Genomic DNA, 113,162 nt, shown 5'->3' on the forward strand with positions numbered 1-113,162 from the left:
CCGCCGCCCAGCCGGCCGCCGAGGTCTATCCCGGCGACGAGCACTGCGCCGCCGGGGACCAGTGGTGCGCCGACGCCATCGTGCAGTCCCCGCTGGGCGGGATCCGGCACGCCAGCATCGCCTGGCAGAACCGGCCGACCTACCAGCAGGTGGTCTCCTTCCCGGCCGCTCGCGGCAACGGCCCTGCCGCCCCGTACCCCCGCCGGTAGATCTTGACGATTTGTTGTCGTTCCGGCAGCAACAAGTCGTCAAGATCTATGGGTTGTCGGGCGCCAGCCGGCGGTGGTGAGGGCGCGGTGGAGTTGGGTGGCGACTTCGGCGGGGTGGTGGCGGATTTGGTGGGCGGAGAAGCGGAGTAGGCGGTCGCCGTCGAGCCACACGTCGTTCTGCCGGCGCATGTCCGCCTCCCAGTGGCGTACCTGCATGTGGTGCGCACCGTCGACCTCGACGTGCAGCCGCCAACGCCGCCAGTACGCGTCCAGATAGCGCACCCGACCGCTGGCATCCCGCCGCCGTTCCTGGAGGTCGGGCCGGGGTAGCTGGTAGCGCCGGCAGAGCCGGACGAAATCGATCTCGGACAGCGCTTCCGCGCCGCCTTCGGCATCCCGGGCGGTCTCCAGCACCAGCGCCCGGCGACGGGCTCGGGGTAGTTCCTCGACCACCTTGATGATCTCCCCTGGCAGCACCAGGCGCTGCTGGCACCCGGCCGCGATCACCGACCGTGCCTCGTCGTCGGTACGCGCCCAGCCGGCCGCGTCCACCAGCGAGCGAGCGGTACTGGTCCGTCTCGGACGCGCCGCCTGCACCTGATCCGGCGGCAGTGACCCGGTCCGGTGCACCCGCACCCCGGGCATCCCGGGCGCGAGCCGGCGACGTGCGGTCGAGCTGCTGTGCCCCGCCGGCACCAGTACGTCGATCGGCTCCGGCCGGAACCCCCGCAGTCCCGCCTCGGCGGCGGCGCTCAGGCCGGCGAGCACGGCGTCGGATCCGACCGACAACACCGCCACCCAGAGTTGCTGGGCGCGGGTCAGCTCACCCGGATGCGCCACCAGTACGCCACGGCACCATCGCCGCCACCGCCCCGCCGCCAGCAGATGCCGCACCTTCGCGGGCGACAGCGCCCGACTGGCCTGCCCCCACGTCACCACCTGCGACTGCTCGAACAGCAGCAACTCCCACTCGCTGCCCTCGTCCCCCGGCATCCGCACCGGGGAAGTCCACCGGAGATGTTGACGAGTTGTTGTCGCGGGAACGACAACAACTCGTCAAGATCTGCGACAGGCGGGCCGCTCAGACGTTGAAGCCGAGGGCGCGGAGCTGGTCGCGGCCCTCATCGGTGATCTTGTCGGGGCCCCACGGCGGGAGCCAGACCCAGTTGATCCGGATGTCGTTGACGAGGCCGCCGCCGGGGCCGGTGGTCAGCGCCTGCCGGGCCTGGTCCTCGATCACGTCGGTCAGCGGGCAGGCCGCCGAGGTGAGCGTCATGTCCAGGGTCGCGACGTTCTCGTCGTCCACGTGCACCCCGTAGACCAGACCGAGGTCGACCACGTTGATGCCCAGCTCGGGGTCGACGACGTCCTTCATCGCCTCTTCGATGTCGGCGACCGCGGCCCTGCCGGTCGACCCCGTCGACTCGGCCGACGCGGTCGTCGTGTCCTGATCAGTCATACCGTCTTCACCTCGCTCCGCTCGTTACTGTCCTCGTTGCCGGCCTCGACGTCCACTCCGGCCCGGGCCGCGGCATCCTTGAACGCCATCCAGGGCAGCAGCGCGCACTTCACCCGCGCCGGATAGCGGGCCACCCCGGCGAACGCCACCGCGTCGCCGAGGAGTTCCTCGTCCGGGGTCACCTGCCCGCGCCCGGACATCAGCTCGACGAACGCGGCGTGCACCGCGAACGCGTCCCCGGTCTGTCTGCCGGTGAGCAGCTCGTGCAGCACGCTCGCCGACGCCTGGCTGATCGAGCAGCCGAGGCCGTCGTACGAGACGTCACTGAGCGTGCCGTCGTCCAGGGTGACCCGGACGGTCACCTCGTCGCCGCAGGTGGGGTTGACGTGGTGCGCCTCGGCGGCGTACGGCTCGCGCAGCCCGCGCCCGTGCGGATGCTTGTAGTGATCCAGGATGATCTCCTGGTAGAGCTGGTCGACCTGCATTACCCGAACACCTTCCGTACCTGTTCCAGCCCGCGCACCAGGGCGTCGACCTCGCTGGTCGTGGTGTACAGGTAGAACGAGGCGCGGGTCGTCGCCGGTACGCCGAACCGGACGCAGACCGGTCGCGCACAGTGATGGCCGACCCGCACCTCGATGCCCTCGGCGTCCAGCACCTGACCCACGTCGTGCGGGTGGATGCCGTCCAGCGCGAACGAGATCGTCCCGCCCCGGCCGACCGGCACCGACGGACCGAAGATCCGCAACCCGGGCACGGTCTCCAGGGCGTCCAGCGCGTACGCGGTCAGCTCCTTCTCGTGCCACTGGATCGCCTTCATGCCGATCCCGGAGAGGTAGTCCACCGCCGCGCCCAGCGCCACCGCCTCGGCGATCGGCGGGGTCCCCGCCTCGAACCGGGCCGGCGGCGGCGCGTACGTCGAGCCGGTCATCGCGACCGTCTCGATCATCGATCCGCCGCCGAAGACCGGCGGCATCGCGGCCAGCAGCTCGCCCCGGCCCCAGAGCACCCCGATCCCGCTCGGCCCGCACATCTTGTGCCCGGTGAACGCGATGAAGTCGGCGTCCAGGTCGACCACGTCGACCGGCAGGTGCGGCACCGACTGCGAGCAGTCGAGCAGCAGCAGCGCGCCGACCTGTCGGATCCGCTCGGTGATCCGGGCGGTGGCGTTGATCGTGCCGAGGATGTTGGACATGTGCACGATCGAGACCAGTTTGGTCCGCTCGTTGACCAGCTCCTCCAGCCCGGACTCGTCGAGCCGGCCGCCGTCGGTGACCGGGAACCAGCGCAGCGTGGCGCCGGTCCGCTCGCAGAGGAGCTGCCACGGCACGATGTTGGAATGGTGCTCCATCTCCGAGATCACGATCTCGTCGCCGGGGCCGAGCCGGAACCTCGGGTCACCGCCCGCGCCGAGCGAGGCGTTGGAGAAGGCGTACGCGACCAGGTTGATCGCCTCGGTGGAGTTCTTGGTGAACACCACCTCGTCCGGGCTCGGCGCGTTGACGAAGGTCGCCACCTTCGCCCGGGCCCCCTCGTACGCCTCGGTCGCCTCCGTCCCGACGGTGTGCACCGAGCGGGAGACGTTGCCGTTGTGCCGCTCGTAGTGCTCGCGCAGCGCGTCCAGCACCTGCCGGGGCTTCTGCGAGGTGTTCGCGCTGTCGAGGTAGACCATCGGGTGGCCGTTGACCTCGCGCCCCAGGATCGGGAAGTCGGCGCGTACCGCCTCGACGTCGTAGCGCGGCACGTCGTCGTACTGTGGCATCCCCGGCGGGATCGCGATGCTGGTCATCTCGACGGTGCCCTTCCGGTTCTCAGGCCCGGGCCGTGCCGGCGCCGGCGACGTACCGCTCGTAGCCCTCGGCCTCGAGCTTCTCGGCCAGCTCCGGACCGCCCTGCTCGACGATCCGCCCCGCCACGAAGACGTGCACGAAGTCCGGCGTGATGTAGCGGAGGATCCGGGTGTAGTGGGTGATCAGCAGCAGCCCGGTCTCGCCGGTCTCGCGGACCCGGTTGACGCCCTCGCTGACCACCCGCAGGGCGTCGATGTCCAGCCCGGAGTCGGTCTCGTCGAGGATCGCCACCTTCGGCTTGAGCAGCTCGAGCTGCACGATCTCGTGCCGCTTCTTCTCACCGCCGGAGAAGCCCTCGTTGACGTTGCGCTGGGCCATCGCCGGATCCATCTGGAGCCGCTCCATCGCGCCGCGCAGCTCGCCGGCCCAGGTGCGGAGTTTCGGCGCCTCGCCGTCGATCGCGGTCTTCGCGGTGCGCAGGAAGTTCGCCACCGACACCCCGGGCACCTCGACCGGGTACTGCATGGCGAGGAAGAGGCCGGCCCGGGCCCGCTCGTCCACGGCCATCGAGAGCACGTCCTGACCGTCCAGCAGCACCTCGCCGCCGGTGATCTCGTACTTCGGGTGCCCGGCGATCGAGTACGCCAGGGTCGACTTGCCGGACCCGTTCGGGCCCATGATCGCGTGGGTCTCCCCCGCCCGCACGGTGAGGTCGACCCCGGCCAGGATCGGCTTCAGCTCGCCCTCGGGCAGCCGGACCGACACCTGCAGGTCACGGATCTCCAGAACGCTCATGGTGCGGTAACTCCATTGCTCGGTGTGAGACTCAGGTAGATGTCGCCGTCGCGGATCTCGACGGGGTAGACGGGTACGGGTTCGGTCGCGGGCAGCCCGGTCGGCTCGCCGGTACGCAGGTCGAAGCGGGATCCGTGCAGCCAGCACTCCAGGGTGCAGCCGTCGACCTCGCCCTCGGAGAGCGCCACGGCGGCGTGCGAGCACTCGTCGCGTACGGCGTAGAAGTTGCCGTCCTCGGCGTGCACGACGGCGATCTCGGTGCCGTCCACGTCGGCGGAGATGACGCTGCCCTTCGGCACGTCCTCGGTCGAACAGATCCGGATCATCAGGAGCCAGCCTTCATCAGCCGGGTCTCGATCTGCTCGCCGAGCCGGTTCCGCAGCTCCTCGGCCGGGATCTTGTTGAGCAGTTCGGCGAAGAAGCCCCGGACCACCAGCTTGCGCGCCTCGTCCTCGGGAATGCCCCGGGCCATCAGGTAGAAGAGCTGCTCGTCGTCGAAGCGCCCGGTCGCGCTGGCGTGCCCGGCGCCGGCCACCTCACCGGTCTCGATCTCCAGGTTGGGTACCGAGTCGGCGCGGGCGCCGTCGGTCAGCACCAGGTTCCGGTTGATCTCGTACGTGTCGGTGCCGGTCGCGGCGGCCCGGATCAGCACGTCGCCGACCCAGACGGTGTGCGCGCTGACGCCCTGCAACGCGCCCCGGTAGCCGACGTAGCTGCGGCAGTCCGGCACGCTGTGGTCGACCATCTGCCGGTGCTCCAGGTGCTGCCCGGCGTCGGCGAAGTAGAGGCCGTACAGCTCGGCCTCGCCGCCCCGGCCGGTGTATTCCACGCTGGTGTACTGCCGGACCAGCTCGCCGCCGAGGCTCACCTGGATGTGCGTCACCTTGGCGTCCCGGCCGAGCCGGACCTTGAGGTGCTGGGCCTGCACCGCGTCCGGCGCCCAGTCGGCGACGGTGACCAGGGTCAGCTTCGCGCCCTCGTCGACCGCGACCTCGACGTTGTCGGCCAGGGTCACCGAACCGGTCTGCTCCAGCACCAGCGTCACCTCGGCGAACCGGCCGACGTCGACGAAGGTGTGCCCGAAGGAGGCGCCGTCGGCGCCCTGCCCGACCAGCCGGACGGTGACGGGCTGGGCCGGCCGGGTCTCCGGGGCCACCGCCACGACCACCGCCTCGCCGGCCCGGCCGTGCGCCAGCGCGCTGATCCGGTCGAACGGGGTCAGCACGCTGCCGATCCGGGTGTCACCCTCGTGCACGCCGCCGAAGGTCACCCCGTCCGGCAGCGCGGCGACCTCGTAGCGCAGCCGGCCGTCGACCGGGCTGAACGTCTCGTCGGCCAGGCCGCGCAGCCGCTTCAGCGGGGTGAACCGCCACTCCTCCTCCATGCCGGTCAGGGCCGGGAAGTCGCGGACGTCGTAGGAGCGGAGCGTCTGCGCCTTTGTCTGCGCGACCGGCGCGGCGGGCGCGAATGCTTCGGTAGTCATCTCTTCCTTGGTCTTGTCTGGCGAGGTCCGAGGCGGGGTGCGGCGGCCGGCGTCAGCCGACCGCGCCCTCCATCTGCAGCTCGATCAGCCGGTTGAGCTCCAGCGCGTACTCCATCGGGAGTTCCTTGGCGATCGGCTCGATGAAGCCGCGCACGATCATCGCCATCGCCTCGTCCTCGGTCATGCCCCGGCTCATCAGGTAGAAGAGCTGGTCCTCGCTGACCTTGGAGACGGTCGCCTCGTGCCCCATCGCCACGTCGTCCTCGCGGATGTCGACGTACGGGTAGGTGTCCGACCGGGAGATGGTGTCGACCAGCAGCGCGTCGCACTTGACGGTGCTCTTGCTGTGGTGCGATCCCTCCAGCACCTGGACCAGGCCACGGTAGGACGTCCGCCCACCGGCCCGGGCGATCGACTTGGAGACGATCGTGCTGGAGGTGTGCGGCGCGGCGTGCACCATCTTGGCGCCGGCGTCCTGGTGCTGGCCCTCGCCGGCCATCGCCACCGAGAGCACCTCGCCCTTGGCGTGCTCGCCGGTCATCCAGACCGCCGGGTATTTCATCGTCACCTTGGAGCCGATGTTGCCGTCGATCCACTCCATGGTCGCACCCTCGTGGCAGACCGCCCGCTTGGTGACCAGGTTGTAGACGTTGTTCGACCAGTTCTGGATGGTCGTGTAGCGGCAGCGGGCGTTCTTCTTGACGACGATCTCCACGACCGCGCTGTGCAGCGAGTCGGAGGAGTAGATCGGCGCGGTGCAGCCCTCGACGTAGTGCACGTACGCGCCCTCGTCGACGATGATCAGGGTCCGCTCGAACTGGCCCATGTTCTCGGTGTTGATCCGGAAGTACGCCTGGAGCGGGATCTCCACCTGCACGCCCTTCGGCACGTAGATGAAGGAGCCGCCGGACCAGACCGAGGTGTTCAGCGCGGCGAACTTGTTGTCGCCGACCGGGATCACCGTGCCGAAGTACTCCTTGAAGAGGTCCTCGTGCTCCTTGAGCGCGGTGTCGGTGTCCAGGAAGACGACGCCCTGCTCCTCCAGGTCCTCACGGATCTTGTGGTAGACCACCTCGGACTCGTACTGGGCGGCGACACCGGCGACCAGCCGCTGCTTCTCGGCCTCCGGGATGCCCAGCTTGTCGTAGGTGTTCTTGATGTCCTCGGGCAGGTCCTCCCAGCTCGCGGCCTGCTTCTCGGTGGACCGTACGAAGTACTTGATGTTGTCGAAGTCGATCCCGCCGAGGTCGGCACCCCAGTTCGGCATCGGCTTGCGGCCGAACAGCCGCAGCCCCTTCAGCCGGAGGTCGAGCATCCAGGCGGGCTCGTTCTTCTTGGCGGAGATGTCCCGGACCACCGCCTCGTTGAGGCCACGCTGGGCGGCGGCACCGGCAACGTCGGAGTCGGCCCAGCCGTACTCGTAGCGACCCAGGGCGGCGAGCTGCTCCTCCTGCGTCATGGGCTGGACGATCTGCTCGGTCATCTATCTGTCCTCACACTGCTGGCGGAAGGTTTGGGCTGGGTCGGGATGTGCGTGGTGCACACCCCGTCGCCGTGGGCGATGGTGGCGAGCCGCTGCACGTGGGTGCCGACCAGGCGGGAGATGACCGCCGTCTCGGCCTCGCACAGCTGGGGAAACTCCGCGGCCACGTGGGCCACCGGGCAGTGGTGCTGGCACAACTGCCCGCCGGAGGCGATCGTGGACGCGTTGGCAGCGTATCCCTCGGCGGTCAGCGCCCCGGCGAGTGCCTCGGCCCTGGCCAGCGGGTCGTCTCCGGCGCCCTCCATGGCGGCCCGGCAGCGGGCCTCCAGCGCCGCGACCTGCTCGGCGGCGAAGGCGTCGACCGCGTCCGGCCCGCCGTACCGGGAGATCCAGCGCAGCGCGGCGGTGGCCATCCCGTCGTAGGTGTGGGTGCCGCAGCGGCGCCGGCCGGAGTCGGTGAGCCGGAAGATCCTGGCCGGCCGGCCGCGACCGCGCTGACCCCGGACGACCTGGTCACGGGCGATCACGTCGCCGTCGGCGAGCATCGCGTCCAGGTGGCGGCGGATCGCCGCCGGGCTGAGCCCCAGCTCCGCGCCGAGCTGCGCGGCGGTGGCCGCACCGTGCTCCAGCAGCAACTGGGTCACCCGGTCCCGGGTCGGGCGGCCCTCCGGACCGGCGACCCCAGCGGCAGCGGCCACGGCGGAACCGGCGACCGGATCGGTCACCCGCTCCTGCTCCGAGCACGCCGCCAGGTTTTTCACTACGCCAACGTTACGTATTTCGTCCGTGGTCCGCAAACCCGGGGTCCGGTGATCCAGACCACCGGACGGCGGACGCGCCGTCCAGCATGATCACATTTGCACGTACCATGGCCGACGTGAGCCGATTCGGCGAATTTTCTGGCAAACCCACCCTATCGCGACTGGCCCTCGCCTCCGTGGTGGGCAACGTGCTGATCGTCGGTACCGGTGGCGCGGTCCGGCTGACCAAGTCCGGGCTCGGCTGCCCCACCTGGCCCCGCTGCACCGACTCCTCGTACGTGGCGACCGCCGAGATGGGCGTGCACGGGGCGATCGAGTTCGGCAACCGGCTGCTCACCTTCGCGCTCGCCGCCGTGGTCATCGCCGCGATGGTCGCCGCCTGGCGGCAGCGCCCGGCCCGCCGAGGGCTCCGGCTGCTCAGCGTCGGTGCCGCGTTCGGCATCCCGGCACAGGCGGTGATCGGCGGGATCACCGTGCTCACCGACCTGAACCCGTGGGTGGTCGGGCTGCACTTCCTCGCCTCGATGGCGGTGATCGCGGCCGCGTACGCGTTCTGGCGCCGGACCCTCGAACCGGACGGACCGGCCCGGCCGACCGTACCGGCACCGCTGCGTACGCTCGCCTGGCTCACCGCCGGGGTGGCCGCCGCCGTACTGGTGATCGGCACCTGGGTGACCGGCAGCGGCCCGCACTCCGGCGACTCCGGGGCAGCCCGCAACGGCCTGGACCCGGAGACCATCTCCCAGGTGCACGCCGACACCGTCTTCCTGCTCGTGGGCCTCTCCGTCGCGATCTGGTTCGCGTTCCGCGCGGTCGGCGCGCCGGCCGGCGCGGTCCGGGCGGCCGGACTGCTCGTGCTCGCCGAACTCGGCCAGGGCCTGATCGGCTTCGTGCAGTACGTCACCGGCCTGCCGGTGGCGCTGGTCGGCGCGCACATGCTCGGCTCCTGCCTGGTCTGGCTCGCCGCCCTCGCGGTGCTCTGGTCGACCCGGGAACGCACCGCCCCCACCGCCCCGCTGAGCCAGGCCCGGCCCGATCTCGTCGGCACGGCGCACTGAACGACGGCCGGCGCGGCACCTGAACGACGGCCGGCCCGGCGCCGCACCCGACGGCCGGCCCGGACCCGGACCCGACGGCGGCGAGACGGTCTGGAGCCGAACCCGACGGCGGGACGCTCAGCCCAGCCGGGCGGCGATGGCGTCAGCCAGCCGGCCGGCCGCGCCCGGGTCGTGGGCCAGGAAGAGCGACGGTTCGGTGAGTTCCACCTCGACCAGCACCGGCGCGCCGGCCGGACCCGGAATCAGGTCCACCCGGGCGTAGAGCGGCCGGCCCGGCCCGCCGGGCAGCGCCGCCAGTACCCGCTCGGCAACCGCGATTTCCGGCTCCGCCGGGGTACGCGGGGTGATCTGCTCCGGCCGGAACAGCCCCTCGACGCCGTAGTCCGGGCCGACCAGCATCGGCCCCTTGCGGATCGCGTGGCTGAACCGGAGCCCGTCCGGGCCGGCGACGAAGAGCAGCGAGGTCTCCCCGGCGGTGTCCACGGCGGTCAGGTACGGCTGCACCATCACCCACCGGCCCGCCGCCTGGAGCCGCTTGACGTGTGTGGCGGCGAGCTGCCGGTGCTCCGCGTCGGCCAGGTCGTACCGGCCGGTGTCCAGGCTTCCGGCGCCGACGACGGGCTTGACGACGTACTCGCCGGGCTCCGGCGGGAGCGCCCAGTCGTCGGCGGGGTCGAGCCAGGTCGTCGGCACGGTCGGCAGCCCGGCCTCGGCGAGTTCCCGCAGGTAGCGCTTGTCGGTGTTCCAGCGCACCAGGTCGGCCGGGTTGGCCAGCCGGGGCACGGTCTCGGTCCAGGCGACGAACTCGGCGTGCCGGGTCGGGTAGTCCCAGGGCGAGCGGAGCACCGCCAGCGCGTAGCCGGCCCAGTCCACGTCCGGGTCGTCCCAGACTGCCGCCTCGACCCGGATGCCGCGTTCGGCGAGCGGATCCAGCAACAGCCGGTCGTCGGGGTCGAGTCCGGGAAGTTCGCTACAGGTAATGAGTGCGACCCGGGGCTCGCCCCGGGTCGCACGGCTGTTATCGGACAAAACTATCAACGAGCGAAGGTACGCCGAGCCATCGACCGCCAAAGATCGTTACTCGGACGCATCTGGTCCATCAGTTCCCGCTCCCATTCGTTCTCCACGGCTACCCCCGCCTTGGCGCAGGCCAGTCGCGCGACGTCGGTGCTCTCCGCGAACTGGTCAGCCCACACGCCGTCCTCCCCCACCAGGACAATGCGTGCGCCCCGCTTGCCGACGTACTCGATGACCGCCTTCGCGCCGCCGTGGCCGGCGGCAAACGACTGGATGCCAGCGACCAGACCGTTGGGGGTCTGACCCGCGACGGTCTGCTCGGCCGTCGGCGTCGTATCGGAACCATCTGCCATAACGCGAAGCCTAAGCAGACTTCGACCGGCACGAGGGGCAGCTACCGATAATTTGTGATGCCGATTACGGTGACCTTTACCGGAACTACTCACCAGCTTTGGGCGATTTTTCGGTGTATACGCGATTAATTCAAAGCCATCATTCACGTTCAGGTCTGGCAAACAGGACGAACGGGGACGGAGGCCCCGAAACCGTCAGAGCAGCGCGTCGACCGCGACCGCGGCGAAGACGATCGTCAGGTACGTGATCGACCAGTGGAACAGCCGCATCGGCTTGACCGGTCCGCCCCGGGCGGCCCGCTGGCTCAACCGGTGCGCCTCGACGACGAACATCCCGCCCGCCGCCAGCACGGTGAGCCCGTAGACCGGGCCCATGCCGAGCGGCCAGACCAGCACCGACGCCGCCACGGTCAACCAGGTGTAGACGACGATCTCGGTCGTGACCCGGCGGATCGAGGCCACCACCGGCAGCATCGGGATGCCGGCCCGGGCGTAGTCGTCCTTGAACTTGATGGCCAGGGCGTAGAAGTGCGGTAGCTGCCAGAAGAACACCACCGCGAACAGCCCCCAGGCCCGCGGCGCCAGCGAGCCGGTCACCGCCGCCCAGCCGATCAGCACCGGAGCCGAGCCGCAGATCCCGCCCCAGAAGGTGTTCTGCCAGGTCGTCCGCTTCAACCACATCGTGTAGACGAGGTCGTAGTAGACGATGGCGCCCAGGGTCAGCGCGGTGGCCAGCCAGTTGGTGAAGACCGCCATCAGGGTCACCGAGACCACCGCCAGCACCAGCCCGAAGACCAGCGCGCTGCGCGGCGCCACGGTGTGCGTCGGCAGCGGCCGGCGCTTGGTCCGCTTCATCACCTGATCGATGTCGCGGTCGATGTAGCAGTTCAGCGCGTTGGCCGCGCCCGCCGCCAGCGATCCGCCGACCAGCACGACGCCGACCAGCCAGAGCGACGGGATCCCGTCGGCGGCCAGCATCATCGTCGGCACCGTGGAGATCAGCAGCAGCTCGACGATCCGTGGCTTGGTCAGCGCGACGTACGCCCGGATCAGAGCGGCGACGTCCCGGCGCCGGGTCACCTCGCCCGGGGTCCCCGCAGCCGGGGCACCGCCGGTCACGGGGCGCTCGGTGATCATGCTCACGGATTGCCACCTTCCGGCGTCGGGCACACGGGTGATTCGGCTGCGGAGGCAGCGCGGGTGGCGGGCGGCCGAGGGCCAGCACGCCGACCGACAGCCTACGCGTCGTCGTTTTCGCTGCCCGGGCGACCCTTCTTCGGTGCGAACGATCACACTTCCGGCGAACCGTATCGCCGGTGGACGAGATCCGGGGGTTGGCGCGCGGAAGCGGTCGCTAGGGTCATGAGGGAGGGTTCCGCCCATCACGCCGAGGAGCACACACGATCGTGGCTGACAATCGACCCGAGCAAACCTCGCTGAGCTGGTCCGATCTCGACCAGCGTGCCGTCGACACCGTCCGCGTGCTGGCCATGGACGCCGTGGAGAAGTCCGGCAACGGCCATCCGGGTACGGCGATGAGCCTGGCGCCGGCCGCATACCTGCTGTTCAACCGGGTCATGCGGCACGACCCGACGCACCCCGACTGGACCGGGCGGGACCGGTTCGTGCTGTCGGCGGGCCACAGCAGTCTCACCCTCTACATCCAGCTCTACCTCAGCGGGTACGGCCTCGGCCTGACCGACCTCAAGGCGCTGCGGCAGTGGGGCTCGCTCACCCCCGGCCACCCCGAGCACGGGCACACCCGGGGCGTCGAGACCACCACCGGCCCGCTCGGCCAGGGGCTCGGCAACGCGGTCGGGATGGCGATGGCCGCCCGCCGCGAGCGCGGCCTGCTGGACCCGGACGCCTCGCCCGGCACCTCCCCGTTCGACCACCACATCTGGTGCATCGCCTCCGACGGCGACATCGAGGAGGGGATCAGCCACGAGGCGAGCGCGCTCGCCGGGCACCAGCGGCTCGGCAACCTGATCCTGATCTACGACGACAACGAGATCTCGATCGAGGACGACACCAGGATCGCCAAGAGCGAGGACGTGGCCGCCCGCTACGAGGCGTACGGCTGGCACGTGCAGACGGTGGACTGGCGCAGCGGTGACGCGGACCAGGGCCACTACCACGAGGACGTCCAGGCGCTGCACGCCGCGCTGCTCGCCGCCAAGGCGGAGACCGGCCGGCCGTCGTTCATCGCGCTGCGCACCATCATCGGCTGGCCGGCGCCGACCAAGCAGAACACCGGCAAGATCCATGGCTCCGCGCTCGGCGCCGACGAGGTTGCCGAGACCAAGAAGCTGCTCGGCTTCGACCCGGCCCAACACTTCGAGGTCGACGACGAGGTGCTGGCGCACGCCCGCCAGGTGCTGGAGCGGGGCCGGGCGGCGCACGCCGAGTGGGACACCGCGTACCAGGCGTGGGCCGACGCCAACCCGGAGGGCAAGGCGCTGCACGACCGGCTGGCCACCCGTACGCTGCCGGCCGGCTGGACCGACGCGCTGCCGGAGTTTCCGGCCGACGCCAAGGGGATCGCCACCCGGGCCGCCTCCGGCAAGGTCCTCCAGGCCCTGGCCCCGGTGCTGCCGGAACTCTGGGGCGGCTCGGCCGACCTGGCCGAGAGCAACAACACCACCATGGAGGGCGAGCCGTCCTTCATCCCCAGCGAGTACGCCACCAAGGCGTTCCCGGGCAACGAGTACGGTCGCACCCTGCACTTCGGCATCCGCGAGCACGCGATGGGTGCGATCCTGAACGGCATCGCGCTGCACGGCGGCACCCGCCCGTACGGCGGCACCTTCCTGGTGTTCAGCGACTACATGCGCCCGGCGGTCCGGCTCGCCGCGCTGATGAAGCTGCCGGTGGTCTACGTCTGGACGCACGACTCGATCGGTCTCGGCGAGGACGGCCCCACCCACCAGCCGGTCGAGCACCTGACCGCGCTGCGCGCCATCCCCGGCCTGGACGTGATCCGGCCGGCCGACGCCAACGAGACCGCCTGGGCCTGGCGGCGGGCGCTGGAGCACACCGACCGGCCGTCGGCGCTGGCGCTGAGCCGGCAGCCGCTGCCGACGCTGGACCGCACCGAGCTGGCCGGCGCCGACCAGACCGTCAAGGGTGGCTACGTGCTGGCCGAGGCGTCGAACGCGCAGCCGCAGGTGATCCTGATCGGCACCGGCTCCGAGGTGCAGCTCTGCCTGGCCGCCCGGGAGCGGCTGGAGGCCGAGGGCACCCCGACCCGGGTGGTCTCGATGCCGTGCCAGGAGTGGTTCCGGGAGCAGGACTCGGCCTACCAGGACGCGGTGCTGCCCCGCGACGTGCGGGCCCGGGTCAGCGTCGAGGCCGGCATCGCGATGTCCTGGCGGGACCTGATCGGCGACAGCGGCGAGGCGGTCAGCCTGGAGCACTACGGCGCGAGCGCACCGCACAGCGTGCTCTTCGAACAGTTCGGATTCACCCCTGACCGGATCGTCGCGGCCGCACACGCGTCGCTGACCCGGGTGGGCCAGATCACCGGTGAGACCACCGGCAACTGAGGGAGCGTTGCAGACATGACTGACCGGTTGGGTGAGCTCACCGCCGCGGGAGTGGCGGTCTGGCTCGACGATCTTTCAAGGGTACGGCTGAGTTCCGGCAACCTGGACCAGCTGCGCCGGGAGAAGCACCTGGTCGGGGTGACCACCAACCCGACCATCTTCGCCAAGGCACTCAGCGACGCGGACGAGTACAACTGGCAACTGCGGGACCTGGCGGTGCGCGGGGTCAGCGTCGAGGAGGCGGTCCGCGCGCTGACCACCTACGACGTGCGGTGGGCCTGCGACGTGATGCGCCCGGCGTACGACAGCAGTGCCGGGGTGGACGGTCGGGTCTCGATCGAGGTGGACCCGCGGCTGGCGTACCAGACCGAGCCGACGGTCGCCGAGGCGAAGGCCCTGTGGTGGCTGATCGACCGGCCGAACCTGTTCATCAAGATCCCGGCGACCGAGGCCGGGCTGCCGGCCATCACCGCGACCCTGGCCGCCGGGATCAGCGTGAACGTCACGCTGATCTTCGGGTTGGAGCGCTACTCGCAGGTGATGGAGGCGTTCCTGGCCGGCCTGGAGCAGGCGTTGGCGAACGGGCACGACCTGTCCAAGATCGCCTCGGTGGCCTCGTTCTTCGTCTCCCGGGTCGACACCGAGGTGGACAAGCGGCTGGACAAGCTCGGCGGCGGTGCCGGCCGGCCGGATCTGGCCGCGCTGAAGGGCAAGGCGGCGGTCGCCAACGCGCAGCTCGCGTACGAGCGGTACTCCGAGGTCTTCTCCTCGGACCGCTGGCAGGCGCTGGCCGACGCCGGCGCCCACCCGCAGCGCCCGCTCTGGGCCTCCACCTCCACCAAGAACCCGGAGTACCGCGACGTGATCTACGTCGAGGAGCTGATCGCCCCCGGCACCGTCAACACCATGCCCGAGCCGGTGATCGACGCCTTCGCCGAGCACGGCGAGATCCGCCCGGACACCGTCACCGGCGCCTACTCGGAGGCCCGGGAGGTCTTCACCGGGCTGGCCGCGGCCGGCGTCGACTTCGACGACGTGATCGCCACCCTGGAGCGGGAGGGCGTGGAGAAGTTCGAGGCGAGCTGGTTGGAGCTGCTGGACGGGGTCCGCAAGTCGCTGGAGGCCGCCGCGCAGGGCGCCGGGGAGCCGAACCAGGCCGCCGGGGAGAACGCCGATGCGGCCCTCCGGGCAGGAGGCAACGCGTGAGCGAACGTAGTGAGCGAACCAGCCAGCTCAGTGCCAAGGTGCCTCATGACGGCACGAAGCAAAGCGGAGTGGCGGCATGAGCGAGGGAACAGGCCAGGACCTGCTGGACGGGGGCTGCGAGGGGGCGGCCGGACTCGCCGTCTACGGGGCGGAGGCGGTCGACTCCGCCGCCCCGGCCTCGGCCCGGGCCGCACTGCTCGCCGAGGACGTACCGGCGCGGCTGGTCGCCAAGGACCCGACGCTGTGGGGGCCGGACGCCCAGGCCGAGGCGGCGATCCGGCTCGGCTGGGTGGACACCTTCCGGCGCAGCCGGGAACTGCTCCCCCAACTCGCCGAGCTGAAGGCCGAACTGGCCGACCTCGACCACGTGGTACTCGCCGGGATGGGCGGCTCGTCGCTGGCCCCCGAGGTGATCACCCGTACCCTCGGCAGGTCGCTGACCGTGCTGGACACCACCGACCCCGGTCAGGTGCGGGCGGCGATCGCCGACCGGCTGGACCGGACCGTCGTGGTGGTGGCCAGCAAGTCCGGCTCGACCGTGGAGACCGACAGCCACCGCCGGGCGTACTGGCAGGCGTTCCTGGACGCCGGCCTGACCGAGGCGGAGGCCGGCCGGCGCTTCGTGGTGGTCACCGACCCCGGCTCGCCGCTGGCCAAGACCGCTGAGCAGATGGGCGCCTTCGTGGTGCTCGCCGACCCGGACGTCGGGGGGCGCTACTCGGCGCTGACCGCGTTCGGGCTGGTCCCGTCGGCACTGGCCGGGGTCGAGGTGGCGGAACTGCTGGACCAGGCCGAGGAGTTGGCCGGAGCGCTCGGCGGGGCGCAGGACAACCCCGGGCTGGCGCTCGGCGCCGCGCTCGGTGCCGCCGCCACCACCGGCCGGGACAAGGTCGCACTGGTCTCGGACGGCACCGGCATCGACGGCCTCGGCGACTGGGCCGAGCAGTTGATCGCCGAGTCGACCGGCAAGAACGGCGTCGGCATCCTGCCGGTGGTGGTCGAGGACCCGGGCAGCCCGGGTGCGACCGGACCGGACGTGCTGACCGTCACCTACGGCGGCGGGCTCGCCGCCGGTGCGGTGCCGGGCGGCGGCATCCGGCCCGACCTGGCGGTCAACGGCCCGCTGGGCGCGCAGTTCCTGGCCTGGGAGTACGCCACCGCGGTCGCCGGGGTCGTGCTCGGGATCGACCCGTTCAACCAGCCGAACGTGACCGAGTCCAAGGAGAACACCAACCGGCTGCTCGGCACCGGGCTGCCGATCGAGACACCGACCTTCGTCGACGGCGGGATCGAGGGGTACTGGTTCCCGGGCGAGCCGCAGCGGACCGACCCGCTCCCCGGTGACCTGGCCGGGGCGCTGCGGCTGCTGCTGGACGGGCTCGGCGACGGCGGCTACCTGGCCGTGATGGCGTACCTCGACCGGTTCGCCGATGCCTTGACCGCGCAGGTGCGCCCCGGGCTCGCCGCCGCCTCCGGCCGCCCGGTCACCTTCGGCTGGGGGCCCCGGTTCCTGCACTCCACCGGGCAATACCACAAAGGCGGCCCGCAGCTCGGGTCGTACCTGCAGATCACCGGGGACGTGGCCGACGACCTGCCGGTGCCCGGCAAGCCGTACTCGTTCGGGCAGTTGCAGGCCGCGCAGGCCGCGGGCGACCGCGAAGCCCTCGCCCAGCGGGGCCGGCCGGTGCTCCGGCTGCACCTGACCGACCGGGGCGCCGGACTTCCCCACCTGCTCGATGCGGTACGGGGTCTGCGGAGTTGACGACAACCCGGCATGCTGACACTGACGGACTGAGCGAGGAGGGGGAACCGTGAATCCGCTGCGCGACCCGCAGGACCGGCGGTTGCCGCGGATCCCGGAGCCGTGCGCACTGGTGATCTTCGGCGTCACCGGGGACCTGGCCCGCAAGAAACTGCTTCCGGCGGTCTACGACCTGGCCAACCGGGGGCTGCTGCCACCGGGCTTCGTGGTCCTCGGGTTCGCCCGGCGCGACTGGGGCGACGGCGACTTCGAGTCGATGGCTCGGGACGCCGCCCAGGCGCACGCCCGGACACCGTGGCGGGACGAGGTCTGGGGCCGGCTGGCCGGCAACATCAAGTTCGTCGGCGGCGCGTTCGACGACGACGCCGCGTTCGACCAGCTCGAAGCCACTCTGGACGAGCTGCGGGACAGCCACGGGATCGGCGGCAACGCCGCCTTCTACTTCTCCATCCCGCCGGCGGCGTTCCCGACCGTGCTCAAGCAGCTCGCCCGAACCGGCATGGCCGACAACGACAAGTGCGGCGGTTGGCGGCGGGTGGTGGTGGAGAAGCCGTTCGGGCACGACCTGCCCTCGGCAAAGGCGCTCAACGACCTGGTCGACGACGTCTTCACCCGGGACGACGTGTTCCGGATCGACCACTACCTGGGCAAGGAAACCGTCCAGAACATCCTCGCCCTGCGCTTCGCCAACAGTCTCTTCGAGCCGCTGTGGAACTCCAAGTACGTCGACTCGGTGCAGATCACCATGGCCGAGGACGTCGGGATCGGCACCCGGGCCGGCTTCTACGACGCGACCGGTACCGCCCGGGACGTGCTGCAGAACCACCTCCTGCAACTGCTCGCCCTGGTGGCGATGGAGGAGCCGACAAGCTTCGACGCCAGCGAGATCCGGGCCGAGAAGCTGAAGGTGCTGCGCGCGATCACCCTGCCGGTTGACGTGCACGCCGGCACCGTGCGTGGGCAATACCTGCCCGGCTGGGTGGCCGGTAAGCGGGCGGTCGGCTACCTCGACGAGGAGGGCGTGCCCCCCGACTCGACCACCGAGACGTACGTGGCGGTCCGGCTCGGCATCCAGAACCGGCGCTGGGCCGGGGTGCCGTTCTACATCCGGGCCGGCAAGCGGCTGCCGCGCCGGGTGACCGAGGTCGCCATCATGTTCAAGAAGGCGCCGCACCTGCCGTTCAACCCGGCCGACATGGAGATGCTCGGCAACAACCAGCTCGTGATCCGGGTCCAGCCGGACGAGGGCGTGGTGCTGAAGTTCGGCTCCAAGGTCCCCGGCACCACCATGGAGGTCCGGGACATCGCAATGGACTTCCAGTACGGCGAGGCGTTCACCGAGTCCAGCCCCGAGGCGTACGAGCGGCTGGTGCTGGACGTGCTGATCGGTGACCGGACCCTCTTCCCGGACGCCGCCGAGGTCGAGCAGAGCTGGCAGGTGATCGACCCGCTGGAGGAGGCCTGGGAGGGCGTCAAGCCGGAGCCGTACCGGGCCGGTGAGTGGGGTCCCCGGGCGGCGGACGAGCTGCTCGCCCGGGAGGACCGGGCGTGGCGGCGGGCGTGACCTGCCGAGGATCGCGACAACAACCAGGAGGCATCGTTGATCGGCTTGTGGGACACCACCGGTAACGAGGTGGTTAAGGCCCTGGCCGCCGAGCGGCGCAGCGCCGGCGGAGTTGCCAGCGGCATGGCGCTGACCCTGATCGTCGTCGTCGACGAGCCGCGGGTCCGGGAGGCCGAGGCGGCGGTCACCATCGCCTCGGCCGCCCACCCGTGCCGGATGGTGGTGGTGGTCCGCTCCGACATCGAACGCGACCGCAACCGGCTCGACGCCGAGATCGTGGTCGGCGGCCGGCTCGGTCCCGGCGAGGCGGTGGTGACCCGAATGTACGGCCGGCTCGCCCTGCACGCCGAGTCGGTGGTGATGCCGCTGCTGGTGCCGGACGTGCCGGTGGTGACCTGGTGGCACGGCGAACCGCCGGCCGAGATCGCCAACGACTTCCTCGGGGTGGTGGCGGACCGCCGGATCACCGACTGCGCGCAGACCACCGATCCGGTGGAGGCGCTGCGGCAGCGAGCCCGGGACTACGCGCCCGGCGACACCGACCTGGCGTGGACCCGGATCACCCCGTGGCGCACCCTGGTCGCCGGGGCGTTCGACGCCACCGAGGGCAACCCGGTCACCTCGGCCACCGTGGTCGCCCCGCACACCGACCCGACCGCGGCACTGATGATCGGCTGGTTGAAGTCCCGGCTAGGGCTGCACCCGCACTGGGAGCACACCAGCGAGTTCCCCCGGATGCGCTCGGTGGAGCTGCGCTGCGCCAACGGCGACGAGCTGGTGCTGACCCGGGACAACAACCAGGCGACGTTCCGGCGTACCGGGCAGGCCGACCGGCAACTGCCGCTGGTGCGCCGCCCGCTCGGCGACGAACTCGCCGAGGAGTTGCGTCGGCTCGACCCGGACCAGATCTACGCCGAGGCGCTGGGCGCCGCCGCCGGGGTGGCCGGGCTGGACCGCCGGCCGGCCCAGCGGGTGCACATCTGGAAGGACCCGTCGAAGCAGCCCCAGGGCGTGGCGTGACCGAAACCACGGTGGTGGTGCACGCCGACCCCGAGCTACTCGCGCAGGCGGTCGCGGCCCGGCTGCTGGTCAGGATCATCGACGCCCAGGCGGAACGGGGCGAGGCGAGCGTGGTGCTGACCGGCGGCCGGATCGCGGCAGCGGTCCACCGGGCGGTACGCGAGCTGCCGGCCCGGGACGCGGTCGACTGGTCCCGGGTCGACGTCTGGTGGGGTGACGAACGGTTCCTGCCGGCCGGGCACCCGGAGCGGAACGAGACCCAGGCCCGGGAGGCGCTGCTCGACGCGCTGCCGCAGCTCCGGGTGCACCCGATGCCCGCCTCGGACGGGCCGGACGGTGCCGACCCGGAGGCGGCGGCGGCCCGGTACGCGGCCGAACTCACCGCGGCCGCTGGCCCGGGTACGGCCACCCTGCCCTACTTCGACGTGCTGATGCTCGGGGTGGGCGAGGACGGCCACGTCGCCTCGCTCTTCCCCGAGCATCCGGTCGCCTACGAGAACCGGCCGGTGAGCGCGGTGCGGGGCAGCCCCAAGCCTCCCCCGGTGCGGATCACCCTGACCCGGGGTGCCATCAACACCGCCGAGGACGTCTGGCTGATCGCCAGCGGCAGCGGCAAGGCCCGGGCGGTCGGCATGGCGCTGAGCGGTGCCGGGCCGGTGCAGGTGCCGGCGGCCGGAGTCGCCGGGGTGCAGCGGACGCGGTGGCTGCTGGACCGGGCGGCCGCAGCCGAGGTGAAGCCCACGTTCCGCAGCCTCCGCTGAATCGACGGGGTTGCCGCCAGCCACGGTCGCCCGGTGTCACCGGCCCGGGGCTCGGTCAGGCTTCACCTCGCCGGGCCCGCAGTGCGGCCAGCGCCTCGGCGAGAATCGCCTCGGCGTCCGCCTCACTACGCCGCTCCTTCACGTACGCCAGATGCGACTTGTACGGCTCCGTCCGCGGCCGTCCGGGCGGATTGTGCACGTCCTGCCCGGCTGGCTGCCCGCAGTGCGGGCAGTCCCAGGTCTCCGGAATCTCGGCCTCGGCCGCCAGCAGGATCTCCTGCATGTGCCCGCTGCCGCACCAGTAGGTGACCGGACGGCGGGGGGCCGGTTCGCATCGCTCGGTCGGCCTGGCTGGGCCGGCACCGACTCGGCTGCCACGGATGGCACTGCCACTGGGCACGACTGCTCGCTCCGTTCGTCAGAGGGGGCCCCTGGGGGTATGACAAACTGCGCGCGGCCCACGTTAGCGGACCGCGCGCAGTTTGTACGCCCTGGTTGTCAGGTCGTCTCGGCGAGACGCAGCCAGAGACCCAGCCCGACGATGCAGGCGAACCAGACAAGACCCACCAGAACGGTGTATCGGTCGAGGTTCTTCTCGGCCACCGAGGAGCCGGCCAGGCTGGAGCTGACCCCTCCGCCGAACATGCTCGACATCCCGCCGCCCTTGCCCCGGTGCAGCAGGATCAGCAAGGTGAGCAGCACGCTCGTGATCACCAGCAACACGATCAACGTGTATGCGAACCAGATCGGCATGGTAGGGGTCAGTCCTCTCAGCTACGCGGGGCTCGTCAAGGATAGCGACCGTCAGCGGGCGATGTGCTCCGGGAACCGGCAGATCTGCACGAACTCCTCGGCGTCCAGGCTCGCCCCGCCGACCAGCGCGCCGTCTACGTCGGGCTGCGCCATGATCGCGGCGATGTTGGCCGCCTTCACCGACCCGCCGTAGAGCACCCGGACCTGGCTGGCGGTCTCCGGACCGTGCACCTCGGCGATCCGCTGCCGGATCGCGCCGCAGACCTCCTGGGCGTTCTCCGGAGTCGCGGTCTTGCCAGTACCGATCGCCCAGACCGGCTCGTACGCGACGACGAGCTTGGCCACCTGCTCGGCGGTCAGCCCGGCCAGCGACCCGTCGAGCTGGCCGCGCACGTACGCCACCTGCCCGTCCTGCTCGCGGATGTCCAGGCCCTCGCCGACGCAGACGATCGGGGTCAACTCGTTGGCCAGCGCCGCCTTCACCTTGGCGTTGACCAGAGCGTCGTCCTCGTGGTGGTACGTCCGCCGCTCGGAGTGCCCGACGACCACGTAGGTGCAGCCCAGCGCGGTCAGCAGCGCACCGGAGATCTCCCCGGTGTACGCCCCGCCCTTGTGCGGCGAGAGGTCCTGCGCGCCGTACCCGATCAGCAGCTTGTCGCCGTCGACCAGGGTCTGCACCGTCCGCAGGTCGGTGTACGGCGGCAGCACCACCGTCTCCACGTCGGTCAACTGCTTCTCGTTGAGGCTCGCGGCGAGCTTCTGGATCAGCAGGTTGGCTTCCCGGTGGTTGAGGTTCATCTTCCAGTTGCCGGCCATCAGGGGGCGGCGGGTGGGCGCAGGGGTGGCCACTAATGCTCCAGAGCGACGATGCCGGGGAGGGCCTTGCCCTCCAGGTATTCCAGCGAGGCTCCCCCGCCGGTCGAGATGTGCCCGAACGACGACTCGTCCAGGCCCAGCGCGCGGACGGCCGCGGCGGAGTCACCGCCACCGACCACGGTGAAGCCCTTCACGGAGGTGATCGCCTCGGCCACCCCCCGGGTACCGGCGGCGAACGGGGCCAGCTCGAAGACGCCCATCGGGCCGTTCCAGAACACCATCCGGGCCGTACCGGCCATGTCGGCGAACTCGGCGACCGTGCGGGGGCCGATGTCCAGGCCGAGCCGGTCGGCCGGGATCGCGTTCACCGGCACGGTGTCGTACGCGGCGTCGGCGCTGAACTCGGTCGCCGCCACCACGTCGACCGGGAGCACGATCCGGTCGGCGCCCCGCTCCAGCAGGTCCCGGCAGGTGTCGAGCATCTCCTCCTCGAGCAGCGACTTGCCCACCTCGTGCCCCTGGGCACGCAGAAAGGTGAAGCACATGCCGCCGCCGATCAGCAACCGGTCGACGGTCGGCAGCAGCGCCTCGATCACGGCGAGCTTGTCGGAGACCTTGGAGCCGCCGAGCACCACCACGTAGGGGCGGTCCGGCTCGTGCCGCAGCCGGGCCAGCACCTCGACCTCGCGGAGCACGAGCTGGCCGGCGAAGTGCGGCAGCCGGGCCGGTACGTCGTAGACGCTGGCGTGCTTGCGGTGCACGGCGCCGAACGCGTCGTCGACGTACGCCTCGGCGAACGCGGCGAGCTGGTCGGCGAAGGCGCCCCGCTCCGCCTCGTCCTTGCTGGTCTCACCCGGGTTGAACCGCAGGTTCTCCAGCAGCGCGACCTGGCCGGCACCGAGCTCCTCGACCGCCTTGCGGGCGGACTCGCCGACCGTGTCGGTGGCGAACGCGACCTCGGTGCCGAGCAGCTCACCGAGCCGGGCCGCGACCGGGGCGAGGCTGTATTTCGGGTCGGGCGCGCCCTTGGGACGGCCCAGGTGCGAGCAGACGACGAGGGCGGCCCCGGCGTCCCGCAGCGCGGTCAGCGTCGGCAGTACGGCCCGGATCCGGCCGTCGTCGGCGATGGCGCCGGTCTCCTTGTCGAGGGGCACGTTCAGGTCGGCGCGCACCAGTACTCGCCGGCCCGAGACCCCCTCGGCGAGCAGATCGTCGAGGTTGCGAATGGTCACAGCCCCGCACCGACCAGCTTCACGAGGTCGACCAGGCGGTTCGAGTAGCCCCACTCGTTGTCGTACCAGCCGACGACCTTGACCTGGTTGCCGATCACCTTGGTCAGGCCGGAGTCGAAGATGCACGAGGCCGGGTCGGTGACGATGTCGGCGGAGACGATCTCGTCCTCGGTGTAGGTGAGGAGGCCCTTCAGCGGCCCCTCGGCGGCGGCCTTCATCGCGGCGTTGATCTCCTCGACCGAGGTGTCCCGGCCGGCGTCGATGGTCAGGTCGGTGGCCGAGCCGGTCGGGATCGGCACCCGCAGCGCGAAGCCGTCCAGCTTGCCCTTGAGGTCGGGCAGCACCAGGCCGATCGCCTTGGCGGCACCGGTCGAGGTCGGCACGATGTTCAGCGCGGCGGCGCGGGCCCGGCGGAGGTCCTTGTGCGGGCCGTCCTGGAGGTTCTGGTCCTGGGTGTACGCGTGGATGGTGGTCATCAGCCCCTTCTCGATGCCCACCGTGTCCTGCAGCACCTTCGCCATCGGCGCCAGGCAGTTGGTGGTGCACGAGGCGTTGGAGATGATGTTGTGCTTCGCCGGGTCGTACATCTGGTGGTTGACCCCCATGACGACCGTGACGTCCTCGTTCTTGGCCGGCGCCGAGATGATGACCTTCTTGGCCCCACCGTCGATGTGCGCCTTCGCCTTGGTGGCGTCGGTGAAGAAGCCGGTCGACTCGATCACGACGTCGGCACCGAGGTCGCCCCAGGGCAGCTTGCTCGGGTCCTTCTCGGCGAAGACCTTCATGGTGTGCCCGCCGACGCTGATCTCGTCGGCGCTCGCCTTGACCTCCTGCGGCAGCCGGCCGAGGATGCTGTCGTACTTGACCAGGTGCGCCAGCGTGGCGTTGTCGGTCAGGTCGTTGGCGCCGACCACCTCGACGTCGGCGCCCGACGCGAGCACCGCGCGGAAGAAGTTGCGGCCGATCCGGCCGAATCCGTTGATGCCAACCCGGATGGTCACTGGGTCCATCTCCTTGTGTTTCGGTTCACCGCCGGTTGGAGCGCGCGGCGAAGGTGGGCGCGCCGACCGCTGGAGCCGGCCGCTGGATGTCACCCCGGCCGTCTCACCGCGACCTCTGGGCGGTCAGCACGGCGGAGAAGGCCGGTACCGGCCCCATCGCCGTACGCTGCGACCTTATCCGAGCGCGCCGCTCCGCGTTGCGTCGGGGCACAATCCGGCCAATCGACTTCACCGGCGGGGGTGCGAGGAGCGCGCCGGGAACGTCAGACCGCCAGCATGTCCGGGGTGACCGCCGCTTCGGTGTCGGGGATGCCCAGGTCACGGGCCCGCTTGTCGGCCAGCGCCAGCAGCCGGCGGATCCGCCCGGCGATCGCGTCCTTGGTCAGCGGCGGGTCGGCCAGGGCACCCAGTTCCTCTAGGGATGCCTGCCGGTGCTCCAGCCGCAACCGGCCGGCCGAGGTGAGGTGGTTCGGGGCGTCCTCGGCGAGGATCTCCAGGGCCCGGGTGACCCGGGCGGCGGCGGCGACGGCGGCCCGGGCCGAGCGGCGCAGGTTGGCGTCGTCGAAGTTGGCCAGCCGGTTGGCGGTGGCCCGCACCTCGCGGCGTACCCGGCGCTCCTCCCAGGAGAGCACGCTGGAGTGTGCGCCGATCCGGGTCAGCAGCGCGGCGATCGCGTCGCCGTCCTTGACCACCACCCGGTCCACCCCGCGCACCTCGCGGTACTTGGCGGTGATGCCGATCCGGCGGGCCGCGCCGACCAGCGCGAGCGCCGTCTCCGGGCCGGGGCAGGTGATCTCCAGCGCGCAGGAGCGGCCCGGCTCGGTCAGCGAACCGTGCGCCATGAAGGCACCCCGCCAGGCCGAGACCGCGCAGCAGACGTTCGCCGCCACCACGTGCGGGGGCAGCCCGCGTACCGGCCGGCCGCGTACGTCGAGCAGCCCGGTCTGCCGGGCCAGCGCCTCGCCGTCCTTGACCACCCGGACGATGTAGTGGCTGCCCTTGCGCAGCCCGCCGGAGGCGAGTACGTGGATCTCGCTCGGATATCCGTAGACCTCGGCGATCTCCCGGCGCAGCCGACGGGCCACCGCGCCGGTGTCGAGTTCCGCCTCGACCACCACCCGTCCGGAGACGATGTGCAGTCCGCCCGCGAAGCGCAGCAGGGCGGCCATCTCCGCCCGCCGGCAGCAGGGCTTGGGCACGTCGACCCGACTCAGCTCGTCCTTGACCGCAGCCGTCATCGCCATCTTGTCGTCACCTCGTGGGCCGGTCCCGGCGGGTGCCGGTGATTCGTAGGTGCTTGGTTGTTGATTCGTAGGTGCTTAACGATCGGCGCCCAGGAGAGGCACCAGCGCGGCGCCCAGCGCTGCCGGATCGTGCTGGGGCCCGCCGTCCGGTACGGCCACCGGGGCGAGCACGAGCCGCGCACCCAGCGATTCTGCCGCACGATGCACCGGTTCGGGGTCACCCACCGCCTTTCCGTCCGCCAGCACCACGTCGACGGTGAGCCCGGGCAGGTACCAGCCGAGCGCGGCCAGGTGGTCGGCGAGGGAGAGGCCGAGCGTCTCCGCCTCGTTGGCGAGGTTCAGCGTGACCAGTCGGCGGGCCCGGCTCGCCACCATCGCCGCGGCCAGCTCCGGCACCAGCAGGTGCGGGATGACGCTGGTGTACCAGCTTCCCGGGCCGAAGATCAGCCAGTCGGCCTCGCGGACCGCCGCCACCGCCTGCGGGCAGGCGCTCGGCCCCTCCGGGGTGAGCCGGACCGACTCGACCCGGCCGTCGGTGACCGCCACCGCGTGCTGTCCGCGTATCGTCTGCACGGCACTCGGCCGGCGCGGGTCGGCGCCGCGCACCCGGGCCTCGATGCCGACCGGCTGGCAGGCCATCGGCAGCACCCGGCCGACCGCGCCGAGCATCGCGGCGGCGTGGTCGAGCGCGGCCACCGGGTCGCCGAGCAGCTCCATCAGCCCGCAGAGCACCAGGTTGCCGACCGCATGCCCGGCCAGCGGGTCGGGACGCGGGCCGCCGCCGGCGAACCGGTGCTGGAACAGCGCGGCGCTGCGCCGGGTCCCGGGCTCGTCCGCGGCCAGCGCGGCGAGCGCCTGCCGCAGGTCGCCGGGGGGTAGCGCGCCGCGTTCGAGGCGCAGCCGTCCGCTGGAGCCGCCGTCGTCGCCGACCGTCACCACGGCGGTGATGTCGAGGTCCAGCTCCGGCGCGCAGCGGCGCAGCGCCCGCAGCGACGCCGACAGGCCGTGCCCGCCGCCGAACGCGACCACCCGCAGCTTCACTGAACCTCTTTCCTCCCCCGCTTGCGGTCCGTCGTGACCGCGGGTGGACATCGGGGGGTGCGCGCCGCGCGGTTCAGGTGGAGAAAGGTTCACTCGCGCCCCAGGTCACGATGGTGCGGCGTGGCCGAGAGCCGGGCCTGGCGCAGCCGGGCCGCGAGTTCCTCGGCGATCGCCACGCTGCGGTGCTTGCCGCCGGTGCAGCCGACCGCCACGGTCAGGTAGCGCTTCCCCTCCCGCTCGAAGCCGGGCGCGGTCGCGTTGATCAACCGGGCGTACGTCTCGACGAAGGTCACCGCGCCGTGCTGACCGAGCACGTACCGGCTGACGTCCTCCTCCCGGCCGGTGTGCTCGCGCAGCTCCGGCACCCAGTACGGGTTGGGCAGGAAGCGGGCGTCCAGCACGAAGTCGGCGTCCGGCGGGAGGCCGTACTTGAAGCCGAAGGAGAGCACGGTCACCCGGAGCCGGCGGGCGTCCTCGCCGCCGAACAGCTCCTCGACCCGGCTGCGGAGCTGGTTCACGTTCAGATGGGAGGTGTCGATGATCACGTCGGCCTGGTCGCGGGCCTCCTCCAGCAGGCCGCGCTCGACCGCGATGCCGTCGGCGAGCCGCCCGTCGCCCTGCAGCGGGTGCGAGCGCCGGACGCTCTCGAAGCGCCGGATCAGCACCTCGTCGTCGGCGTCCACGAAGACCACCCGGGGCTGGAAGCCGCGTTCCTTGAGTGCCCGGATCGCCCCGGCCAGGTCGGTGGAGAATGCCCGGCTGCGCACGTCGAGCACCATCGCGGTTTTCCGGGCCGCCCCACCGGCCTGGAACGCCAGCTCGGCCATGTCGAGCATGAGCGCCTGCGGCAGGTTGTCCACCACGTAGAAGCCGACGTTCTCCAGTGCCCGGGCAACGGTGCTGCGGCCACCGCCGGAGACCCCGGTGACCACCACCAGGGTGGTGTCCGAGCGGGTCGGCTCCGCCGGTTCCGCCTCGGACCGGGTCCGCGCCGGCTGCCCCCCGTCCGGTGCCTGTTCCGTCTCGTACTCCCTGCTCTGGTCTTTCGCGCCCGTCGGCGACTCGTCGGTCGCCAGCCGAGTCTCGCTCACGCTCCACCCCCAGCCGTACCCGCCTGCCGGATCGACGGTACGCCGCCCGGATGCGGGTTCGGCGAGGGTCGACCACCCGACGAGGTTGGAGACGTAATCTACCCGGCCGTCGGAATCTCCCGGGCCGGCGGCCCAGCCGGATTGCCGTTCGCGATTGCTAAAGGAACCTTTCTAGAGTTATCTTTAGGGTATGCCGCCGCCACCCAGGTCCGAGATCCGACTCACCGACCCCCGGGCCCTCCGGGGGTACGCGCACCCGCTCCGGATGGCCCTGCTCGGGCTGCTCCGCCGGGAGGGGCCGCTGACCGCGACCCAGGCCGCCGAGCGGCTCGACGAGAGCGTGCCGAACTGCTCCTACCACCTGCGCCAGCTCGCCAAGTACGGCCTCGCGGAGCGGTCCGAGGGCGCCGACGCCCGGGAACGGCCCTGGCAGGCGACCGCGCTCAGCACCTCCTGGGACGACCTCTCCGACGATCCGGAGGCCCGGGCGGCGGCCAACCACCTCAACGCGATGGTCCTGGACCACTACGTCGCCCGGGCCCGGGCCCACCTGGCACAGCGGCCGTACGAGCCGGCGGACTGGCGGGCGGTGCTCGGCTTCGGCGACGCGCTCGTGCACGTCACCGCGGCGGAACTGGCCGAACTGACCCGCCGGATCGAAGCCCTGCTCGCCGAGTACAACGAACGGATGACCGACCCGTCGACCCGGCCCGAGGGCTCCCGCGCGATCGGGCTCATCCAACTGGTCGTACCCACCGAGCCGCCGACGCCACGGGCTGCCGCAGAGCGAGCTTCCGCCTCGACCGGGGAGCCGGGGCGATGACCGGCACGCTGACCCCGCCCGCGGTCGAACGCCGCCGGCGCTGGGTGCCGGAGCTGCTGCGCCAGGCACCGTTCCGGCGGTACTGGTCAGCCCAGACCGTGTCACTCTTCGGCGACCAGATCTCCGTGCTCGCCCTGCCCCTGCTGGCGGTGCTCGGCACCGGGGCCGGCCCGGCCGAGATGGGCTACCTCACCGCCGCCGCACTGATCCCGAACCTGCTCTTCTCGCTGCTCCTCGGCGCCTGGATCGACCGCTACCCGGAGAAGCGCCGGGTGATGATCCTCGCCGACCTCGGCCGGGCGGTGCTGCTCGCCGCCGTGCCGGTGGCGTACCTGTTCGGGGTGCTCTCCCTCGGCCAACTCTACGTGGTCGCCTTCCTGACCGGCACCCTGGCGGTGCTCTTCGAGGTCGCGCACAGCACCCTCTTCGTCTCGCTGGTGCCCCGGAAGGACTACGTCGACGCGGCCGCGCTGACCAACGGCAGCCGGGCGATGTCGTACGTCGCCGGGCCGAGCGCGGGCGGAATCCTGGTGCAGACCCTCACCGCACCTGTCGCACTGCTCGTCGACGCGGTGACGTACCTGGTCTCCGCGCTCTTCCTGGCCCGGATCGGGCCGACCCGACCGACGGAGCCGTCCTCGGACGGCGGCGTCGTGCTCGGCATCAGGCAGGGACTCCGGTTCGTCGTCCGCTCCCCGATCCTCCGCTCGCTGCTGCTCGGCACCACCACGCTGAACCTCTTCAACTACATGTTCACCGCGCTGTTCGTGCTCTACGCCAGCACCGAACTGGGGCTCTCCCCCGGCATGCTCGGGCTGGTGATCGGAGCCGGCTCGGTCGGCGCGCTGCTCGGCGCGGCGGTCACCGGTCGACTCGTCCGCCGGCTCGGCATCGGCCGGACCGTGCTGGTCAGCTTCGTGCTCTTTCCGGCTCCGCTGGTGCTGGTGCCGCTGGCCGGCGGGCCGACCCCGGCGGTACTGGCCGCGCTCTTCGTCGCGGAGTTCCTCTGCGGGCTCGGCGTGATGATGCTGGACATCACCGTCGGCTCGCTACAGACGGCGGTCATCCCGGAGATGCTGCTGGCCCGGGTCACCGGCGCGAAGCGGACCGTCAACTACGGGATCCGGCCGATCGGCGCCGCGCTGGGTGGCAACCTGGGCGCGGTCCTCGGGGTACGCCCGACGCTCTGGATCGCCACCGTCGGGGCGCTCGCCGGGCTGCTCTGGGTGCTGCCGACCGCGATACCGAAGCTGCGCCACCTGCCGGAGCCGGATCACGCCGCCGCCGCGTGATCCGTTCCTGATCCGGAGACGCTGCTGGCCGGGTCCCCGGTGGCGGGGACCCGGCCAGCGGATGCGTCGCTTGCTTGTTCGGTTAGCTGTTGTTCCAGGCGTTGGCGACCAGGTCAGCAGCCTGGTCCTCCCACTGCGCGTACGCGTCCGGGTACGCCGACACCTGCACCTTCTGCGCCGCCACCGTCAACGGCAGATCATGCCAACCATCAACCTGCTTCAGACCCTTCAGGAACGCGGTCGTCGAGTACTCCGGATCCGTGATCTGATCCGGCGAACCCCAACCCGACGACGGACGCTGCTGGAACAGCCCCAGCGAGTCATGATCGTTGCGATCACCCAGATGACCCAGGTTCTCCAACTTCGACTCCTGCAGCGACGTACCCACCGCGATCACCGCGGCACGCTCGTCCAGACCAGCCTTCTTCGTCGCCTTCACAATCGCCCGCACGTTGTCGGACTGCTCACCCGACACCGCAATCCTCGACTGCTCACCCTGCACACCACGCGGCACCAACCGATCCCGCGACGGCTTACCCTCACTCTTACGATCCTTGCCCTTGTCACCCTTGTCGCTCTTGCCCTTGTCGCCCTTGTCGGCCTGCATCACCGACTGCGACACCGGCGACCCGGCATGCTCCGCAGCAGCCTGCGCGGCCACCGCCGGGCCAGCGACAGCGCCACCAACAAACGCCAGACCAGCCACACCCAGAGCGGTCCTACGAACCAGAGAAGTCTGCTCGACGGCCGGGAGCCATCGGCTGAACAGAGTCGTGTTCATGATGGTCCACCTTCCAATCGGGGGAACAACACCCACCGGAGGCATCCGGGGTGTCATTGGAAAACTCGTCCCGAGACACACGCTCACGCCGGTCTCCAAGGGACAGCAGAACGCCCGGGCACCTGCGGGGGGGATGCTGGTACTCGGGCGAACACCATATGTAACGACCGGCGGCCCCGGATCATTCCCGGAGACCCGACCACCAGCCCAGCTCACAGGCGGTGGTACTCGGCCGTACGTGAGATGTAACGACCGGCAGCCCACCAATATTCCACCGGCCATGCCGGGACCGAGTTGATCTTGGGCCAGATTCGGACACGGCGGACATCGCGCCCAGACGCGTGCGGCAGACGACATGAACCAGCGCCGAACGCCTCCACATGCAGTCGCATCGATATCCGCTTATCCTGATGCAATGCTTATCCGGATAGTCACCTCTGCACTACTCACCGCATCCATCGTCGTGTTGGGCACCGGTACGGTGGCGAGCGCCGTCGAGACCAGGCAGTTCCGTGGTGAGGGCTACAGCAGCATGGGGCTGGCCTATCACTGGGCATACGGCCAGGCCCTGGGCAGGGCCCGGGACGCCGGTTTCACCGACTGCGAAGTGATCGACAGTTACACCTGGCCCGGCGGGTACGAGGCATGGGTGCTGCTGGAGTGCACTCGCTGACCGGCCGCCCGCATCGGGTGTCAGCGGTTCTCCGGTGCCTCCGCCGGACGCAACGCCGCGACGATCGCCTCCGCCGTACGCCGGCCGATCCCCGGCACCTCGGCGATCTCCTCCACCGTGGCCGCCGACAGCCGCTTCACCGATCCGAAGTGTCGCAGCAGTGCCTTGCGGCGTACCTCGCCGAGGCCGGGGACGTGGTCGAGGCCGGAGACGGTCATCCGCTTGGAGCGGCGCTGCCGGTGGAAGGTGATGGCGAACCGGTGGGCCTCGTCCCGGACCCGTTGCAGCAGATAGAGCCCTTCGGAGGTGCGCGGCAGGATGACCGGGAACTCGTCGCCGGGCAGCCACACCTCCTCCAGCCGCTTGGCCAGCCCGCAGAGCGCGATGTCGTCGAGGCCCAGTTCGGCGAAGACCTCCGCAGCGGCGGCGACCTGGGGCTGCCCGCCGTCCACCACCACGAGCTGCGGCGGGTACGCGAACTTCCGTGGCCGCCCGGTGGTCGGGTCGATGCCCGGCCGGTCCGGGTCGGAGGCCATCTCGTCACCGATCTCCCCGGTCTCGCCCCGGGCCTGGAGGTAGCGGGCGAACCGCCGGCGCAGCACCTCGGAGAGCGCCGACAGGTCGTCGGTGGCTCCCCGCACCACGAACCGCCGGTATTCGCTCTTGCGCGGCAGGCCGTCCTCGAAGACGACCATGCTGGCCACCACGTCGGTGCCCTGGATCTGCGAGACGTCGTAGCACTCGATCCGCAGCGGCGCGGTACGCAGCCCGAGCGCCTCGGTGATCTCGTCCAGCGCCTCGCTGCGGGTGGTCAGGTCACCGGCCCGGCGCAGCTTGTGCCGGGTCAGCGCCTCGGCCGCGTTGCGGGCCACCGTCTCCAGCAGCGCCTTCTTGTCGCCGCGCTGCGGCACCCGCAGGGCCACCTTGCTGCCCCGCCGCGCCGACAGCCACTCGGCCAGCGCGTCGACGTCGGCCGGCAGCGCGGGCACCAGCAGCTCGCGGGGCACGTCGCCTTCCCCTTCGGCCCCCCCGTAGACCTGGGAGCAGAAGTGGTGCACCAGGTCTCCGGTGGTCAGGTCCTCGACCTTCTCCACCACCCAGCCGCGCTGGCCGCGTACCCGGCCGTCCCGGACGTGGAAGACCTGGACCGCCGCCTCCAGCGGATCCTCGGCGAACGCCACCACGTCGGCGTCGGTGCCGTCGCCGAAGACCACGGTCTGCTTCTCCATCGCCCGGCGCAGCGCCACGATGTCGTCGCGCAGCCGGGCGGCCCGCTCGAACTCCAGCGTCTCGCTGGCCTCGCCCATCTCGCGTTCGAGCCGGCGGACCATCTGGTCGGTGCGGCCGGCCATGAAGTCGCAGAACTCGTCGACGATCCGGCGGTGCTCGTCGGCCGAGGCCCGGCCGACGCACGGGGCCGAGCACTTGCCGATGTCACCGAGCAGGCACGGCCGGCCGATCTGGGCCTGCCGCCGGAACACCCCGGCCGAACAGGTCCGGGCCGGGAAGACCCGGAGTAGCAGGTCCAGCGTCTCGCGGATCGCCCAGGCGTGCGAGTACGGCCCGAAGTAGCGCACCCCCTTGCGCTTGGCGCCCCGCATCACCTGGAGCCGGGGGAACTCCTCGTCGAGGGTGACCGCGAGATAGGGGTACGACTTGTCGTCCCGGTAGCGCACGTTGAACCGGGGGTCGTACTGCTTGATCCAGTTGTACTCGAGCTGGAGCGCCTCGACCTCGGTGCCGACGGTGACCCAGTCCACGCTGCCGGCGGTGGTGACCATCTGCTGGGTGCGCTGGTGCAGGTTCCACAGGTCGCCGAAGTAGGAATTGAGGCGGCTGCGCAGGCTCTTGGCCTTGCCGACATAGATCACCCGGCCGGTCGGATCCCGGAATCGGTATACCCCGGGCAGGTCGGGAATCGTGCCCGGTGCCGGGCGATAGGTAGCGGGGTCGGGCACGCCGACAAGCGTAGACCCCGCCTGGGACACCGCCTGGCGCGGCGACGGAGGGTCGGCCGCGCCAGGCGTACGCCGGCTCAGGCCAGGACGATGTTGTCCCCGTCGACGGTGACCTTCTTCTCGGCCAGCGGCTTGGTGGCCGGGCCACCCTTGACCGAGCCGTCCGCGACCGAGAACTTGCTGAAGTGGCAACTACAGTTGATCGTGCCGCCGTCGACGGCGGTCACCGGGCACTGCTGGTGGGTGCAGATCGAGCTGAAGGCCTTGAACTCGCCCTCGGTCGGCTGGGTGACCACGATCTGCTGCTCCGCAATGATCTTGCCGCCGCCGACCGGGATCTCGCTCTTCTTGGCCAGCGCGGCGGCGCCGCCACCCTCGGCCGGAGCGCTCGCCGAACCGCTGGGGGCCGGAGCGCCGGCCGACGGGCTGCTTCCGGTGCCGTCGAGCGCGTCGTCGTCGCCGGTGCCGCACGCGGCCAACACCACGGACACGCCAACCACACCCGCACCGGCCAACAGCGCCCGTCGGGTCTGCGTGCCCGGCCCGGTCAGTTCGTCACTCATACCTAGCCTTCCTCTTCGGCGCCGCGCTCCTGGTCGTCCGCGGCCACGCCCGAAGACACGGATATATCCACCAACCGGTTCAACCGGCCCGGCGTCAGGACTTTCCGGTACGCCGGCTCTTCGCCGGCCCGGTCTTCGCGGTCGTGGTCTTCGCCGTCGTACCCGCCCGGGCGGCGCCGCCCTTCACCGTACCGCCGCCGGCCCGGCCGTTGCCGGCCTTCGCGGTACCGTCACCACCCTTGGCCACGCCGCCGTTTGCCCTGGTCACACCGCCGTTGGCCGGCGCCGCTCCGGCGGCCTTCGCACCGCCGCCGGCGGCCTTCGCGGTGCCGTTGGCCTTCGCGGTGCCGTTGGCCCGGGCCGCCCGGGTGGTGGCCGCGCTCGCACCCCGGGCCGGTCCGGTCAGCCCGAGCACCGGCCGGAGGAACTGCCCGGTGTGGCTCTCCGGCACCTCCGCCAGCTCCTCCGGGGTACCGGCGGCCAGCACCGTGCCGCCCCGGTGCCCGCCCTCCGGGCCCATGTCGACCAGCCAGTCGGCGGTCTTGATCACGTCCAGGTTGTGCTCGATGACGATCACCGTGTTGCCCTTGTCGACCAGGCTCTCCAGCACCCCGAGCAGCTTGCGGATGTCCTCGAAGTGCAGCCCGGTGGTCGGCTCGTCGAGCACGTACACCGTCCGGCCGGTGGAGCGCTTCTGCAGCTCGGAGGCGAGCTTGACCCGCTGCGCCTCGCCGCCGGAGAGGGTCGGTGCCGGCTGGCCGAGCCGGACGTACCCGAGGCCGACGTCGACCAGGGTCTTCAGGTGCCGGTGGATGGCCGGGATCGCCGAGAAGAACTCGGCCGCCTCCTCGATCGGCATCTCCAGGATGTCGGAGACCGTCCGCCCCTTGTAGTGCACCTCCAGGGTCTCCCGGTTGTAGCGGGCACCCTTGCAGACCTCACACGGCACGTAGACGTCGGGCAGGAAGTTCATCTCGATCTTGATCGTGCCGTCGCCGCTGCACGCCTCGCACCGGCCGCCCTTGACGTTGAAGGAGAACCGGCCCGGCCCGTAGCCGCGGACCTTCGCCTCGGTGGTCTCGGCGAAGAGCTTGCGGACGTGGTCCCAGACCCCGGTGTAGGTCGCCGGGTTGGACCTCGGGGTACGCCCGATCGGCGACTGGTCGACCCCGACCACCTTGTCGACGTGCTCCAGGCCGGTGATCCGGGTGTGCCGGCCGGGCACCAGCCGGGCCCCGTTGATCTGGTTGGCGAGTACGGCGTAGAGGATGTCGTTGACCAGCGTCGACTTGCCCGAACCGCTGACCCCGGTGACCGCGATGAACTGGCCGAGCGGGAACGAGACGGTCAGGTTCCGCAGGTTGTGCTCGCGCGCACCCTGCACCACCAGCTCCCGGCCCGGCATCTGCGGCCGGCGCCCCTGCGGGGTCGGGATCGACCGGCGCCCGGAGAGGTACGCCCCGGTCACCGAGTCGGTGTTGGCCAGCAGCTCCGGCACCGAACCGCTGTGCACGATCTTGCCGCCGTGCTCGCCGGCCCCCGGCCCGATGTCGACGATCCAGTCCGCCGTCCGGATGGTGTCCTCGTCGTGCTCCACCACGATCAGCGTGTTGCCCAGCCCCTTGAGCCGGACCAGCGTCTCGATCAGCCGGTGGTTGTCCCGCTGGTGCAGCCCGATCGACGGCTCGTCCAGCACGTAGAGCACCCCGACCAGACCGGAGCCGATCTGGGTGGCGAGCCGGATCCGCTGCGCCTCGCCGCCGGAGAGGGTGCCGGCCGGCCGGTCCAGCGACAGGTAGTCCAGGCCGACGTCGACCAGGAAGCGGAGCCGGGCGTTGATTTCCTTGAGCACCCGCTCGGCGATCATCTTCTGCCGGTCGGTCAGGGTCATCCCACCGAGCAGCTCCGCGCACTCGCCGACCGACAGCGCGCAGACCTCGGCGATGTTCCGCCCGCCCAGGGTGACTGCCAGCACCTCCGGCTTGAGCCGGCTGCCCCGGCAGACCGGGCAGGGCACGTCCCGCATGTACCCCTCGTACTTGTCGCGGGACCAGTCCGACTCGGTGTCGTTGTGCCGCCGCTCGATCCACTGCACCACGCCCTCGAAGCCGGTGTAGTAGGAGCGCTCGCGGCCGTACTTGTTGCGGTAGCGCACGTGCACCTGGTCGCCGGAGCCGTGCAGGATGGTCTTCTGCGCCCGGGACGGGAGCGCCCGCCACGGGGTGTCGAGGTCGAAGTGCTCGGCCTCGCCCAACGCCTGCAACAGGCGGAGGAAGTATTCCTGGGTGTGCCCGCCGGACCACGGCTGGACAGCACCCTCGCGCAGCGTCCGCTCCGGATCGGGTACGACGAGTTCGGCGTCGACCTCCTTCTTGGTGCCCAGCCCGGTGCACTCGGGGCAGGCGCCGTACGGGGCGTTGAAGGAGAAGACCCGGGGTTCGAGGTCCTCGATCGCCAGCGGGTGGTCGTTGGGGCAGGCCAGGTGCTCGGAGTAGCGCCGTTCCCGCCCCGGGTCGTCCTCGGGCAGGTCGACGAAGTCGAGCAGCACCAGCCCGCCGGAGAGCCCGAGCGCGGACTCCACCGAGTCGGTGAGCCGCTGCTTGGCACTCCCCTTGACGGTGAGCCGGTCCACCACCACCTCGATGGTGTGCTTCTCCTGCTTCTTCAGCTTCGGCGGCTCGGTCAGCGGATAGACCACCCCGTCGACCCGGGCCCGGGCGTAACCCTTGGCCTGGAGTTCGGCGAAGAGGTCGACGTACTCGCCCTTGCGGCCGCGCACCACCGGGGCCAGCACCATGAACCGGGTGCCCTCGTCCATCGCCAGCACCCGGTCGACGATCTGCTGCGGGCTCTGCTTGGAGATCTTCTCGCCGCAGATCGGGCAGTGCGGCTCGCCGACCCGGGCGAAGAGCAGCCGGAGGTAGTCGTAGACCTCGGTGATGGTGCCGACGGTGGACCGCGGGTTGCGCGAGGTGGACTTCTGGTCGATCGAGACGGCCGGGCTCAGGCCCTCGATGAAGTCGACGTCCGGCTTGTCCATCTGGCCGAGGAACTGCCGGGCGTACGACGACAGCGACTCCACGTAACGTCGCTGGCCTTCGGCGAAGATCGTGTCGAAGGCCAGGCTGGACTTGCCGGAACCGGAGAGCCCGGTGAAGACGATCAGGGCGTCGCGTGGCAGGTCGAGGTTGACGTCGCGCAGGTTGTGTTCACGCGCGCCACGGATGATCAGTCGGTCGGCCACTGTCCGCGCACTCCCGGGGAGAAAAGATATGTTCTGTCCGATTTGGTGGCGCAGAGAAGCGCCTCGGCAACTCTAGCCCCGGCGTATGACAGTTTTCCCCGCCGGCAGATTCCCGCAGGTCAACGCCCCCGATCCCGGCAGCTCACCGCCCCGGGCCGCCCCGACTCCGCTGCTCCTTGCGAATCCGCTTCCATTTGTACCGCTCCTCGGCCGCCAGCCGCGCGTCCCGACGGCGTGTCTCGTACGCCACCTCGCGCTGGAGTTTCTGCCAGCTCGCCCAGCGCCGCGGGCTCAGCTCGCCGGTCTCCAGCGCGCCCTGGATCGCGCAGCCCGGCTCGCCCCGGTGCCCGCAGTCGGCGAACCGGCAGGCGGCGACGAGTGCGGCCACGTCGGCGAAGGCCTGGTCCAGCCCGACCGCCGCGTCGAGCAGACCCACCGCCCGCACGCCCGGGGTGTCCAGCACCGCTCCGCCGCCCGGGATCGGGATCAGTTGCCGGTGCGTGGTGGTGTGCCGGCCTTTGCCGTCCACCCCGCGTACCCCCTGGGTGGTCATCACCGTCGCGCCGGCCAGCGCGTTCACCAACGTCGACTTGCCGGCACCGGACGGCCCGAGCAGCGCCAGGGTCCGGCCGGCGGCGACCCACGGGCGCAGCCGGGCCAGCCCGGTACCGCGCTGGGCGCTCACCGGCAGCACCTCGACGCCCGGCGCCGCCTCGCCGAGCTGCTCGGCCACCGCCGCCGGATCGGCCACCAGGTCACATTTGGTGAGCACCAGCAGTGGGGTGGCGCCGGACTCCCAGGCCAGCGCGAGCAGCCGCTCGATCCGGGCCACGTCCGGCGACGGATGCAGCGGCTCGATCACCGCCGCCGCATCGGCGTTGGCCGCCAACACCTGGCCGGTCGAGTCCTTGTCGGCGGTCCGCCGCACGATCGCGGTACGCCGGGGCAGCACCGTCTCCACGGTCAGTCGCCCGTCCGGCCAGTCCCGGACCAGCACCCAGTCCCCCGCACAGGGCAGGTTGACGGCGTCCCGGGCGGCTGCGACCAGCACCCCGCCACCGAGACTGGCCCGGACCGGTCCGGCCGGCACGAGCACCGTGCAGATCCCCCGGTCGGCCCGGACGACCCGCCCCGGCCGTAGTTCGTCGCCGCGGTCCAGGTACGCCGCGGCCGCGGACGCGTCCCAGCCGAGGGACGCGAGATCGAAGGTCATGTCAACCCTTGTCGTCAGGAGTGGAATTCAGCAGTCGAATTCAGAAGTGGAAACGGTGGCCCCGCGCACTGCGACCGGCATGCATCCCACCTCCTCACGCCATGCGGGTGTGGTGTCGACGGTAGGTGCTGCTCCGGCCAGACCGAAAGCCAATTCCGCCCGCCACTCCCGGCGGAGGCGTCCGGGCCCCTCCGGTCGTCGAGCGCTATCGTCGTGAGTCGTGACACTCGACCCACTCGCGCTGCTGCCCGAGGTGGACCGGGCGACGGACCGGCTGTTGCGGACCGTCGACGGGCTCGACGAGGCGGCGATCGGCGAGCCGTCCCTGCTCCCCGGTTGGACCCGGGGACACGTGCTCAGCCACCTCGCCCGGAACGCCGACAGCTTCGTCAACCTGCTGACCTCGGCGCGTACCGGCGAGGACATCCCGCAGTACCCGAACCCGGCGGCCCGGAACGCGGACATCGCGGCCGGCGCGGCCCGGCCGGCCGCCGTCCAGCTCGCCGACCTGCGGGCCAGCGCGGAGCGGTTCGTCGAGGCCGCCCGGGTGCTGCCCGCGGATGCCTGGGCCGCAGAGGTCCGCTCCGCCCGGGGGCTGCGGCCCGCCGCCACCCTGGCCTGGGGGCGGCTGCGCGAGGTGGAGGTGCACCACGTCGACCTCGCCGCCGGCTACCGGACCGCCGACTGGCCGGACGCGTTCAGCCAGCGACTGCTGCACGAGGTGGTGCACGACCTGGCCGAGCGGGACGATCCACTCGCCCTGGTGCTGCTGCCGGCGGAGACCGGGCAACCGCTGACCGTCCACACCGGGCGGGGCCGGCCGGTCGGCATCCCGGCCCCGGACAGCGGCCCGGAACTGCGCACCGTCGCCGGCCCGGCGCACGAACTGGCCGGCTGGCTGACCGGCCGGAACAGCGGTACCGGCCTCGTGGTCACGCCCGCCGGGCCGCTGCCGGCACCCCCGCCCTGGATCTGATCCGCCGACCCGACTCTGCTCCGCCGACCAACTCGGAGGCACCCGAACATGAGCTACACCGGAGACGTCGTCGCCGACGGCCCACCCGACGTACGCGAGCTGACCGGCCTCGCCGTCAGCAAGCTCTCGGTCGGCCCGATGGACAACAACGCGTACCTGCTGCGCTGCGCCTCGACCGGCGAACAGGTGCTGATCGACGCGGCCAACGAGGCACCCCGACTACTGGAACTGATCGGCGACGGCGGGCTGGCCGCCGTGGTCACCACACACCGGCACATGGACCACTGGGTCGCGCTGGAAGAGGTGGTGGCCAGCACCGGGGCCCGGTCGCTGGTGCACGCCGACGACGCGGACGGGCTGCCGATCCCCTCCGAACCGCTCACCGACGGCGACCGGATCCGGGTCGGCGACCGCGAACTAGAGGTGATCCACATCGTCGGACACACCCCCGGCTCCGTCGCGCTGCTCTATCGGGACGAGGTCGACGGGACGCACCTCTTCACCGGGGACTCGCTGTTTCCGGGCGGGGTGGGCAACACCGACCGGGATCCGGTGCGGTTCGGCTCGCTGATCAACGACGTGGAGCAGAAGATCTTCGACCGGCTGCCGGACGCGACCTGGTTCTATCCGGGCCACGGCCGGGACAGCACGCTCGGCGCCGAGCGGCCTTCGCTACCGGAGTGGCGCGCCCGGGGCTGGTGAGTCCGGCCCCTCGGGACGCGTCGGCTCTTGGCGCGGTTGGCTAATGGGTGTAGCTTTAAAGCTATGACTGACACCCACTACCTTCGCCGCCCGGAGGGGCGCATCGCGTACGACCTCTGGGACGGCGACGGCCCGCTGGTGATCTGCGCACCGGGGATGGGCGAGCTGCGCCAGTCGTACCGGCTGCTCGCGCCGAAGCTGGTCGAGGCGGGCTACCGGGTGGCCGTCATGGACATCCGGGGGCACGGCGACAGCGACACCAGCTTCTCGCGGTACGACGACGTCGCGCTCGCCAGCGACCTGCTCGCCCTCCTCGACGAACTCGGCGGGTCCGGATACCTGGTCGGCAACTCCATGGGCGCCGGAGCCGCCGTGATCGCCGCCGCCGACGCCCCGGCAAAGGTACGCGGCCTCGCCCTGCTCGGCCCGTTCGTCCGGAACCCCGCCGGGGCGGCCGTGATGAACCTGCTGTTCCGGATCATGCTCGTCCGGCCCTGGGGCCCGGCGGCCTTCCTCGGCTACTACCCGAAGTGGCTGCCCGGCACCAAGCCCGAGGGCTACCAGCAGCACCTCGCCCGGGTGCGCGACAACCTGCGCCGGCCCGGGCACTGGCGGGCCTTCGTGCAGACCACCCGCACCTCGCACGAACCGGCCCGGCAACGGCTGCCCGAGGTCTCGGCCCCCGCCGTCGTGGTGATGGGCGCGGCCGACGTGGACTGGAAGGACCCGGCGGCCGAGGCGCACTGGGTCGGCGAACAGCTCGGAGCCGAGGTGGTGATGGTGCCCGGAGTGGGTCACTTCCCGCAGGCCCAGGCACCCGACGTGGTGGCGGCCGCGGTGACCCGCCTGGTCGAACAGGTCCGCTGAGTCCGATCGTTGCCGGCACGCCGTCCACCGGTGCCGGCAACGCCGCTGAGCGGCTATTGCCGCCCGCCGACCGGACGGTGCGGGAAAAGCCGAAAAAGATGTTGCTCCGCGCGGGAGCGGCCCCTACCGTAGTTACCACAGCGATCAACAAAGCGACACCGAAACGACAGGGAGCATCCGATGTTGTGGCAGGCCTCATCGCGAGAGTGGCGGCAGAAGCCGTACGTTCCGGCGGGCTACGCCATGCTCGGGCGCCCCGTCCACCTAAGCGCCGGCGAATGTGCCGAGCTGGGCGGCTGGCGGACGTAACGCGACTCCACTCGCGTCTACGCCGCCCTCCCAGACCCGGGACCGGGCGGCGTTTCTTTTGCCCGCGGGCTTTCACCACACAGGGGTGTGGCGCAACTGGCAGCGCAGCGGCCTCCAAATCCGAAGGTTGCAGGTTCGAGTCCTGTCACCCCTGCTTCTCCCCCGACCTCGGCCGGCGGGACCGGTACCACGTTGAAAACTCCACAGTGGATGGCATAGATGATGCCCGGCCGGCGCCGTACCACCGCGCCGGCCGGGCCGATCCGGGGCGAGGGAGACGGCTGACCCGCCTGTTTTGGGAACAGGAGACACCGAGTTCGATTCTCGGGTCCCGGACGAGTTTCAGTGTATTCGGGGCGACTCCGCCCCCGCCCGGACCGTTGGAGTAGTGGTTATCTCGCCAGACTCTCACTCTGGAGAAGGCCGGTTCGATTCCGGCACGGTCTACGCACGACATCGCGGCCATAGCTCAACGGAAGAGCGCCTGGCTTCCACCCAGAGGACCGGAGTTCGATTCTCCGTGGCCGCTCGGCAGTACCCCGACGGGGAATGGTGTAACTGGCAACATGCCCGGCTTTGGACCGGGAGACGGAAACGCTCGTGCTGGTTCGAGTCCAGCTTCCCCGGCCACCCGCTCCGGTAGCCCAACGGTAGGAGGCAGCGCGCTCAAAACGCGCACAGTGTGCGTTCGAATCGCACCCGGAGCATTTTCCCACGCGGCTGTAGCGCAGTTGGCAGCGCGCCACCTTGCCATGGTGGAGGTCCCGGGTTCAAATCCCGGTAGCCGCTCCGAACCCCGTGCGGGGAGTTCCGTGACGAGAGTCGCGTGACATCGACGAGAGAAGGAGGTATCCGGTGGACGTACTGGTCATCAACGCCGACCTCGGCCCGCTCCACCGGGTCAGTCTCCGGCACGCCGTACGGATGCTGGTCCGGCGCGTCGCCGAGGTGCACGAGGCGGTACCGGACCGGCTGATCGGGGTCTACCCGGTGCCGACGGTGGTCCGCCTGGTGAAGTACGTCCTCACCAGATGGCGCTTCAGCTCGGGACCGGCCTGGTCCCGGTCGGGTGTGCTCACCCGGGACGGCCGCCGGTGCGGCTACTGCGGTGGTCACGCGAGCACCGTCGACCACATCCTGCCCCGCTCCCGTGGAGGCCGGAACACCTGGACCAACACCGTCGCGTCCTGCGACGGCTGCAATCAGCGCAAGGCAGACCGCACCCCCGCCGAGGCGGGCATGGTGCTGCGGTCGGCGGCGACGGTCCCCAGTTGGGCCGCGCTGACCCGGCGCTGACGGCGGCCGGCGGATTTCCCCGCCGGCCGCCATTTCCGGATCGTCCAACTGGCAGGACGCCTGATTCTGATTCAGGAAATCGAGGTTCAAATCCTTGTCCGGGAGCGCGATGCCCTCGTGGCCCAATTGGTAGAGGCGCCAGGTCGAGAGCCTGGTCACGTGCGCGTTCGAGTCGCGCCGAGGGCACTTCGGGGTGGGTGCTGGTGCACAGTGTTGCCTTGCAAGCTGCGCGTGCGCGGTTCGATCCCGCGTCACTCCACATATGCCCGGGTAGCCCAACGGAAGAGGCCGCTGGCTCAGAACCAGTGTGTTGCAGGTTCGACTCCTGCTCCGGGTACGTACGCGCCGTCGGCGCGGTTCGGAAGGATGGCCGAGAGGTCGATGGCACCGCCCCGCTAAGGCGGACCGGCGCACCGCCGGCGAGGGTTCGAATCCCTCTCCTTCCGCTTCCTGCCCTTGTAGCTCAGTGGATAGAGCGGCGGCCTACGAAGCCGTGTCGAGCGGAGGTTCGAATCCTCCCAGGGGTACGACATCGGGACGTGGCGCAGCTTGGTAGCGCGCCGCACTGGGGGTGCGGAGGTCGTCGGTTCAAGTCCGGCCGTCCCGACTTCGACCGGGTCGCCGTACGTGGCGGCGACGACTATCGTCTGCCCGACGAGACCGAAAGGATCATGGTGCCCAATCCCACCGAACTGCACAAGGTCAACGCGCTGGTGCAGGGCTTCAAGCCGCAGGCCAAGCGGGAGCTCACCGACGCGCACCGGCGTACCCAGAAGGCGCCGCCGCTCTCCGGCATCTCCCGGACCTACCAGCCGTTCGCCGACGACATCCGCGAGCAGTTGCCGCCGGAGTCGACCCGGGTGCAGTACACCGTCCAGGAGGTCCTCGACGAGGTCGCCACCACCATGGGTCGACTCTTCGACCTCCAGTTCCTCCAGGACACCGGCAACGCCACCGCCAAGGCCGACGTGGTGGTCGACGGGCGGACGCTGGTCCGCCAGGCACCGGTCACCTATCTGCTCTTCCTGGAGAAGCAGCTCGTCGACCTGCGTACCTTCGTCGACGGGCTGGCCACCCTGGACGCGGCGGAGCGGTGGGAGTTCGACCCCGACCGCGGCTGCTACGCGAGTACGCCGAGCCAGACCCAGAAGATGCGCAAGGTGCACCGCAACCACGTCAAGGCCGAGGCGACCGAGAAGCACCCGGCGCAGGTCGAGGTCTACACCGAGGACGTACCGGTGGGCACCTGGACCACGGTGAAGCTCTCCGGCGCCCTGCCGGCCGAACGGGTCAAGGTGCTGCGCGGCCGGGTCGACAAGCTGCTGGAGGCGGTGAAGGTGGCCCGCGAGGAGGCCAACAGCACCACCGTCGAGGACCGCACCGTCGGCGACGAGGTGTTCGGCTACCTGTTCGGGTAGTCTCCCAGGCACCCCCGTGGAGCGGGGGGTGGCGCGAGATGCGCCGAGACTGAGGCTGACCTGTCAGGCTCATCAACGGTGACGGTTCCAGTGGAGGTTCGAGTCCTCCCCTCGGCACTTCGGGCCGAGGTAGCCCAACCGGTAGAGGCAGACCGGCACCGAGCAGGCTGAGACTATCGCTCCAGGCTCAGCACCCCCACCGATCGCCAGATCTACCGACCACGACAACCTCGACGAGATGCTGGTTCGAGTCCAGTCTGCCGCTCTCCCTGCGGCGGTCGCTTAATGGCAAAGCACGTCGACTGCAGACTGATCGTGGAGCTTAAACGCCGCTGGCGTGCGAACGGGTGGAACTTCAGGGCCCCCGGGGTCGGGCATACCCCGGGGGTCCGCCAAACTCTCGGAAGGCGCCGCCCGGCGGCGGGCGACCGGTCTTGAAAACCGGGGTGTCGGCAACGACAGGGGTTCGACTCCTCCGCCTTCCTCCAGCACATGTCTTGCGCCGCTAGCTCAATGGTCAGAGCAACGCACTCTTAATGCGTGGGTTCAGGGTTCAAGTCCCTGGCGGCGTACTGCGGGATAGCGCAGTGGTAGCGCGGCGGTCTCATAAACCGCAGGCCCCGGGTTCGACTCCCGGTCCCGCCCCCGTTCCGGTAGCTCAGTCGGAAGAGCATCGCGTCGACATCGCGAGGGTCGCTGGTTCGAGTCCAGCTCGGAACACGCACGTGGCGCCGTGGACGAGTGGCAAGAGTCGCCAGGCTTTCACCCTGGATTTCGCGGGTTCGAATCCCGTCGGCGCTACTTCGCTCCCGGATGCGCGTGGAGCGATGCCCGGATAGCTCAGTGGTGGCAGCGCCTCGTTCACACCGAGGAGGTCCCTGGTTCGATCCCAGGTCCGGGTACTGGCCGTAAGGCCGCGATGGTGACTGTAGCTCAGCCGGAAGAGCGCCGGACTGTGGATCCGGAGGTCGCTGGGTTCGAGTCCCGCCAGTCACCCCACGCGGGTGCGCCGACGCTGGAGAGTCGGGCCTGTCTGTAGAACAGGTGCTTCGCGCTGAGGAGGTTCGAGTCCTCCCACCCGCACGTCGAGCCCGATCGTCGGGCACCGCCCGGCCTCGTTTCGTCCCCGGTGGGGCGCCCCGCCTGCAAAGCGGGTGATGCGGGTTCGACTCCCGGCGAGGCCTCGATGCCATCCACTGTGGACTCCATGGGCGCGGGCGTTGGCTGCTCGGCCGCCACTCATTCTGGCGGTGTGCTCGGTTCGACACCGGGGCCCATGACTCGCCGGCCGGCGGTGGTGATGACGGGGGAACGCCGGCCGGCGCCCGGCCGCGGTCCAGCGCGGGGACGGGCTCAGGGGCCGAGGCCCGCTCAGGACCGAGGAGTCCGTCCGGCCCACCAGCCGCGTACGCCGAGCACGCCGACCGCGGTGCCGATCGCCAGGGACGCCCCGATCAGCAGCGCGTGCACCCACAGGAAGCTCGTCGGGCTGCCCTGCCCGATCTCCCCGGTCGACCAGGCCCGGGCGTCGTTCCAGATCGCGACGGCGAACCGGGGCCAGATCACCCAGGTCCACACGCCGACCAGGATCAGGAAACCGGCCCAGCGCCGCGACAACACCATGGCAACCCAGTATGCCAGCCGGTACCCGGCCAGCCCTGGCCGGCGACATCGCCCGGGCCGCTGTCACCGCCGGCCGAGGGTTTCACCCGGAGTCGACAGCCGGCCCCGGCGGCCGGTCACCCCCGACCGGCCGCCGGTCCGACCCGGCTGCGCGACCACGTCCCCGACCGGCCGTTGCCCCAGCCCGTCCTGGCACCCCGTGACCGCGATCCGCGTCCCCCGGGTGGTGCCGGCCGGCCGCCCCAGCCCGCCGGCGCCACCCGGTCACCCCCCCGACCCCCCGCCATCCGCACTGTCAGCCCTGGACCGTCGAGGCGAGTCGGCGGCGTACGCCCAGCAGGACGAGGCCGCCGAAGATCATCCCGAAGCCCACCGTGCCCACCAGCGCGAACGACTCGCCGGGCAGCAGGCCGCCGACCGACCGGGCCAGGATGCCGAGCACCATGTAGAGCCCGGCCCAGAGCACCGCACCGACCGCCGCGAAGCTCAGGAAGCGCCGGTACGACATCCGCAGCCCGCCCGCGGCGAGCGGCAGCAGCGCGTTCAGCACCGGCAGGAAGGGCGCCACCATCACCATCCGGCCCCCACCACTGCTGAGAATCCGCTCGGCGGCCGACCAGCGCGCCTCCCCGATCCACGCCCCGGTACGGCTACGCCGCAGCCGCGCGCCGAACCGCCGACCGGCGAAGAAGGTGAGCGACCAGCCGCCGAGACAGCCGCCGATCACCGCCAGGAACGCCCCCAGACTGGCCGGCCGACCGACCCCCACCGCGGCCAGTACCGCGACGTCGCCGGGCACGAGTACGCCGAGCAGCGGAATCGCGTCCAGCAACATGACTCCGCCGAGCACCGCCAGAAAGACTCCCGACGGCAGTTCCCCCACCTGAACCAGCCAGTCCGCCACGTCAGGAACGTTACGGACGGAACGCCACCCGGACATCCGGGTCGAGCCCTGGTAAGCGACGCCGGCAACCCTGACTCGATCTCGGGGTGACTCCGCCGTCCGGCCTACGCCGGAGGTTTGTACGACTCGCGACTTCCGCCCGCACCGAGTACGCAGGGAGGCTACTGTCGGTGACGTACAGGGCACGCCACGCACCGGGCGCGCCGCTAAGGAGACACCCATGGCAACCGGAACCGTCAAGTGGTTCAACTCGGAAAAGGGCTTCGGCTTCATCGAGCAGGACGGCGGAGGGCCGGACGTGTTCGTCCACTACTCCGCGATCGCGTCGTCCGGCTACCGCGAGCTCAACGAGGGGCAGAAGGTCGAGTTCGACGTCACCCAGGGCGAGAAGGGCCCGCAGGCGGCTAACGTGCAGCCGCGCTGACCATCTCGCTACGCGCCGCGCGGGCCGGTGCCGCCGGCTCCGTATCATGCTGCGGCTCGGGCAGGTCGCGGCGCTTGCGCAGCGGGCCGATCAGCAGGATCAGCCCGCTCAGCGCCAGCCCGGCGGTGATCACCCACATCGCCGGGCGGAGGCCGAGCGCCGTACCGAGCGCGCCGCCGAGCACGGCACCGGGCGGCATGGTGCCGAGGTTGACCACCTGCATGGTCACGCTGACCCGGCCGAGTAGCCGGTGCGGCACGTACGCCTGGCGGAAGCCTGCCTTGATCACGTTGCCGGCGACAACTCCGGCGCCGATCACCATCCCGGCCAGCACCAGCAGGCCGAGCCGGGCACCGGGGGCGGTCAGCGGGATCAGTAGCCCGAACGGTTCCGCGCCGAGGGCGCAGAGCAGCAGCGCGCGGGCGCTGCCGAGGCGCCGGGACAGCGCGGTGGCGATGGCGGCGCCGACGACCCCGCCGAGGCTCATCACGGCGACCAGGCCGCCGACCGTACCGGGACCAACCCCGACCTCGCGGACCAGGAAGACGACCAGGATCGCCTGGTAGCCGACCAGGCCGAGGTTGCTGACCGCACCCCAGACGGTGAGCACCCGCAGGTAGGGATCGCGGGCGGTGAACCGTACCCCCTCGGCGATCTGCCGGCCGAGGCACGCCGCCGGATCGACGGCGCGGCGTGGCTCCTGGCGCCGGATCGACAGCAGGCAGGCGGCCGAGCCGAGGAAGCCGAGCACATCCACCAGCAGCGCGGTCGCGGCACCGACCAGGCTGGCGAGTAGGCCGGCCGCACCCGGACCCGCCACCTGGGCCACCGCCTCGGTGCCCTGGAGCTTCGCGTTTCCCTCGGCCAGGTCGGTCCGGTCCAGCAGGGTGGGCAGGTAGACCTGGTACGCGGTCTTGAAGAAGACGCTCACGGTGCCGCCGGCCAGCGCGACGGCCAGCAGGTGCCCGATAGTGAGTACGCCGAGCCAGCCGGCGACCGGCACGCTGGCGAAGAGCAGCGCGGCGACCAGGTCGCAGGTCACCATCACCGGCCGGCAGCGCAGCCGGTCCACCAGGGCACCGGCCGGCAGCCCGACCAGCAGCCAGGGCAGCCACGCGGCGGCGGTCAGCAGCGCCACCTGGAAGGTGCTGGCGCCGAGGGTGGCGACCGCCACCAGCGGCAGCGCCACGCTGGTGACGCTGGCGCCGAAGGTGCTGCCGGCCTGGCCGATCCAGAGCAGCCGGAAGTCCCGTTGCCGCAGCAGGCTCATTTCGTCTCCTCGTCGCCGGCGGGGTCTCAGGTGCCGGTCCGAGCCGGGCGGCCTGGCCGGTTCACGGCTGGGCCGGGATGCCGTAGGCGAAGAAGAAGACCGGCTCGCGGCGCTGCCCGTCGTCGGGAAGCTCGCGGTCGCCCCACCGGGACAGCAGGGCGAGCAGTTCGGCCTCGAACTCGGCCAGTTCGGCCGGGGTGAGCCGCAGCCAGCGGTCGGTGGAGAACGGCGCCTCCGCCCAGGCGGCCCGCTGCTCCTCAGCGGCGGCGTGCCAGTCCCGGACCAGGCCGACCTGGCGGTCCAGGTTCAGCGAGACGGCGGCCTGCTGCACGGCCTCGCTGGCCGGGTCGTCGGCGAAGTCGGCGCTGGACCAGCGCAGTCCGGCCGAGACCAGCCGCCACCACCGCTCCCGGCGGTCCCGGGCGAGTTCCGGTGCCTCCTCGACCAGGTCAGCGGCGGCGAGCACCTTCAGGTGGTGGCTGACGTTCGCCACCGCCTGCCCGGTGCGCTCGGCCAGCGAGCTGACCGTGGCCGGGCCGTAGACCTTGAGCACGTCCATCAGGCGGCGGCGCAGCGGGTGGGACATGGCGGCCAGCACCCGGGAGTCGGTGACCTGGCGTACCTCTCTGTTCATGCGGCCAGACTGACATATACAAGAAGAGTTGCGCAAGAACTGTTGTGCAATATCGGCATCGACGGTCGGCAGTTTTGGCTGAGAGCTGAAGTGCTCGCACGCCTCCGTGCGGAGATCTAGCGTGACGCTATGGAGAAGCTCGCCCTGGTTGTCGGCGCCACCGGCCAGGTCGGCCGGGCCGCGGTCCGTGCCCTGGTCGCCGACGGCTGGCACGTCCGGGCCGCCGCCCGAGGCCTGCGGGCCGGAGCACCCTGGCCGCTGGACTGGAACGTCGAGCTGGTCCCGCTGGACCGTGCGGACGACGCCGGGCTGGCGGTCGCGGTCGGCGACGGCTGCGACGTCCTGGTCGACACCGTCGCGTACGACGCCCGGCACGCCCGCCAACTGCTCCGGCTCGCCGACCGGATCGGTTCGGCCGTGGTCGTCTCCACCGCCGGGGTCTACCTGGACGACGCCGGCCGGGGATTCGGCGCCGAAGGGGTCCGGTTCCCGGTGCCGATCGCCGAGACCCAGCCGACCGTCGCACCGCTCGACCCGGACGCGGCGGCGGGCGGCGACACGTACGTGGCCGGCAAGGCGGCCCTGGAGCGCGAGCTGCTCGCCGCCGGAGCGGTGCTGCCGACCACCCTGCTACGGGCCGGCGCGATCCACGGGCCGCACACCGTGCACCCGCGTGAGTGGCACTTCGTCAAACGCGCGCTGGACAACCGGCCGGTACGGGTGCTGGCGTACGCCGGGCAGAGCCGGTTCCATCCGGTCTCCACGGCCAACCTCGCCGAGTTGATCCGGCTCTCCGCCGCCGAGCCCGGGGCCCGGGTGCTCAACGCCGGCGACCCGGAGCCGCCGACCGTACGCGAGATCGGCGCCGCCGTGCACGCGGTGCTGGACCACGGTGCGGAGGACGTGCTGATCGACGGCCCCTCGCCGGCACCACCGGTCGGCGAGACGCCGTGGTCGACGCCGTACCCGGTGGTGCTGGACATGAGCCTGGCGGAACGCCAGCTCGGCTACCGCCCGGTGACCAGCTATCTCGACTCGCTGCCGGAGACCGTACGGTGGCTGGTGGACGCCGCGCACGGCCGGGACTGGCGGACCGTCTTCCCCGATCTCGCGCAGAACTACCGCACCGACTACTTCGACTACCTCGCCGAGGACGCCTGGCTGCGCCGCCGCACGGCCGGCTGACCGGGCCGCCGGGACGTCGCACCGGAGGTGGGGAGGGTGCTCAGGTCGCGGTGAGTTTGGCGGCCAGCTCCCCGATCCGGTCGCCGAACGCCGCCCGCAGCGCGGCCGCCGCGTCGTCGAGGTCCTTCGAGCCCAGCCCGTTGAGCACGCCGTCGATGATCTGCTGCTCGTTGACCCAGTCCTTGCCGAGCATGCTCATCTGGTTGGCCTTGACCTCGGTCAGCATCCCCTCGATGGTGTAGAAGTGCTGCCGGATGTCGGTACGGCCGCTGCCGTCCGGCTTCTGCGCGCCCTGCCACAGCAGGTAGTTGTTGTCCTTGGCGAACTTGAGCAGTTGCTCCTGCTCCTGATCGGACAGTGCCGGCATGATGTTCTCCCCTCCGGACGATGCGGCGACGTCGCGCCGGAACTGGTTCATGTTGAAGCTCGGGTCCGTCTTGACACTCGGGTGTCCGTAGCCGGCCGGCTGGTGCTCCTTGTGGCCGGCGATCCCCCAGCCGGTACGGTCGCGCAGCGCCCGTACGCCGCGCACGTAGGAGTCGTACTGCCGGTCGGTCCAGGGCTCGCCGAGGGCGTGCTGCGCCTCGATGCCGATCAGGCCGGAGTTGCCGACCCCCTTGAACGGTCCGGCCCAGCCGACCCGGACGTGGTTGCACCGGCCGGAGGCGATCACGTGCCAGTGCCCGGTGCGCGAGAGGTAGAGCTGGGCTATCGGTGGTGGCGCGGTCGCGGAACCGTTGAGCAGGACATAGATCTCGCCGGCGTCGGTGGAGCGCAGTGAGCCGCGGGTCTCGTGGCACATGATCCCGTGTGGATCGAAGGATGTGGAGCCGCGACTCCGCCAACCGCCGACCTCGTGCACGGTGAGACCGGCGGACCGGAGCACGTCGGCGAGCCAGAGCAGTCGCATCGATCAGCCCTCCTTACTCGGAGGTAGGGGTTCACTACTGACCGTATCTGCGACGATGGCCCGAGTCCAGTCGTCCAAGCTGCCAATATGAGCAAAAGCAATGGTCAACCGACCCGAGGTCGGGAAAGGACGGCCAGCCGGCCGCCAGCCTCAGAAGGCCAGGCACTCACACTCCGTCATCAGCGCACGGACGTTACGCACGTACTGCGGGTTGGGGATCTTCAGCCCGTCGTCGGTCACCACCGCGCCCGGCCCGAAGTTGTACGCCGAGATCACCGCGTTCAGCAGGCAGGAGTTGAGTTCGGTGGTGCAGTTGTCGGCGGATACCCCGTAGTCGCTCTCGAAGAAGGCGTCGCCGATGTACTTGATCAGCCAGGCCAGGTAGTTCGCCCCGAGGGTGGCGTTGTCCCGGTAGGCGTCGATGTCGTACGACTGGTCGAAGCGCTGGTTGACGAAGGCCGCGGTGTCCGGCATGACCTGCATCAGCCCCACCCCGCCGTCGCAGGCGATGATGTTCGACTGCCAGCCGCTCTCCTGCCAGGCGGTCGCCTTGACCAGGTCGACCGGCACCCGGATGCTCGGCGCCGAACTCGGCCAGTAGGTCCGGCCGGCCGCCTCGGTCAGGGCCTGCTTGACCTGGGCCCGGCTGGCCTGGGTGCCCTCGTAGCGCGGCTTGGTGCAGCCGGTCTCGGGCTTCGGCGGCGGCGGGGGCAGCTTCGTCTCGGTCGGCGGCTTGGGGACCTTCCGCGGCCCCGGCTTCTTGCTCGCGGTGCGGCTCGGAGTCGCCGACGGGGTCGGCCGGGCGCCGAGCCCCGCCACGGCCGGCGGCTCCGGCTCGGTCGTCGGCTCGCCGGCTGCGACCGGGTCGGCGGCGACGGACGGGTCGGTCTCCGCCCCGACCGTGGTCGTGCTCCCCTCGCCCCCCGGCTCGCCGTTGGCGCAACCGACCACGGTGGCGAGCGCCAGGACCACCGCCCCCGACACCAGGCCGGTCCTGCGTAGCCACTCGGTCATCGAGTCCCCCCAAGATCTCCCGGCGCACCATAACAGGCACGCCGACACCTCAGGGGGCCTCGACCGGCCGGCTGGCCGGGGCCGCCTCCTCGACGGCCGGCGTCCCGGCCCGCTCCGCCGGCAGACCCGTCCCGCTCATCGACGGCCCGGCGTCGCCCGCCGACGGCCCGGCGTCGCCCGCCGACGACCCGGCGTCGCCCGCCGACGGCCGGGGCCGGTTTGCCGTGGCCGGACCGGGCTGAACCCCGGCGGCGCGTACCGCGCGGTCCCGGGTCGCCCAGGCGACCATGAAGACCGCGGTCCAGAGCACCCCGAGCAGCATCGAGGTGACCGTCTCGCTGGCCGAACTCCAGCCGACGTAGAGCCGGGCCGCGCCGATGGTCACCACCCCGACCGCCGCCACCGTCCAGGCCGCCACCGCCATCGGCCAGCGGCTCTGCCGGGCCAGCAGCCAGGCCAGCGTGCAGAGGCTGGCCGCGACCACCGCGTTCTGGGCCGGCAGCAGCCGTACCGGTGCGCCGCTGGTCGGCCCGGTGACGTCGGTCACCAGGACCAGCACCAGCAGCGGTACGAAGGCGCCGACCGTACCGAGCACGCTGAGCAGGTCGACCCGCCACGGCCGGGTACGCCAGCCGACCACCGCGGCGACCAGCGCCACCACCAGGATCAGCACCGGACCGCGCAGCGCGCCGATCGCCGCGTGCGCCAGCTCGGCCACCCCCTCGGTACGCCGGGACGCGAACCACTCCGCTATCGCGCTGTCGACCACCGACAGCCCGCTGTGCGTGACCACCAGGTCGAGCAGCCAGGCCAGGATGAGCCCGGTCACGAAGAGCAGCGCCAACCCGGCGACCAGGTTGGCCAGCAGCGTCCAGCCCGGCCCGATGTGCATCGACAGCAGGAAGAACAGCACCCCGTACCGCCGGGCGAGCCAGCGCAGCGGCGGCCGGGCGACCGCCCGGGACAGCAGCGACCGCACCGGGTCGGGGTTCCGGCCGAGCCAGCGGCCGACCAGCACGATGGCCACGATGAAGACGATCAGCAGCAGCACGGCGCCGGTCGCCTTGCCCAGGTAGTGGGATACGGTCTCGTACGACTCCCCGGCCAGATAGCCGGCCAGCACCGAACCGCCGACCCAGGTCACCACCCCGGCCAGGTTCCACGGCGCGAACCGCCGGTACGGCATCCCGGCACTGCCGGCCAGCCGGGGCACCAGGGTCCGGGCGAAGGCCACCCAGCGGGCGGCGAACACCCCACGCCCGCCCAGCCGGGCCAGCATCGCGTCGGCCTTCGCCCAGCGCTGCGCCCCGACCCGGCTCCCCCACCGGCCGGCCCGCAGCCGGGGGCCGTGCCGCCGGCCGCTGCGGAAGGCCAGCGCGTCGCCGAGCACCGCTGCGACAATCATCACCACCAGTGCCGGGCCGAGCCGCAGCATCCCGGCGTACGCGAGGAAGCCGACCAGCAGCAGGGTCGCCTCGGCCGGCATCACCAGGCCGACGATCACCGCCGTCTCGGTAGCCACCAGCAGCGCTGCGGCCAGGTAGACCAGCACCGGTGGCAACTCCCGCACCACCGTCAACACATCCTGCACGGCGACCCCCCGAACACCCCGGCCAGCATGCCAGCCGCGTGGTGTGATGGCACAGCGATTCCCGCCGAGAGCGGGGTTACCTCAGGGGGAACCCGGACGCCGGCCCGGATCGCGCAGGCGAGAGGATGGAGGGCATGCAGACCCGCGGGGACCTTCGTAACGTCGCAATCATCGCCCACGTCGACCACGGCAAGACCACCCTGGTCGACGCCATGCTGCGGCAGTCCGGCGCGTTCTCCGCCCGGGCCGAGCCGACCGACCGGGTGATGGACTCCATGGACCTGGAGCGGGAGAAGGGCATCACCATCCTGGCCAAGAACACCGCCGTGCGCTACCTGCCGGCGGACGGTTCCGACCCGGTCACCATCAACATCATCGACACCCCGGGGCACGCGGACTTCGGCGGCGAGGTGGAACGCGGGCTGACCATGGTCGACGGGGTGCTGCTGCTGGTGGACGCCAGCGAGGGCCCGCTGCCGCAGACCCGGTTCGTGCTCCGCAAGGCGCTGCAGGCCCGGCTGCCGATCATCCTCGTGATCAACAAGGTGGACCGGCCGGACGCCCGGATCAAGGAGGTGGTCGACGACACGTACGAACTCTTCCTGGACCTGGACGCGGACGCCGAGCAGATCGACTTCCCGATCATCTACGCCTGCGCCCGGGACGGCGTCGCCTCGCTGACCCAGCCCCCCGGCGGCACCGTGCCGGCCGACAGCAGCTCGCTGGAGCCGCTCTTCCGCAGCCTGCTCGACACCATCCCGCCGCCGGCCTTCGACGAGGCCGCGCCGTTGCAGGCGCACGTGACCAACCTGGACGCCTCGCCGTTCCTCGGCCGGCTGGCGCTGTGCCGGGTCCGTCAGGGCACCATCACCAAGGGCGAGACGGTGGCCTGGTGCCGCACCGACGGCACCGTCGAGCGGGTCCGGGTCTCCGAACTGCTGATGACCGAGGGACTGGAGCGCAAGCCGGCCACCTCGGCCGGGCCGGGCGACATCATCGCGGTCGCCGGCATCCCGGAGATCATGATCGGCGAGACCCTGGCCGACCTGGAGGACCCCCGGCCGCTGCCGCTGATCACCGTCGACGAGCCGGCGATCTCGATGACCATCGGCACCAACACCTCGCCGCTGGTCGGCCGGGTCAAGGGTGCCAAGGTCACCGCCCGGATGGTCAAGGACCGGTTGGACCGGGAGCTGATCGGCAACGTCTCGCTGCGGGTCCTCCCGACCGACCGGCCGGACGCCTGGGAGGTGCAGGGCCGGGGCGAGCTGGCGCTGGCCATCCTGGTCGAGCAGATGCGCCGGGAGTCGTACGAGCTGACCGTCGGCAAGCCGCAGGTGGTGACCCGGGAGATCGACGGCAAGACCTGCGAGCCGGTGGAGCGGCTCACCATCGACGCCCCGGAGGAATACCTCGGCGCCATCACGCAGTTGCTGGCCACCCGCAAGGGCCGGATGGAGCAGCTCGTCAACCACGGCACCGGCTGGATCCGGATGGAGTGGCTGGTCCCGGCCCGGGGTCTGATCGGCTTCCGCACCGAGTTCCTCACCGACACCCGGGGCACCGGCATCCTGCACCACGTCTTCGAGTCGTACGAGCCGTGGTTCGGCGAGCTGCGTACCCGGAACACCGGGTCGCTGGTCGCCGACCGGTCCGGGGTGGCGACCGCGTTCGCGATGCTCAACCTCCAGGAGCGCGGCACCCTCTTCGTCGAGCCGTCCACCGAGGTGTACGAGGGCATGCTGGTCGGTGAGAACTCCCGCTCCGACGACATGGACGTCAACATCACCAAGGAGAAGAAGCTCACCAACATGCGCTCCTCGACGAGCGAGGAGACCGAGAAGCTGATCCCGCCGCGCAAGCTCTCCCTGGAGCAAGCCCTGGAGTTCTGCCGCGAGGACGAGTGCGTCGAGGTCACCCCGGTGGCGATCCGGCTGCGCAAGGTGGTACTGGACGCACCGTCCCGGGCCCGGGCCGCCGCCCGGCGCAAGCACGCCGGCTGAGTCCGGTCGTACGCTGCGCAGATGCTCTGGGACGCACTCGAGGCCGAGCTGGCGGCCGTCGCCGGCAGCGTCTCGGTCTACGCGGGTCGGCTCGGCCGCCGGCCCGCGTACACCCGGCTGCCGGACACCCCGCACTACGCGGCCAGCACCATGAAGGTGGCGGTGCTGGCCGCCCTGCACCGGGCCGCCGGGGCCGGTGCGGTGGAGCTGGACGCGCCGGTGCCGGTGGTCAACGAGTTCGACTCGGCCCGGCCGGGCGCGGGCCGGTTCTGCTGCGCGGCCGACTACGACAACGACGAGGCGGTCTGGGCCCGGCTCGGCGGCACCGCGCCGCTGGGCTGGCTCGCCGAACGGATGATCGTCCGGTCCAGCAACCTCGCCACCAACCTGGTGCTCGGGCACGTCGGGCTGCCCGCCGTCGCCCAGGTGTGGGCCGACAGCGGTGCCCGGCACAGCCGCACCCAGCGGGGCATCGAGGACTTCGCCGCCCGGGACGCCGGACTGGACAACCAGGTCACCGCCGCCGACCTGGCCGGGCTGCTCGGCGCGATCGCCCGGTCCCGACTGGCCTCCCCCGGCACCTGCGCGGCGATGCTGGACGTGCTGCTCGCGCAGGAGCGCGGGGAGGACCTGGCCGCCGGGCTGCCGCCGGGCACCCGGATCGCGCACAAGAACGGCTGGGTACGCGGCGTCCGGCACGGTGCCGGCGTGGTCTTCCCGGACGACGCGCCCCCGTACACCGTGGTGGTCTGCACCACCGTGCCGCCGGCCGGCGACACCGGCCCGGCCGGCGACGACCGGGACGAGCGGGCCCGTCGGCTCATCGCCCGGGTCTCGGCCCTGGTCTGGGCCGCCCGGCACCGTCTGGGGACCGTCGGCTGACCCGACGGCCGATATGGTGCCTGCATGTCGATCGCCTCGGTTCGCACCCACCGGCTCTCCGCTCCGCTGCACACCCCGTTCGTGACCGCACTGCGCCGTACCTCCACAGTAGAGACCCTCGTGGTGGAGGTGGTCGACGCCGACGGGCGGTCCGGGTTCGGCGAGGCACCCCAGGTGTGGCGGGTGACCGGGGCGTCGATCGGCGGCGCACGGGCCTGTGTCGAGGAGGTGTTCGCCCCGCTGCTGACCCGGCGTGACCCGGACGACCTGGTGGCCAGGTGCGCGGAGGTACGGCGGGCGGTGGTCGGCAACGAGGCGGCGAAGGCGGCGGTGGACGTGGCGCTGCACGACCTGGCGGCCCGGCGGCTCGGCGTACCGCTGGTGCGGCTGCTCGGCGGGACGTCCCGGCGGGTCGCCACCGACGTCACGCTGTCGGCCGGGGACGCGGTCGAGTTGGCCGGGGCGGCGAAGCAGCGGGTCGCCGACGGTTTCGACGTACTCAAGGTGAAGGTCGGCACGGACGCGGCGGGTGACCTGGCCCGGATCCGGGCGGTACGCGCCGCCGCCGGCCCGCAGACCCGGATCCGACTCGACGCCAACCAGGGCTGGACGCCCCGGGAGGCGGTCCGGGTGATCCGCGGTGTCTCCGACGCCGGGCTCGACGTGGAGCTGGTGGAGCAGCCGGTGCACGCCCGGGACATCGCCGGACTGGCCTGGGTGGCCGAGCGGGTGGACGTGCCGATCCTGGCCGACGAGTCGGTCTACGGGCTGCGCGACCTGGTCGAGGTGATCCAGCGGCGGGCCGCCGACATGGTGAACGTGAAACTGGCCAAGTGCGGTGGGCTGGGGCCGGCCCGGACGCTGCTGGAACTGGCCGCCGAGCACGGCCTCGGCACCCTGGTCGGCTCGATGATGGAGAGTCAGATCGGGCTCGGCGCGGCCGCCAGCCTGGTCGCCGCCTACGGCACCAGCGCCGTGTCGGACCTGGACGCCGCCTGGTGGCTGGCCTGGTCTCCGGTGCAGGGTGGCATCCGGTACGAGAACGCCACCGTGGTGTTGCCCGACGCTCCCGGTCTCGGCATCGCCGGCCTGCACCGTACGCCGCCGCCGACGCCCTGACGCCGCCCATCCCCGTCGCCCCGCCGGTCCCGGCCGCACCGCACCACTATGAAGGCAACATTCAGCCGCCTGTTGCAGTACGGCGCTAATTTTCATATGGTTTCGGGCGAGAGCGGGCGAGGACGGGTGGTACTGACATGGTGCTGCGCGCGGGGCGCGAGGCCGTTGTCCGGGTCGGCGTCGCCACCCTGTGGGCTGGCCCTGAGGCCGTCCGCCCGGTGGACGCACCGGCCCTGTCCCGCCGGACCGACATCGCCGGCTGGATCTCCGGGATGACCGTCGACCAGCGGGACGGCGACTGCGTGCTCAGTCAGCTCCTGCTCGGCGAGCGGGTGCTGGTCGAGGAGGTCCGCCCGGACGGTTGGGTCCGGGTCGTCGCGGTGGAGCAGCCGGCGGCCAGGCTCGACCCCCGGGGCTATCCGGGCTGGCTCCCGCTCGAACAGCTCGTCGAGCCCGTCGAGCCGGCACCGGCACCGCCGGACCTGGTCGTCGCGGCGACGGTCACCCGGCTACACGACGCCCCGTCCGGCGCGGTGGTGCTGCCCGGCGTGATCCTGGGTACCCGGCTGACCAGCGCGGGTCCGGCCCGCGCCGGTTGGCGCCCGGTCCGGGTCCCCGACCACGGGCAGCCGCTCTGGGCGCCCGACAGCCATCTCGCCCCGGCACCGATCCGGCCACCCAGCCCGACCGAGGTACTCGCGGTGGCCAGTCGACTGCGGGACGTGGTCTATCTCTGGGGCGGCGTCTCGGCGTACGGCATCGACTGCTCCGGCCTGGTGTACCTGGCCTGGCGGCGCTTCGGCGTACGCCTGCCCCGGGACGCCGACGACCAGGTCGCGGCGACGGCTCCGGTGCCGCTCGGCGCGGAACGCCCGGGCGACCTCTACTTCTTCGCCCGGCCCGGCCGGCCGGTCCACCACATCGGCATCGTCACCGCCCGCCCCGGGCCGGACGGCGACCGGCGGATGCTGCACGCCTGCTACACCAAGCGACGGGTCCTGGAGGAACCGATGCCCGCCGACCGGGCCGCGACCCTGGTCGGCGCGCATCGGGTCACCGAACCCTTTCCCACCTGAGGCACCTCGGCCCCGCCCTCCCCCTGGCCACCCCGGCCCAGGGGGAGGTGGAGAGGGTTCGCTCCCTGACCCGCCGCTCCGGCGCTTAGCTCAGGCGACCGGCACCTTCTCGGCTGTCCGGCGGTCCCGGCTGGACTTGATCAGGCTGGCCACGGTGGCGATCGCCAGCGTACCCAGGATGATGGTGAGGGAGAGCCAGATCGGGATGTGCGGCGCCCAACTGATGTGCTCGCCATTGTTGAGGAACGGCAGGTTGTTGCCGGCCAACGCCTCCAGCACCAGCTTGACGCCGATGAAGCCGAGCACCACGGCGAGCCCGATGTTGAGGTAGACCAGTCGGTCGAGCAGCCCGCCGAGCAGGAAGTAGAGCTGCCGCAGCCCCATCAGCGCGAAGACGTTGGCGGTGAAGACGAGGTAGGGCTCCTGGGTGATCCCGAAGATCGCCGGGATGGAGTCGAGCGCGAAGACCAGGTCGGTGGTGCCGATCGCGATCAGCACGATCAGCATCGGGGTGAAGAGCCGGCGGCCGTTCTCCTGGATGGTGAGCCGAGCGCCGGAGAAGTCCCGGGAGACCGGCAGGGCCCGCCGGCTCCAGCGGATCAGGATGTTCTCCTTGAAGTCGTCCTCGGTCGGCTCACCCTGGCGGAAGAAGTTGATCGCCGTGTAGATGAGGAAGGCACCGAAGATGTAGAAGACCCAGGAGAACTGGTTGATCAGGGCCGCGCCGGCCGCGATGAAGCCACCCCGCATCACCAGCGCCAGCACGATGCCGATCAGCAGCACCTTCTGCTGGTACTGCCGGGGCACGCCGAACCTGGACATGATGATCACGAAGACGAAGAGGTTGTCCACCGAGAGGCTGTACTCGGTGAGCCAGCCGGTGTAGAACTCCCCGGCCACGGTGCCGTTGGTAGTCAGGGCCAGACCGACCCCGAAGACGATCGCGAGGCCGACGTAGAAGCCGACCCAGAGGCCGGACTCCCGCAGACTCGGCTCGTGCGGTCGTCGACCGATGATCAAGAGATCAAGTAGCAGGATCGCCGTCAGTACGACTAGCGAGACGACCCACACCCAGGCGGACACGTTCAAGGCACTCCTCCGGCAGGCACGCGGCACCGCCGTCAGCACGCGGATGACGCGCGTCAGGCGGTGTAGACGGTGGTGACTGTCGGAGGTCTCTTCCGCCATCGCCACGCGGAGACGCCGCGGCGACAACCTACGGTGCCGGGTCCTCGTACCGGTCTACCGGCCGACGACCGTGTTGACGACACCGTCGCGAAGGAATACTCCCCTCCTACAGCGCCATTGTTCACCATTCCCCGCCCGTCGCGCATCTCCCCCTGTCGGGGCGCCTGGCTCACCACCGGTAAATCATCCTAGGAACCTAGGTGCACTGCCGGGGCAGCAACGGGTCGGCGAGGGACCAACCCGCCGCCAGCAACCCGTCGCAGGCCAGCATCGCCGTCCGCAGCCGGTCCGGAAGCGGACCGGTGAGTTCGATCACGGGTACCCCGGAATCGGCCAACACCGCCCGAAACCGCTCGGTCATCCAGCCGCGCAGGTGCGCACCGTCCCGCAGGCCGTCGTCGGTGAACGGCACCCCGTGGTGGTCGGTCAGCAGATAGAGATCGGGTCGACGGGCGGCGGCCCGGACCCGGGGTGAGGTCGAGCCGAGATACCGCTCCTCCCAGACCGCGGTGGCCCGGGCGTCGGTGTCGCAGATCAGCAGCGGCCCACTGCGCCGGGCCGCGGCGTCCTCGGCGGCCTGCTGCTCCCGGACCACCGTCTCGAAGTCGGCCCGGTCCCAGACCACGTCGAAGACCGTCGCATCAGGTTCGGTACTCCGCAGCCGGGCCAGCTTGGCGGCGGTGAGTTCCCGGCCGTACTCCGGTACCCAGCAGGTGCGGTAGTGCCGGGCCAGCGCCTCGGCGACCGTGGTGGTCCCGGTGGACTCGGCGCCCACCACCACGACCCGGCGGACGAACCAGGCCCGAACCGGCGGGCTGAGCATCGCCCAGTGCGCCACCGGATCCGCCCGGACGGCCGTGCCGGAGACCGGTACGGCGGCCCGGGCCGGATCGACGGGTACGTCCACCGCATCGAACCGGCGGGCCAGCTCCGCGCCGTACGCCTCGGAGGAGAAGACCGCGTCGACCCGGGCCGGTCCGACCGCCGCCCGGAACACCGCGCAGTGCGCGTCCCAGGCGGCCGGATCGGCGTAGTCGACCGGATGATCGTCGTACCGGCCGACGAACCGGACGTGCCGGTCGGCGGCGTGCGCCTCACGCAACCAGTCCAGCCGCAGCTCCAGCGGGATCGACTCCCGCCGGGACGGCGCCACCACCACGGTGACGGCGGCGCACCGCCGGGCCGCCTCGGCGATCAGCGCGTGGTGCCCGGCGTGCGGCGGATAGAACTTCCCCACCACCAGCCCGTGCCCGAACTCCGGCCGGCCCGCGACCTCCTGTCCTGGGTCCGCCGCCGCCACCGGATCCGCCGCCTCCGCGGCCCGCCCGGCGCGGGCGACTGCCGGGAAGGTGCCGGTGTTCCGCGCGGTCGCCCGGGCCGTCCGGCCGGGCCGCGGGGCGGCGGAAGGGTTGCCGGTGTCCCGCACGGTCACGGGGTGGCGGGGGCCGGGCCGGGCGCCACCGGCCGGGCGGCGACGGCCGAGAGCCGGCGCAGGTCGGCCCGCCAGTTCCGCAGCCCGAGTACGCAGAGCCCGAGGAAGACCACGTACAGCCCGGCGGTGAGGTAGAGCCCCTTGTAGGCGTAGAGCGGGATGTAGACGAGGTCAGCGGTGATCCAGATCCACCAGCTCTCCACCCGCTTGCGGCACTGGCCGTACGTCGCCATCAGGGAGAGCGCGGTGGTCACCGCGTCCGGCAGCGGCACGGTCGAGTCGGTCGCCCGGTCCAGCAGCAGCCAGAGCAGCAGCGTCAGTACCGCGCCCGCGCCGACCAGCACCGTCCACTCCCGACGGTCGGTCCGGCCGACCACCAGCCGGCTCCGCTGCGCACCGCCGAACAGCCACGCCCACCAGCCGTACAGGCCGAGTCCGACGTAGACGATCTGGAGACCGGCGTCGGCGTACAGGCCGGCGGTCCAGAAGAGCACCATCAGCAGCAGCACGTTGGCGATGCCGACGGGCCAGTTCCACATCTTCTGCCGGGCCAGCAGCCAGACGTTGAGTACCCCGGTCGCGAAGCCGAGCAGTTCGGCCCGGCTGGTCGGCGTCCCCGCCACGGTGAACGCCGCACCGGTCAGCCAGTCGAGCATGCCGCACCTCCCGCAAGATCCTCTGGAGTTCCTACCGTAGGTACCGGCGGGCGGAACGGGTATACCCCGATCGACCGGCCCGGGCCCGTCCGTGCCATTCTGCGATCATGGTGCTGGAGGTTGCCCTGATCGACGTGCTGGCCGGTCAGGAGGAGGCGTTCGCCGAGGCGTACGCCAAGGGTCACGCGACCCTCGCCGGCACCCCCGGATGCCGGTCGGTCCGGATGACCCGGGGGATCGAGTCGCCGTCCCGGTTCGTGCTGCTGGTCGAGTGGGACTCGGTCCAGGCCCACCTGGAGAACTTCCGGGCCACCGACCGGTACACCACCTGGCGCTCCCTGATCGGCCCCTATTTCGCGGCCCCGCCGGTGGTCGAGCACTTCACCGACGTACCGCCGCCGGCCTGACCGCCGACCCGGCGAAACTGTCGTACGCCGTCGCTAGCGTGCCGGGGAGACAACGGCTCCCCGGAAGGCGGCGGGATGTATCGACAGGGCGACGTGCTGGTCGAGGCGATCGACCCGGCGACGCTGCCGGGCGGGCTCGTCCGGGCCGGGCGTGACGGCCGGGGCCGACTGGTCCTGGCTCGCGGCGAGGCGACCGGGCACGCCCACGTCGTGACCGGGTCCGGGCTCACCGCCTGGGCCCTGCCTGACCAGGTCGAGCCGGCGTTCCTGGTGATCGAGGGCTACGGCCGGCTCGGCCACGAGGAGCACGGCCCGATCGCTCTGCCGGCCGGCACCTACCGGGTGGTGCGGCAGCGGGAATACCTGCCCGGTAGCTGGCGACCGGTGGCGGACTGATGGACACCGACGCCCCGCACCGGGATCGGCCCGCTGCCGTGCCCATCCTGAGCTCGGTTGGCGCCGACGAGCGGGCCGACGGGGAGGCGGCCCGGCTCGCCCGGATCGCCGACACCTGGCTCGCCCGTGGGCTGGCCACCGGGCCGGCCGATCGCCCGGTGGCCGAGGCCGCCGTCCGGCGGGCCTACCTGGCGGCCGGACTCGCACCGCCCCGGCAGGTGTTCTGGCTCCCGTCCCCGCGCGCCGGCGCGCTGGCCGCCGCCCTGTTGACCGGGGCGGCCCCGTCGACCGATCCGAATACCGGCACCGCCGGCCCCGGCGGGTTCGGGGCCGCCGGGTCCGGCGGGTTCCGGTCCGGCGGGTCCGGGTCCGACGGGTCCAGGTCCGGCGGGTCGGCGTCGGCATCCTCCGCGGCGCCCGGCGGCGGCCCGGCCGGCTACGACCAGGGCGGCGGTGAGCTGGCCGAGGCGGTCGCCGAGGTGCTGGCGGCGTTGCGGGCGCAGGGCGGCGAGCCCGGGGTGACCGATCCCGGCCAGCCGCTCCGGGCCGCCCTGCGCACCGCGCCGTGGGCAACGGCGCGGGCCGCCGCCGTCGAGCGGCTCGGCCCGGCCGGCTGGGCCGCACACTGGGCGGCCGGCGGGCGCCGCACCTGGCACCTGATCACCGACCGCATCGTCACCCCGCTGCGCAACCAGCTCGGCGCAGACCTGACGGCGCAGGTCGACGACGCGTTCACCCGGCGGGCCCGGGCCGGGCTACTCGACGCGGTGCCGGGCCAGCACGACGCGGCCTGGCTGGCCGCTTTCGACGGCGAGCCGGGGCTGGCCGGTCTCGCCGGGGTCGCCACCGCCGCCGGCTGGTGGTGGCCGTACGAACGGCTGGTCATCCTCACCGAGCGGCCGACCCGGCTGCACCGGGACAATCTCGGTCGGCTGCATCAGGACGACGGTCCGGCACTGGCCTATCCGGACGGGTTCGGGCTGCACGCCTGGCGGGGGATGCCGATCCCGGCCGATGTCGCCGCCGAGCTGCCGACGCTGACCGTGGAACGGATCCGGGTGGAGCGCAACGCCGAGGTCCGCCGGGTGATGCTGGAGCACTTCGGCTATGACCGCTACCTGCGGGAGAGCCGGGCCACGGCGCTGCACCGCGACGAGTACGGCGTGCTCTGGCGGCTCGACCTGCCGCGGGACGAGCCACTGGTGATGGTGGAGGTGGTCAACGCCACCCCGGAGCCGGACGGCACCCGGCGCACGTACTGGTTGCGGGTGCCGCCGGACACGCGTACCGCGCGGGCCGGTGTGGCCTGGACATTCGGGGTGGAGCCGGAGCGGTATGCGCCGCTGGTGCAGACCTGACGCAGCCCGGCCGCCCCTCGGGTTCAGCCCAGCGCCGCGGACGGTACGCCCCAGCGGGCCGGGATCCGTTCCAGCACTCCTGATGCGAAGACCTCGTACAGCGGCAGGGTTCGCAGGTGGACGTAGCCGATGTGGCAGTCGCAGGCGGTGTTCGGGCACGGCCGGGGCCGCAACGCGGCGCGGTACGACCCGTCGTAGAGGTTGCCCAGCGGTGTCTCCACGAAGTGGCAGCGTCGCACGGAGCCGTCGCCACGCACTGAGATCACCGTCTCGCCGGCCCGGCAGGACGCACCGGCCGACGGATGCGGCCGCACGCTGTAGCCGAAGAGCGGGTCGAGCCCGGTCCAGGCCGCCTCCTCGGCGGCGCTGTAGGAGTACCCCTCGGCCGCGTTCACCCAGAGGTAGACGTCGGCTGGGAGCGCCGCCCGGACCGCCGCCGCCTCGGCGAGCTGCTCCGGCAGCCCGACCACACCGACCGAGTACCGCACACCCAGCTCGGTGAGCCGGGTGCAGCGGTCGAGGAACGTCTCCCGGCGTACCTGTCCGGGGTGGTAGGTGGCCCAGAGCGCGACCGTACGCCGGTCGGCGGCGGCCAGCCAGTCCAGCCGGCAGGCCAGGTTGGTCTGGATCGCCACCCGGTCCAGGTGCGGCAGCCGGGAGAGTGTCACCAGCGCCTCCCGGTACCAGGACCGGGACAGTCCCTCGCCCCACGGCGTGAAGAGCACCGACAGGCGGTCGTCGTCGGGGTTGCGGGTCGCCCAGTCGACGAACCGGCCCAGCGCGGCCCGATCGGCGGCGAGTTGGGCCGGGCTGTCCCGGCGCTTCGCGAACGGGCAGTAGGGGCAGTCGTAGTTGCAGCTCGCCAGCGGGCCGCGGTAGAGCACCGAGAGGTTCATCGGAGCGCGTACTCGGCCATCGCCCGGCGGACCGGGCCGGAGACCAGCCACGGCCCGATCGCGTCGGAGCGTTCCAGCCCGGCCTCGGTCAGCGCGGTCCGGCCGTGCACCGAGGTCAGCCAGCCGCGCTCGGCGAGCCGGTCGAGCTGCGGAAAGTCGTCGTCGACCCGGCTGCCGAACCGGTCGAGATAGCCGGCCGGATCGAACCCCTCCGCCCGGAGCAGGGACTTGACCAGCCAACGGCGCCGCTGTTCGACCGGGTCGAGCCGGAAGCCGACCTCGGCGACGTCGAAGTCGGCGGCGGGCCGGCGCAGGTAGTCCTCGATGATGCTCCGGACGTGCCGGACCCCGACCGCGTAGTCGAACGAGTAGTGCAGGTCGGTGGTGTAGGACCGGGCCCCGCACCCCAGCCCCACCATGCCGTCGTCCTGGCAGCAGTAGTCCGACCCGGCCCGCCCCGGATCGTCGAAGGTCAGCCTGGGCCCGTCGGAGGTCCACTCGGGCCTGCCGAAGGTCCGCCCTGGGTCGTCGGGGGTCAGCTCGGCGCGGCGGAAGTGCCGCAGCGAGAGCTGCCGGTAACCGGCGGCCCGCAGCGCGTCCCGGCCCTGCCGGTACAGCGCCAGCCGCTGCGCGTCCCAGGCCGGGTCGACGCCGTCCGCTGTGGCGGGAGTCCGGCCGAGGCCGGTGAGCGGGCGGACGTAGAGCGGATAGAGGAACACCTCCTCCGGCCGCCAGCGCAGCGCGGACGAGATCGACTCGGCCCAGGTCGCCGAGGTCTGGCCGGGAATCCCGTAGATCAGGTCGAGGTTCAGCTCCGGAATGTCGTGGCCCCGGATGGTGTCCAGGGCCCGCTCGACCTCGGCCCGGCGCTGCGGTCGCCCGGCCGCCCGCGCCTCGCTGTCCAGGAAGCTCTGCACCCCGATGCTGACCCGGGTGGTGCCGCGCTCGGCCAGCACCCCGATCCGGTCGGCGGTGGCGGTGGCCGGGGAGGTCTCCACCGCCATCGGCACCGACCCGAGCCGGGCACCGAAGCCGGCGAGCAGGTCGAACATCGCGGTCAACTCGGCCGCGTCCAGATAGGTCGGGGTGCCACCGCCGACCGCCACCCGGGCGTACCCGACGCCGTCGCCGAGCGCCTCCCGGACCCGGTCGGCCTGCCGGGCCACCTGGTCGAGATAGCCGCGCACCTGCTCGGCGGGCGGGTTCGAGCGGGTGAACAGGTTACAGAAGCCGCAGCGCATCTCGCAGAACGGCACGTGCAGGTAGAGGAAGAGGGCGTCCCGCCGCTCCCCCGCCCAGACCTCACGCAGCGCCGGGCGCGGTCGCAGCGGCCGGTACGCCGTCTTGTGCGGGTACGCGTACAGGTAACCCTGGTACGGCGACCCGTCCAGCGAGTTGGTGACCCCGGCTGAACCCTTGTCAACCTCCCCCTGCGGTCCGTCCTGGCCGCAGGTGGACGTCGGGGCGCGACCGCCGCGCGGTTCAGGTCGAAAAAGGTTCACTGCTCCGGCCCGGGCCAGTCGCCGGGCTTGCCCCAGTCGCCCGGTTCGAGGACGAACTGCCCGTACGGGACCGTCCACACCACCTCGTGACCGAGCCGGTGACCGCTGTGCCCCTCCTCGCCGTACGCCGTGCCGTGGTCGGAGCAGAGCAGCACCAGGCAGGGCCGGTCCCGGGAGGTGGCGAGGGCGAAGAGCCGCCCGATGTGCCGGTCGACGTACTCCAGCGCGGCGGCGTGACTCTCCCGGCTGTCCCGGTCGGCGCCGGGCAGGTAGTGCCGGTTCGGCTGGTGGATCGCGGCGACGTTGACGAAGAGGAAGAGCGGCCGGTCCTCCGGCACCGTCGGCAGCACGGTGGCGATCCGGTCGAGCTGCGCCTCGAAACAACGCGGTGCGGAGACGCCGAACTCGGGCTCCCAGTGCGCCTCCGCGAAGAGGGCCGGCAGCACGCCGCCCAGCGGCGACTTGCCGTTGAAGAAGCCGACCCCGCCGACGCAGACGGTGTGGTAACCGGCCCCGGCGAGGGCACGGACCACGTCCGGGGCGTCGAAGGTCCAGGTCTGCTCACCGGTGGTCTCGCTGCCCGGAAAGGCCGCCGCGAAGAGCCGGGTGTGCGGGCCGGGTGTGGTCGGCGTGGGTAGGAAACCCGCGAAGAACGCCTGGTGCGCCGCGTAGGTGAAGCTGGCCGGACTGTGCCGCCGCTCCCAGACTCCGCCCGGCAGCGCGCGGACCAGGTTCGGCGTACGCCCGGCCGCGGCCAGTTCCTCCGCCACGTCGTAGCGGAGTGTGTCCAGGGTGACGAACAACAGGTCGTGGCTGCCGATCAGCTCCTTCATGCCGCCCTCCCCACCTTTCTGTCACGTCCCGGGTTCTCATGCTGCCCAATGCCGCCGTCGCCCGCGCGCCGGGGCCCCCACCCGTCCGACCCGGCCGCCGACTCCAGCCGCGCCGTCGATGCCGGCTCGGCGCCCGTGCCAGTCCCTGTCGTCGGCTCCGGCTCGGCCGTCGACCCCAGCAGGGTCGGCGCGCCGGCCCGCCACCGGTCGAACCGGCCGGTCCGCAGCGCGTGCAGTTCTGCCGCGTAACTGTCCCGGCCGGCGGGGTCGGAGAGCCCCGGCAACAGGTCGCCGAAGGCGTTAACCTCGGCCACCGCATGCCGCTGCCAGCCCGTACCGACCAGCAGGTCCACCCCGACGTGCAGGCTGCCCGGGAAGCAGGCGGCGGCCCGGACGCAGCTTTGCAGCGCGGCGGCGTACGCCGGCTCGCCCATCGCCGCCCGCAGCGCGGACAGGTCTGCCCGGGCGTTGCCGAGGTGCAGGTTGGTCAGCGGGCCGCGGCTGGCCCGGACCACGACGTGCTCCGGGAGACCGGCGACCACCAGCACCCGCAGGTCGACCGTCCGGTCCCCCAGCCCGGCCTTGGGAAACCAGCGCTCGACGTGCAGGCCGTCCGGGGCCAGCCGGTCGACGATCGCCGCGACCTGCCGCTCGTCGGTGTAGTCGCGGACCCGCAACGAGTTGTAGAGCTTGCCGCTGGCGGTCAGCTCGACCGAGGTGGTGGCCCGGATCCGACCCGGCGCCACCTGAAGGGCGAGCACGCCGGAGGCGGACGAGCCGTGCGCCGGCTTGACGAAGACCCGGGACCAGCCGGCGGCCCGCATCGCCGCTCGCAGCTCCGGGTAACCGCCGGTCGAACCGCCCCGCAGAGCCAAACCGACCGAAGTGGACGGTGCAGGCGGCGCGGATGGCGCCGTGGGCCCGGGTGACCCCACGGGTCCAGGTGGCGCCGCTGGCGCGGGTGACGCCGTGAGTCCAGGTGGCGCCGCCGACGCGGGTGACGCCATGCGTCCGGGTGACGCCGTGGGCAGCGCTGGCGGCACCGGCACCCGGGCGGCGGTCAGCCGGGCGTGGCAGGCCCGCTTGTCGAACATCGCGAGCACGTCGTCCGGGTCGTTCAGCAGGGTCGCCCCGGCGGACCGGGCCGCCTCGCCGAGCCGGCCCAGGGCGGCGCGGAATCCGGCGTACCAGGCGGCGAGGCCGACGATCTCGCCGTGCTCGGCGGGCCGGTCGGCACCACGCAGCAGCCGGTCGACCTCGGCATCCTCGCCGGGCGAGTCGATCCGCACCACGGCCGCCCGGGGCAGCCGGACCGGACCGGTCGCCAGCCGCCGCCAGGGCAGCACCACCACCGGTACGCCCGCCTCGGTAGCGGCGGCCCGGAACAGCGTGACCCGACGATTCTCCGGGTTGCCGACGACCACCAGCGGGGCCCTGCCAGTCATCCGTCGATCATGCCAGTCACTCCCAGACGGCCACGTACCGGTCGCCGTACCCGTCGGGCAACGCCGCCTCGGTGAGATCCACCTCGACCCCGGGCAGCGCCGCGACCAGCCGATCGGCCAGCTCGGCGCCGAGGTAGTGGTGGTGCAGGTCGAGCCGGCGCAGATGCGTCAACGGCTGCCCGGCCAGCAACGCCGCCGCCCCCTCGTCGGAAAGGATCCCCAACGACAGGTCCAACTCCCGCAACCGCGCCACCACCGGCGCACCCGCCACCGCCGCCGCCACCTGATCGGCGATCTCCGCGTTACGCAACCCCAACGACCGCAACGCCGGCAACCGCGCCCCACCCAGAATCGGCGCCAGATCCTCCACAGTGGCGTCCCCGCCCCAACGGCCGGTACCGAGCCAGAGCTCCAGGTGCGCCAACGCGGGCAGATCGGAGTCGGCGATCCCCCGCACCACCCCGGCCGGCAGACCCGCCGACTCGACCACCAGCCTCCGCAGCGCGCCGTGCCGGACGGCACCGAACTCCAGGCCGGTGCGGTGCTCGGCGTCGGTGTCGCCGCTCCGGATCCGCAGGATCTCCAGCCCCGGGTACGCGGCCAGCAGCGGGGCGACGTCACCCTGGCAGATCCAGGACAGCTCGCACTCCTCGGCCGGGATGTCGCCGAGGAAGAGGGCCCGCAACCCGGTCAGCCGGTCGGCGGCGGCGCAGAGCTGGCCGATCGGTGCCGCGTTCATCGCCGCGTAGCCCCAGGTGCCGATCACCAGGGCGCGTACCCCGGCCGGGTCGACCAGGTCGAGGAACTGCTCGAACGCGTGCCGGAACATCCGAGAAGGGCCGTAGTCCCAGCCCTCGTCTTCCTCCCACGCCTCGATCCGCCAGGCCACCGAGCCGGGGTCGGCCGGCAGCTCCGCCTCGGGAACCAGGCGCGGCGGCTCGTCCTCCCAGTTCTGACTCAGCCGGAAGACCGGCAACCCGGCGAACTCGGTGGCGTGCCCGGTGAAGCTGGTCCTCACTCCGCCACCGCGATGTACCGGTCGCCGCCCCGGCCGGGGCGGCGCACGTCGGAGAGGTCCACCTCGACGCCCGGCAGCTCGGCCACCAGCCGGCCGGCCAGTTCGGTGCCGATGTAGTGGTGGTGCAGGTCGAGCCGGCGCAGATGTGTCAACGGCTGCCCGGCCAGCAACGCCGCCGCCCCCTCGTCGGAAAGAATCCCCAACGACAGATCCAACTCCTGCAACCGCGCCACCACCGGCGCACCCGCCACCGCCGCCGCCACCTGATCGGCGATCTCCGCGTTACGCAACCCCAACGACCGCAACGCCGGCAACCGCGCCCCACCCAGGATCGGCGCCAGATCCTCCACAGTGGCGTCGCCGCCGTACTCGTCGGTGCCGAGCCACAGCTCCAGGTGCTCCAGCGCCGGCAGATCGCACTCGGCGATCGCCCGGACCACGTGCCCGGGCAGGCCACCGGCCTCGATCGCCAGCTCGCGCAGTGCGGTGTGCCGGGTCGGGGTGAGGGTCAACCCCTCGGTCGCGCCACGGATGCGGAGGATCTCCAGTCCCGGGTACGCCGCCAGCAGCGGGGCCGGATCGGCCTGGGTGATCCAGGAGATCTCCGACTGCTCCATCACCATCTCGCCCATGAACAGCGCCGTCAACCCGGTCAGTCGCGGCGCCAGTCGGACCAGCAGATCGACGGGGGCGGCTTCCTCGTACGCCGCGCCCCAGTCGCCGACGATCAGTGCGGAGACCTTGGCGGGGTCGACAGCGGTCAGGAACCGCTCGGTCAGGTCGGCGAAGTCTCCGTCGCCCTGCGGAAAGTCGGTGAGGCTGAGCCGCCAGGCAACCGTGTCGGGCGCCACGTCCGGCAGTCGGTCCGGCTGGAAGTCGACCACCGGCAGCCCGGCGAATTCGGTGATGTGCGAATTGATCGTCATTGGGGGACTCCGGAAAAGGCTCGGGGGCGGCAGAACCCTAACAAGGCGACCCGACATCCGACCGCCCGGCGCGGCGCCGACAGCAGCGACCTGGCCGCACACGGCTTCCCGTTCCCGGACCGCTCGGCGCGCCGGGCGCCGGGCACGCGGTGGGCTGGCCCGGCGGTTCTCCGGGCGGCGTACCGCTCGCGTCGCCGGCTGCTCCGCCGGCAATTCCTGCTGGCCGGGAGCGGGCGGATCGGGTTGACTCTGCGGCATGGAGGAACGGGTCGCGTTGATTACCGGGGTCAGCCGCCGGGTCGGGATCGCCGCCGCGGTCGCCCGGCGGTTCGCGGCCGCCGGCTACCGCCTACAGCTGACCGGCCTGCCCGGGTACGACGAGGCGCAGCCGTACGGCGGCGACCCCGAGGGCGTCCCGGGGCTGCTCACCGAACTGGAACAGGTGACCGGTGACCCCGACGTGGCCCGGTACCGGGCCGCCGACCTGACCTCGCCGACCGCCCCCGCCGAACTGGTCGAGACGGCGGTACGCACGCACGGCCGGCTCGACGTGCTGGTCGCGGTGCACGCCTACTCGACACACACCCCGCTCGGCAAGCTCGACGCGGACGAGATCGACCGGCACCTGGTCGTCAACGTGCGGGCGACCCTGCTGCTGGCCGAGGCGTTCGCGGCGGCCTTCGACGCCGGCTCCGGAGGCCGACTGGTGCTCTTCTCCAGCGGCCAGCGGCTCGGCCCGATGCCCGGCGAGCTGGCGTACGCGGCCAGCAAGGCCGGGGTGGAGAACCTGGCCCGGCAGTTGAGTCCGCTGTTGATGCCGAGGGGCATCACGGTGAACTGCGTCAACCCCGGGCCGACCGACACCGGCTGGGCCTCGCCCGAGGACCTGGCCGCAAGCGGGCACCTCTTTCCGGGCGGTGAGTGGGGCCGCCCGGACGACGCCGCCCGGCTCGTCGAGTGGCTCTGCTCGCCGGACGGCCGCTGGATCACCGGACAGGTGATCGACTCCGAGGGCGGCTTCAACCGGTACGCCTGACGGCTTCGACCACCGCGACCCGGGCCGGCGCCGGTGGTCAGTTGACCCCGGCCGCGTCCATGCCGCGCAGCTCCTTCTTCAGTTCGGCCACCTCGTCGCGGATCCGGGCGGCCAGCTCGAACTGGAGTTCCCGGGCCGCGGCGAGCATCTGGTCGTTGAGCTCCTGGATGAGCTGGGCCAACTCGGCCCGGGCCATCCCCTCCCGGGCCGGCGCGGCACCGATCCGGCCCCGGCTGCGGGTCTCCGGCGTCGGCGCCTTGCCCCGGGACATCTGCCGCACCGCGCCGCCGACCCGGGTGGTCGCCCCCTCGGTGTCCTCGGCCTCCCGGTAGATGTCGTCCAGGATGTCGTGGATCTTCTTGCGCAACGGCTCCGGGCTGATCCCGTTCGCCTCGTTGTGCGCGACCTGCTTGGCCCGGCGCCGGTTGGTCTCCTCGATCGCCTCGGCCATCGACGGGGTCATCTTGTCGGCGTACATGTGCACCTGGCCGGAGACGTTCCGGGCGGCTCGGCCGATGGTCTGGATCAGCGACCGGCCGCTGCGCAGGAAGCCCTCCTTGTCGGCGTCGAGGATCGCCACCAACGACACCTCGGGCAGGTCCAGCCCCTCCCGGAGCAGGTTGATCCCGACCAGTACGTCGTAGTCGCCCTTGCGCAGCTCGCGCAGCAGCTCCACCCGGCGCAGCGTGTCGACCTCGGAGTGCAGGTAGCGGACCCGGATGCCGTGCTCCAGCAGGTAGTCGGAGAGATCCTCGGCCATCTTCTTGGTCAGCGTGGTGACCAGCACCCGCTCGTCCCGCTCGGTGCGCAGCTTGATCTCGTGCATCAGGTCGTCGATCTGCCCCTTGGTGGGCTTGACCACCACCTCGGGGTCGACCAGGCCGGTCGGCCGGATCACCTGCTCGACCACCTCGCCCTGGGCCTGCCCCAGCTCCCACGGGCCGGGCGTGGCGGAGAGGAAGACCATCTGGCCGACCCGGTCCAGGAACTCGTCGAAGCGCAGCGGCCGGTTGTCGGCGGCGCTGGGCAGCCGGAAGCCGTGGTCGATCAGCATCCGCTTGCGGGAGGCGTCGCCCTCGTACATGCCGCCGATCTGCGGGATGGTGACGTGCGACTCGTCGACCACGGTCAGGTAGTCGTCGGGGAAGTAATCCAGCAGACAGTGCGGCGCGCTGCCCGGCGACCGGCCGTCGATGTGCATCGAGTAGTTCTCGATGCCGGAGCAGAAGCCGACCTGGCGCATCATCTCCACGTCGTAGGTGGTGCGCATCCGCAGCCGCTGCGCCTCCAGCAGCTTGCCCTGCCGCTCCAGCTCGGCCAGCCGCTCGGCCAGCTCGGCCTCGATGCCGGCGAGCGCCCGCTCCATCCGCTCGGGGCCGGCGGTGTAGTGGGTGGCCGGGAAGATCAGCAGGTGGTCGACCTCTCGGACCACCTCGCCGGTCAGCGGGTGCAGGTAATAGAGCTTCTCCACCTCGTCGCCGAAGAACTCGATCCGGAGCGCCAGCTCCTCGTACGCCGGGATGATCTCCAGCGTGTCGCCCCGGACCCGGAAGGTGCCCCGGTTGAAGGCCATGTCGTTGCGGGTGTATTGCACATCGACCAGCCGGCGGAGCAGCTTGTCCCGCTCGATCTCCTGACCGATCTGGATCCGCACCGACCGGTCCAGGTATTCCTGCGGGGTGCCCAGGCCGTAGATCGCCGACACGGTGGCGACCACCACCACGTCCCGGCGGGTCAGCAGGGACATCGTGGTCGCGTGCCGCAGCCGCTCGACCTCCTCGTTGATCGAGGAGTCCTTCTCGATGTAGGTGTCGGTCTGCGGGATGTACGCCTCGGGCTGGTAGTAGTCGTAGTACGAGACGAAGTATTCGACGGCGTTGTGCGGCAGCAGCTCGCTGAACTCCTTGGCGAGCTGGGCACAGAGGGTCTTGTTGGGTGCCAGCACCAGGGTGGGGCGCTGCAACCGCTCGATCAGCCAGGCGGCGGTCGCACTCTTGCCGGTGCCGGTCGCGCCGAGCAGCACGGTGTGCCGCTCGCCCCGACGCACCCTGCGCTCCAGGTCGTCGATGGCGGTCGGCTGGTCACCCGAGGGCTGGAACTCGGAGATCACCTGGAAGCGGCCGTCGAGCCGCGGAATGTCGAGCGCCATGACCTCAACCGTACGCCGACGGTGTGACAAGCCGCCGGGCCACGGTGGGTACACGATCGGCTTCGATATCGTCATTGTGTGTGAAAGATCACCGCGCTACCGTTCTAGGGTAGGCCGCTCGCGGCGGCCGCCCGGGTCTGCGACCCCAGCCGCCACACCGGCTGGGTCGCATCCGGCGCAGGGGTTGCAGCCCCGGCCCAGGCCGGCGAGCGCACCGACGCGGTCGCGCGAGAGCGCAGACCGGCCGCCGCGAGCGCCCTTTACATCCCTCCCCCGGCGTTGCCGCCCGCCGCCATGGGTGCCGACCGCCGATCTCATCGCCGCCGCTGACCTCCGGCGCCGGGCGCCGATCTCGTTGCGGCCGCCGACGCCCCGGTTCCGCCAGGCGCCGATCTCGTTGCGGCCGCCGGCCTCCGGTTCCGCCAGGCGCCGATCTCGTTCCGGCCGCCGGCCTCCGGTTCCGCCAGGCGCCGATCTCGTTCCGGCCGCCGGCCTCCGGTTCCGCCGGGCGATCCCCGCGAGGACGCGGCTATCCGGCGGCTCCGCTGCCTCTCACGAGCCCTCCTCCGGCGGCGCCGGCCGCCAACCAGCGGCCGTCGCCCACTCCTCGGCATACCGGTGCTCCAGGTCGAACCACGGCTCCTTCGCCTCGGCGTAGCCGTCAAGATCCGGGCCGGCCGCCGCCAGCCGCCGCTTCACGGCCAGATAGTCGGCCCGGCGCTCCGGGTCGGCCCGCAGGTGGTCACGCATCAGCAGGGCGTACCGCCAGCCGGGCGAGTCGATCTCCCGGACGTGCAGGTTGACCAGCCGGCCCGGGTCCGCGCCGCCGTGCAGCCGCTTCTCCCACCGGGAGGTGTGGTCCGGGTGGCGCGGGTTGTCCCACCACTGCCCGGGACAGCGCGGAAAGCCGGCATCGGCGAGCCGGTCGGCCAGTGCATCGGCCTCGGCCAGCGAGGCGACGCCCAACTGGATGTCGACGACGTCCTTGGCCGCCAGTCCGGGCACCGAGGTCGAGCCGATGTGGTCAACGCGCACCTCGGCCGGGGCGACGGCGTGCCGGATCCGGGCGGCGAGCCGCTGGTACTGGGCCGGCCAGCTCGGGTCGGGCTCGACCAGCCGCACCTCGGTCGCCCGTACCGGCCGGCGCTCCCGGACGTTGCGTTCGTACGGCGTCAGCCGGTCCCGCCACAACTCGTCCACCGCGGCATGCAGCTCGGCCAGCGCACCGTCGTTGTCCAGCAGTACGTCGGCGGCAACCGCCCGCCGCTCGTCGCCAGCCTGTGCCCGGATCCGCTGCGCCGCCTGTTCGGCGGTCATGCCACGGTCCCGGACCAGCCGCTCGACCCGGGTCGACTCGGCGGCCCGCACCACCAGCACCAGGTGGTACGTCGGGGCGAGCCCCACCTCGACCAGCAGCGGTACGTCGTTGACCACGATGGCCTCCGGAGCCGCACCGTGGATCAGTTCGGCGCTGCGCCGGCGTACCCGGGGATGGATGATCGCCTCCAGCCTGGCCCGCGCCGACGGGTCGGCGAAGACGATCTCGCCGAGCGCCGCCCGGTCCAGGCTGCCGTCCTCCGCGCACACCCGGGCGCCGAACGCGGCCACCACCTCCCGCAACCCGTCGGTACCGGGCTCCACCACCTCACGGGCGATCCGGTCGGAGTCGACCACTACCGCACCGAGGTCGGCCAGCCTGGCCGCGACGACGCTCTTTCCCGACCCGATCCCACCGGTGAGTCCGACCTTCAGCACCGGTCCAGTCAACCCGATCGGCGGCCGCTCGCCAAGATCTTCGGATTCCGCACCCCATTCCGGGCACCCCTACCGGCGAGCCGGCCGGGAAACGAGCCGGGAAAGGGGGAAGGCCCGCTTCCCGGGCCGGTCAAGCCGGTCCGGGAAGCGGGCCTCCGCCGCCTGTACTACGCGTCGACTACTTGCCGCCGGCGAGCTTCTCCCGCAGTGCGGCGAGAGCCTCGTCGGTGGCCAGCGTGCCGGCCGGCTCCTCCGCCTGGCGGGCCGGAGCGGTGCTGGTGGACGAGGTGCCGCCACCGCCACCACCGGCGCCACCGGTCGCGGCCGCCGGGTTGGCCGCAGCTTCGGCGTCGGCCGCCCGGGAGTTCTGCACCTGCTTGGTGTGCGCCTCCCAGCGGTTGCGAGCCTCGGCGTACTGCTGCTCCCACGCCTCCCGCTGCTTGTCGAAGCCCTCGAGCCACTCCCCGGTCTCCGGGTCGAAGCCCTCCGGGTAGATGTAGTTGCCCTCGTTGTCGTAGGTCGCGGTCATGCCGTAGAGGGTCGGGTCGAAGTGCTCCTCGCCCTCGACGAAGCCCTCGTTGGCCTGCTTGAGCGAGAGCGAGATCCGCCGCCGCTCCAGGTCGATGTCGATGACCTTGACCATGACGTCCGAGCCGACCTGGACGACCTGCTCCGGGATCTCCACGTGGCGCTCGGCCAGCTCGGAGATGTGCACCAGGCCCTCGATGCCGTCGTCCACCCGGACGAACGCACCGAACGGCACCAGCTTGGTGACCTTACCCGGCACGATCTGCTGGATCGCGTGGGTACGGGCGAACTGGCGCCACGGGTCCTCCTGGGTCGCCTTCAGCGACAGCGAGACCCGCTCGCGGTCGAGGTCGACGTCCAGCACCTCGACCTCGACCTCCTGGCCGACCTCGACGACCTCGGACGGGTGGTCGATGTGCTTCCAGGAGAGTTCGGAGACGTGCACCAGACCGTCCACGCCGCCAAGGTCGACGAACGCGCCGAAGTTGACGATCGAGGAGACGACGCCCTTGCGGACCTGGCCCTTCTGCAGCTTGTTGAGGAACTCGGTACGCACCTCGGACTGGGTCTGCTCCAGCCAGGCCCGGCGGGACAGCACCACGTTGTTGCGGTTCTTGTCCAGCTCGATGATCTTGGCTTCGAGCTCCCGGCCGACGTACGGCTGGAGGTCCCGCACCCGACGCATCTCGACCAGGGAGGCGGGCAGGAAGCCACGCAGCCCGATGTCCAGGATGAGGCCGCCCTTGACCACCTCGATGACGGAGCCGCGGACGACACCGTCCTCGTCCTTGATCTTCTCGATCGTGCCCCAGGCGCGCTCGTACTGGGCCCGCTTCTTCGAGAGGATCAGCCGCCCCTCCTTGTCCTCCTTCTGGAGGACGAGGGCCTCGATGTGGTCACCGACCGACACCACCTCGGCGGGATCGACGTCGTGCTTGATCGACAACTCGCGCGAGGGGATGACGCCCTCGGTCTTGTAGCCGATGTCGAGCAGGACCTCGTCCCGATCGACCTTGACGACGGTGCCTTCGACAATGTCGCCGTCGTTGAAGTACTTGATGGTCTCGTCGATCGCGGCGAGGAAAGCTTCCTCGGAACCGAGGTCGTCGACGGTGACCTTGGTGGCGCTCGAGGGGGCCTCGATGCTGCTCGTCATGTGGGCGGTTGCTCCGGTCGGATGGATGTCACAGCAGGTTTGTGTCGCGGTGACCCTTTACGCCTGCGGATCCGTCGTCAGGTGCACCGGGCGATCGCTGCTCCGACCGCGGGGATTATCCGACGACCGCGGACCTGCTCCCTGCCGAGGCACACGATCCGCGAGCGCATCGAACAGCTTACCGTGCGCATTACCACAGCATGCAAGCCCTCCCCGCACGTGATGAGATCCGCTGTCCACTGCTCGGGAAGAGGTCGCCGAGGCGCCGTGGTCCGCGCCCGGAGAGCACCTTACCCCGCACCGGTACCGGCAAACGGCAACCGAACCGCGCCGAAACGGTCGGTGACGCCGCCCTGGCCGGGACCCGACCGGCGCCCGCGCCGCCCCCGGGCACTAGCGTGGCGGGATGCCCGAGAACACCCTGGCCGAGCTGCCCGAGGACGACCCGCCCGGGGTGCTCCGGCGCCCCGTCACCGACGGCGAGAGCCGGCGGGCCAACCGCCGCTGGTGGGATGCCGACGCCGACGACTACCAGGCCGAACACGGGGCGTTCCTGGGCCAGGCAGACTTCGTCTGGTGCCCGGAGGGGCTGCGCGAGGCCGACGCCCGGCTGCTCGGCAAGCTGGCCGACCGGCGGGTGCTCGAACTCGGCTGCGGCGCGGCCTCGGCGGCCCGCTGGCTGGCCGGCGAGGGTGCCCGGCCGGTCGGGCTGGACCTCTCCGCCGGCATGTTGCGGCACGCCGCGCTCGGGGCCACCGCCTCCGGGGTACGGGTGCCGCTGGTCCAGGCCGACGCCCTCGCGCTGCCGTTCCGGGCGGCCAGCTTCGACATCGTCTGTACCGCGTTCGGCGCGATCCCGTTCGTGGCGGACTCGGCGGCAGCGCTGCGCGAGGTGTACCGGGTGCTCCGGCCCGGCGGCCGGTGGGTGTTCTCGGTCACCCACCCGATGCGGTGGATCTTCCTCGACGACCCGGGCGAGGGCGGGCTGGTCGTCAAGCACTCGTACTTCGACCGCGACCCCTACGTCGAGCAGGATGCCACCGGCACCCCGACCTACGTCGAACAGCACCGCACCCTCGGCGACCGGGTACGCGAGATCGTCGGCGCCGGCTTCGTACTGCGCGACCTGGTGGAGCCGGAGTGGCCGGCCGGCCACGAGCAGATCTGGGGGCAGTGGAGCCCGCTGCGCGGCCGGCTCTTCCCCGGCACCGCCATCTTCGTCTGCGACAAACCGGACAGCGCGGCGACCTGACATCGGGCCGGCTCAGTATGCTGAGCCGATGAGCGCCGAGCCGGTCGCGGACATGCCCGGGCCCTGGCAGCCGGACCCGGTCCGGCAGCGCCAGGCCGGCTACCGGCTGGAAGACCTGCTGCGCCTGCCGCCGGACGCCCCCCGGGTCGAACTCGTCGACGGAGTCATCCACGTGGTCCCCTCCCCCACCCTGGGCCATCAAGACATCTCGTACCTGCTCCGGCGTTGGCTCGGCGACCACGCACCGGAGCACCTGCGGGTGGCGCAGGCGGTCGGGGTGGCGCTGGGCGCCGACTACACCCGGGAGCCGGACGTCCTGGTCTACCGGGCGGAGGTCTCGGGCGACCGACACTTCCTGCTGCCGCACGAGGTGGTGCTCGCGGTCGAGGTCGTCTCGCCCGGCACCCGGCGTACCGACCGGTTCAGCAAGCCGGCCGAGTACGCCGCCGCCGGCATCGCCTGCTACTGGCGGGTGGAGCAGGATCCGGTCCGGGTGTACGCCTACCGGCTGGCCGACCGGCCCGGGCGCAGCGGCAACCGGGAGTACGAACTGCTCGCCGAGGCCGACGAACTGCTCGAACTGGTCCAGCCGTTCCCGATCACGTTGCCGATCGGCGACATCACCCCGTAAGTCCCCTTCCTGCCCCGGCCCGCGTACCGGTTACCGCCCCGGCCGGTCGGGTAGACCGCCGTATGCCAGAGCGGAGGAAGCTGCGCAGGGGCGACCGGGTGAGTTGGCGTAGCCACGGTTCCCGCGCGTACGGCACGGTCCAGGAGGAGATCACCGAACGGACGTACGCCGGGAAGCGCACCGTCGCCGCGTCCGAGGAGAATCCGCAGTACCGGGTCCGCACCGACGAGGGGCGGGACGCGGTGCACAAGCCGGAGGCGTTGTTCGATGAGTAGTCGGGACGACGACGGCCGGGACACCGTCCGGGAGTTCCGGGAGGCGGTGAACATGAACCCGGGCGAGTTGGGCAGGTGGCTGGCGACCGACGACTCGAAGGCGGTGGGTTGGCGCCGGGGCGGCCGGGGTGGCGGCGAGTCGGTCGGGCACGAGTCCGGCCGGCGGATCGTCGACCTGCTGCGCAAGCGGGCGAACCAGTTCACCGACCGCGACTTCGCGCACATGCGCAAGGTCGTCGGGTACGTCCGGCGGCACATGGCCCAGCGCCCGGCCGGCGACGTACGCGACACCAGGTGGCGCTACTCGCTGATGAACTGGGGCCACGACCCGCTGAAGGCGCCGCTGCCGGCGGTCGGCGGACCGTCCCGAAAGGCCCGGCAACGGCACCAGGAGGCCGAACGCTCATCGGGCCGGAACCGGCGCCGCTGACGCTCGACCCCGGCCGACGCCGTCAGTGGTCAGCGCTGTTCCAGTCGGAACCGACGCCGACGGAGACCTCCAGTGGCACGGCCAGCGGATAGGCGCCACCCATCTCGCGCCGGACCAGCGCCTCAAGGTCGGCCCGCTCGCCGGGCGCCACCTCGAAGACGAGTTCGTCGTGCACCTGGAGCAGCATCCGGGAGCGCAGGTCGGCGTCGCGCAGCGCGGTGTCGACGTGCAGCATCGCCACCTTGATGATGTCGGCAGCCGAGCCCTGGATCGGGGCGTTCAGCGCCATCCGCTCGGCCATCTCCCGGCGCTGCCGGTTGTCGCTGACCAGGTCGGGCAGGTAGCGCCGACGGCCGAGGATGGTCTCGGTGTAGCCGTCCTTCACCGCCTTCTTCACCACGGTCTGGAGGTAGTCCCGGACCCCGCCGAAGCGGCTGAAGTATTCCTCCATCAGGGCGCGGGCCTCGTCGGCGGCGATCCCGAGCTGCTGGCCGAGGCCGAACGCGCTCAGCCCGTACGCCAGGCCGTAGTTCATCGCCTTGATCTTGCGCCGCTGGTCCGGGGTGACCTCGGCCACCGACACCCCGAAGACCGAGGACGCGGTCGCGGCGTGGAAGTCGGCGCCGGAGTTGAACGCCTCGATCAGCGCGGCGTCGCCGGAGAGGTGCGCCATGATCCGCATCTCGATCTGGCTGTAGTCGGCGGTGAGTAGGCAGTCGTAGCCCGGCCCCACCACGAAGGCCCGGCGGATCCGCCGGCCCTCCTCGGTGCGGATCGGGATGTTCTGCAGGTTGGGGTCGGTGGAGGAGAGCCGGCCGGTCGCCGCGACCGTCTGGTGGAACGTGGTGTGGATTCGGCCGTCGTCGGAGACCGACTTGAGCAGGCCGTCCACCGTGGACTTGAGCCGGGCCACGTCGCGGTGCCGGAGCAGGTGCTCCAGCAGCGGATGCGGCTGCTGAGCGTAGAGCCACTGCAGGGCGTCGGCGTCGGTGGTGTAGCCGGTCTTGATCTTCTTGGTCTTGGGCAGGCCGAGCTCGGTGAAGAGGATCTCCTGCAACTGCTTGGGCGAGCCGAGGTTGAACTCCCGCCCGATCACCCCGTACGCCGCCTGGGCCACCGCCTTCACCTCGCCGGCAAAGTGCGCCTCCAGCTCCGACAGGTAGTCGGTGTCGGCGGCGATGCCGGTCCGCTCCATCGCGGCGAGCACCTCGACCAGGGGCTGCTCCACCTCGCCGAGGAGTCCGGCCGACTGCTCGCCGTCCCGGGACAGCTCGGCGCCGATGGCATCGGCCAGGTCCAGGGTGGCCCGGGCCCGGAGCATCAGGTTCTGCTCGACCTCGCCGTCGTTGCCCAGGCCGTCGAAGGCGAGCTGGCCGGTCTCCGGCGCGTCGACCTTCAACTCCCGGTGCAGGTAGCGCAGCGCCAGGTCGGTGAGGTCGTAGGAGCGCTGGTCGGGGCGGGCCAGGTACGCGGCGAGAGCGGTGTCCCGGGCCACCCCGCGCAGCGTCCAGCCGTGCGCGGCGAGGGCCAGCAGCGCCGGCTTACTGTCGTGCAGCACCTTGGGCCGTTCCGGGTCGGCCAGCCAGCCGGCCACCGCCGCCTCGTCGGCCTCGGTCAGCCCGGCCGGGTCGAACCAGCCTCCCACCCCGGTCGCGGTGGCCAGCGCGACGCCGGTCAGCGCGCCGGTGCCTCGGCCGAACGAGCCGGCGACAGCGATCCCGACCGGAGTGCCGGGCCGCACGTGCTCGGCGAGCCAGCCGGCCACCTCTCCGGTCGGCAGGACCTTGCCGGCCAGGTCGAAACCGGCCTCGGCCTCCGGCTCCACCGCGTCGAGGTATTGGTAGAGCCGGTCCCGCAGGATGCGGAACTCCAGGGTGTCGAAGACCTGATGCACCGCCTCCCGGTCCCAGCCGGGCCAGCGGGTGTCCTCGGCGCGCAGCGGCAACTCCAGGTCGGAGACCAGGCAGTTGATCTCGTAATTCCGGATCACGTCGGCGAGCCGTTCGCGCAGGTTGTCGCCGGCCTTGCCCTTGATCTCGTCGGCCCGGGCCACCACACCCTCGACGCCGCCGTATTGCAGGATCCACTTCGCGGCCGTCTTCGGGCCCACTCCCGGCACGCCGGGGAGGTTGTCGCTGGTCTCGCCGACCAGCGCCGCCAGGTCGCGGTACTGCTCCGGACCGACCCCGTAGCGCTCGGCGACCGCCGCCCGGTCAATCCGGGCCAGGTCGGAGACGCCCTTGCGGGGGTAGAGCACGGTGATCCGGTCATCGACGAGTTGGAAGGCGTCCCGGTCACCGGTGCAGATCAGCACCTCCATGCCGGCGTCCCGGCCCTGGCAGGCGAGGGTGGCGAGCACGTCGTCGGCCTCGTAGCCCGGCTTCTCCACCGTCGGCACCCGGAGCGCGGCCAGCACCTCCTTGACCAGGCTGACCTGGCCGGCGAACTCGCCCGGCGTCTCCGAGCGGCCGGCCTTGTATTCGGCGTAGCGCTCGGTGCGGAACGACCGCCGGGAGACGTCGAAGGCCACCACGATGTGCGTGGGGCGTTCGTCGCGGAGCACGTTGATCAGCATCGAGGTGAAGCCGTAGACCGCGTTGGTCGGCTGCCCGGTCGTGGTGGAGAAGTTTTCCACCGGCAGGGCGAAGAACGCCCGGTATGCGAGCGAATGACCGTCGAGCAGCAGCAGGCGCGGCGTGGAAGCTGTCACGATAGGCGACTCTAGTCCGCACCCCCGACAGCGCATCCACCGCCGGGCCGCCCGGCGGACTCGGCGGTACGCCCGGTCCGGCGGTGCCGATCGGCGACGGGCCGGCGGGGCGGCGGCCCGACCTGGAACGTGCCAGCGCAGCCGCGGAAGCCCCGGTCCGGACGACCGGACCGGGGCTTGCCGGGTACGGGATCAGGCGACCCCGAGATAGGCCTCCTTGACCGCCGGGTCGTGCAGCAGTTCCTGGCCGGTGCCCTCCTTGACGATCCGGCCGGTCTCCAGCACGTAACCCCGGTGCGCCCGGGAGAGCGCCTGCTGGGCGTTCTGCTCCACCAGCAGCACCGTGGTGCCCTGCTGGTTGATCTCCGTCACGATGTCGAAGATCTGCTTGATCACCAGCGGAGCCAGCCCCATCGAGGGCTCGTCCAGCAACAGCAGCTTCGGCCGGCTCATCAGGGCCCGGCCCACCGCCAGCATCTGCTGCTCGCCACCGGAGAGCGTGCCACCGGCCTGCTTGCGCCGCTCGGCCAGCCGGGGGAACAGCCCGAACACCCGCTCCAGGTCGGCGGCGATCCCAGCGGAGTCTCGCCGGGTGTACGCCCCCATGTCCAGGTTCTCCAGGACCGTCATGCCGGGGAAGATCTGCCGGCCCTCCGGAGACTGGCAGAGCCCCCGGCCCACCCGCAGGTCGGCCCGGAGCCGGCTGATGTCCTCACCGGCGAACCGGATCGCACCGCCGGCCAGCCCTCGGATGCCGGAGATGGCCCGCATCGTGGTGGTCTTGCCGGCACCGTTGGCGCCGATCAGGGCCACGATCTCGCCCTCGTCGACGTGCAGGCTGATCCCGTGCAGGGCTTCGATCCGCCCGTACGCCACCGTGACGTTCTCGAGTTCAAGCAGCATCGACGGACTCCCCCAGGTACGCGGCGATCACCCGCGGGTCTCGGCTGACCTCTTCGGGCGTACCCTCGGCGATCTTGGTGCCGAACTCCAGCACCACGACCCGGTCGGTGACGCCCATGACCAGCCGCATGTCGTGCTCGATCAGCAGCACGGTGTGGCCCCGGTCGCGGATCTGCCGGATGAGCGCGAGCAGTTGCTCCTTCTCCGCCGGGTTGAACCCGGCGGCCGGCTCGTCCAGGCAGAGCAGCTTCGGCTCGGTGGCCAGCGCCCGGGCGATCTCCAGCCGGCGCTGGTCGCCGTAGGAGAGGTTGCGGGCCACCTCGTTCGCCCGGCCCTCGATGCCGACGAAGCGGAGCAGTTCCAGCGACTTCTTCTCCGCCGCCCGCTCCTCCAGAGTGTGCCGGGAGATGCCGAAGATCTTGGCGCAGGTCAGGCGCACCTGCTGCCAGGTCCGGTAGAGCGGGACCTCCGAGTCCACCACCGGCAACTCCTCCGGCTTGGGCTTGACCCGGTAGGACCGGAAGAGCGCCCCGATCACGCTGGTCTTGTGCCGGGAGTCCGTCCCGACCATCACGTTCTCCAGCGCGGTCATCTCGGGGAAGAGCCGGATGTTCTGGAAGGTACGCGAGATGCCCATCCGGCTGATCTCTGGCGGCTTCCGGCCGCTGACCCGGGCGCCGGCGAAGCGCACCTGGCCTGACGTCGGCTTGAACACCCCGGTCATCACGTTGAAGCAGGTGGTCTTGCCCGCGCCGTTCGGACCGATCAGCCCGAGGATCTCGCCCTCGTGGATCTGGAAGCTGACCTCGTTGAGCGCGACCACGCCGCCGAAGCGGAGCACGACCTGGTCGATCTCGAGCAGCAACCGGCGTGGTCCGGGCTGGCTGGGGATCGCCGGCTCGCGGGCCTCCGTAGAGGTCGTCTCAGACACTGACCTTCGCCTCCTTCGCCCGGTCCTGTAGTTCACGGGCACGCCGCCGGCTGGGGATCAGACCCTGCGGCCGCAGGACCATCACCACCACCATCGCGAAGCCGAACGCCACCCACCGGTAGTCGCTGACGAACCGGAACCGCTCCGGCAGGTACGCCAGCAGCACCGCACCGAACGCGACCCCGACCATGTTGCCCGAACCGCCGACCACCACCATCGCGACGAAGAGGATCGAGAGGGTGGCGTTGAACTGGCTCGGGTCGATGAAGGCGTTCCGGCTGGCGAAGAGGAACCCGGAGAGGCCGCCCAGCGCCGCGCCGATCGCGAACGCCCAGAGCTTGAACTTGAAGCCGTTCACGCCCATCACGGCGGCCGCGTCCTCGTCCTCCCGGATCGCCAGCCAGGAGCGGCCGACCCGGCTGTTCTCCAGCCGGCGCACGGCGAAGACCATCAGCAGCACGACGGTGATCGCCAGCCAGTACCAGGGCTTGAGGTCCTGGAGACCGAAGATCTTGTTGTCCGCGGACGGCGCGCCCTCCGGCCCGGGGATCGCGGAGATCCCGGCGGCGCCGTTGGTGACCCCGGTGAGGTTACGGGCGACGATCCGGATGATCTCGCCGAAGCCGAGCGTGACGATGGCCAGGTAGTCACCGCGCAGCCGCAGCGTCGGCCAGCCCAATATCACCCCGGAGGTGAGGCTCAGCGCGATCGCCAGCGGGATGCAGATCGCCCACGCCACCGCCCAGGTGGGTTCGAGGTCGAAGGTCCGCTGCATCCACTTGACCACCGGCGAGTTCGTCGAGCCGAACAGCGCCACGCTGTAGGCGCCGATCGCGAAGAACCCGATGTAGCCCAGGTCGAGCAGGCCGGCGAGCCCGACCACCACGTTCAGGCCGATCGCGACCAGGACGTAGATGGCGCAGGTGAAGAGCACGCCCGCCCAGCTGTTGCCGCCGTCGATCGAGTCGGTACGCAGCCAGGTCAGGCCGGGGATGCCGAGCAGGGGAAGGTAGTAGAGGAACGCGATGAACGCGAGGATCCCGACGATCCGCTGCCAGGGCGGCAGTGCGGTCCAGCGGTCGGCGATCCCGGAGAGCGCGGCACGGCGGCGGGCCTCGGTGGCCCGGAGCTTGTCCATCATGCGCGGGCCCTCCCGAGCGACTCGCCGAGCAGACCGGTCGGCCGGAACATCAGCACGACGATGAGCACCACGAACGCCACCACGTCCTCCCAGGCCGAGGTGTAGAGCGTGGCGGCGTAGACCTCGACCAGGCCGAGGAAGAGGCCGCCGAGCAGGGCGCCCCGCAGGTTGCCGATCCCGCCGAGCACCGCGGCGGTGAACGCCTTGAGGCCGAGGACGAAGCCGAGACTGCTCTGGGTGAAGCCGAAGCGGACGCTCCAGAGCAGCGCCGCGGCGCCGGCCATCACCCCGCCGAGCACGAAGATGAGCATGATGACCCGGTCCTGGTTGACCCCCATCAGGGCGGCGGTCTCCGGGTTCTGGGCCACCGCCCGCACGCCGCGGCCGTACCGGGTCCGGTTGATGAACCAGTCCAGCGCCGCCATCATCACCAGAGCGGAGACGAAGACGATCGCCTGCACGTTGGTGATCGCCGTGTCACCGATGGTGAGCAGCGGCTTCTGCTCGATAATCGTCGGCATGCCGACGATCTGGCGCTCCCGACCGAACAGCGTGGGGAAGACGCCGCCGACGAGTCGCGGCAGCAGCAGGCCGAGGATCTCCACCAGCACGAGCGAGAGTCCGATCGCGGTGATGAGGAAGACCAGCGGTGGCGCGTTGCGCTTGCGCAGGGGTTTGTATGCGATGCGTTCCAGTGCCAGCGCGGTACCGCCGGAGGCGACCGCAGCGGCGACCAGACCGATGATGAGGAAGAGGATCGCCTGCCCGGCGGCGGGATGGTCCTGCATCCCGAACGCGGTCCACGCGCCGAGGACGGCGAAGGTACCCACCACGAAGACCTCGGAGTGGGCGAAGTTGATCAGCCGGAGTACGCCGTAGACCAGGGTGTAACCGAGGGCGATCAACGCGTAGATCGCGCCCTTGGAGAGACCGTCGACGGTGTGCTGGCCGAAGTGGCCGAATAGTTCGTCGAAGTTCACAAAAGCTCCTTGCATCGAGCGCGGCCGGGGGGTTCTCCCCCGGCCGCCCTCAAAAAGAACCCGGTCAGCTGATCTTGAGTTCCTGCAGCGCGGTGATCTGCTTGTTCTTCACCTCGTACGCCCAGATCACGACCTTGGTCGGGTCCACGTCGCCCTTGCCGTCGAACTTGATGTACTTCGACACACCCTGCTTGTCGTAGGCCTTGACGAAGTCAAGGATGTCCTTCCGGGTCTGCTTGCCCGCGTCGAACGCGTCCAGGAAGACCTTGGCACCGTCGTAGCCCTCCGCGCCGTACGAACCCGGCGCGATGTTGTACTCCTTCTGGTAGTCCGCCGAGAAGGTGCCGCCGGCCTTGTCGGCGGGCAGGCACGGGCAGGTGATGACGGCGCCCTCGGCACCGCCGGCCGCGCCCTCGGGGAACGCCGGGTCGTAGAGACCGTCCGGACCGATGAACTTCGCGGTCACACCCGCGGCGCGCATCTGACGGACCAGCGGAGCGGCCTCACGGGTGTAGCCGCCGTAGAACAGGTAGTCGGCGCCACTGCTCTTGATCTTGGAGACGGTGGCGTCGAACTGCGACTGCCGCTCCTGGATCTTGTCGGTGGCCACCACCAGCGGGCCGAGCGCCTTGCCGAGCTCGGCGGTGATGCCCGCGCCGTACGCGCTGCCGTCGTCGACGACGAAGACCTTCTGCGCGTTCTGGCCCTTGAGGTAGGTCGCCACCGCGGCGGCCTGGGTGCCGTCGTGACCGACCACCCGGAAGAACGAGGTGTTGCCCTTCTGGGTCAGGTCGATCCGGGTGGCCGACGGGCTCACCATGGCCAGGCCGGCGGCCTGGTAGACCGGCATCGTCGCGTCGCTCTCACCGGAGAAGTGCCCGCCGATCACGCCGAGGAACGACGCGTCGCCCGCGATCTGGCTCGCGAACGGGGTGGCAACGGCGGGGTCGCCCTGGGTGTCGAACTCCTGCAGGGTGACCTGGCAGTCCGGCTTCGCCGCGTTGTGCTGCTTGACGGCGAGCTTGGCGCCGTTCAGCGACGGGATGACCAGACCCGCGTTGTCACCGGTGAACGCACCGAAGATCGCGATCTTGCCGCCACAGGCCTCAGCCTCGGTGCTGCCGCCGCCCGAGTCCTGGCAGCCGGCCGCGGCCACCATAACCGCCGCCAGGGCGGTGGTGCTCAGCGCCCGTACATACTTACGCCTCACGGCTCCTTGACCTCCTCAAGATGCAGGCGACGACGGCCTGGTGGCGGGTAGTGCCGGGATCGGCCCACCCCACCGCCGGACGATTAACGTCCACCTGCGTTACGGCTCGTGATGGCGGAGCGTACCGAGGCTTATTCGGTCAAGGAAAGGTCTGGGGGCCGGGCTTGCCAAACCGTTACGAACACGTGCACACCTTTGACCACAGCCGTAACAACCGAGTCCGGCTACGCCCCTTATCTGACCTGCTGTCCGGTCCCGCCCGCACCCGTCTCCGGGGCCTCGACGGGTTACGTTCCGGAGGACAGCCGGGTGCTCCAGACGGCCGCCTCCCGGCCGTCGTCCACGGCCAGCAGCACCTGGTCGGCTACGGCGAACACGCTGACGTCCCGGTTCGCGCCGGCCGGCATCGGCACCGGCCCGGTCACCGGCCGCCAGCCGCGGCCCTCGTCCGCGCCGGACCAGAGCGAGTACGACGCCCCGTCGGAGACGGCGGCGAGCAGCCCGTCCCCGGCCACGGCCAGCGCGCCCACCGCCGGAGCCCCGGCGGAGCCGTGCGTGCCGAATGCGCCGGCCGACTCCCAGCCCTGCGGTCCGCGCCGCCAGACACCGAACTCCTTGCCCCGCAGTCCCACCGCCACCGGTGTCCCCGCCAGCATCACGACCCGCTGCAGTTCCTCGTACGCCTCGGTCGCCGGCACCGGATCCCGCTGCCAGGTCCGGCCGTCCGGCGAGGTCCAGCCGAGCGGGTCCCGGTCGATCCGGCCGCCGGGCGGCAGGATGCCGCCGACCATCAGCCAGCCCTGCGGGGTCGCCACCGCGTCGAAGCCCCAGGTCGTGCCCCGTCCGTCGGTGGCTAGCTCCGGCACGCCCTCCATGATCTCGAACTCGCCCGCGTCGGCGGAGACCCAGGAGGCCACCCCGCTGGACCGGTTACCGGCGATCAGGTAGCCCCTCGGACCCGCGACCAGCCGGGCGACGTTAACCGCCGTCGGACCGCCGTACAGCTCGAACCGGGCCTCGACCTCCACCAGGGAGCCGTCGGGGAGCTGCCGCCAGCTGCTCGCCCGGGGATTGCCGTGCGCCCCGCCCGGCTTGTCGCCGAGGATCGCGACCCGGCCGTCGCGGCAGGCCGCCGAGTAGAGCACACTGCGCCGCCCGTAGTAGCCCTTCGGCTCCAGCGACATCGCCGCCCAGGTCACCCCGTCGGTGCTGGTCCAGGCCGCCGGCCGGGTTTCTCCCGCGGCCCCGCCGATCCCGCCGACCGCATACCACCGGCCGGCACAACCGGTGACGTCCCGCACCATCGGTCGGCCGGGGGTCCCGGCCGGTGCGGGCAGGGTCAGCCGCTGCCACTGCGGCCGGACCGGCTCGGGTGGCGGCTCCGGCGCGGGCTCCGAACAGCCGGCGCCGAGCAGCACGGCCGCGAGGACCATGGCGCCGATGCCACGCCGTCCGGGGAACATCGCCCGAGTGTAAGCCCGGAGTACGACGCCGAGTGCCCCTCGACCGACTCCGGGAGGCCCCCTCGACCGGTCCCGAACAAACCCCTCGGCCGGCGGACTCAGCCTGCCTCGGCCGGCTCCGCGCCGGTGCCCTCGGCCAGGATCCGCTCGGCCACCTCGCGCATCGTCATCCGGTGGTCCATGGCGGTGCGCTGGATCCACTTGAACGCCTGCGGCTCGGTCATCCCGTAGGTCGTCATCAGCGCACCCTTGGCCCGCTCCACCGTCTTGCGGATCTCCAGGCGGTCGGTCAGGCCGGCCACCTCGGCCTCCAGAGCGGCGATCTCCGAGTAGCGAGACAGCGCGATCTCGATCGCCGGCACCAGGTCGCTCTTCTGGAACGGCTTGACCAGGTACGCCATCGCGCCGGCCGCCCGCGCCCGCTCCACCAGGTCCCGCTGGCTGAACGCGGTGAGGATGACCACCGGGGCGATCCGGCCACCGGCGATCCGCTCCGCCGCGGCCAGCCCATCCATGATGGGCATCTTGATGTCGAGGATGACGAGGTCGGGCTTCAACTCCTCGGCGAGGCGCACCGCAGTCTCGCCGTCGCCCGCCTCCCCCACCACGTCGTAGCCCTCCTCGACCAGCATTTCGGCCAGGTCCAGCCGGATGAGCGCCTCGTCCTCGGCGATCAACACCCGCCTACGCTCGGTACCAGCCTGAATGTCGGCCACGAGCCCCTACCCCCAACTACATTTCCGACACCTGCCCAGCCGGGTGTCGCCGCCCTCAGCGTAGTGGGTAGTCTTATCGACGCCAGGCCCCTGTAGCCCAACGGCAGAGGCGCGATTCTCAAAAGATCGAAAGTGTGGGTTCGAATCCCACCGGGGGCACTCGACACATACGCGTTTTGCCTGGTCGGGGACAGCTTGAGTGCGGAGCCAGGCACGACGGCTGTCAGGTCGGTGCGGACTGGAGTGTGTCCACGACCGGGCGCCGTGTGGCAACCATCGCCGGGATGGCGGTGAGTGCGGCGATGGCGAGCAGGACCCCGAGTGCGGTGGCGAGCAGCCAGGAACCGGGTGGGTACTGGACCTCGCCGGTGCTGAGGAACGTAACAAGCCCGATGCCGGCCGGGACCCCCACGGCGACGCCGGGTATGGCGGGAAGCAGTTGCGCCACCGCCAGGCCCACGCCGGCCTGTGCGGGCGTGGCACCCAGCGTCCGCGCGACGGCCAGCGGCTGCCGGGCGTCGAGGACCGCGGACCAGGTGCTCACGACGGCGTTGATGAGCGCAAGAGTGCACAGCACGACGGTGAGCAGGAGCGTGGCCTGCTCGCCCCGTTCCCATCGGGGATTGGCGAGCTCCGTGTAGCCGAGGTCGAAGTGCACCACACGGGTGTTGACCAGAAGTATGGCGACGAGTGCGGTCGTGGTGATCAGGGTGTTCACGGTGATCAGCCGGGCCCGGCGCGGCCGGCGCGCGTTGATCCGCACCCCGATCAGCAGGGCGGTGGGCAGCTGCCGCGACAGCCAGATACGCCACCATCGGCGCCGCGGTGGCGTTGCAGCGTCGGCCAGTGCATGGACGGTGCTGGTGGCGGCGGCGCGCACCACTGGTACCAGAGTCGCCGCCACAGCGATCGTGAGGGCGAGGGCCGTGACGGCGATCACCGTGCGCAGCGCGGGTGGCTGGGTGTTGACGGAACCGATGAGTCCGGCGCTGGGGCGGATCAGCACGGGTGCGGCGAACCAGCCCGCGGCCAGGCCCGTGGCGGCGGCGGCGAGCCCGATCACGAGGTACTCGGCGAGGTGGACGGCGGCGATCATGGCAGGTCCGGCGCCGACGGCCTTGAGCAGCCCCACCCGGCGGCGCTGGCCGATGATCCGGCCCGCGACGATGCCGGCGACGCCGGCCAGCGCAAGGCCGCTGAGCAGCCAACTGCCGACGAGCAGCGCTATCCGCGCGTCGCTGTACAGCCGACCGTTGAGGTGGCCGATCGCCTGCCAGGTGGTGAGTTGGTCGCCGACGGGGTACGTAATGCTGGCCGCCGGGTCGGCGAGTTTGAGATTGAGGGTGTACGACAGCGGCTGGCCGCCCGCGAGCCTGGCCATGTCGCTGCGGTCGACCCAGACCAGGCCGCCGCGCTCGACCAGCACGCTGCCCGGGTAGTGCCACCCGGCGTACGGATACGTCGCTCTCGCGGCGGTGACCGCGGTCCCGATCACGCGCAGCGGATGGCCGTCGACGCTGACCGTGTCGCCGGCACGGATGCCGAGGGCCTCGGCGAAGGCACGCTCGACGACCACGCCGCCGGGGCGTACCCAGGTGCCGTCGGTCACGGCGGGCCGATCGATCGATACGGGTGCGCTGTCCCGCCCCTCGACGACGGCGTGCGCGGACTTGCCGCCGGCCGTCATCGTCAGGTAGGCGATCGGGAAGGGGCCGCTGTGATCGGTGACGCCGGCCGCGGTGGTCAGCGATGCGAGCTCGTCCAACGCGGCCTGACCGGTGGCCCGGGGTGTCACGATCACGTCCGGGCCGGCGGTGGCGGTCCGGGTCTGCTGGTACGGCCGGTCGGCGATGTCGTTGAGGGTGAGGCCGAGGGTCAGCGTGGCGGTGGCGGCGGTGATGGCGACCAGGAGCAGGACGGTTTCGGTCCGGCGGCGACGCAGATCCCGCATCAGCAGCCGGCACACGAGCAGGAGGCGGCCGGACATGTCAGCGCCGCCCGTCGTAGACGGTGCCGGTAGCCATGCTGGCGAATCGGTTGTCGTCGGCGAACGCCCCGTCGCGCATGGAGATCACCCGGTCGGCGACCGCGGTGATGCGGGCGTCGTGGGTGACCACCACGAGGGTCTGTCCCGCGGCGCGCAACGCCTCGAACAGCCGCAGTACCTCCAGGGTGGCGGAGCTGTCCAGGTTGCCGGTGGGTTCGTCGGCCAGCACGACCAGCGGCTCGTTGCTCAACGCGCGGGCGATGGCGACCCGCTGGCGCTGCCCACCGGACAGCGCCGAGGGCAGGTGCGCGGCGCGGTCGGCCAGCCCGGCCCGGTCCAGCAGGTACATCGCCCGCTTGCGGGCCCGCCCCGGTGACTGGCCGGCCAGCAGCGCGGCCAGCTCGACGTTCTCCACCGCGGTGAGCTCGTCCATGAGATGAAACGACTGGAAGACGAACCCGACGCTGTCGCGCCGCAGCCGGGCCAGGGCCCGCTCGCTCATCGTGTCGATCCGGTGCTCGGCCAGCCACACCTGCCCACCGGTCGGGCGTTGCAGCCCGCCGAGCAGGTGCAGCAGGGTGGACTTGCCACAGCCGCTCGGCCCCATGATCGCTAACGTCTGTCCGGCGGGCACGTCCAGGTCGACCTCGTCAACCGCGCGTACCAGCGTGTTGTTCGAGCCGTACCGTCTGGTCAGCCCACGGGCCCGCAGCGCCATCGATCCGGTCATGCCTCCGCCTTCCGCCCAGTCCGATCACGCTCGGCCCACATGCGCTCGCCTGCCTCCAGCCACTCCAGGTCGGCCCGCAGCCGCAGCACGACGCCCTCCAGCAGCACCCCGGCAACCGGATCCACCGAACGGTCCAGCGCCGCGCGCTGGGTGTCACGCAGCCGGCGCAGCACCTCGCGTCGTTGCGCATCGACCAGCGCCACGGGATCAGCAAGCCGACCGGCCGCGGCGGCCACCAGCTCCAGGTTCTTCCTCGTCGATGAACCCTCTCACGGAGACCTCGCGGCTTGGTCGACAGGACGGCACGGACGCCGTAACTCGACGCGAAGTCGCCGCCGCCGCTCAGCTCGACATGGTCGCCGGGGTAACTGGCCCTGACCCATCAGCGCCTTCATCGTCTTGCCCTTGGTCCGGACCTGGTACGAGGAGGTGGGAGACCCCGCCGGGCCGCCGGGCCGGACCCTGGCCGGACCGGCGGCCCGGCGGACCGCACGGGGAGGTGGGGAGGTTCAATACTGAGCCGCCATGGACGCGTGCCGCGCCGTCGTTCAGCACCTTCCTGACCCGTCGCTCAGGAGATCGTGCTGACCAGGTGGGCGACGGTCCGGGCGATCGCGTCCCGCGCCGGTGCCAGGTATTTCCGCGGGTCCAGGACCGGCGCGGCCGCCAGCTTGGCCCGGACCGCCTCGGTGAAGGCGACGTTCAGGATGGTGCCGACATTGATTTTCACGATCCCGGCCCGCACGGCCCGGACCAGGTCGTCGTCGGGGACGCCGGAGGAGCCGTGCAGCACCAGCGGCACCGGCAGCGTCTCCCGGAGCCGGCCGATGAGCGCGAAGTCGAGCGTGGCGGTCCGGTCGGTCATCGCATGGGAGCTGCCCACCGCCACCGCCAACGCGTCGACCCCGGTCGCGGCGACGAACTCGGCCGCCTCGGTCGGATCGGTACGGACCCCCGGGGCGTGTGCGCCGTCCTTGCCACCGACCTCACCCAGCTCCGCCTCCAACCACAGGCCGCGCGCGTGCGCCCAGCCGACCGCCTCCACTGTGGCGCTGACGTTGGCGGTGTAGTCGAGTCTCGACGCGTCGAACATCGCCGAGCTGATCCCGGTCCCCTCCGCGGCGTGTAGCAGGTCCCGGCTCTGCACGTGGTCGAGGTGAACGGCCACCGGCACGGCGGCGAGCTCGGCCACCGCGGTGACGGCGGCGGCGATCGGGGCGAGCCGGCCGTGGTGGAAGCGAACGGCGTTCTCGCTGATCTGGAGGATCACGCCCCGGCCGGCCTGCTCGGCTCCGGCGACGATTCCTTCGGCGTGCTCCAGCGTGATCACGTTGAAGGCGGCGATCGCCGTGTTCGCGGCACGGGCGCGGTCGACCAGTTGGCCGGTGGCGGTAAGGGGCATCCGGTGCTCCATTTTCCGTGGGGGGTGCCAGAGTGAACCTTTCAACCTCCCCTTGCGGTCCGGCGGACCGCAAGGTCGGACGCGGTGCGTGAGCGCCGCGCGGTCCAGGTTGAAAAAGGTTCAGTGGTGCCAGCCCTTGACAGCTTTCCCGATCGAAAACAAGTATTCCCATCCTTGAACAACCGGCTGGCACCGCATCAGCGGGAGGTGACGAGGTGGCAGTTGCACTGCTCGTCGGCCTCGACGTCGGCACCACGACCAGCAAGGCCGTGGTCTTCACCGACACGGGTGAGCCGCTGTCCCAGGCCTCGGCGGCCACGCCCTGGACAGCCACCCGGACCGGCGCCGAACTCGACGCGACCGCCCTGCTCGGCTCCGCCCTAGCGGCCCTGGCCGGCGCGCTGGCCGCCGCCCCGCCCGGTCCGGTCGCCGGACTCGGCGTGGCGAGCCTGGGCGAATCCGGAGTGCTGCTGGACCGGTCCGGCGCTCCGGTCGGCCCGGTCGTCGCCTGGCACGACACCCGGGACGAGACGGAACTGGCCGACCTGTACGCCCGGATCGGCCCGGAGAGCTTCGCCCGCACCACCGGGCTGCCGCTGCGGCAACAGTGGGCGCTCACCAAGCACCGCTGGCTGCTCACCCACCATCCGGAGACCCGGACCGCCGTGCGCCGGCTCAACATCGCCGAGTGGGTGGTCCGCAGGCTCGGCGGTGCGGAGGCCGCCGAACAGTCCCTCGCCTCCCGGACCGGCTGGCTCCGGCTCGACGACCGGGACTGGTGGCCCGAGGCGCTGGAGTGGTCGGGGGCGCGCGCCTCGCTGATGCCCGAGGTGGTGACCGCCGGAACCGCGCTCGGCACCGTCGGCGCGGGGGGCCGACTCGACCGGCTCACCGGAGCCACGCTCACCGTCTGCGGCCACGACCACCAGGTCGCCGCGATCGGCGCCGGCGCGGTACGCCCCGGCGACGAACTGGACTCCTGCGGTACGGCAGAGGCACTGGTCCGGTCGGTCCCGCCGGGCCTGGCCCCGGAGACCGTCGCCGGGCTGGTCGCCGCCGGGGTCACCGTCGGGTGGCACGCCCTGGCCGATCGCTGGTGCCTGCTCGGCGCCACCACCGGAGGACTGGTGCTGCAACGGGTGCTCGCCGGGCTCGGCCTGGACCGTGCCGACCTGACCCGAATCGACACCCTCGCCGAGCAGGTCCAGCCGGGCCGGGTCGGGGTGCGAATCACCGACGAGGGCCGGTCGGTGGTCGTACCGGCGGGGGAAGCCGCCGAGCCGGCGGAGATCTGGCGGGCGGCGCTGGAGACGGTCACCGACGAGATCGGCGTCATCCACGACGCGATGACCGCGTACAGCGGTGACCACCACGACCTCGTCGCCGTCGGCGGCTGGTCGCGCAGCGAGGCGCTGATGGCGGCCAAGGCCCGCCGGCTCGGCCCGGTACGCCGTTCCCCGGTCGTCGAGGCGGGGGCGCGCGGCGCCGCTCTGCTGGCCGGGCTCTCGGCCGGGGTCTACGGCAGCGTGGACGACTTCCCGGACGCCCCCGGTACCCCGGCAGGAGTGCACTCCGGCGACACCGTGGCCGGGGGGCGGTGGTGAGGCAGCGATCGCCCGAGCCGGCCTGGCCCGGCCGGCACGTGGAGTACCTGTGATTCTCACCCTGACCCCCAACCCGAGCGTCGACCGGACGGTTTTCATCGACGCCCTACCCCGTGGGACGGTGATCCGCAGCCGTCGCGGCTGGAACGAACCCAGCGGCAAGGGCGTCAACGTCGCGCTGGCCTTGCAACGCCACGGCCGACCGGTCACCGCCGTCCTGCCGGTGGGCGGTTCGGTCGGCGCCCAGCTCTCCGAGATGCTCCGGCTGGCCGGACTGCCCGTTCGGGAAGTGCCGGTGCGGGGTGAGATCCGCAGCAACATCAGCCTGGTCGAGCCGGACGGCACCGTCACCAAGGTGAACGAGCCCGGTCCCGAACTGGACGCCGGGGAGACCGAGGCGCTGGTGCGCGCAGTCCTGGACAACCTCGCCGGCGTCACCTGGCTGGCCTGCTGCGGCAGCCTGCCCGACGGCGTACCGCCGGACCTGTACGCCAAACTGGCCGAGGCGGCCCGGTCCCGCGGGGTCCGGGTCGCGGTCGACACCTCCGGCGAGCCGCTGCGGGCCAGCCTCGCCGGCCGACCCGACCTGGTCAAACCGAACTCTTCCGAGCTGGCCCACCTGGTCGGCCGGCCACTGCGGACGTTCGGCGACGTGATCGACGCGGCGCTCCAGGTCCGCAAGCTCGGCGCCGGCGCGGTGCTGGCCAGCCTCGGCATCGACGGCGCACTGCTGGTCGAGGCCGCCGAGGTACGGCACGCCGAGGCGCGGGTGCCCCGAGTGGTCAGCGCCGTCGGTGCCGGTGACGCCGCCCTGGCCGGCTTCCTGCACGGCGGCGGGACGGGCATCGCCGCGCTCCGTACCGCCGTGGCCTGGGGCACGGCCGCCGTCCAGCACGAGGGAACGCTCTTCTCCGCTGCCGGCCCGGATCAGGCGGTGCTGGTGAGCGGCGACGTCGACCCGGGCCGGCCGCTACGGGATCCCGACGCCGTCCTCGCCCGGGCCGAACCCGTCACCCGGCCCGCCTGACCGGGGCGGCGCCGTCCGCTCCGTACGGTGGCGCCGCGCTGAGCCACCGGGCCCGCCCCCGGGTCGGCTACCGGCGGCGGGCGACCAGTACCGCGTCGGAGATGATGATCTCGCGTCCCTCCTGGTCCACCACCGGCCGGGGCCGGGTCTCGGCGGCCAGCACCGTCCAGGCGGTCGGGTCGAGCCCGGACGCGACCTCCTCGGCGGTGTACATCATGTCCGGGAAGTGCATCCGGTGTGCCGAGGTACGCAGATCGGACGGGTGGTGCCCGACGATCAGCAGGGTGCCGCCGGGGGCCACCGCGGCGGCGAGCCGGCCGAACACCTCCCGTCGGGTCTCGCCGGGCAGGTGCATGAACTGCGCGGAGACCAGGTCGTACCGGCCCTCGGCCGGCGGCTGCTCGCGCAGGTCCGCGTGCCGCCACTCGATCCGGCCGGCGACCTCGGCACCGGCCGCCTCGGCGTGCGCGGCGGCCCGGCCGAGTGCCGTGGTCGAGATGTCCACCCCGGTCACCTGCCAGCCCCCCTCGGCGAGCCAGATGGCGTCGGCGCCCTCTCCGCTGCCGACGTCGAGCGCCCGGCCCGGCGCCAGCCCGGCCGCCTCGGCCACGAGTTGCGGGTTGGGGCGGCCGCTCCAGATCGCCGGGCGGGCCTGGTAGCGCTCCTCCCAGCCCTCCTGCTCGAACATCGTGCGCACCTGGTGCCGGTAGGACTCGACGGCGTTGCGAGTCTCCTCGGCGACCAGGTCGATGTTGATCTGCGCACCGGCCATCAGGCCGGACGCGGCGGCCGAGATCACCTGGGCGCGTACGTCCGCCACGTTGCCCGCCACCCAGACCCCGGGCACCGCCAGCCCGCTCGGGTCGGCCGGGATCTGGCTGCCGACGACGTGCCCGCCCATCTCCACGTCGACCGGCTTGACCCCGAGCGACTCCAGCAGGCCGGCCCGGGCGGTGAACCGGGGCGCGACCACGAGGGCGTCGAGCGCGACGACCTCGCCCGAGGCCAGGCGTACCCCGGTGAGCTGGTCGTCGACGATCTCCAGCCCGGCGACCGGGCCGGGGACCACGGGAATGGCCCGCGCGGCGAGCTGTTCGGCGTCGGAGGGTTCCAGTGTCGGGGCCTCGTGCGTCAGCAGCATCACCTGGGGGCTCCACTGCCGCCACAGGTTCACCTGGTGCACCGCCATGGCGGTCGGCCCGGTCACCAGTACGCCGATCCGCCGGTCGCGCACCTCCCAGCCGTGGCAGTACGGGCAGTGCAGCACGTCGCGGCCCCACCGCTGCGCCAGCCCGGGCAGCTCGGGCAGTTCGTCGACCAGGCCGGTCGTCACCAGCAGCCGTCGGGCCCGCAGTTCGGTGCCGCCGTCCAGGGTCAGCCGGAAACCGTCGCCGTCCCGGGCGGCCGTCTCGACCCGACCGGTGCGGATCTCGCCGCCGTACCGGGTCACCTCGGCACACCCGTCCGCCACCAGCTCCGCCGGAGGTGTGTTCTCCCGGCCCAGGTAGTTGTGCACCCGGTCGGCCGGTGCGTTGCGCGGCTCCCCGGCGTCCACCACCAGCACCGACCGCCGGGCCCGGGCCAGCGCCAGCGCTCCGGCCAGCCCGGCGGCGCCGCCACCGACCACCACCACGTCGTATGTCTTCTCCACGCTGCGCTCCCCTTCCTCGCACGGTACGCCTCCACGGTGCGGCGCGTCGGGACGGTCAGCAACTATCCTTGCCGGTATGGCAAAGGACGAATTCGCGTTGACCTCGGTCGGCCCCCGGCTGCGGGAGCTGCGCAGGCAGCGGGGCAATACGCTCACCCAGCTCGCCGAGTTCACCGGCATCTCGGTGAGTACCCTGTCCCGGCTGGAGTCCGGCGGCCGCAAGCCGACCCTGGAGTTGCTGCTGCCGCTCGCCCGGGCCTTCCAGGTCTCCCTCGACGAACTGGTCGACGCGCCCGCCACCGCGGACCCCCGGGTACATCCCCGGCCGATCGTCCGGCACGGCATCACGTTCCTCCCGCTGACCCGCCGGCCGGGCGGTTTGCAGGCGTTCAAGCAGATCCTCCCGCCGAACACCCCGGGCGGCGAGCCGGAACAGCAGACCCACGAGGGCTACGAGTGGCTCTACGTGCTCTCCGGGCGGCTGCGCCTGCTGCTCGGCGAGCATGACCTGATCCTGACCCCGGGCGAGGTCGCCGAGTTCGACACCCGGGTCCCGCACCACGTCTCCAACCCCGGCCCCGGGGTCACCGAGGTCCTCTCCCTCTTCGGACCGCAGGGCGAACGCCTGCACGTCCGGGCCCGCCCGACGGCACGCTGAGCCGGGCCGCCCAGCCGGGCCCGCCGGTCGGTGTTCGGGGCGGTCAGAGTGGCGAGGCGGGGGGTTTCGGCTGGCGGCCCCGGGTCCGGGCCAGGTCGTGCAGGGTGATGCCCAGCAGGATCGTGCTCACGGTGCCGGCCACGGCCAGCGGCGGCACGAAGAGCATGCCGGGCGTCGCCGCCACCAGCGCGACGATGCCGAGCAGCCGGGACCGGAGGACCGTGCCGAAGACCTCGTACCCGAACCGGGCCCGGCCGGCAAGGAAGAGCAACGGGCCGCCGACGATGACCCCGACCCAGGCGCCGTCGGTGTGCCCGAGCGGCCGGGCCACCACGAGTTCGTACCCGACCGCGGTGGTGACCACCCCGGCCACGATCACCAGGTGGGTGTAGGTGGCCGACCAGGCGAACCGGGCCGGGTCGCGGGCGGTGCCGAAGGCCGCGGCCAGCAGGAACCCGGCCTGGAAGAAGTAGACGCGCCAGAGCAGCACGGTGGTGGTGAAGGCGATCAGGAAAGCGGCCGACTGGGCGGCGGTGAAGTCGCCGCCGCTGAACGCGAACCCGGTGACCAGGATCGACTCGCCGAGCGCGATCAGGAAGAACTGCTGGTACCGCTCGGCGATGTGCTCGCCCGCGAAGGCCCATTCCGGGCTCGTCGACGAGCCCAGCCGGGGGGTGGGCCAGCGCAGCAGGTGGCCTAGATAGTCGGCGACCAGCGCCAGGCCCCAGAGCAGCAGCCGGAGGTCGCCGGTGACGAGTGCCCCGACGATCCAGAGCGGGGCGGTGCAGAGTACCCAGAAGACCAGCCGGACGGAGATCCGCTGCCGGGGGTCGCCGCGCAGGGTCAGCCCCAGCACGAACGGCCGGCCGAACTGGAGCAGTACGTAGGCGAGCGCGAACATCAGCCCGTGCCCGCCGAACGCCTGGGGTACGGCGACCGCCATCACCATCGAGCCGAACATGGTGGCCACCACGACGCCCTGGACCAGCGGCCGTTCCGGGTCGAAGCGGCTGGTCATCAGGGTGGTCATCGACCAGAGCAGCCAGAGGGTCAGCAGCAGTACCAGCGCGCGCAGCGCCTCGAGGAAGACCTCCTGGTCGAGTTGGGTGAGGTCGTGCACCAGCCGCTGCGAGACCCGGGTCAGCGCGAAGACGTAGACCAGGTCCAGGAAGAGTTCCAGGAAGGTCGCCCGTGGCGAGCTTTCCTCCCTCCGCAGCAGTTCCGCCCCGCCACCGAGTACCATCCGCCCGCCTGTTTTCCCCCGCTCCGGGACACTGCCGTCGAAGGCTCACGTCTCCTGCCAGAGGATTACCACGGGGCACCGGTCCCGGAAGCGGGGCCGGGCAAACCCGTCCGGCGAGACGCGGGAAATCCGCCGGTGGAGGCGCCGCCCGGAAGAAATCCGGCCCGTCGCCGGTTGCCGCACGTGTGATCGACGTACCGTTGTCTGTCCTTGACCTCGCACCGGTCGCCGCCGGCACCACCGCCGGCGCGGCCCTGCGGCACACCACCGAACTCGCCCGGCGCACCGAGGAACTCGGCTATCACCGGTTCTGGGTGGCCGAACACCACAACATGCCGGCGATCGCCAGCTCCGCCCCGGCGGTGTTGATCGCCCACGTGGCGGCGGCCACCTCGACCATCCGGGTCGGGTCCGGCGGGGTGATGCTGCCCAACCACGCGCCGCTGGTGGTGGCCGAGCAGTTCGGCACGCTGGAGGCGCTGCACCCGGGCCGGATCGACCTCGGCATCGGCCGGGCGCCCGGCACCGACCAGCCGACCGCGCTGGCGCTGCGCCGGACCATGGCGGGGCTGTCGGCCGAGAACTTCCCGGAGGAGCTGGACGACCTGGTCAACTACTTCACCGGGGAGCGGCCGGGCCCGATCACCGCCACCCCGGGCCAGGGTGACCGGCCGGAGATCTGGCTGCTCGGCTCCAGCGGGTTCAGCGCCCAGCTCGCCGGGCTGCTCGGCCTGCCGTTCTCCTTCGCGCACCACTTCAGCGCGGCGAACACCCTGCCGGCGCTGGCCCTCTACCGGCAGAGCTTCCGGCCGTCGCGCTGGCTGGACCGGCCGTACGCGATGGTGGCGGTCAACGCGGTCTGCGCCGAGGACGACGAACGGGCGGAGTGGCTCTCCGGCCCGGCCTCGCTGTCCTTCCTGCGGCTGCGTACCGGCCGGCCGGCCCCGCTGGCCACCCCGGAGGAGGCGGCGGCGTACCCGTACACCGAGTTGGAGCGGCAGTTCGTGCTCGAACGGCGGGAGGGGCAGGCGCTCGGTTCGCCGGAGACGGTACGCCGGCAGCTCACCGACCTGCAGGCCCGGACCGGGGCCGACGAGTTGATGATCACCACCCTGGTTTACGACATAGCCGACCGGGTGCGCTCGTACGAGCTGATCGCGGAGAAGGTCGCCGGCGGGCTCCGCCGGCAGGGCTGACCGGCCCGGCGATCTCCATGGGCGAGGCCGGTCGCGATCTCCATGGCGACGCCGGTCGCGGCGGTGGCCGTGACCGGCGTCACGCCGAATCGAGGTCGCGAAACACACTCTTCACCGTGCCGTCATCGGCGCGCACCGGAAGCGGCCTAATGTTCTTACCGGTGGTGGTTCGACAAGCGCGATCGGGACGGGTCGCGTGATGTCGCGGTGTGTGCCGCACCGGCACGCGGGGAGATGAGCGACCCCGCGGGCCGGTGCGGCTTCGCGTTTCCGGGCCCTATCGTTTCCGGATCCTGATCCGGGCTACCGAAGATAGATCGACGGTGCCGGCGGGGTGGACATGCCGTTCCCGATGAAGAAGCTCGGATGCGGCGGCTGGTTGTAGGCGGTGTTCTGCCAGGCGATCGCCACCCGGTACATCGGGTCGTGCATCAGGGTGTGAATGCGGGTGCTGGTCTCGGTCGGCGTGCTGTAGATCCGCAGCGCGCCGTTGTCGCTGGTCCGCCAGATCACCTCCTCGCGCCAGTCGCCGAGGATGTCCGCCGAGAGCGCCGGGGTGGCCTTGGTGCCGTTGTTCGACGCCACCCCGCTGCCGTTGAGCAGCCGGGTGTCGGAGCTGGTGCCGTACTTGTCGATCCGGGTCTGGTCCAGCAGCTCCCGGACCGGGTCGCCGTCCCACCAGATCAGGAAGTTCGCCGACGACGGCTTGCGGCCGACGTTCGACCCGCTCGGGCTGCGCAGCCCGTCGGCCGCCGACGACCAGGACTCCGCCCCGGCGCTGCCGGCGTGGACGTCCCCGGCCACGCCCCGGCCGTTGTCCCCGGCCGGCGAGGTGGACCAGTAGACCTGCCCGGTACGCGCGTTGGCGAACCAGGACGACGGACTGGACGAGTTCTCGCTGACCTTGAAGTACTCCAACCCGGAGCGGCTCGGGTCGAGGTCGCCGAGGTGGGCCGCGTCGCCGTGCCCGTGCCCGGTGTTCCACAGCGGGGAGCCGTTGTCGTTGATCGCCATCGCTCCGTACAGGATCTCGTCCCGGCCGTCGGCGTCCACGTCGCCGACGGTCAGCGCGTGGTTGCCCTGGCCGGCGTACTGCGAACCGGCCGAGTTGGAGTCGAAGGTCCAGCGCCGGGTCAGCGAGCCGTTGCGGAAGTCCCAGGCGACGACGACGCTGCGGGTGTAGTAGCCGCGGGCCATGATCAGTGAGGGTCGCTGCCCGTCCAGGTACGCCGTTCCGGCGAGGAACCGGTCCACCCGGTTGCCGTAGTCGTCGCCCCAGGACGAGACGTTGCCCCGGGCCGGCTCGTAGTTGACCGTCGAGCGCACCGCGCCGGTCTGCCCGTCGAACATGGTCAGGAACTCCGGCCCGGCCAGCACGTAGCCACTGGAGTTGCGGTGGTCCGCCGAGGAGGAGCCGATCACCTGGCCGGTGCCCGAGCGGGTGCCGTCGGCGGTCTTCATCGCCACCTCGGCCCGGCCGTCGCCGTCGTAGTCGTAGACCTGGAACTGGGTGTAGTGCGCGCCGGCCCGGATGTTGCGACCCAGGTCGATCCGCCACAGCCGGGTGCCGGTCAGGGTGTACGCGTCGACGTAGACGTTGCCGGTGTAGCCGGACTGCGAGTTGTCCTTGGCGTTCGACGGATCCCACTTGAGCACGATCTCGTACCGGCCGTCGCCGTCCAGGTCACCGACGGAGGCGTCGTTCGCCACGTAGCTGTACGCCTCCCCGGAGGGTGTCGTGCCGCCGGGCGGCACCTGGAGCCGTACGTCGAGATAGCCGCTGCCGAACTGGAGCGCCGGCGCCGAGGCCGCCTGCTCGGTCCCGTTCACCACCGCCCGCACCGTGTACGCCGACCCGGCGGCGGCGCCCGAGTCGAGGTAGTTGGTGGCGCCGGTGATCGGGGTGGAGTTGACCCGGGTCGAGCCCCGGTAGAGGTTGAACGACACGCCGGAGGTCTCGGTGCCGAGCAGCCGCCAGGAGACCAGGTTGGCGCTGCCGGAGCGGACGCTGACCAGGCCCCGGTCGAGGTTCTCGACCTGCTTGGCCCCGGCCGGCGGGTTGGTCGGCGGCGGTGTGGTCACCGGCGGGGTGGTCGCCGGAGGGGTGCCGGTGGGCGGTCCGCCCGGCGTGGTCGCGGTCGGCGCCACCGCACCGGTGCAGGTGGTGCCGTTCATCGCGAAGCTCGCCGGCACCGGGTTGCTGCCGTTCCACGAGCCGTTGAAGCCGAACGTGGCGCTGGCGCCGGTGCCGAGTGCGCCGTTGTAGCTGACGTTGCTGGCCGTCACCTGGCCGCCGCTCTGACTGACCGTGGCGTTCCAGGCCTGGGTGACCTGCTGGCCGGCGCCGTACGACCAGGTCAGGCTCCAACCGGTGACCGGGTCACCGAGGTTGGTGAGGCTGACGCTGGCGCCGAAGCCGCCCTGCCATTGGTTCGTCACCTGGTAGTCGACCCGGCAACCGGCGGCGGCGGCCGAGGCGACCACCGTGAAGGTGCCGGTCGCGGCGAGCGCGGCGGCCGCGGTGGCGGCGAGCAGGGTACGGCGACGTGCTGAGATACGCATGATCAACTCCGTTGGGGGCGGGGCGCGGTACCGGGTTTCGCCAGCCCGACCGGGGATGGCCATGCCGTACCGACCCTGCCCTGGGGCCGGCCGGACCCGGACCGCGGGAGGGCGGCCGAAATGGAACAGTTCAACGGCAACCCGACAACGGGGGAACGGCTTCCTGCGCACCTGAATGCTAGGGCAACCGCTTTCCGGTACACAACATCGAGCCCGGTCGGTTTAAAGGTTTCAGCCCGCCCGGCGCCGCCACCGGAGCGTCCCGCCGGCCCGGCCGTGGGCCGGCACCCGGCGACGAACTCGCTCGCGACGGTCGAGGCGGGCTGACTAGGCTCGGTCGGTGCCCACCCTCATCCGGCAGCTCGAAGCCGACGACCTGGCCGCAGCCGGCGAGTTGGGGCGGCTGGCCTTCGGCTCCGCCCCGTCCACCGCAGCACCGTCGACCGATCCCCGGCCGGGCGTCACCGGCTACGGCGCGTTCGACCCGGACGGCCGGCTGGTCGGCAAGGCGGTCGACCTGCACCACGAGCAGTGGTGGGCCGGCCGCCGGGTCTCGGCGGCGGACGTCGGCGGAGTCGCGGTGCTGCCCGAGGCGCGCGGCCAGGGCGTGGCCCTGGCGCTGCTCCGCGAGCTGCTCCGGGGTGCCCGCGAGCGGGGTGCCGCGATCAGCGCGCTCTATCCGACGGTGACCGGGCCGTACCGGCGGGCCGGCTGGGAGGTGACCGGCGCCCTGCGCGCCGTCGACCTGCCCACCGTGGCGCTGCCCCGGCACCGGCCGGCCCCCGGGTTGACGGTCCGGCCCGGCGGTCCCGCCGATCTCGCCGCCACGGCCGACCTGTACGAGCGGATCGCCCGGCACCGCTGCGGCCTGCTCACCCGCCGGGGCGGGGTCTTCGACCGGAACCAGCCTCCGACGGCGCTGCCGGACGGGGTGGACGGGCTCACCCTGGTCGAGCAGGACGGCCGGCTGGTCGGGTACGCGAGCTGGCAGCGCGGTCGCGGCTACGACCAGCACGCCGTACTGACCGTCGAGGAGGTGCTGGCCAGCACGCCCGAGGCGGCCCGCCAACTGGTCGGCGTACTCGCGAGCTGGCAGAGCGTCACCCCGACCGTCCGGCTCTGGCCGCTGGGCACCGACGCGGTCGCCGCCAACCTGCCGCTGGAGCAGGCCCGGCAGCACGAGCAGCGGATCTGGATGCACCGGCCGGTCGACGTGGTCCGGGCGGTACGCAGCCGGGGCTGGCCGGCACACGTGCGCGGTCGGGTCGACTTCGCACTGACCGACGAGATCGCGCCGTGGAACTCCGGCAGTTGGCGGCTGGAGGTCGACGGCGGTGGTGCCGAACTGCACCGGATCCCCGAGGAGCCCCCGACCCAGCTCTCGGTACGCGGCTTCGCGCTGCTCTACACCGGTGCCGCCGACGGGTACGCGGTCGCCGAGGCCGGCCTGCTGCGCTGCCCCGCCGGCACCGACCCGGGCGCGCTCGACCTGCTCGGCGCCGGCCACCGGGCCGAACTGCTCGACTACTTCTGAGCGCTACCCGCCACTCCGGGCCGTACGGGTGGGTCAGCTCCCGCCCCCGCCGGTCAGCATCGGGACCAGCACCAGCCCGCCGCAGCAGATCAGGCCGACCACGCCGAAGCTGATCAGGGCGATGCTGTAGTTCGACCACATGCCGAACTTCGTCACGTCGGTGCCCAGCCCGTCGTGCACCCGGTTGCGCCACCCGCCGAACCGGAACGACAACTGGTGCCCGGCACCCGGCTGTACGACGACCCTCGTGGTCATCATCGGGATGCCGAACAGGTCGGTGTACTTGACCTCGTGCTCCCCGGCCGGCACCGCGATGTGGAAGGTGCCCTCCGCCATTCCGGAGACCTCACGCCCATCGATCTTCAGCTTGCAGGTGCTCGGCGCGGGCACGAGGTAGGGCCCCCGGTTCGCCGAGACGATCAGCGCGCCCCAGCCCGGCGGCAGCGGGACCGGGTACGGGTAGGCGGCCAGGGCCATGCCCGGCGGTGGGACCGAGGGATATGCCATCGATGCATAGTGGCATACCCGGCGGCGGACGCTGTCCGGGCATACCCGCGGGTGAAATGCCCGGACCGGAGCCGCCGGGCTACGGGAGGCACCTCAACGGCCCTATCCGATCCCGCTTCCTACTGCGACTGCCGGCCTCCGCCCCGCCGCTCGACACGCGCACGCCAGGCGGGCCAGCCTGCCGAGACCGATGAAAGTTCATTGGGGTCGAGCTGGGGCTCGATGAAGTGCTTCTCTATGAACTTGTAGAGCAGTCCACCCAGGTCGTCACGAGCTTGATCACTAATGTCGGTCGTCGTGTAGGACTCGATCGCGGCCATCCGAAGATAGATACGCTTGCGATCGAGTTCGGCGCGTCGATGGTTGTGTGACTCGATTGAGGCGTAGGTGAACAGAAGCGCGAGTGGCAGCATCGGCACCGCGATCTGATACCACGCCAGGTTCGGCACCGCGACGACGAAATAGACCGCCAGGCCCACCGCCGTGACGAGGATTGCGACGGCGAACCGTCGCCATCGATTCGCTTGGCGGCGATGGTGGTCCGCGTCGTCGGCGTACCGGCCGAACAGGGTCGCGCTGCGCACCAACTTGACGAGGCTCTCCGCCTCTTGCCGCAGTTGGCGTATCATCTCCACGTCGGCGTCCGCGCCGTCCCGCACGGAAGCGCCGGCCAGCACGTACTCGTGCTTGAGGTTCGTCAGCCACTCCCGGAGTTCCGCGACCTCTACTTTCATCGCGAGCACCTCGTCGACGCCCGATCCGTGGTCGCTCACTGCCGTCGAGGCGTTCGCCGTCTCCGTCTCCTCACCGCTCACCCGTCCCTCCTCAATCCCGAGGCGATGTTCCTGCCCACGTACAGGAGCGTCGCCCCCAGTAGCGCCACACCCGCCACCATCGCGGGCCAGGTGGCCGCCAGGCTCTGCGATTCCAGCACGAACCAGCACAGCGAGGCGGTCGTGAGAATGCTGGCGAATGCGACCGAGGCGAGTGTGACGACCTCAAACTGGAGAAGACTCTGCGGAGTTCTGAAGGACCGGTTCCGGTCGTCCAGTTCCTGGTAGATCCAGGCGACAGGACGCCGCACGACAAACGCGGCAACCGGGCACCAGGCCGCGTAGACACCGAGGACCCCGAGCCACAGCACCGTCCCGGGCACCACCTCCGTGCCCGCGTTACCCACCAGTTCGACCCGGCGCGCCGGTGCGGCGAGGTCGAGGAAGACCAGGGTGGTGATGGTGATCCCGGTGGTGAGGATGGTCAGGAGGAACGCCTTGGCGTACCGGAGAACGAGAACCCTGAGCAACAGGTTGTGACGCGCCAGCGATGCCTCCATCTTGGCGGATTCCTGAGCCAGCGTCCGCGGGACCGACGCGGTGTACTTGAACATGAACTCGCGCAGCTTGTTCTGCACGACGGTCATGTTGGAGGTGACTTCAAGGCCCCGGCACTCACCGATGAGATGGGCTTCTCTGAGCAGTCGCTGCCGGGCGGCGGCCGACACCGGAACGAGCAACTCCGTCACCCCGAGTTCCTGACGCGCCTGACGTATCGGTTCCGGATCGGACAGGGATTTGTCGGAAACCCGGATCCCGGACAGGATGAACCTCGGGTACGAAACGCCTGGGTACTGGGCGCCGAAGTGGTGGCTCGTGAAGTAGAAGCGGACCAGGTCGCGTAACAGGGCATAGAGTGCCCACAGAGGTAGCACCAGGGAGACAGCGACCGGGAACATCATGAGCCACCGCTGCGGCGCGCTGGATGGCGGAAAAGAAGGGTAGGGCAGGAACAGCAGCTCGGAGAACAACTCCGAAAAGGTGTCACGGAACAGCACCGGAAGCAGGGTGAGCAGGCCGGCCCCGCCGAGAAAGGCGCCCGCCACCCGGTGGAGAGTCGATAGACGCGTTTCTCCGCGCTGAAGATACGCCCGGTACTCCTGAAGATCAGCGGCGTTGACCGGTACTTCCACTGTAGCCGTCACCACGCTCCACCCTCCGCGTCGGTTCTCGTGGTCATCCCACGCACACCCCGGTCATATGTGTCTCACGAGCATGCCGAGCTGGAATCACCTGACATAAGCTCGGACCGCCAGCGTAGCGGTAGGGGCGGCGGGCTCCGGTCCACCGTCCGGCGGCCATCCCTGACGATCGGCTAATGCAGCCGATACAAAGCCGCAGTGACACACTCGCTCCGTATGACGCGGGTCGCGCTGAACATTTGTGTTCACTATCGCTTTCACGACACCGGCAACCGCCATTCCCGTCCACCCGGGAACACGCACCGGAAATCTCAGGTCTCGCGGAGCACCGCACAACCTCCGGCGGGCAGCACCACCGGGTCGACGGGTACGCCGGTGAACAGGTCCACTCCGGACACCGCGACGGTCTGCGGCGCGTCGGTGTGGTTGAGCAGGAAGAGCCAGCTCGTCTCGGCGCTGGACCGGCGGACCGCCTCCACCCCGGCCGGCGCCGCCGGGCAGGTCGGTGCCGCGCCGGCCGCCTCGGCCAGCCGGGCCAGCAGGTCGCGGTACGGGTCGTCGTCGAGCCGGGTGGCGAGATACCAGGCCACGCCGTCGCCGTACCCGTGCCGGGTCAGCGCGGGCTGGCCGTCGAGGAGTCCGCCGAGGTAACCGACCGACGGCGTCGCGCCGGTCAGGCGTACGGTCTCGGCCCAGAGCCGACCGGTGGTGCCGTCCGAGAGTGGCAGTCGGGTGTCCGGATCGAGCGGATGGAACTCCTCCACCCGGATGCCGAGCAGGTCGCGCAGCGCTCCCGGATAGCCGCCGACCCGGACCCGGGCATGCTCGTCGGCGATCCCGCTGAAGTAGCTGACCAGAAGGTGACCGCCGGCCGCCACGTAGTCGCGGATCCGGGACGCGTACCGGTCGGAGACCAGGTAGAGCGCCGGAAGCACCAGCAGGGCGTACCCGAAGAGGTCGTCGCCGTCGGTCACGAAGTCGGTCGCGTGGCCGGCCCGGTACAGCGCCCGGTGTGCCGCCGACACCTCGGCGGAGTAGTCGAGCTGCGCCGAGGGCAGCACGGTGGCCTGCAACGCCCACCAACTGGCGGCGTCCCAGGCGATCGCCACCCGCGCCCGTACCGTGCCGGCGTCCACCTCGGAGAGTCGGTCGAGCAGTGCGCCGAGCGACACCGCCTCGCGGAACGCCCGGCTGTCCGGGCCGGCGTGCGGGACCAGTGCGGAGTGAAAGACCTCGGCACCGCCCCGGGAGGCCCGCCACTGGAAGAACATCGCACCCCGGGATCCCCGGGCGACGTGGGCCAGGCTGTGCCGGGTCATCCGGCCCGGCTCCTTGGCGTGCATCCGGTCCGGCGTGACGATCAGGTTCGGCGCGCTCTCCATCAGCAGCCAGGCCGGGCCGCCGGGCGGGTTCCGGCCCTCCGGCGGTCCGGCGGCGGTCCGGCCGGCCCGCCCGGTCCGCTGCCCGTGCCGGGCCCAGGACCGGGCCAGGTCGGCGGCGAACGCGGTCTGCTCGTCGGCGCCCGGCCCGGTCTCCGCCGGATAGTGGTCGATCGCCACCAGGTCCACCTCGGCGGACCACCGCGCGTGGTCCACCGGTACCCAGCCGCCGAGCACGTAGTTGGTGGTCACCGGTACGTCCGGGGTGGCGGCCCGGAGCAGGTCCCGCTGCTCGACGTACGCCTCCAGCAGCTCGTCGGAGACGAACCGGCGGAAGTCCAGTAGCTGGCTCGGGTTGCCGAGGTACTGGGTGGCCCGGGGCGGCCGGATATGCTCCCAGCCCGAGTAGTGCTGGCTCCAGAAGCTGCCGGTCCACGCGTCGTTGAGCCGGTCGAGGTCGCCGTAGCGGGCCCGCAGCCAGGCCCGGAAGGCGACGGCGACATGCTCGCAGTAGCAGGTGGTGCCGTACTCGTTGTGCACGTGCCAGAGCGCCAGCGCCGGATGGTCCCGGTAGCGCTCGGCGAGCGCGACGGCGATCTCCCGGGCCGCCGCCCGGTACGCCGGGGCGCTGGCACAGTAGGTGTCCCGGCTGCCGTGGCTGAGCCGTACCCCGTCGGCGGTCACCGGCAGCGCGTCCGGGTGCCGGAGCGAGAACCACGGCGGCGGGGACGCGGTCGGGGTCGCCAGCGCCACCCGGATGCCGCCGTCGTGCAGCAGGTCGAGCACCTGGTCCAGCCACTCGAAGTCGTACCGGCCGGGCTGCGGCTCCAGCCGGGACCAGGCGAAGACCCCGACGGTGACCAGGTTGACCCGGGCCCGCCGCATCAGCTCGACGTCGGTCGGCCAGACCTCTGCCGGCCATTGCTCGGGGTTGTAGTCACCGCCGTAGCAGAGCCCGGTCAGACCCTTCGGCCAGCGCACCCGCCCCGCCTCTCCCGGCGTACCCGCAACCGTCGCCGTTGACCTTTGTTTGGGTTCCAGCCAAAGTAGGCGGGGTGCATCGCCCTGTCAACGGCCTCGGCTCGACCACCCGGATTGAGGACTGGGCAGCGGCCCTGATCAGCGGCAACGGCCGGCAGGGCGCCCTCTGCTACGGCGGTTCGGACGCCATCCGGGTCACCGTCACGCACCAACAGCTCCTCCTGCTGGCAGCCGGCCTGACGCATCGACCGCGATCGTGCCGTTGACAGTTTGTTGGGTTACCAAAGAAACTAAGGGGAGTCCATGCGCCGGCCGGCACCGTCGGCGGTGCGGGACCCGCGTCCCGGGAGCCGAGGAGACCGCATGCCGTACCGCCCGCCCCTGGTGCCGCACGAGACGTTCGTCGCCGATCCGCCCGACCTGCCGGTCCGGGCGCCGGGCGAGCACGGGCTCTCCGCGCTTCACCGGGCCGAGGTACTGAGCACGGACGGCCAGGGCGTGACCCTCAAGGCGGCCACCTCGGACGGCGGCTCGCTCGCGGTCCGGATCACCGCCGCCGCCGAGGGCGTCATCCGGGTACGCCTCAGCGAGGACCCGCTCGCCCGGGGTCGGGCCAGCCGGGCACTGCCCCTGGTACATCCCCAGGCGCACCGGGCCGAGGTCCACGTCGACGGCGACCGGGTCCGCGTCGATGCCGGAGCGGTGGTCGCCGAGCTGAGCCTCGACCCGTGGCACCTGCGCTTCGTCGACCCGACCGGCGCGGTGCTGGTCAGCCAGAGCCGGGGTGAGCAGGACATCAGCGGCCGGCTGCGCACGCTGCCGTTCGGCCGCTCACTTGTCGACGGCGCGGTCGCGGCGTACCACGAGAGCTTCGTGACCCCCGGCGACGAGCGGTTCGTCGGGCTCGGCGAGAAGTTCACCCCGCTGGACAAGCGCGGCCAGCGGGCGCTGATGTGGAACTTCGACGCCTTCGGCAGCGAGTCGGACCGCTCGCACAAGAACATCCCGCTCTACCTCTCCGACCGGGGCTACGGGGTGCTGGTGGACAGCGGCATGCCGGTCGAGTTCGACATGTGCCAGTCCACGCACAGTTGCGTGCAGATCCTGGTACCGGACGACCTGATCGACTACTACGTGATCGCCGGGCCCACCCCGACGCAGATCCTGGACCGGTACGACCGGCTGACCAGCCGGCCGGCGCTGCCGCCGAAGTGGGCGTTCGGCGCCTGGATCTCCTCCGGCTTCTTCCGGGACAGCCAGCGGCGGGTGCTGGACCGGGCCCGGCGGATCCGCGAGCGCGGCATCCCCTGCGACGTGCTGCACCTGGACTGCTACTGGCAGGTCGCCGGCGCCTGGTCGGACCTGCGCTGGGACGCCGAGCAGTTCCCCGACCCGGCCGGCATGCTGGCCGAGTTGGCCGGACAGGGCTTCAAGGTCAGCCTCTGGATGAACCCGTACGTGATGACCGGCAGCCCGCTGTACGCCGAGGCGGCCGAGGCCGGCTATTTCCTGCGCCGGGCCGACGGCTCGGTCTACGTCGCCGACACCTGGCACGGCAGCCACCCGGCCGGCGGGATCGTGGACTTCACCAACCCGGCCGCGGTCGACTGGTTCACCGGGCTGCTCCGGCCGCTGCTGGAGCAGGGCGCCAGCGTGTTCAAGACCGACTTCGCCGAGGGAGTACCGGCGGACGCGGTGGCGCACAACGGGATGACCGGCGTCGAGCTGCACAACGTCTACGCGCTGCTCTTCAACGATGTCGTGGTCAAGGTCACCCGCGAGGTGGCCGGGCACGGCACGGTGTGGGCCCGGTCGTCGTACCTGGGTGGGCAGCGGCACGCGGCACAGTGGAGCGGTGACGTGAACGCGACGTACCCGGCACTGGCCAGTACGCTGCGCGGCGGGCTGAGCCACGGCCTGTCCGGGGTGCCGTTCTGGAGCCACGACAGCGGCGGGTTCCACGGCACGCCGACGCCGGACCTCTACGTACGCTGGGCGCAGTTCGGGGCGCTCTCCCCGCTGGTCCGGTTCCACGGCACCACCAGCCGGCTACCCTGGGACTTCCCGGCCGAGGCCGAACGGCTCACGGTCGAGGCGCTGCGGCTGCGCTACCGGCTGATGCCGTACCTCTACTCGGCCGCGGTGACCTCGGCCCGGACCGGTGCCCCGATGATGCGGGCCCTGCTGGTGGACTCCCCCGACGACCCGGCCGCCTGGACGGCGGAGCTGGAGTACCGGCTCGGCCCGGACCTGCTGGTGGCGCCGATGACCAGTCCGGAGAACCGGCGGCACCTCTATCTGCCGGCCGGCGACTGGGTGGACTTCTGGACCGGCGAGGTGCACGCCGGTGGCCGGCACCTGCGGGTGCACCGGCCGCTCGGGCAGATCCCGCTCTTCGTCCGGTACGGCGCGCTGATCCCGGTGATGCCGCCGGCCGACCGGGTCGGCGACGGAGCGTTCTCCGACGTCACCGTGCTGAGCTTCGGCGCCACCGACGCCAGCACGGTGGTGCACGACGTCGACGGCGACACCACGATCCGGGCCAGCCGCTCGGGCGACGAGTTCCGGGTGGAGGTCGACGGACCGCTCCTGGTCAGCGGCGTCGCCCTCGCCCCGGTCGACGGCGCCCGGCTGCCCGGGCGGCTACTGCTGGGCGGCACCGCGACGAGCGCGGTGCCGCTGGACGGACTACCCACCGTGCGGGGTTGAAGGTCGGGGCGGGGTGCCCAGGTGGGGGGCGCCCCGTCCCCCTTCAGGTGACCGCCGCAGGTCAGCGCCGGGCGGGCTGGCGCAGCACCGTGAACGCGACGGCGAACGCGGCGACCAGCAGCCCGGTGGCGACCGCGAAGGCCAGCCGGAACCCGCCGGTCAGCGCGGCCGGCTGGCTCGCGCCGGCCGCCAGCAATTCTTCGGTACGCCCGGCGGCCAGCGTGGCGAGCACCGCGACCCCGACCGCCATCCCGAGTTGCTGGGTGGTGTTGAAGAGTCCGGAGGCCAGCCCGGCGTCGTCCGACCGGGCGCCGGACATGCCGAGGCTGGTCAGCGCCGGCAGGGCGAGCCCGAAGCCCGCGGTCAGCAGCATCACCGGCAGCAGATCGGTGAGATAGTCGGCCCGCACCGGGACCCGGGTGAGCAGCCCGAGCACCCCGACCAGCAGCACCAGCCCGGCGAGCAGCACGTTCCGCTCGCCGAACCGGGCGCTGAGCCGG

Annotated in this window: 98 protein-coding genes, 24 tRNA genes and 2 pseudogenes (2 of these 124 cut by a window edge); 60 read left to right on the forward strand and 64 right to left on the reverse strand. The window is 71.7% G+C overall.

Features of this window, described 5'->3' with window-relative positions; translation table 11 throughout:
- A protein-coding gene (locus tag ACSMXO_RS31435; RefSeq protein ID WP_455414928.1) for a penicillin acylase family protein crosses the window boundary here: on the forward strand, nt 1-209 show its 3' portion. It extends 2,668 nt beyond the left edge of the window; 209 of the gene's 2,877 nt are visible here — the last part of the coding sequence; its start codon lies beyond the left edge, outside the window; it ends in the stop codon at nt 207-209.
- Between the two features lie 39 nt (nt 210-248).
- On the opposite strand, the gene ACSMXO_RS31440 is transcribed toward ACSMXO_RS31435, so the two are convergent.
- The 9 genes from ACSMXO_RS31440 to ACSMXO_RS31480 form a co-directional block, all read right to left on the reverse strand.
- Nucleotides 249-1,202, reverse strand: a complete 954-nt coding sequence (locus ACSMXO_RS31440; RefSeq protein ID WP_455419358.1) for a DUF559 domain-containing protein — start codon at nt 1,200-1,202, stop codon at nt 249-251.
- 88 nt (nt 1,203-1,290) lie between these two features.
- Nucleotides 1,291-1,668 (reverse strand): metal-sulfur cluster assembly factor, encoded by a 378-nt coding sequence (locus ACSMXO_RS31445; RefSeq protein WP_318399293.1) that lies wholly within the window; start codon nt 1,666-1,668, stop codon nt 1,291-1,293.
- A complete protein-coding gene (sufU, locus tag ACSMXO_RS31450) occupies nt 1,665-2,153 on the reverse strand; it encodes a Fe-S cluster assembly sulfur transfer protein SufU (protein ID WP_455414929.1) in 489 nt (162 codons plus the stop codon). Before sufU ends, ACSMXO_RS31445 begins: the two co-directional genes overlap by 4 nt.
- Nucleotides 2,153-3,457 carry a cysteine desulfurase gene (locus ACSMXO_RS31455; protein WP_455414930.1) on the reverse strand — a complete coding sequence of 435 codons (1,305 nt, stop codon included), beginning with the start codon at nt 3,455-3,457 and terminating at the stop codon, nt 2,153-2,155. The genes sufU and ACSMXO_RS31455 overlap by 1 nt, the downstream gene beginning before the upstream one ends.
- A 22-nt stretch (nt 3,458-3,479) precedes the next feature.
- Nucleotides 3,480-4,253 carry a Fe-S cluster assembly ATPase SufC gene (gene sufC, locus ACSMXO_RS31460; RefSeq protein WP_346258985.1) on the reverse strand — a complete coding sequence of 258 codons (774 nt, stop codon included), beginning with the start codon at nt 4,251-4,253 and terminating at the stop codon, nt 3,480-3,482.
- The gene (locus ACSMXO_RS31465) at nt 4,250-4,579 is read right to left on the reverse strand and encodes a non-heme iron oxygenase ferredoxin subunit (RefSeq protein ID WP_318399289.1); all 330 of its coding nucleotides are present in this window, start codon (nt 4,577-4,579) and stop codon (nt 4,250-4,252) included. Before ACSMXO_RS31465 ends, sufC begins: the two co-directional genes overlap by 4 nt.
- Nucleotides 4,579-5,736, reverse strand: a complete 1,158-nt coding sequence (gene sufD / locus ACSMXO_RS31470) for a Fe-S cluster assembly protein SufD (RefSeq protein WP_455414931.1) — start codon at nt 5,734-5,736, stop codon at nt 4,579-4,581. The genes ACSMXO_RS31465 and sufD overlap by 1 nt, the downstream gene beginning before the upstream one ends.
- Before the next feature lie 52 nt (nt 5,737-5,788).
- Entirely contained in the window at nt 5,789-7,219 is a 1,431-nt protein-coding gene (gene sufB / locus ACSMXO_RS31475) for a Fe-S cluster assembly protein SufB (RefSeq protein WP_346258987.1), read from the reverse strand.
- Complete coding sequence (locus tag ACSMXO_RS31480; protein WP_455414932.1) at nt 7,216-7,980, reverse strand: helix-turn-helix transcriptional regulator; 765 nt, start codon at nt 7,978-7,980, stop codon at nt 7,216-7,218. The genes sufB and ACSMXO_RS31480 overlap by 4 nt, the downstream gene beginning before the upstream one ends.
- A 107-nt stretch (nt 7,981-8,087) precedes the next feature.
- Between ACSMXO_RS31480 and ACSMXO_RS31485 the strand changes: the two genes are divergently transcribed.
- The gene (locus tag ACSMXO_RS31485; protein ID WP_455414933.1) at nt 8,088-9,038 is read left to right on the forward strand and encodes a COX15/CtaA family protein; all 951 of its coding nucleotides are present in this window, start codon (nt 8,088-8,090) and stop codon (nt 9,036-9,038) included.
- A 117-nt stretch (nt 9,039-9,155) separates the two neighbouring features.
- On the opposite strand, the gene ACSMXO_RS31490 is transcribed toward ACSMXO_RS31485, so the two are convergent.
- The 3 genes from ACSMXO_RS31490 to ACSMXO_RS31500 form a co-directional block, all read right to left on the reverse strand.
- Nucleotides 9,156-10,067, reverse strand: coding sequence for an ATP-grasp domain-containing protein (locus ACSMXO_RS31490; RefSeq protein ID WP_455419359.1), 912 nt, complete (start codon nt 10,065-10,067; stop codon nt 9,156-9,158).
- A gap of 5 nt (nt 10,068-10,072) precedes the next feature.
- Nucleotides 10,073-10,408 carry a hypothetical protein gene (locus tag ACSMXO_RS31495; RefSeq protein ID WP_346258989.1) on the reverse strand — a complete coding sequence of 112 codons (336 nt, stop codon included), beginning with the start codon at nt 10,406-10,408 and terminating at the stop codon, nt 10,073-10,075.
- Nucleotides 10,409-10,603: 195 nt separating this feature from the next.
- Complete coding sequence (locus tag ACSMXO_RS31500; RefSeq protein WP_346258990.1) at nt 10,604-11,551, reverse strand: heme o synthase; 948 nt, start codon at nt 11,549-11,551, stop codon at nt 10,604-10,606.
- 263 nt (nt 11,552-11,814) lie between these two features.
- Between ACSMXO_RS31500 and tkt the strand changes: the two genes are divergently transcribed.
- The 6 genes from tkt (at nt 11,815) to pgl (ending at nt 20,266) form a co-directional block, all read left to right on the forward strand.
- Nucleotides 11,815-13,953 carry a transketolase gene (gene tkt / locus ACSMXO_RS31505; protein WP_346258992.1) on the forward strand — a complete coding sequence of 713 codons (2,139 nt, stop codon included), beginning with the start codon at nt 11,815-11,817 and terminating at the stop codon, nt 13,951-13,953.
- Nucleotides 13,954-13,968: 15 nt separating this feature from the next.
- Nucleotides 13,969-15,159, forward strand: coding sequence for a transaldolase (gene tal, locus ACSMXO_RS31510; protein ID WP_455414934.1), 1,191 nt, complete (start codon nt 13,969-13,971; stop codon nt 15,157-15,159).
- Nucleotides 15,160-15,235: 76 nt separating this feature from the next.
- Nucleotides 15,236-16,921 carry a glucose-6-phosphate isomerase gene (locus ACSMXO_RS31515; protein WP_455414935.1) on the forward strand — a complete coding sequence of 562 codons (1,686 nt, stop codon included), beginning with the start codon at nt 15,236-15,238 and terminating at the stop codon, nt 16,919-16,921.
- Nucleotides 16,922-16,970: 49 nt separating this feature from the next.
- On the forward strand, nt 16,971-18,485 hold the full coding sequence (gene zwf, locus ACSMXO_RS31520) for a glucose-6-phosphate dehydrogenase (protein ID WP_455414936.1): 1,515 nt from the start codon (nt 16,971-16,973) through the stop codon (nt 18,483-18,485).
- Nucleotides 18,486-18,521: 36 nt separating this feature from the next.
- Nucleotides 18,522-19,505, forward strand: coding sequence for a glucose-6-phosphate dehydrogenase assembly protein OpcA (locus ACSMXO_RS31525; protein WP_346258996.1), 984 nt, complete (start codon nt 18,522-18,524; stop codon nt 19,503-19,505).
- Nucleotides 19,502-20,266 (forward strand): 6-phosphogluconolactonase, encoded by a 765-nt coding sequence (gene pgl, locus ACSMXO_RS31530; RefSeq protein ID WP_346258997.1) that lies wholly within the window; start codon nt 19,502-19,504, stop codon nt 20,264-20,266. Before ACSMXO_RS31525 ends, pgl begins: the two co-directional genes overlap by 4 nt.
- 55 nt (nt 20,267-20,321) lie before the next feature.
- On the opposite strand, the gene ACSMXO_RS31535 is transcribed toward pgl, so the two are convergent.
- From ACSMXO_RS31535 to rapZ, 8 genes are all read right to left on the reverse strand, one after another.
- Nucleotides 20,322-20,666, reverse strand: coding sequence for an RNA polymerase-binding protein RbpA (locus ACSMXO_RS31535; protein WP_346258998.1), 345 nt, complete (start codon nt 20,664-20,666; stop codon nt 20,322-20,324).
- 98 nt (nt 20,667-20,764) lie between these two features.
- Entirely contained in the window at nt 20,765-21,019 is a 255-nt protein-coding gene (secG, locus tag ACSMXO_RS31540) for a preprotein translocase subunit SecG (protein WP_101367013.1), read from the reverse strand.
- A 51-nt stretch (nt 21,020-21,070) separates the two neighbouring features.
- Nucleotides 21,071-21,835 carry a triose-phosphate isomerase gene (tpiA, locus tag ACSMXO_RS31545; RefSeq protein ID WP_346259021.1) on the reverse strand — a complete coding sequence of 255 codons (765 nt, stop codon included), beginning with the start codon at nt 21,833-21,835 and terminating at the stop codon, nt 21,071-21,073.
- Nucleotides 21,836-21,867: 32 nt separating this feature from the next.
- Nucleotides 21,868-23,067 carry a phosphoglycerate kinase gene (locus tag ACSMXO_RS31550; protein ID WP_455414937.1) on the reverse strand — a complete coding sequence of 400 codons (1,200 nt, stop codon included), beginning with the start codon at nt 23,065-23,067 and terminating at the stop codon, nt 21,868-21,870.
- Complete coding sequence (gap, locus tag ACSMXO_RS31555) at nt 23,064-24,068, reverse strand: type I glyceraldehyde-3-phosphate dehydrogenase (protein ID WP_346259000.1); 1,005 nt, start codon at nt 24,066-24,068, stop codon at nt 23,064-23,066. Before gap ends, ACSMXO_RS31550 begins: the two co-directional genes overlap by 4 nt.
- A 263-nt stretch (nt 24,069-24,331) precedes the next feature.
- Nucleotides 24,332-25,312 carry a DNA-binding protein WhiA gene (whiA, locus tag ACSMXO_RS31560; protein ID WP_107263068.1) on the reverse strand — a complete coding sequence of 327 codons (981 nt, stop codon included), beginning with the start codon at nt 25,310-25,312 and terminating at the stop codon, nt 24,332-24,334.
- Between the two features lie 75 nt (nt 25,313-25,387).
- Entirely contained in the window at nt 25,388-26,404 is a 1,017-nt protein-coding gene (locus ACSMXO_RS31565) for a gluconeogenesis factor YvcK family protein (RefSeq protein WP_455414938.1), read from the reverse strand.
- Nucleotides 26,405-26,442: 38 nt separating this feature from the next.
- Complete coding sequence (rapZ, locus tag ACSMXO_RS31570; protein ID WP_346259022.1) at nt 26,443-27,291, reverse strand: RNase adapter RapZ; 849 nt, start codon at nt 27,289-27,291, stop codon at nt 26,443-26,445.
- Between the two features lie 343 nt (nt 27,292-27,634).
- Between rapZ and ACSMXO_RS31575 the strand changes: the two genes are divergently transcribed.
- Together ACSMXO_RS31575 and ACSMXO_RS31580 are read left to right on the forward strand one after the other, a co-directional pair.
- On the forward strand, nt 27,635-28,267 hold the full coding sequence (locus tag ACSMXO_RS31575; RefSeq protein WP_455414939.1) for a winged helix-turn-helix domain-containing protein: 633 nt from the start codon (nt 27,635-27,637) through the stop codon (nt 28,265-28,267).
- Nucleotides 28,264-29,559: an MFS transporter gene (locus ACSMXO_RS31580; RefSeq protein WP_455414940.1), complete on the forward strand. Its 1,296-nt coding sequence runs from the start codon at nt 28,264-28,266 to the stop codon at nt 29,557-29,559. The genes ACSMXO_RS31575 and ACSMXO_RS31580 overlap by 4 nt, the downstream gene beginning before the upstream one ends.
- 82 nt (nt 29,560-29,641) lie before the next feature.
- Here ACSMXO_RS31580 and ACSMXO_RS31585 read toward each other — a convergent pair whose 3' ends face one another.
- Complete coding sequence (locus ACSMXO_RS31585) at nt 29,642-30,340, reverse strand: hypothetical protein (protein WP_455414941.1); 699 nt, start codon at nt 30,338-30,340, stop codon at nt 29,642-29,644.
- 415 nt (nt 30,341-30,755) lie between these two features.
- Between ACSMXO_RS31585 and ACSMXO_RS31590 the strand changes: the two genes are divergently transcribed.
- Nucleotides 30,756-31,013 (forward strand): hypothetical protein, encoded by a 258-nt coding sequence (locus tag ACSMXO_RS31590; RefSeq protein WP_455414942.1) that lies wholly within the window; start codon nt 30,756-30,758, stop codon nt 31,011-31,013.
- A gap of 20 nt (nt 31,014-31,033) precedes the next feature.
- On the opposite strand, the gene uvrC is transcribed toward ACSMXO_RS31590, so the two are convergent.
- The 4 genes and pseudogenes from uvrC to rsgA all read right to left on the reverse strand — a co-directional run bounded on the left by uvrC (nt 31,034) and on the right by rsgA (nt 37,991).
- Entirely contained in the window at nt 31,034-32,971 is a 1,938-nt protein-coding gene (uvrC, locus tag ACSMXO_RS31595) for an excinuclease ABC subunit UvrC (RefSeq protein WP_455414943.1), read from the reverse strand.
- A gap of 77 nt (nt 32,972-33,048) precedes the next feature.
- Nucleotides 33,049-33,534, reverse strand: a complete 486-nt coding sequence (locus ACSMXO_RS31600; protein WP_346263012.1) for a Rieske (2Fe-2S) protein — start codon at nt 33,532-33,534, stop codon at nt 33,049-33,051.
- Between the two features lie 286 nt (nt 33,535-33,820).
- Nucleotides 33,821-36,778: pseudogene (uvrA, locus tag ACSMXO_RS31605) on the reverse strand (excinuclease ABC subunit UvrA); the annotation flags it as partial.
- 142 nt (nt 36,779-36,920) lie between these two features.
- A complete protein-coding gene (gene rsgA / locus ACSMXO_RS31610) occupies nt 36,921-37,991 on the reverse strand; it encodes a ribosome small subunit-dependent GTPase A (protein ID WP_455414944.1) in 1,071 nt (356 codons plus the stop codon).
- A gap of 220 nt (nt 37,992-38,211) precedes the next feature.
- Here rsgA and ACSMXO_RS31615 point away from each other — a divergent pair, with 220 nt between their 5' ends.
- The 28 genes from ACSMXO_RS31615 (at nt 38,212) to ACSMXO_RS31750 (ending at nt 44,743) form a co-directional block, all read left to right on the forward strand.
- Nucleotides 38,212-38,967, forward strand: coding sequence for a maleylpyruvate isomerase family mycothiol-dependent enzyme (locus ACSMXO_RS31615; RefSeq protein ID WP_455414945.1), 756 nt, complete (start codon nt 38,212-38,214; stop codon nt 38,965-38,967).
- A 48-nt stretch (nt 38,968-39,015) separates the two neighbouring features.
- A complete protein-coding gene (locus ACSMXO_RS31620) occupies nt 39,016-39,669 on the forward strand; it encodes an MBL fold metallo-hydrolase (protein ID WP_346263009.1) in 654 nt (217 codons plus the stop codon).
- Between the two features lie 63 nt (nt 39,670-39,732).
- Nucleotides 39,733-40,536: an alpha/beta fold hydrolase gene (locus ACSMXO_RS31625; protein ID WP_455414946.1), complete on the forward strand. Its 804-nt coding sequence runs from the start codon at nt 39,733-39,735 to the stop codon at nt 40,534-40,536.
- 390 nt (nt 40,537-40,926) lie between these two features.
- Nucleotides 40,927-40,999 (forward strand) — tRNA-Trp (locus tag ACSMXO_RS31630).
- Nucleotides 41,000-41,108: 109 nt separating this feature from the next.
- Nucleotides 41,109-41,181: transfer RNA gene (locus ACSMXO_RS31635), tRNA-Pro, on the forward strand.
- A 38-nt stretch (nt 41,182-41,219) separates the two neighbouring features.
- Nucleotides 41,220-41,292: transfer RNA gene (locus ACSMXO_RS31640), tRNA-Glu, on the forward strand.
- 11 nt (nt 41,293-41,303) lie between these two features.
- Nucleotides 41,304-41,374: transfer RNA gene (locus ACSMXO_RS31645), tRNA-Gly, on the forward strand.
- A 14-nt stretch (nt 41,375-41,388) separates the two neighbouring features.
- A tRNA-Gln gene (locus ACSMXO_RS31650) sits at nt 41,389-41,475 on the forward strand.
- A gap of 3 nt (nt 41,476-41,478) precedes the next feature.
- Nucleotides 41,479-41,552 (forward strand) — tRNA-Leu (locus ACSMXO_RS31655).
- A 9-nt stretch (nt 41,553-41,561) separates the two neighbouring features.
- Nucleotides 41,562-41,634: transfer RNA gene (locus ACSMXO_RS31660), tRNA-Gly, on the forward strand.
- Between the two features lie 66 nt (nt 41,635-41,700).
- Nucleotides 41,701-42,141 (forward strand): HNH endonuclease, encoded by a 441-nt coding sequence (locus tag ACSMXO_RS31665; RefSeq protein WP_346263007.1) that lies wholly within the window; start codon nt 41,701-41,703, stop codon nt 42,139-42,141.
- A gap of 33 nt (nt 42,142-42,174) precedes the next feature.
- A tRNA-Gln gene (locus ACSMXO_RS31670) sits at nt 42,175-42,246 on the forward strand.
- 6 nt (nt 42,247-42,252) lie between these two features.
- Nucleotides 42,253-42,327, forward strand: a tRNA-Leu gene (locus tag ACSMXO_RS31675).
- 78 nt (nt 42,328-42,405) lie between these two features.
- Nucleotides 42,406-42,478, forward strand: a tRNA-Leu gene (locus ACSMXO_RS31680).
- 23 nt (nt 42,479-42,501) lie between these two features.
- Nucleotides 42,502-42,587 (forward strand) — tRNA-Ser (locus ACSMXO_RS31685).
- Nucleotides 42,588-42,593: 6 nt separating this feature from the next.
- Nucleotides 42,594-42,668, forward strand: a tRNA-Arg gene (locus ACSMXO_RS31690).
- A gap of 6 nt (nt 42,669-42,674) precedes the next feature.
- A tRNA-Pro gene (locus tag ACSMXO_RS31695) sits at nt 42,675-42,748 on the forward strand.
- Between the two features lie 64 nt (nt 42,749-42,812).
- Nucleotides 42,813-43,559, forward strand: coding sequence for a DUF7873 family protein (locus ACSMXO_RS31700; protein WP_346263006.1), 747 nt, complete (start codon nt 42,813-42,815; stop codon nt 43,557-43,559).
- Between the two features lie 42 nt (nt 43,560-43,601).
- Nucleotides 43,602-43,676: transfer RNA gene (locus ACSMXO_RS31705), tRNA-OTHER, on the forward strand.
- 285 nt (nt 43,677-43,961) lie between these two features.
- Nucleotides 43,962-44,047, forward strand: a tRNA-Ser gene (locus tag ACSMXO_RS31710).
- An 11-nt stretch (nt 44,048-44,058) separates the two neighbouring features.
- Nucleotides 44,059-44,131, forward strand: a tRNA-Lys gene (locus tag ACSMXO_RS31715).
- 1 nt (nt 44,132) lies between these two features.
- Nucleotides 44,133-44,204, forward strand: a tRNA-Met gene (locus ACSMXO_RS31720).
- Between the two features lie 2 nt (nt 44,205-44,206).
- Nucleotides 44,207-44,279 (forward strand) — tRNA-Val (locus tag ACSMXO_RS31725).
- 7 nt (nt 44,280-44,286) lie between these two features.
- A tRNA-Glu gene (locus ACSMXO_RS31730) sits at nt 44,287-44,360 on the forward strand.
- Between the two features lie 28 nt (nt 44,361-44,388).
- Nucleotides 44,389-44,461: transfer RNA gene (locus tag ACSMXO_RS31735), tRNA-Val, on the forward strand.
- Between the two features lie 20 nt (nt 44,462-44,481).
- Nucleotides 44,482-44,558 (forward strand) — tRNA-His (locus tag ACSMXO_RS31740).
- A 1-nt stretch (nt 44,559) separates the two neighbouring features.
- Nucleotides 44,560-44,642: transfer RNA gene (locus ACSMXO_RS31745), tRNA-Tyr, on the forward strand.
- Nucleotides 44,643-44,670: 28 nt separating this feature from the next.
- Nucleotides 44,671-44,743: transfer RNA gene (locus tag ACSMXO_RS31750), tRNA-Cys, on the forward strand.
- A gap of 187 nt (nt 44,744-44,930) precedes the next feature.
- Here ACSMXO_RS31750 and ACSMXO_RS31755 read toward each other — a convergent pair.
- Entirely contained in the window at nt 44,931-45,182 is a 252-nt protein-coding gene (locus ACSMXO_RS31755; protein WP_346263005.1) for an SCO4848 family membrane protein, read from the reverse strand.
- Between the two features lie 295 nt (nt 45,183-45,477).
- Nucleotides 45,478-46,086 (reverse strand): DedA family protein, encoded by a 609-nt coding sequence (locus ACSMXO_RS31760; RefSeq protein WP_346263004.1) that lies wholly within the window; start codon nt 46,084-46,086, stop codon nt 45,478-45,480.
- A gap of 220 nt (nt 46,087-46,306) precedes the next feature.
- Between ACSMXO_RS31760 and ACSMXO_RS31765 the strand changes: the two genes are divergently transcribed.
- Entirely contained in the window at nt 46,307-46,510 is a 204-nt protein-coding gene (locus ACSMXO_RS31765; RefSeq protein ID WP_278063023.1) for a cold-shock protein, read from the forward strand.
- Here the strand turns inward: ACSMXO_RS31765 and ACSMXO_RS31770 are convergent.
- Together ACSMXO_RS31770 and ACSMXO_RS31775 are read right to left on the reverse strand one after the other, a co-directional pair.
- On the reverse strand, nt 46,491-47,780 hold the full coding sequence (locus tag ACSMXO_RS31770) for an MFS transporter (protein ID WP_455414947.1): 1,290 nt from the start codon (nt 47,778-47,780) through the stop codon (nt 46,491-46,493). The two genes, ACSMXO_RS31765 and ACSMXO_RS31770, sit on opposite strands and share 20 nt — an antisense overlap.
- 61 nt (nt 47,781-47,841) lie before the next feature.
- Nucleotides 47,842-48,414 carry an ArsR/SmtB family transcription factor gene (locus ACSMXO_RS31775; RefSeq protein WP_455414948.1) on the reverse strand — a complete coding sequence of 191 codons (573 nt, stop codon included), beginning with the start codon at nt 48,412-48,414 and terminating at the stop codon, nt 47,842-47,844.
- A gap of 129 nt (nt 48,415-48,543) precedes the next feature.
- Between ACSMXO_RS31775 and ACSMXO_RS31780 the strand changes: the two genes are divergently transcribed.
- Nucleotides 48,544-49,599, forward strand: a complete 1,056-nt coding sequence (locus tag ACSMXO_RS31780) for an NAD-dependent epimerase/dehydratase family protein (RefSeq protein WP_455414949.1) — start codon at nt 48,544-48,546, stop codon at nt 49,597-49,599.
- 40 nt (nt 49,600-49,639) lie between these two features.
- Here ACSMXO_RS31780 and ACSMXO_RS31785 read toward each other — a convergent pair whose 3' ends face one another.
- From ACSMXO_RS31785 to ACSMXO_RS31795, 3 genes and pseudogenes are all read right to left on the reverse strand, one after another.
- Nucleotides 49,640-50,509, reverse strand: a complete 870-nt coding sequence (locus ACSMXO_RS31785) for a peptidoglycan recognition protein family protein (RefSeq protein WP_346263000.1) — start codon at nt 50,507-50,509, stop codon at nt 49,640-49,642.
- A gap of 150 nt (nt 50,510-50,659) precedes the next feature.
- Nucleotides 50,660-51,523 carry a transglycosylase SLT domain-containing protein gene (locus ACSMXO_RS31790; protein WP_455414950.1) on the reverse strand — a complete coding sequence of 288 codons (864 nt, stop codon included), beginning with the start codon at nt 51,521-51,523 and terminating at the stop codon, nt 50,660-50,662.
- A 187-nt stretch (nt 51,524-51,710) separates the two neighbouring features.
- A pseudogene (locus ACSMXO_RS31795) lies at nt 51,711-53,114 on the reverse strand (DedA family protein); the annotation flags it as partial.
- Nucleotides 53,115-53,248: 134 nt separating this feature from the next.
- Between ACSMXO_RS31795 and typA the strand changes: the two are divergent.
- From typA to ACSMXO_RS31815, 4 genes are all read left to right on the forward strand, one after another.
- Nucleotides 53,249-55,117, forward strand: coding sequence for a translational GTPase TypA (gene typA / locus ACSMXO_RS31800; protein ID WP_455414951.1), 1,869 nt, complete (start codon nt 53,249-53,251; stop codon nt 55,115-55,117).
- A gap of 21 nt (nt 55,118-55,138) precedes the next feature.
- Nucleotides 55,139-55,999: a serine hydrolase gene (locus tag ACSMXO_RS31805; protein ID WP_455414952.1), complete on the forward strand. Its 861-nt coding sequence runs from the start codon at nt 55,139-55,141 to the stop codon at nt 55,997-55,999.
- 24 nt (nt 56,000-56,023) lie between these two features.
- Nucleotides 56,024-57,118 (forward strand): mandelate racemase/muconate lactonizing enzyme family protein, encoded by a 1,095-nt coding sequence (locus tag ACSMXO_RS31810; RefSeq protein ID WP_346262996.1) that lies wholly within the window; start codon nt 56,024-56,026, stop codon nt 57,116-57,118.
- 137 nt (nt 57,119-57,255) lie between these two features.
- Nucleotides 57,256-58,194, forward strand: coding sequence for a C40 family peptidase (locus tag ACSMXO_RS31815; protein ID WP_346262995.1), 939 nt, complete (start codon nt 57,256-57,258; stop codon nt 58,192-58,194).
- A gap of 90 nt (nt 58,195-58,284) precedes the next feature.
- Here ACSMXO_RS31815 and ACSMXO_RS31820 read toward each other — a convergent pair whose 3' ends face one another.
- The 3 genes from ACSMXO_RS31820 to pnuC all read right to left on the reverse strand — a co-directional run bounded on the left by ACSMXO_RS31820 (nt 58,285) and on the right by pnuC (nt 61,470).
- Nucleotides 58,285-59,283 (reverse strand): TerC family protein, encoded by a 999-nt coding sequence (locus ACSMXO_RS31820; RefSeq protein WP_346262994.1) that lies wholly within the window; start codon nt 59,281-59,283, stop codon nt 58,285-58,287.
- Between the two features lie 295 nt (nt 59,284-59,578).
- On the reverse strand, nt 59,579-60,814 hold the full coding sequence (locus ACSMXO_RS31825) for an AAA family ATPase (RefSeq protein ID WP_455414953.1): 1,236 nt from the start codon (nt 60,812-60,814) through the stop codon (nt 59,579-59,581).
- Nucleotides 60,811-61,470 (reverse strand): nicotinamide riboside transporter PnuC, encoded by a 660-nt coding sequence (pnuC, locus tag ACSMXO_RS31830; RefSeq protein ID WP_455414954.1) that lies wholly within the window; start codon nt 61,468-61,470, stop codon nt 60,811-60,813. Before pnuC ends, ACSMXO_RS31825 begins: the two co-directional genes overlap by 4 nt.
- Nucleotides 61,471-61,577: 107 nt before the next feature.
- On the opposite strand from pnuC, the gene ACSMXO_RS31835 reads away from it, so the two are divergent.
- From ACSMXO_RS31835 to ACSMXO_RS31845, 3 genes are all read left to right on the forward strand, one after another.
- Nucleotides 61,578-61,877, forward strand: a complete 300-nt coding sequence (locus ACSMXO_RS31835) for an antibiotic biosynthesis monooxygenase family protein (RefSeq protein ID WP_346262991.1) — start codon at nt 61,578-61,580, stop codon at nt 61,875-61,877.
- 75 nt (nt 61,878-61,952) lie between these two features.
- The gene (locus ACSMXO_RS31840; protein WP_455414955.1) at nt 61,953-62,273 is read left to right on the forward strand and encodes a hypothetical protein; all 321 of its coding nucleotides are present in this window, start codon (nt 61,953-61,955) and stop codon (nt 62,271-62,273) included.
- The gene (locus ACSMXO_RS31845; protein WP_455414956.1) at nt 62,273-63,631 is read left to right on the forward strand and encodes a DUF6745 domain-containing protein; all 1,359 of its coding nucleotides are present in this window, start codon (nt 62,273-62,275) and stop codon (nt 63,629-63,631) included. The genes ACSMXO_RS31840 and ACSMXO_RS31845 overlap by 1 nt, the downstream gene beginning before the upstream one ends.
- A 23-nt stretch (nt 63,632-63,654) precedes the next feature.
- Here the strand turns inward: ACSMXO_RS31845 and ACSMXO_RS31850 are convergent, their stop codons facing one another.
- From ACSMXO_RS31850 to ACSMXO_RS31875, 6 genes are read right to left on the reverse strand one after another with little or no spacing between them, the layout of a single operon-like run.
- On the reverse strand, nt 63,655-64,527 hold the full coding sequence (locus ACSMXO_RS31850; protein ID WP_455414957.1) for an STM4011 family radical SAM protein: 873 nt from the start codon (nt 64,525-64,527) through the stop codon (nt 63,655-63,657).
- Nucleotides 64,524-66,029 (reverse strand): STM4012 family radical SAM protein, encoded by a 1,506-nt coding sequence (locus tag ACSMXO_RS31855; RefSeq protein WP_455414958.1) that lies wholly within the window; start codon nt 66,027-66,029, stop codon nt 64,524-64,526. The genes ACSMXO_RS31850 and ACSMXO_RS31855 overlap by 4 nt, the downstream gene beginning before the upstream one ends.
- Nucleotides 66,026-66,862, reverse strand: coding sequence for an STM4013/SEN3800 family hydrolase (locus ACSMXO_RS31860; protein ID WP_346262986.1), 837 nt, complete (start codon nt 66,860-66,862; stop codon nt 66,026-66,028). Before ACSMXO_RS31860 ends, ACSMXO_RS31855 begins: the two co-directional genes overlap by 4 nt.
- Nucleotides 66,859-68,307 carry an STM4014 family protein gene (locus ACSMXO_RS31865; RefSeq protein WP_455414959.1) on the reverse strand — a complete coding sequence of 483 codons (1,449 nt, stop codon included), beginning with the start codon at nt 68,305-68,307 and terminating at the stop codon, nt 66,859-66,861. Before ACSMXO_RS31865 ends, ACSMXO_RS31860 begins: the two co-directional genes overlap by 4 nt.
- Before the next feature lie 16 nt (nt 68,308-68,323).
- Nucleotides 68,324-69,325, reverse strand: coding sequence for an STM4015 family protein (locus ACSMXO_RS31870; protein ID WP_455414960.1), 1,002 nt, complete (start codon nt 69,323-69,325; stop codon nt 68,324-68,326).
- Entirely contained in the window at nt 69,322-70,251 is a 930-nt protein-coding gene (locus ACSMXO_RS31875; RefSeq protein ID WP_455414961.1) for an STM4015 family protein, read from the reverse strand. Before ACSMXO_RS31875 ends, ACSMXO_RS31870 begins: the two co-directional genes overlap by 4 nt.
- A gap of 256 nt (nt 70,252-70,507) precedes the next feature.
- On the opposite strand from ACSMXO_RS31875, the gene ACSMXO_RS31880 reads away from it, so the two are divergent.
- On the forward strand, nt 70,508-71,287 hold the full coding sequence (locus tag ACSMXO_RS31880) for an SDR family oxidoreductase (RefSeq protein WP_455414962.1): 780 nt from the start codon (nt 70,508-70,510) through the stop codon (nt 71,285-71,287).
- Between the two features lie 37 nt (nt 71,288-71,324).
- Here ACSMXO_RS31880 and uvrB read toward each other — a convergent pair whose 3' ends face one another.
- The 3 genes from uvrB to rpsA form a co-directional block, all read right to left on the reverse strand.
- The gene (gene uvrB / locus ACSMXO_RS31885; protein ID WP_455414963.1) at nt 71,325-73,436 is read right to left on the reverse strand and encodes an excinuclease ABC subunit UvrB; all 2,112 of its coding nucleotides are present in this window, start codon (nt 73,434-73,436) and stop codon (nt 71,325-71,327) included.
- Nucleotides 73,437-73,988: 552 nt separating this feature from the next.
- The gene (coaE, locus tag ACSMXO_RS31890) at nt 73,989-75,191 is read right to left on the reverse strand and encodes a dephospho-CoA kinase (RefSeq protein ID WP_455414964.1); all 1,203 of its coding nucleotides are present in this window, start codon (nt 75,189-75,191) and stop codon (nt 73,989-73,991) included.
- Nucleotides 75,192-75,369: 178 nt separating this feature from the next.
- Nucleotides 75,370-76,875, reverse strand: a complete 1,506-nt coding sequence (gene rpsA / locus ACSMXO_RS31895) for a 30S ribosomal protein S1 (protein ID WP_346262226.1) — start codon at nt 76,873-76,875, stop codon at nt 75,370-75,372.
- Between the two features lie 406 nt (nt 76,876-77,281).
- Here rpsA and ACSMXO_RS31900 point away from each other — a divergent pair, with 406 nt between their 5' ends.
- From ACSMXO_RS31900 to ACSMXO_RS31915, 4 genes are all read left to right on the forward strand, one after another.
- Nucleotides 77,282-78,127 (forward strand): class I SAM-dependent methyltransferase, encoded by an 846-nt coding sequence (locus ACSMXO_RS31900; RefSeq protein ID WP_455414965.1) that lies wholly within the window; start codon nt 77,282-77,284, stop codon nt 78,125-78,127.
- Nucleotides 78,128-78,155: 28 nt separating this feature from the next.
- The gene (locus ACSMXO_RS31905) at nt 78,156-78,758 is read left to right on the forward strand and encodes a Uma2 family endonuclease (protein ID WP_455414966.1); all 603 of its coding nucleotides are present in this window, start codon (nt 78,156-78,158) and stop codon (nt 78,756-78,758) included.
- A 98-nt stretch (nt 78,759-78,856) separates the two neighbouring features.
- On the forward strand, nt 78,857-79,033 hold the full coding sequence (locus ACSMXO_RS31910) for a hypervirulence associated TUDOR domain-containing protein (RefSeq protein ID WP_346262229.1): 177 nt from the start codon (nt 78,857-78,859) through the stop codon (nt 79,031-79,033).
- The gene (locus ACSMXO_RS31915) at nt 79,026-79,463 is read left to right on the forward strand and encodes a DUF3140 domain-containing protein (RefSeq protein WP_346262230.1); all 438 of its coding nucleotides are present in this window, start codon (nt 79,026-79,028) and stop codon (nt 79,461-79,463) included. The genes ACSMXO_RS31910 and ACSMXO_RS31915 overlap by 8 nt, the downstream gene beginning before the upstream one ends.
- A gap of 22 nt (nt 79,464-79,485) precedes the next feature.
- On the opposite strand, the gene polA is transcribed toward ACSMXO_RS31915, so the two are convergent.
- The 8 genes from polA to ACSMXO_RS31955 all read right to left on the reverse strand — a co-directional run bounded on the left by polA (nt 79,486) and on the right by ACSMXO_RS31955 (nt 89,517).
- Nucleotides 79,486-82,173: a DNA polymerase I gene (gene polA / locus ACSMXO_RS31920; RefSeq protein WP_346262231.1), complete on the reverse strand. Its 2,688-nt coding sequence runs from the start codon at nt 82,171-82,173 to the stop codon at nt 79,486-79,488.
- A gap of 192 nt (nt 82,174-82,365) precedes the next feature.
- Nucleotides 82,366-83,076: an ABC transporter ATP-binding protein gene (locus ACSMXO_RS31925; RefSeq protein ID WP_346262232.1), complete on the reverse strand. Its 711-nt coding sequence runs from the start codon at nt 83,074-83,076 to the stop codon at nt 82,366-82,368.
- Nucleotides 83,066-83,968 carry an ABC transporter ATP-binding protein gene (locus ACSMXO_RS31930; RefSeq protein ID WP_346262274.1) on the reverse strand — a complete coding sequence of 301 codons (903 nt, stop codon included), beginning with the start codon at nt 83,966-83,968 and terminating at the stop codon, nt 83,066-83,068. The genes ACSMXO_RS31925 and ACSMXO_RS31930 overlap by 11 nt, the downstream gene beginning before the upstream one ends.
- 31 nt (nt 83,969-83,999) lie before the next feature.
- A complete protein-coding gene (locus ACSMXO_RS31935; protein WP_346262233.1) occupies nt 84,000-85,148 on the reverse strand; it encodes a branched-chain amino acid ABC transporter permease in 1,149 nt (382 codons plus the stop codon).
- On the reverse strand, nt 85,145-86,128 hold the full coding sequence (locus ACSMXO_RS31940; RefSeq protein ID WP_346262234.1) for a branched-chain amino acid ABC transporter permease: 984 nt from the start codon (nt 86,126-86,128) through the stop codon (nt 85,145-85,147). Before ACSMXO_RS31940 ends, ACSMXO_RS31935 begins: the two co-directional genes overlap by 4 nt.
- A 64-nt stretch (nt 86,129-86,192) precedes the next feature.
- On the reverse strand, nt 86,193-87,338 hold the full coding sequence (locus tag ACSMXO_RS31945) for a branched-chain amino acid ABC transporter substrate-binding protein (protein WP_346262235.1): 1,146 nt from the start codon (nt 87,336-87,338) through the stop codon (nt 86,193-86,195).
- Between the two features lie 287 nt (nt 87,339-87,625).
- The gene (locus ACSMXO_RS31950; protein ID WP_455414967.1) at nt 87,626-88,801 is read right to left on the reverse strand and encodes a hypothetical protein; all 1,176 of its coding nucleotides are present in this window, start codon (nt 88,799-88,801) and stop codon (nt 87,626-87,628) included.
- A 98-nt stretch (nt 88,802-88,899) separates the two neighbouring features.
- Nucleotides 88,900-89,517 (reverse strand): ANTAR domain-containing response regulator, encoded by a 618-nt coding sequence (locus ACSMXO_RS31955; RefSeq protein WP_203862146.1) that lies wholly within the window; start codon nt 89,515-89,517, stop codon nt 88,900-88,902.
- 86 nt (nt 89,518-89,603) lie between these two features.
- On the opposite strand from ACSMXO_RS31955, the gene ACSMXO_RS31960 reads away from it, so the two are divergent.
- Nucleotides 89,604-89,676 (forward strand) — tRNA-Leu (locus tag ACSMXO_RS31960).
- A gap of 64 nt (nt 89,677-89,740) precedes the next feature.
- Here ACSMXO_RS31960 and ACSMXO_RS31965 read toward each other — a convergent pair.
- From ACSMXO_RS31965 to ACSMXO_RS31980, 4 genes are all read right to left on the reverse strand, one after another.
- A complete protein-coding gene (locus ACSMXO_RS31965) occupies nt 89,741-91,504 on the reverse strand; it encodes an FtsX-like permease family protein (protein ID WP_455414968.1) in 1,764 nt (587 codons plus the stop codon).
- Nucleotide 91,505: 1 nt separating this feature from the next.
- Nucleotides 91,506-92,234 (reverse strand): ABC transporter ATP-binding protein, encoded by a 729-nt coding sequence (locus tag ACSMXO_RS31970; protein ID WP_455414969.1) that lies wholly within the window; start codon nt 92,232-92,234, stop codon nt 91,506-91,508.
- Nucleotides 92,231-92,470: a hypothetical protein gene (locus ACSMXO_RS31975; protein WP_455414970.1), complete on the reverse strand. Its 240-nt coding sequence runs from the start codon at nt 92,468-92,470 to the stop codon at nt 92,231-92,233. Before ACSMXO_RS31975 ends, ACSMXO_RS31970 begins: the two co-directional genes overlap by 4 nt.
- A gap of 335 nt (nt 92,471-92,805) precedes the next feature.
- Nucleotides 92,806-93,636: a class II fructose-bisphosphate aldolase gene (locus tag ACSMXO_RS31980; RefSeq protein WP_455414971.1), complete on the reverse strand. Its 831-nt coding sequence runs from the start codon at nt 93,634-93,636 to the stop codon at nt 92,806-92,808.
- Nucleotides 93,637-93,851: 215 nt separating this feature from the next.
- On the opposite strand from ACSMXO_RS31980, the gene ACSMXO_RS31985 reads away from it, so the two are divergent.
- Together ACSMXO_RS31985 and pfkB are read left to right on the forward strand one after the other, a co-directional pair.
- Entirely contained in the window at nt 93,852-95,240 is a 1,389-nt protein-coding gene (locus tag ACSMXO_RS31985) for an FGGY-family carbohydrate kinase (protein ID WP_455414972.1), read from the forward strand.
- 49 nt (nt 95,241-95,289) lie between these two features.
- Complete coding sequence (pfkB, locus tag ACSMXO_RS31990; RefSeq protein ID WP_346262242.1) at nt 95,290-96,267, forward strand: 1-phosphofructokinase; 978 nt, start codon at nt 95,290-95,292, stop codon at nt 96,265-96,267.
- 67 nt (nt 96,268-96,334) lie between these two features.
- Here the strand turns inward: pfkB and ACSMXO_RS31995 are convergent, their stop codons facing one another.
- A complete protein-coding gene (locus ACSMXO_RS31995) occupies nt 96,335-97,918 on the reverse strand; it encodes a methyltransferase domain-containing protein (RefSeq protein ID WP_455414973.1) in 1,584 nt (527 codons plus the stop codon).
- A gap of 76 nt (nt 97,919-97,994) precedes the next feature.
- On the opposite strand from ACSMXO_RS31995, the gene ACSMXO_RS32000 reads away from it, so the two are divergent.
- Entirely contained in the window at nt 97,995-98,576 is a 582-nt protein-coding gene (locus ACSMXO_RS32000) for a helix-turn-helix domain-containing protein (RefSeq protein ID WP_346262245.1), read from the forward strand.
- Nucleotides 98,577-98,619: 43 nt separating this feature from the next.
- Here the strand turns inward: ACSMXO_RS32000 and ACSMXO_RS32005 are convergent, their stop codons facing one another.
- Nucleotides 98,620-99,819 carry a low temperature requirement protein A gene (locus ACSMXO_RS32005; RefSeq protein ID WP_455414974.1) on the reverse strand — a complete coding sequence of 400 codons (1,200 nt, stop codon included), beginning with the start codon at nt 99,817-99,819 and terminating at the stop codon, nt 98,620-98,622.
- A 185-nt stretch (nt 99,820-100,004) separates the two neighbouring features.
- Here ACSMXO_RS32005 and ACSMXO_RS32010 point away from each other — a divergent pair, with 185 nt between their 5' ends.
- Nucleotides 100,005-101,015: an LLM class flavin-dependent oxidoreductase gene (locus tag ACSMXO_RS32010; protein ID WP_346262247.1), complete on the forward strand. Its 1,011-nt coding sequence runs from the start codon at nt 100,005-100,007 to the stop codon at nt 101,013-101,015.
- Nucleotides 101,016-101,318: 303 nt separating this feature from the next.
- On the opposite strand, the gene ACSMXO_RS32015 is transcribed toward ACSMXO_RS32010, so the two are convergent.
- Nucleotides 101,319-103,577: a rhamnogalacturonan lyase family protein gene (locus tag ACSMXO_RS32015; protein ID WP_346262248.1), complete on the reverse strand. Its 2,259-nt coding sequence runs from the start codon at nt 103,575-103,577 to the stop codon at nt 101,319-101,321.
- A gap of 340 nt (nt 103,578-103,917) precedes the next feature.
- On the opposite strand from ACSMXO_RS32015, the gene ACSMXO_RS32020 reads away from it, so the two are divergent.
- On the forward strand, nt 103,918-105,111 hold the full coding sequence (locus ACSMXO_RS32020) for a GNAT family N-acetyltransferase (protein WP_455414975.1): 1,194 nt from the start codon (nt 103,918-103,920) through the stop codon (nt 105,109-105,111).
- 33 nt (nt 105,112-105,144) lie between these two features.
- Here ACSMXO_RS32020 and ACSMXO_RS32025 read toward each other — a convergent pair whose 3' ends face one another.
- The 4 genes from ACSMXO_RS32025 to ACSMXO_RS32040 form a co-directional block, all read right to left on the reverse strand.
- On the reverse strand, nt 105,145-105,618 hold the full coding sequence (locus tag ACSMXO_RS32025) for a hypothetical protein (RefSeq protein ID WP_346262250.1): 474 nt from the start codon (nt 105,616-105,618) through the stop codon (nt 105,145-105,147).
- 119 nt (nt 105,619-105,737) lie between these two features.
- On the reverse strand, nt 105,738-106,433 hold the full coding sequence (locus ACSMXO_RS32030) for a hypothetical protein (RefSeq protein WP_455414976.1): 696 nt from the start codon (nt 106,431-106,433) through the stop codon (nt 105,738-105,740).
- Nucleotides 106,430-107,596 (reverse strand): hypothetical protein, encoded by a 1,167-nt coding sequence (locus tag ACSMXO_RS32035; protein WP_455414977.1) that lies wholly within the window; start codon nt 107,594-107,596, stop codon nt 106,430-106,432. Before ACSMXO_RS32035 ends, ACSMXO_RS32030 begins: the two co-directional genes overlap by 4 nt.
- 308 nt (nt 107,597-107,904) lie before the next feature.
- On the reverse strand, nt 107,905-109,953 hold the full coding sequence (locus ACSMXO_RS32040) for a beta-galactosidase (protein ID WP_455414978.1): 2,049 nt from the start codon (nt 109,951-109,953) through the stop codon (nt 107,905-107,907).
- 363 nt (nt 109,954-110,316) lie between these two features.
- Between ACSMXO_RS32040 and ACSMXO_RS32045 the strand changes: the two genes are divergently transcribed.
- Nucleotides 110,317-112,662 (forward strand): TIM-barrel domain-containing protein, encoded by a 2,346-nt coding sequence (locus ACSMXO_RS32045; protein ID WP_455414979.1) that lies wholly within the window; start codon nt 110,317-110,319, stop codon nt 112,660-112,662.
- Nucleotides 112,663-112,723: 61 nt separating this feature from the next.
- Here ACSMXO_RS32045 and ACSMXO_RS32050 read toward each other — a convergent pair whose 3' ends face one another.
- Nucleotides 112,724-113,162, reverse strand: partial view of a DHA2 family efflux MFS transporter permease subunit gene (locus tag ACSMXO_RS32050; RefSeq protein WP_455414980.1) — the 3' portion only. Its footprint extends 1,034 nt past the window's final position; the window shows 439 of its 1,473 coding nt (coding positions 1,035-1,473); the start codon falls outside the window, past its right edge; its stop codon occupies nt 112,724-112,726.

It is taken from the genome of Plantactinospora sp. DSM 117369, from assembly GCF_053764795.1.

Bases quoted from the DNA above. Each gene is read 5' to 3' on its own strand.
- ACSMXO_RS31440 (WP_455419358.1), bottom strand. From the start codon at position 1,202: ATGCCGGGGGACGAGGGCAGCGAGTGGGAGTTGCTGCTGTTCGAGCAG.
- ACSMXO_RS31445 (WP_318399293.1), bottom strand. From the start codon at position 1,668: ATGACTGATCAGGACACGACGACCGCGTCGGCCGAGTCGACGGGGTCG.
- sufU (WP_455414929.1), bottom strand. From the start codon at position 2,153: ATGCAGGTCGACCAGCTCTACCAGGAGATCATCCTGGATCACTACAAG.
- ACSMXO_RS31455 (WP_455414930.1), bottom strand. From the start codon at position 3,457: ATGACCAGCATCGCGATCCCGCCGGGGATGCCACAGTACGACGACGTG.
- sufC (WP_346258985.1), bottom strand. From the start codon at position 4,253: ATGAGCGTTCTGGAGATCCGTGACCTGCAGGTGTCGGTCCGGCTGCCC.
- ACSMXO_RS31465 (WP_318399289.1), bottom strand. From the start codon at position 4,579: ATGATCCGGATCTGTTCGACCGAGGACGTGCCGAAGGGCAGCGTCATC.
- sufD (WP_455414931.1), bottom strand. From the start codon at position 5,736: ATGACTACCGAAGCATTCGCGCCCGCCGCGCCGGTCGCGCAGACAAAG.
- sufB (WP_346258987.1), bottom strand. From the start codon at position 7,219: ATGACCGAGCAGATCGTCCAGCCCATGACGCAGGAGGAGCAGCTCGCC.
- ACSMXO_RS31485 (WP_455414933.1), top strand. From the start codon at position 8,088: ATGGCCGACGTGAGCCGATTCGGCGAATTTTCTGGCAAACCCACCCTA.
- ACSMXO_RS31495 (WP_346258989.1), bottom strand. From the start codon at position 10,408: ATGGCAGATGGTTCCGATACGACGCCGACGGCCGAGCAGACCGTCGCG.
- tal (WP_455414934.1), top strand. From the start codon at position 13,969: ATGACTGACCGGTTGGGTGAGCTCACCGCCGCGGGAGTGGCGGTCTGG.
- ACSMXO_RS31515 (WP_455414935.1), top strand. From the start codon at position 15,236: ATGAGCGAGGGAACAGGCCAGGACCTGCTGGACGGGGGCTGCGAGGGG.
- secG (WP_101367013.1), bottom strand. From the start codon at position 21,019: ATGCCGATCTGGTTCGCATACACGTTGATCGTGTTGCTGGTGATCACG.
- tpiA (WP_346259021.1), bottom strand. From the start codon at position 21,835: ATGGCCGGCAACTGGAAGATGAACCTCAACCACCGGGAAGCCAACCTG.
- whiA (WP_107263068.1), bottom strand. From the start codon at position 25,312: ATGGCGATGACGGCTGCGGTCAAGGACGAGCTGAGTCGGGTCGACGTG.
- ACSMXO_RS31565 (WP_455414938.1), bottom strand. From the start codon at position 26,404: ATGTCCACCCGCGGTCACGACGGACCGCAAGCGGGGGAGGAAAGAGGT.
- ACSMXO_RS31575 (WP_455414939.1), top strand. From the start codon at position 27,635: ATGCCGCCGCCACCCAGGTCCGAGATCCGACTCACCGACCCCCGGGCC.
- ACSMXO_RS31580 (WP_455414940.1), top strand. From the start codon at position 28,264: ATGACCGGCACGCTGACCCCGCCCGCGGTCGAACGCCGCCGGCGCTGG.
- ACSMXO_RS31585 (WP_455414941.1), bottom strand. From the start codon at position 30,340: ATGAACACGACTCTGTTCAGCCGATGGCTCCCGGCCGTCGAGCAGACT.
- ACSMXO_RS31590 (WP_455414942.1), top strand. From the start codon at position 30,756: ATGCTTATCCGGATAGTCACCTCTGCACTACTCACCGCATCCATCGTC.
- ACSMXO_RS31600 (WP_346263012.1), bottom strand. From the start codon at position 33,534: ATGAGTGACGAACTGACCGGGCCGGGCACGCAGACCCGACGGGCGCTG.
- rsgA (WP_455414944.1), bottom strand. From the start codon at position 37,991: ATGACCTTCGATCTCGCGTCCCTCGGCTGGGACGCGTCCGCGGCCGCG.
- ACSMXO_RS31620 (WP_346263009.1), top strand. From the start codon at position 39,016: ATGAGCTACACCGGAGACGTCGTCGCCGACGGCCCACCCGACGTACGC.
- ACSMXO_RS31625 (WP_455414946.1), top strand. From the start codon at position 39,733: ATGACTGACACCCACTACCTTCGCCGCCCGGAGGGGCGCATCGCGTAC.
- ACSMXO_RS31700 (WP_346263006.1), top strand. From the start codon at position 42,813: ATGGTGCCCAATCCCACCGAACTGCACAAGGTCAACGCGCTGGTGCAG.
- ACSMXO_RS31755 (WP_346263005.1), bottom strand. From the start codon at position 45,182: ATGGTGTTGTCGCGGCGCTGGGCCGGTTTCCTGATCCTGGTCGGCGTG.
- ACSMXO_RS31765 (WP_278063023.1), top strand. From the start codon at position 46,307: ATGGCAACCGGAACCGTCAAGTGGTTCAACTCGGAAAAGGGCTTCGGC.
- ACSMXO_RS31770 (WP_455414947.1), bottom strand. From the start codon at position 47,780: ATGAGCCTGCTGCGGCAACGGGACTTCCGGCTGCTCTGGATCGGCCAG.
- ACSMXO_RS31775 (WP_455414948.1), bottom strand. From the start codon at position 48,414: ATGAACAGAGAGGTACGCCAGGTCACCGACTCCCGGGTGCTGGCCGCC.
- ACSMXO_RS31780 (WP_455414949.1), top strand. From the start codon at position 48,544: ATGGAGAAGCTCGCCCTGGTTGTCGGCGCCACCGGCCAGGTCGGCCGG.
- ACSMXO_RS31785 (WP_346263000.1), bottom strand. From the start codon at position 50,509: ATGCGACTGCTCTGGCTCGCCGACGTGCTCCGGTCCGCCGGTCTCACC.
- ACSMXO_RS31790 (WP_455414950.1), bottom strand. From the start codon at position 51,523: ATGACCGAGTGGCTACGCAGGACCGGCCTGGTGTCGGGGGCGGTGGTC.
- typA (WP_455414951.1), top strand. From the start codon at position 53,249: ATGCAGACCCGCGGGGACCTTCGTAACGTCGCAATCATCGCCCACGTC.
- ACSMXO_RS31805 (WP_455414952.1), top strand. From the start codon at position 55,139: ATGCTCTGGGACGCACTCGAGGCCGAGCTGGCGGCCGTCGCCGGCAGC.
- ACSMXO_RS31810 (WP_346262996.1), top strand. From the start codon at position 56,024: ATGTCGATCGCCTCGGTTCGCACCCACCGGCTCTCCGCTCCGCTGCAC.
- ACSMXO_RS31815 (WP_346262995.1), top strand. From the start codon at position 57,256: ATGGTGCTGCGCGCGGGGCGCGAGGCCGTTGTCCGGGTCGGCGTCGCC.
- pnuC (WP_455414954.1), bottom strand. From the start codon at position 61,470: ATGCTCGACTGGCTGACCGGTGCGGCGTTCACCGTGGCGGGGACGCCG.
- ACSMXO_RS31835 (WP_346262991.1), top strand. From the start codon at position 61,578: ATGGTGCTGGAGGTTGCCCTGATCGACGTGCTGGCCGGTCAGGAGGAG.
- ACSMXO_RS31840 (WP_455414955.1), top strand. From the start codon at position 61,953: ATGTATCGACAGGGCGACGTGCTGGTCGAGGCGATCGACCCGGCGACG.
- ACSMXO_RS31845 (WP_455414956.1), top strand. From the start codon at position 62,273: ATGGACACCGACGCCCCGCACCGGGATCGGCCCGCTGCCGTGCCCATC.
- ACSMXO_RS31850 (WP_455414957.1), bottom strand. From the start codon at position 64,527: ATGAACCTCTCGGTGCTCTACCGCGGCCCGCTGGCGAGCTGCAACTAC.
- ACSMXO_RS31860 (WP_346262986.1), bottom strand. From the start codon at position 66,862: ATGAAGGAGCTGATCGGCAGCCACGACCTGTTGTTCGTCACCCTGGAC.
- ACSMXO_RS31865 (WP_455414959.1), bottom strand. From the start codon at position 68,307: ATGACTGGCAGGGCCCCGCTGGTGGTCGTCGGCAACCCGGAGAATCGT.
- ACSMXO_RS31875 (WP_455414961.1), bottom strand. From the start codon at position 70,251: ATGACGATCAATTCGCACATCACCGAATTCGCCGGGCTGCCGGTGGTC.
- ACSMXO_RS31880 (WP_455414962.1), top strand. From the start codon at position 70,508: ATGGAGGAACGGGTCGCGTTGATTACCGGGGTCAGCCGCCGGGTCGGG.
- uvrB (WP_455414963.1), bottom strand. From the start codon at position 73,436: ATGGCGCTCGACATTCCGCGGCTCGACGGCCGCTTCCAGGTGATCTCC.
- rpsA (WP_346262226.1), bottom strand. From the start codon at position 76,875: ATGACGAGCAGCATCGAGGCCCCCTCGAGCGCCACCAAGGTCACCGTC.
- ACSMXO_RS31900 (WP_455414965.1), top strand. From the start codon at position 77,282: ATGCCCGAGAACACCCTGGCCGAGCTGCCCGAGGACGACCCGCCCGGG.
- ACSMXO_RS31905 (WP_455414966.1), top strand. From the start codon at position 78,156: ATGAGCGCCGAGCCGGTCGCGGACATGCCCGGGCCCTGGCAGCCGGAC.
- ACSMXO_RS31915 (WP_346262230.1), top strand. From the start codon at position 79,026: ATGAGTAGTCGGGACGACGACGGCCGGGACACCGTCCGGGAGTTCCGG.
- ACSMXO_RS31925 (WP_346262232.1), bottom strand. From the start codon at position 83,076: ATGCTGCTTGAACTCGAGAACGTCACGGTGGCGTACGGGCGGATCGAA.
- ACSMXO_RS31935 (WP_346262233.1), bottom strand. From the start codon at position 85,148: ATGATGGACAAGCTCCGGGCCACCGAGGCCCGCCGCCGTGCCGCGCTC.
- ACSMXO_RS31950 (WP_455414967.1), bottom strand. From the start codon at position 88,801: ATGTTCCCCGGACGGCGTGGCATCGGCGCCATGGTCCTCGCGGCCGTG.
- ACSMXO_RS31965 (WP_455414968.1), bottom strand. From the start codon at position 91,504: ATGTCCGGCCGCCTCCTGCTCGTGTGCCGGCTGCTGATGCGGGATCTG.
- ACSMXO_RS31970 (WP_455414969.1), bottom strand. From the start codon at position 92,234: ATGACCGGATCGATGGCGCTGCGGGCCCGTGGGCTGACCAGACGGTAC.
- ACSMXO_RS31980 (WP_455414971.1), bottom strand. From the start codon at position 93,636: ATGCCCCTTACCGCCACCGGCCAACTGGTCGACCGCGCCCGTGCCGCG.
- ACSMXO_RS32000 (WP_346262245.1), top strand. From the start codon at position 97,995: ATGGCAAAGGACGAATTCGCGTTGACCTCGGTCGGCCCCCGGCTGCGG.
- ACSMXO_RS32005 (WP_455414974.1), bottom strand. From the start codon at position 99,819: ATGGTACTCGGTGGCGGGGCGGAACTGCTGCGGAGGGAGGAAAGCTCG.
- ACSMXO_RS32015 (WP_346262248.1), bottom strand. From the start codon at position 103,577: ATGCGTATCTCAGCACGTCGCCGTACCCTGCTCGCCGCCACCGCGGCC.
- ACSMXO_RS32025 (WP_346262250.1), bottom strand. From the start codon at position 105,618: ATGGCATATCCCTCGGTCCCACCGCCGGGCATGGCCCTGGCCGCCTAC.
- ACSMXO_RS32045 (WP_455414979.1), top strand. From the start codon at position 110,317: ATGCCGTACCGCCCGCCCCTGGTGCCGCACGAGACGTTCGTCGCCGAT.